The 115,343-nt window shown below is 47.6% G+C and carries 100 protein-coding genes and 4 pseudogenes (1 of these 104 running past the window's edge); 34 read left to right on the top strand and 70 right to left on the bottom strand.

Annotated elements, in window-relative coordinates; all coding sequences use genetic code 11:
• Positions 1 to 817, top strand: partial view of a CHAT domain-containing protein gene (locus JOY44_RS25505; protein ID WP_171576374.1) — the final stretch only. Its footprint begins 1,640 nt before the window's first position; the window shows 817 of its 2,457 coding nt (coding positions 1,641–2,457); the start codon falls outside the window, past its left edge; its stop codon occupies positions 815 to 817.
• 75 nt (positions 818 to 892) lie between these two features.
• Positions 893 to 1,312, top strand: a complete 420-nt coding sequence (locus JOY44_RS25500; RefSeq protein ID WP_171576373.1) for a hypothetical protein — start codon at positions 893 to 895, stop codon at positions 1,310 to 1,312.
• 34 nt (positions 1,313 to 1,346) lie between these two features.
• Here JOY44_RS25500 and JOY44_RS25495 read toward each other — a convergent pair whose 3' ends face one another.
• Genes JOY44_RS25495 through JOY44_RS25480 form a run of 4 tightly spaced genes read right to left on the bottom strand, consistent with a single transcriptional unit; the run spans position 1,347 to position 5,435 of the window.
• The gene (locus tag JOY44_RS25495; RefSeq protein WP_171576372.1) at positions 1,347 to 1,655 is read right to left on the bottom strand and encodes a hypothetical protein; all 309 of its coding nucleotides are present in this window, start codon (positions 1,653 to 1,655) and stop codon (positions 1,347 to 1,349) included.
• Positions 1,656 to 1,670: 15 nt separating this feature from the next.
• A complete protein-coding gene (locus JOY44_RS25490; protein ID WP_171576371.1) occupies positions 1,671 to 2,321 on the bottom strand; it encodes a hypothetical protein in 651 nt (216 codons plus the stop codon).
• 46 nt (positions 2,322 to 2,367) lie between these two features.
• A complete protein-coding gene (locus JOY44_RS25485; protein WP_242541901.1) occupies positions 2,368 to 4,113 on the bottom strand; it encodes a tetratricopeptide repeat protein in 1,746 nt (581 codons plus the stop codon).
• Between the two features lie 2 nt (positions 4,114 to 4,115).
• Positions 4,116 to 5,435 (bottom strand): ATP-binding protein, encoded by a 1,320-nt coding sequence (locus JOY44_RS25480; RefSeq protein WP_171576369.1) that lies wholly within the window; start codon positions 5,433 to 5,435, stop codon positions 4,116 to 4,118.
• 549 nt (positions 5,436 to 5,984) lie between these two features.
• Here JOY44_RS25480 and JOY44_RS25475 point away from each other — a divergent pair.
• Together JOY44_RS25475 and JOY44_RS25470 are read left to right on the top strand one after the other, a co-directional pair.
• The gene (locus JOY44_RS25475) at positions 5,985 to 6,362 is read left to right on the top strand and encodes a hypothetical protein (protein WP_171576368.1); all 378 of its coding nucleotides are present in this window, start codon (positions 5,985 to 5,987) and stop codon (positions 6,360 to 6,362) included.
• Positions 6,359 to 9,430: a plasmid replication protein, CyRepA1 family gene (locus tag JOY44_RS25470; protein ID WP_171576367.1), complete on the top strand. Its 3,072-nt coding sequence runs from the start codon at positions 6,359 to 6,361 to the stop codon at positions 9,428 to 9,430. The genes JOY44_RS25475 and JOY44_RS25470 overlap by 4 nt, the downstream gene beginning before the upstream one ends.
• Here JOY44_RS25470 and JOY44_RS25465 read toward each other — a convergent pair.
• Positions 9,416 to 11,338, bottom strand: a complete 1,923-nt coding sequence (locus JOY44_RS25465; protein ID WP_171576366.1) for a hypothetical protein — start codon at positions 11,336 to 11,338, stop codon at positions 9,416 to 9,418. The two genes, JOY44_RS25470 and JOY44_RS25465, sit on opposite strands and share 15 nt — an antisense overlap.
• A gap of 802 nt (positions 11,339 to 12,140) precedes the next feature.
• On the opposite strand from JOY44_RS25465, the gene JOY44_RS25460 reads away from it, so the two are divergent.
• Positions 12,141 to 13,721, top strand: a complete 1,581-nt coding sequence (locus JOY44_RS25460) for a helix-turn-helix domain-containing protein (RefSeq protein ID WP_171576365.1) — start codon at positions 12,141 to 12,143, stop codon at positions 13,719 to 13,721.
• On the opposite strand, the gene JOY44_RS25455 is transcribed toward JOY44_RS25460, so the two are convergent.
• From JOY44_RS25455 to JOY44_RS32530, 3 genes and pseudogenes are all read right to left on the bottom strand, one after another.
• Complete coding sequence (locus JOY44_RS25455; RefSeq protein ID WP_171576364.1) at positions 13,711 to 14,046, bottom strand: hypothetical protein; 336 nt, start codon at positions 14,044 to 14,046, stop codon at positions 13,711 to 13,713. The two genes, JOY44_RS25460 and JOY44_RS25455, sit on opposite strands and share 11 nt — an antisense overlap.
• A 182-nt stretch (positions 14,047 to 14,228) precedes the next feature.
• Positions 14,229 to 15,058, bottom strand: a pseudogene (locus JOY44_RS25450) (IS1 family transposase).
• Between the two features lie 164 nt (positions 15,059 to 15,222).
• Entirely contained in the window at positions 15,223 to 15,357 is a 135-nt protein-coding gene (locus JOY44_RS32530) for a hypothetical protein (protein WP_281063342.1), read from the bottom strand.
• A 244-nt stretch (positions 15,358 to 15,601) separates the two neighbouring features.
• Here JOY44_RS32530 and JOY44_RS25445 point away from each other — a divergent pair, with 244 nt between their 5' ends.
• The 5 genes from JOY44_RS25445 to JOY44_RS33080 all read left to right on the top strand — a co-directional run bounded on the left by JOY44_RS25445 (position 15,602) and on the right by JOY44_RS33080 (position 18,329).
• On the top strand, positions 15,602 to 16,399 hold the full coding sequence (locus tag JOY44_RS25445; protein WP_171576363.1) for a DUF4058 family protein: 798 nt from the start codon (positions 15,602 to 15,604) through the stop codon (positions 16,397 to 16,399).
• Positions 16,399 to 16,704: a hypothetical protein gene (locus JOY44_RS31775; protein WP_242541875.1), complete on the top strand. Its 306-nt coding sequence runs from the start codon at positions 16,399 to 16,401 to the stop codon at positions 16,702 to 16,704. The genes JOY44_RS25445 and JOY44_RS31775 overlap by 1 nt, the downstream gene beginning before the upstream one ends.
• 15 nt (positions 16,705 to 16,719) lie before the next feature.
• A complete protein-coding gene (locus JOY44_RS31770) occupies positions 16,720 to 16,893 on the top strand; it encodes a hypothetical protein (protein WP_242541874.1) in 174 nt (57 codons plus the stop codon).
• Positions 16,894 to 16,902: 9 nt separating this feature from the next.
• The gene (locus JOY44_RS25435) at positions 16,903 to 17,598 is read left to right on the top strand and encodes a hypothetical protein (RefSeq protein ID WP_171576362.1); all 696 of its coding nucleotides are present in this window, start codon (positions 16,903 to 16,905) and stop codon (positions 17,596 to 17,598) included.
• A 395-nt stretch (positions 17,599 to 17,993) separates the two neighbouring features.
• A complete protein-coding gene (locus JOY44_RS33080; RefSeq protein WP_171576361.1) occupies positions 17,994 to 18,329 on the top strand; it encodes a hypothetical protein in 336 nt (111 codons plus the stop codon).
• Here JOY44_RS33080 and JOY44_RS25425 read toward each other — a convergent pair.
• A complete protein-coding gene (locus JOY44_RS25425) occupies positions 18,310 to 19,926 on the bottom strand; it encodes a GAF domain-containing sensor histidine kinase (RefSeq protein ID WP_171576360.1) in 1,617 nt (538 codons plus the stop codon). The genes JOY44_RS33080 and JOY44_RS25425 overlap by 20 nt on opposite strands.
• Before the next feature lie 544 nt (positions 19,927 to 20,470).
• Here JOY44_RS25425 and JOY44_RS25420 point away from each other — a divergent pair.
• Entirely contained in the window at positions 20,471 to 21,148 is a 678-nt protein-coding gene (locus JOY44_RS25420; protein WP_171576359.1) for a response regulator transcription factor, read from the top strand.
• A gap of 134 nt (positions 21,149 to 21,282) precedes the next feature.
• Positions 21,283 to 21,792 carry a DUF2721 domain-containing protein gene (locus tag JOY44_RS25415; RefSeq protein WP_171576358.1) on the top strand — a complete coding sequence of 170 codons (510 nt, stop codon included), beginning with the start codon at positions 21,283 to 21,285 and terminating at the stop codon, positions 21,790 to 21,792.
• A 41-nt stretch (positions 21,793 to 21,833) separates the two neighbouring features.
• On the opposite strand, the gene JOY44_RS25410 is transcribed toward JOY44_RS25415, so the two are convergent.
• The gene (locus tag JOY44_RS25410; RefSeq protein WP_171576591.1) at positions 21,834 to 24,074 is read right to left on the bottom strand and encodes a glycosyltransferase; all 2,241 of its coding nucleotides are present in this window, start codon (positions 24,072 to 24,074) and stop codon (positions 21,834 to 21,836) included.
• Between the two features lie 581 nt (positions 24,075 to 24,655).
• Here JOY44_RS25410 and JOY44_RS25405 point away from each other — a divergent pair.
• The gene (locus JOY44_RS25405) at positions 24,656 to 25,111 is read left to right on the top strand and encodes a hypothetical protein (RefSeq protein WP_171576357.1); all 456 of its coding nucleotides are present in this window, start codon (positions 24,656 to 24,658) and stop codon (positions 25,109 to 25,111) included.
• 414 nt (positions 25,112 to 25,525) lie between these two features.
• Here JOY44_RS25405 and JOY44_RS25400 read toward each other — a convergent pair whose 3' ends face one another.
• The gene (locus JOY44_RS25400) at positions 25,526 to 26,263 is read right to left on the bottom strand and encodes a DUF4079 domain-containing protein (protein ID WP_171576356.1); all 738 of its coding nucleotides are present in this window, start codon (positions 26,261 to 26,263) and stop codon (positions 25,526 to 25,528) included.
• 111 nt (positions 26,264 to 26,374) lie between these two features.
• Positions 26,375 to 26,740 (bottom strand): hypothetical protein, encoded by a 366-nt coding sequence (locus tag JOY44_RS25395; protein ID WP_171576355.1) that lies wholly within the window; start codon positions 26,738 to 26,740, stop codon positions 26,375 to 26,377.
• Between the two features lie 538 nt (positions 26,741 to 27,278).
• Here JOY44_RS25395 and JOY44_RS31760 point away from each other — a divergent pair.
• Positions 27,279 to 27,608, top strand: coding sequence for a GrpB family protein (locus JOY44_RS31760; protein WP_242541873.1), 330 nt, complete (start codon positions 27,279 to 27,281; stop codon positions 27,606 to 27,608).
• Entirely contained in the window at positions 27,601 to 27,807 is a 207-nt protein-coding gene (locus tag JOY44_RS31755) for a GrpB family protein (RefSeq protein ID WP_242541872.1), read from the top strand. Before JOY44_RS31760 ends, JOY44_RS31755 begins: the two co-directional genes overlap by 8 nt.
• A 75-nt stretch (positions 27,808 to 27,882) precedes the next feature.
• On the opposite strand, the gene JOY44_RS25385 is transcribed toward JOY44_RS31755, so the two are convergent.
• Positions 27,883 to 29,343, bottom strand: coding sequence for an ATP-binding protein (locus JOY44_RS25385; RefSeq protein ID WP_171576590.1), 1,461 nt, complete (start codon positions 29,341 to 29,343; stop codon positions 27,883 to 27,885).
• A 308-nt stretch (positions 29,344 to 29,651) separates the two neighbouring features.
• On the opposite strand from JOY44_RS25385, the gene JOY44_RS25380 reads away from it, so the two are divergent.
• A complete protein-coding gene (locus JOY44_RS25380; RefSeq protein WP_171576354.1) occupies positions 29,652 to 30,020 on the top strand; it encodes an IS1 family transposase in 369 nt (122 codons plus the stop codon).
• 347 nt (positions 30,021 to 30,367) lie between these two features.
• Here the strand turns inward: JOY44_RS25380 and JOY44_RS25375 are convergent, their stop codons facing one another.
• The 4 genes and pseudogenes from JOY44_RS25375 to JOY44_RS25360 form a co-directional block, all read right to left on the bottom strand.
• Positions 30,368 to 30,817 carry a GNAT family N-acetyltransferase gene (locus tag JOY44_RS25375; protein WP_171576353.1) on the bottom strand — a complete coding sequence of 150 codons (450 nt, stop codon included), beginning with the start codon at positions 30,815 to 30,817 and terminating at the stop codon, positions 30,368 to 30,370.
• Positions 30,818 to 30,820: 3 nt separating this feature from the next.
• Positions 30,821 to 31,264, bottom strand: a complete 444-nt coding sequence (locus JOY44_RS25370; RefSeq protein WP_171576589.1) for a VOC family protein — start codon at positions 31,262 to 31,264, stop codon at positions 30,821 to 30,823.
• A gap of 116 nt (positions 31,265 to 31,380) precedes the next feature.
• A pseudogene (locus tag JOY44_RS25365) lies at positions 31,381 to 31,617 on the bottom strand (SDR family oxidoreductase); the annotation flags it as partial.
• 57 nt (positions 31,618 to 31,674) lie between these two features.
• A complete protein-coding gene (locus tag JOY44_RS25360) occupies positions 31,675 to 32,412 on the bottom strand; it encodes an SDR family oxidoreductase (RefSeq protein WP_171576352.1) in 738 nt (245 codons plus the stop codon).
• A gap of 156 nt (positions 32,413 to 32,568) precedes the next feature.
• Here JOY44_RS25360 and JOY44_RS25355 point away from each other — a divergent pair, with 156 nt between their 5' ends.
• The 4 genes from JOY44_RS25355 (at position 32,569) to JOY44_RS25340 (ending at position 36,371) form a co-directional block, all read left to right on the top strand.
• Positions 32,569 to 33,486 (top strand): LysR family transcriptional regulator, encoded by a 918-nt coding sequence (locus tag JOY44_RS25355; protein WP_171576351.1) that lies wholly within the window; start codon positions 32,569 to 32,571, stop codon positions 33,484 to 33,486.
• 551 nt (positions 33,487 to 34,037) lie between these two features.
• Entirely contained in the window at positions 34,038 to 34,316 is a 279-nt protein-coding gene (locus JOY44_RS25350) for a hypothetical protein (RefSeq protein WP_203032174.1), read from the top strand.
• Positions 34,317 to 34,334: 18 nt separating this feature from the next.
• On the top strand, positions 34,335 to 34,556 hold the full coding sequence (locus JOY44_RS31750) for a hypothetical protein (RefSeq protein WP_242541871.1): 222 nt from the start codon (positions 34,335 to 34,337) through the stop codon (positions 34,554 to 34,556).
• A gap of 237 nt (positions 34,557 to 34,793) precedes the next feature.
• Positions 34,794 to 36,371 (top strand): group II intron reverse transcriptase/maturase, encoded by a 1,578-nt coding sequence (locus JOY44_RS25340; protein ID WP_171576350.1) that lies wholly within the window; start codon positions 34,794 to 34,796, stop codon positions 36,369 to 36,371.
• Between the two features lie 78 nt (positions 36,372 to 36,449).
• On the opposite strand, the gene JOY44_RS25335 is transcribed toward JOY44_RS25340, so the two are convergent.
• The 3 genes from JOY44_RS25335 to JOY44_RS25325 all read right to left on the bottom strand — a co-directional run bounded on the left by JOY44_RS25335 (position 36,450) and on the right by JOY44_RS25325 (position 38,848).
• Positions 36,450 to 36,977, bottom strand: a complete 528-nt coding sequence (locus tag JOY44_RS25335; RefSeq protein ID WP_171576349.1) for a hypothetical protein — start codon at positions 36,975 to 36,977, stop codon at positions 36,450 to 36,452.
• A gap of 132 nt (positions 36,978 to 37,109) precedes the next feature.
• On the bottom strand, positions 37,110 to 37,577 hold the full coding sequence (locus JOY44_RS25330; RefSeq protein WP_171576348.1) for a MarR family winged helix-turn-helix transcriptional regulator: 468 nt from the start codon (positions 37,575 to 37,577) through the stop codon (positions 37,110 to 37,112).
• Positions 37,578 to 37,864: 287 nt separating this feature from the next.
• A complete protein-coding gene (locus JOY44_RS25325; RefSeq protein WP_171576346.1) occupies positions 37,865 to 38,848 on the bottom strand; it encodes an alpha/beta fold hydrolase in 984 nt (327 codons plus the stop codon).
• 290 nt (positions 38,849 to 39,138) lie between these two features.
• On the opposite strand from JOY44_RS25325, the gene JOY44_RS33075 reads away from it, so the two are divergent.
• Together JOY44_RS33075 and JOY44_RS25315 are read left to right on the top strand one after the other, a co-directional pair.
• Positions 39,139 to 39,889 (top strand): IS1 family transposase gene (locus JOY44_RS33075; RefSeq protein WP_415881135.1). Its coding sequence is split into 2 segments (ribosomal slippage): positions 39,139 to 39,396 and positions 39,398 to 39,889, totalling 750 coding nucleotides; the frame shifts between segments, so codons are not numbered across the junction.
• A gap of 23 nt (positions 39,890 to 39,912) precedes the next feature.
• Positions 39,913 to 40,206 (top strand): transposase, encoded by a 294-nt coding sequence (locus JOY44_RS25315; protein WP_242541868.1) that lies wholly within the window; start codon positions 39,913 to 39,915, stop codon positions 40,204 to 40,206.
• Positions 40,207 to 40,352: 146 nt separating this feature from the next.
• On the opposite strand, the gene JOY44_RS25310 is transcribed toward JOY44_RS25315, so the two are convergent.
• The 3 genes from JOY44_RS25310 to JOY44_RS25300 all read right to left on the bottom strand — a co-directional run bounded on the left by JOY44_RS25310 (position 40,353) and on the right by JOY44_RS25300 (position 44,546).
• The gene (locus JOY44_RS25310) at positions 40,353 to 41,183 is read right to left on the bottom strand and encodes a cold shock domain-containing protein (RefSeq protein WP_171576345.1); all 831 of its coding nucleotides are present in this window, start codon (positions 41,181 to 41,183) and stop codon (positions 40,353 to 40,355) included.
• A 62-nt stretch (positions 41,184 to 41,245) separates the two neighbouring features.
• A complete protein-coding gene (locus JOY44_RS25305) occupies positions 41,246 to 43,960 on the bottom strand; it encodes an MGH1-like glycoside hydrolase domain-containing protein (protein ID WP_171576344.1) in 2,715 nt (904 codons plus the stop codon).
• A 433-nt stretch (positions 43,961 to 44,393) separates the two neighbouring features.
• Positions 44,394 to 44,546 (bottom strand): phage integrase N-terminal SAM-like domain-containing protein, encoded by a 153-nt coding sequence (locus JOY44_RS25300; RefSeq protein ID WP_203032195.1) that lies wholly within the window; start codon positions 44,544 to 44,546, stop codon positions 44,394 to 44,396.
• Between the two features lie 320 nt (positions 44,547 to 44,866).
• Here JOY44_RS25300 and JOY44_RS25295 point away from each other — a divergent pair, with 320 nt between their 5' ends.
• Entirely contained in the window at positions 44,867 to 45,538 is a 672-nt protein-coding gene (locus JOY44_RS25295; protein ID WP_171576343.1) for a GIY-YIG nuclease family protein, read from the top strand.
• Positions 45,539 to 45,674: 136 nt separating this feature from the next.
• On the opposite strand, the gene JOY44_RS25290 is transcribed toward JOY44_RS25295, so the two are convergent.
• From JOY44_RS25290 to JOY44_RS25255, 8 genes and pseudogenes are all read right to left on the bottom strand, one after another.
• Positions 45,675 to 46,226, bottom strand: a complete 552-nt coding sequence (locus JOY44_RS25290; protein ID WP_171576342.1) for a Uma2 family endonuclease — start codon at positions 46,224 to 46,226, stop codon at positions 45,675 to 45,677.
• A 23-nt stretch (positions 46,227 to 46,249) separates the two neighbouring features.
• Complete coding sequence (locus JOY44_RS25285; RefSeq protein WP_171576341.1) at positions 46,250 to 47,359, bottom strand: VOC family protein; 1,110 nt, start codon at positions 47,357 to 47,359, stop codon at positions 46,250 to 46,252.
• Between the two features lie 2 nt (positions 47,360 to 47,361).
• Entirely contained in the window at positions 47,362 to 48,237 is an 876-nt protein-coding gene (locus JOY44_RS25280; RefSeq protein WP_171576340.1) for a hypothetical protein, read from the bottom strand.
• 29 nt (positions 48,238 to 48,266) lie between these two features.
• Positions 48,267 to 48,482, bottom strand: a pseudogene (locus JOY44_RS25275) (GMC family oxidoreductase); the annotation flags it as partial.
• Between the two features lie 98 nt (positions 48,483 to 48,580).
• A complete protein-coding gene (locus JOY44_RS25270; protein WP_171576339.1) occupies positions 48,581 to 49,900 on the bottom strand; it encodes a 2Fe-2S iron-sulfur cluster-binding protein in 1,320 nt (439 codons plus the stop codon).
• Between the two features lie 82 nt (positions 49,901 to 49,982).
• Positions 49,983 to 50,807: an MIP/aquaporin family protein gene (locus JOY44_RS25265; RefSeq protein WP_171576338.1), complete on the bottom strand. Its 825-nt coding sequence runs from the start codon at positions 50,805 to 50,807 to the stop codon at positions 49,983 to 49,985.
• Positions 50,807 to 51,604, bottom strand: a complete 798-nt coding sequence (locus tag JOY44_RS25260) for a glucose 1-dehydrogenase (protein WP_171576337.1) — start codon at positions 51,602 to 51,604, stop codon at positions 50,807 to 50,809. The genes JOY44_RS25265 and JOY44_RS25260 overlap by 1 nt, the downstream gene beginning before the upstream one ends.
• Before the next feature lie 211 nt (positions 51,605 to 51,815).
• Positions 51,816 to 52,349 (bottom strand): DM13 domain-containing protein, encoded by a 534-nt coding sequence (locus JOY44_RS25255; RefSeq protein WP_171576336.1) that lies wholly within the window; start codon positions 52,347 to 52,349, stop codon positions 51,816 to 51,818.
• A gap of 319 nt (positions 52,350 to 52,668) precedes the next feature.
• Here JOY44_RS25255 and JOY44_RS25250 point away from each other — a divergent pair, with 319 nt between their 5' ends.
• Positions 52,669 to 54,225 (top strand): GMC oxidoreductase, encoded by a 1,557-nt coding sequence (locus tag JOY44_RS25250; protein WP_171576335.1) that lies wholly within the window; start codon positions 52,669 to 52,671, stop codon positions 54,223 to 54,225.
• A 137-nt stretch (positions 54,226 to 54,362) separates the two neighbouring features.
• On the opposite strand, the gene JOY44_RS32670 is transcribed toward JOY44_RS25250, so the two are convergent.
• Together JOY44_RS32670 and JOY44_RS32665 are read right to left on the bottom strand one after the other, a co-directional pair.
• The gene (locus JOY44_RS32670) at positions 54,363 to 55,172 is read right to left on the bottom strand and encodes a group II intron reverse transcriptase (RefSeq protein WP_307822096.1); all 810 of its coding nucleotides are present in this window, start codon (positions 55,170 to 55,172) and stop codon (positions 54,363 to 54,365) included.
• A 99-nt stretch (positions 55,173 to 55,271) separates the two neighbouring features.
• Positions 55,272 to 56,195: a reverse transcriptase domain-containing protein gene (locus JOY44_RS32665; protein ID WP_307822094.1), complete on the bottom strand. Its 924-nt coding sequence runs from the start codon at positions 56,193 to 56,195 to the stop codon at positions 55,272 to 55,274.
• A 3-nt stretch (positions 56,196 to 56,198) separates the two neighbouring features.
• Here JOY44_RS32665 and JOY44_RS25240 point away from each other — a divergent pair, with 3 nt between their 5' ends.
• Entirely contained in the window at positions 56,199 to 56,504 is a 306-nt protein-coding gene (locus tag JOY44_RS25240) for a hypothetical protein (protein ID WP_171576334.1), read from the top strand.
• A 696-nt stretch (positions 56,505 to 57,200) separates the two neighbouring features.
• On the opposite strand, the gene JOY44_RS25235 is transcribed toward JOY44_RS25240, so the two are convergent.
• A complete protein-coding gene (locus tag JOY44_RS25235; protein ID WP_203032173.1) occupies positions 57,201 to 57,425 on the bottom strand; it encodes a hypothetical protein in 225 nt (74 codons plus the stop codon).
• 241 nt (positions 57,426 to 57,666) lie between these two features.
• The gene (locus JOY44_RS25225; RefSeq protein ID WP_171576332.1) at positions 57,667 to 58,161 is read right to left on the bottom strand and encodes a GNAT family N-acetyltransferase; all 495 of its coding nucleotides are present in this window, start codon (positions 58,159 to 58,161) and stop codon (positions 57,667 to 57,669) included.
• A 103-nt stretch (positions 58,162 to 58,264) separates the two neighbouring features.
• Between JOY44_RS25225 and JOY44_RS25220 the strand changes: the two genes are divergently transcribed.
• A complete protein-coding gene (locus JOY44_RS25220; RefSeq protein ID WP_171576331.1) occupies positions 58,265 to 58,849 on the top strand; it encodes a TetR/AcrR family transcriptional regulator in 585 nt (194 codons plus the stop codon).
• A gap of 145 nt (positions 58,850 to 58,994) precedes the next feature.
• Here the strand turns inward: JOY44_RS25220 and JOY44_RS25215 are convergent, their stop codons facing one another.
• From JOY44_RS25215 to JOY44_RS25105, 23 genes are all read right to left on the bottom strand, one after another.
• A complete protein-coding gene (locus JOY44_RS25215) occupies positions 58,995 to 60,827 on the bottom strand; it encodes a DUF262 domain-containing protein (RefSeq protein ID WP_171576330.1) in 1,833 nt (610 codons plus the stop codon).
• A 445-nt stretch (positions 60,828 to 61,272) separates the two neighbouring features.
• The gene (locus JOY44_RS25210) at positions 61,273 to 62,898 is read right to left on the bottom strand and encodes a sensor histidine kinase (RefSeq protein ID WP_171576329.1); all 1,626 of its coding nucleotides are present in this window, start codon (positions 62,896 to 62,898) and stop codon (positions 61,273 to 61,275) included.
• Between the two features lie 213 nt (positions 62,899 to 63,111).
• On the bottom strand, positions 63,112 to 63,945 hold the full coding sequence (locus JOY44_RS25205) for an anti-sigma factor domain-containing protein (RefSeq protein WP_171576328.1): 834 nt from the start codon (positions 63,943 to 63,945) through the stop codon (positions 63,112 to 63,114).
• A gap of 2 nt (positions 63,946 to 63,947) precedes the next feature.
• A complete protein-coding gene (locus JOY44_RS25200; RefSeq protein ID WP_171576327.1) occupies positions 63,948 to 64,505 on the bottom strand; it encodes a sigma-70 family RNA polymerase sigma factor in 558 nt (185 codons plus the stop codon).
• A 1-nt stretch (position 64,506) separates the two neighbouring features.
• Positions 64,507 to 65,358, bottom strand: a complete 852-nt coding sequence (locus JOY44_RS25195) for a cytochrome c biogenesis protein CcdA (RefSeq protein ID WP_171576326.1) — start codon at positions 65,356 to 65,358, stop codon at positions 64,507 to 64,509.
• A gap of 95 nt (positions 65,359 to 65,453) precedes the next feature.
• On the bottom strand, positions 65,454 to 65,948 hold the full coding sequence (locus tag JOY44_RS25190; protein WP_171576325.1) for a thioredoxin domain-containing protein: 495 nt from the start codon (positions 65,946 to 65,948) through the stop codon (positions 65,454 to 65,456).
• A gap of 130 nt (positions 65,949 to 66,078) precedes the next feature.
• On the bottom strand, positions 66,079 to 67,209 hold the full coding sequence (locus JOY44_RS25185) for a spondin domain-containing protein (RefSeq protein ID WP_171576324.1): 1,131 nt from the start codon (positions 67,207 to 67,209) through the stop codon (positions 66,079 to 66,081).
• Positions 67,210 to 67,398: 189 nt separating this feature from the next.
• Entirely contained in the window at positions 67,399 to 68,058 is a 660-nt protein-coding gene (locus JOY44_RS25180) for a cytochrome b (protein ID WP_171576323.1), read from the bottom strand.
• 590 nt (positions 68,059 to 68,648) lie between these two features.
• Positions 68,649 to 69,218: a hypothetical protein gene (locus JOY44_RS25175; protein WP_242541867.1), complete on the bottom strand. Its 570-nt coding sequence runs from the start codon at positions 69,216 to 69,218 to the stop codon at positions 68,649 to 68,651.
• Between the two features lie 121 nt (positions 69,219 to 69,339).
• Positions 69,340 to 69,804 (bottom strand): MarR family winged helix-turn-helix transcriptional regulator, encoded by a 465-nt coding sequence (locus JOY44_RS25170; RefSeq protein ID WP_171576321.1) that lies wholly within the window; start codon positions 69,802 to 69,804, stop codon positions 69,340 to 69,342.
• A gap of 65 nt (positions 69,805 to 69,869) precedes the next feature.
• Positions 69,870 to 70,721 carry a universal stress protein gene (locus JOY44_RS25165; RefSeq protein WP_171576320.1) on the bottom strand — a complete coding sequence of 284 codons (852 nt, stop codon included), beginning with the start codon at positions 70,719 to 70,721 and terminating at the stop codon, positions 69,870 to 69,872.
• 165 nt (positions 70,722 to 70,886) lie between these two features.
• The gene (locus JOY44_RS25160; protein ID WP_171576319.1) at positions 70,887 to 72,281 is read right to left on the bottom strand and encodes a cation:proton antiporter; all 1,395 of its coding nucleotides are present in this window, start codon (positions 72,279 to 72,281) and stop codon (positions 70,887 to 70,889) included.
• Between the two features lie 161 nt (positions 72,282 to 72,442).
• Positions 72,443 to 73,777 (bottom strand): DUF2254 domain-containing protein, encoded by a 1,335-nt coding sequence (locus tag JOY44_RS25155; RefSeq protein ID WP_171576318.1) that lies wholly within the window; start codon positions 73,775 to 73,777, stop codon positions 72,443 to 72,445.
• Positions 73,774 to 74,793, bottom strand: a complete 1,020-nt coding sequence (locus tag JOY44_RS25150) for a mechanosensitive ion channel family protein (RefSeq protein ID WP_171576317.1) — start codon at positions 74,791 to 74,793, stop codon at positions 73,774 to 73,776. The genes JOY44_RS25155 and JOY44_RS25150 overlap by 4 nt, the downstream gene beginning before the upstream one ends.
• Before the next feature lie 69 nt (positions 74,794 to 74,862).
• A complete protein-coding gene (locus tag JOY44_RS25145; RefSeq protein ID WP_171576316.1) occupies positions 74,863 to 75,798 on the bottom strand; it encodes a TIGR03885 family FMN-dependent LLM class oxidoreductase in 936 nt (311 codons plus the stop codon).
• A 34-nt stretch (positions 75,799 to 75,832) separates the two neighbouring features.
• A complete protein-coding gene (locus JOY44_RS25140) occupies positions 75,833 to 76,687 on the bottom strand; it encodes a DUF1206 domain-containing protein (RefSeq protein ID WP_171576315.1) in 855 nt (284 codons plus the stop codon).
• Positions 76,688 to 76,695: 8 nt separating this feature from the next.
• On the bottom strand, positions 76,696 to 78,324 hold the full coding sequence (locus tag JOY44_RS25135) for an alpha-amylase family protein (RefSeq protein WP_171576314.1): 1,629 nt from the start codon (positions 78,322 to 78,324) through the stop codon (positions 76,696 to 76,698).
• Positions 78,325 to 78,480: 156 nt separating this feature from the next.
• On the bottom strand, positions 78,481 to 78,729 hold the full coding sequence (locus tag JOY44_RS25130; protein WP_171576313.1) for a hypothetical protein: 249 nt from the start codon (positions 78,727 to 78,729) through the stop codon (positions 78,481 to 78,483).
• Positions 78,730 to 78,891: 162 nt separating this feature from the next.
• Positions 78,892 to 79,272 (bottom strand): sensory rhodopsin transducer, encoded by a 381-nt coding sequence (locus JOY44_RS25125; RefSeq protein ID WP_171576312.1) that lies wholly within the window; start codon positions 79,270 to 79,272, stop codon positions 78,892 to 78,894.
• A gap of 33 nt (positions 79,273 to 79,305) precedes the next feature.
• Positions 79,306 to 80,205, bottom strand: coding sequence for an HAD family hydrolase (locus tag JOY44_RS25120; RefSeq protein WP_171576311.1), 900 nt, complete (start codon positions 80,203 to 80,205; stop codon positions 79,306 to 79,308).
• Positions 80,206 to 80,293: 88 nt separating this feature from the next.
• On the bottom strand, positions 80,294 to 81,694 hold the full coding sequence (locus tag JOY44_RS25115) for an Nramp family divalent metal transporter (protein WP_171576310.1): 1,401 nt from the start codon (positions 81,692 to 81,694) through the stop codon (positions 80,294 to 80,296).
• A gap of 193 nt (positions 81,695 to 81,887) precedes the next feature.
• Positions 81,888 to 82,751 carry a hypothetical protein gene (locus JOY44_RS25110; protein ID WP_171576309.1) on the bottom strand — a complete coding sequence of 288 codons (864 nt, stop codon included), beginning with the start codon at positions 82,749 to 82,751 and terminating at the stop codon, positions 81,888 to 81,890.
• A 96-nt stretch (positions 82,752 to 82,847) separates the two neighbouring features.
• A complete protein-coding gene (locus JOY44_RS25105) occupies positions 82,848 to 83,057 on the bottom strand; it encodes a hypothetical protein (protein WP_203032194.1) in 210 nt (69 codons plus the stop codon).
• A gap of 384 nt (positions 83,058 to 83,441) precedes the next feature.
• Here JOY44_RS25105 and rppA point away from each other — a divergent pair, with 384 nt between their 5' ends.
• The 3 genes from rppA to JOY44_RS31735 all read left to right on the top strand — a co-directional run bounded on the left by rppA (position 83,442) and on the right by JOY44_RS31735 (position 85,923).
• Positions 83,442 to 84,131 carry a two-component system response regulator RppA gene (rppA, locus tag JOY44_RS25100; protein ID WP_171576307.1) on the top strand — a complete coding sequence of 230 codons (690 nt, stop codon included), beginning with the start codon at positions 83,442 to 83,444 and terminating at the stop codon, positions 84,129 to 84,131.
• Between the two features lie 2 nt (positions 84,132 to 84,133).
• The gene (gene rppB / locus JOY44_RS25095) at positions 84,134 to 85,507 is read left to right on the top strand and encodes a two-component system sensor histidine kinase RppB (RefSeq protein WP_171576306.1); all 1,374 of its coding nucleotides are present in this window, start codon (positions 84,134 to 84,136) and stop codon (positions 85,505 to 85,507) included.
• Between the two features lie 101 nt (positions 85,508 to 85,608).
• Positions 85,609 to 85,923 (top strand): plasmid pRiA4b ORF-3 family protein, encoded by a 315-nt coding sequence (locus JOY44_RS31735; RefSeq protein ID WP_242541866.1) that lies wholly within the window; start codon positions 85,609 to 85,611, stop codon positions 85,921 to 85,923.
• Between the two features lie 27 nt (positions 85,924 to 85,950).
• Here the strand turns inward: JOY44_RS31735 and JOY44_RS25085 are convergent, their stop codons facing one another.
• The 7 genes from JOY44_RS25085 to JOY44_RS25055 form a co-directional block, all read right to left on the bottom strand.
• On the bottom strand, positions 85,951 to 86,145 hold the full coding sequence (locus tag JOY44_RS25085) for a hypothetical protein (RefSeq protein ID WP_171576305.1): 195 nt from the start codon (positions 86,143 to 86,145) through the stop codon (positions 85,951 to 85,953).
• A 24-nt stretch (positions 86,146 to 86,169) separates the two neighbouring features.
• Entirely contained in the window at positions 86,170 to 86,739 is a 570-nt protein-coding gene (locus tag JOY44_RS25080) for a hypothetical protein (protein WP_171576304.1), read from the bottom strand.
• A 46-nt stretch (positions 86,740 to 86,785) separates the two neighbouring features.
• Entirely contained in the window at positions 86,786 to 86,971 is a 186-nt protein-coding gene (locus JOY44_RS25075) for a hypothetical protein (RefSeq protein WP_171576303.1), read from the bottom strand.
• A gap of 434 nt (positions 86,972 to 87,405) precedes the next feature.
• A complete protein-coding gene (locus JOY44_RS25070; protein WP_171576302.1) occupies positions 87,406 to 88,227 on the bottom strand; it encodes a DUF2382 domain-containing protein in 822 nt (273 codons plus the stop codon).
• Between the two features lie 295 nt (positions 88,228 to 88,522).
• A complete protein-coding gene (locus JOY44_RS25065) occupies positions 88,523 to 88,975 on the bottom strand; it encodes a transposase (protein WP_415881138.1) in 453 nt (150 codons plus the stop codon).
• Entirely contained in the window at positions 88,966 to 89,334 is a 369-nt protein-coding gene (locus JOY44_RS25060; protein ID WP_171576300.1) for an IS5 family transposase, read from the bottom strand. Before JOY44_RS25060 ends, JOY44_RS25065 begins: the two co-directional genes overlap by 10 nt.
• A gap of 439 nt (positions 89,335 to 89,773) precedes the next feature.
• Positions 89,774 to 90,808, bottom strand: a complete 1,035-nt coding sequence (locus JOY44_RS25055; protein WP_171576299.1) for an IS630 family transposase — start codon at positions 90,806 to 90,808, stop codon at positions 89,774 to 89,776.
• Between the two features lie 239 nt (positions 90,809 to 91,047).
• Here JOY44_RS25055 and JOY44_RS25050 point away from each other — a divergent pair, with 239 nt between their 5' ends.
• Complete coding sequence (locus tag JOY44_RS25050; protein WP_171576298.1) at positions 91,048 to 92,112, top strand: AI-2E family transporter; 1,065 nt, start codon at positions 91,048 to 91,050, stop codon at positions 92,110 to 92,112.
• Between the two features lie 132 nt (positions 92,113 to 92,244).
• Positions 92,245 to 93,732 (top strand): annotated as a pseudogene (locus JOY44_RS31730) (sodium:proton antiporter); the annotation flags it as partial.
• Between the two features lie 304 nt (positions 93,733 to 94,036).
• Here the strand turns inward: JOY44_RS31730 and JOY44_RS25045 are convergent.
• A complete protein-coding gene (locus tag JOY44_RS25045) occupies positions 94,037 to 96,451 on the bottom strand; it encodes an HDIG domain-containing metalloprotein (protein ID WP_171576297.1) in 2,415 nt (804 codons plus the stop codon).
• A gap of 234 nt (positions 96,452 to 96,685) precedes the next feature.
• On the opposite strand from JOY44_RS25045, the gene JOY44_RS25040 reads away from it, so the two are divergent.
• Positions 96,686 to 98,293 (top strand): mechanosensitive ion channel family protein, encoded by a 1,608-nt coding sequence (locus JOY44_RS25040; RefSeq protein WP_171576296.1) that lies wholly within the window; start codon positions 96,686 to 96,688, stop codon positions 98,291 to 98,293.
• Positions 98,294 to 99,644: 1,351 nt separating this feature from the next.
• On the opposite strand, the gene JOY44_RS25035 is transcribed toward JOY44_RS25040, so the two are convergent.
• Positions 99,645 to 103,091: a GAF domain-containing protein gene (locus tag JOY44_RS25035; protein ID WP_171576294.1), complete on the bottom strand. Its 3,447-nt coding sequence runs from the start codon at positions 103,089 to 103,091 to the stop codon at positions 99,645 to 99,647.
• 791 nt (positions 103,092 to 103,882) lie between these two features.
• Here JOY44_RS25035 and JOY44_RS25030 point away from each other — a divergent pair.
• Both JOY44_RS25030 and JOY44_RS25025 read left to right on the top strand, forming a co-directional pair.
• Positions 103,883 to 105,496: a histidine kinase N-terminal 7TM domain-containing protein gene (locus JOY44_RS25030; protein WP_171576292.1), complete on the top strand. Its 1,614-nt coding sequence runs from the start codon at positions 103,883 to 103,885 to the stop codon at positions 105,494 to 105,496.
• Positions 105,497 to 105,691: 195 nt separating this feature from the next.
• The gene (locus JOY44_RS25025) at positions 105,692 to 108,541 is read left to right on the top strand and encodes a GAF domain-containing protein (RefSeq protein WP_171576291.1); all 2,850 of its coding nucleotides are present in this window, start codon (positions 105,692 to 105,694) and stop codon (positions 108,539 to 108,541) included.
• Between the two features lie 114 nt (positions 108,542 to 108,655).
• On the opposite strand, the gene JOY44_RS25020 is transcribed toward JOY44_RS25025, so the two are convergent.
• The 3 genes from JOY44_RS25020 to JOY44_RS25010 form a co-directional block, all read right to left on the bottom strand.
• Positions 108,656 to 110,878 (bottom strand): ATP-binding protein, encoded by a 2,223-nt coding sequence (locus tag JOY44_RS25020; RefSeq protein WP_171576290.1) that lies wholly within the window; start codon positions 110,876 to 110,878, stop codon positions 108,656 to 108,658.
• Between the two features lie 203 nt (positions 110,879 to 111,081).
• Positions 111,082 to 114,597, bottom strand: coding sequence for a PAS domain-containing protein (locus JOY44_RS25015; protein WP_171576289.1), 3,516 nt, complete (start codon positions 114,595 to 114,597; stop codon positions 111,082 to 111,084).
• A 69-nt stretch (positions 114,598 to 114,666) separates the two neighbouring features.
• Entirely contained in the window at positions 114,667 to 114,957 is a 291-nt protein-coding gene (locus JOY44_RS25010; protein ID WP_171576288.1) for a hypothetical protein, read from the bottom strand.
• Positions 114,958 to 115,343 lie beyond the last annotated feature (386 nt).

Below are 115,343 nucleotides of genomic sequence, written 5' to 3'. Positions count from 1 at the left end.
GCAGCTAATTGAACCAGCCCAGCAGCAAGGCTATTTGCCATCAGAAGGGACATTGGTTTTTGCGACCGATTCGCTACTGCAAACCATTCCAATGGCTCTGCTGCATGATGAGCAGAATTATTTGGTTCAGAAATATAGTATTGCTACAACATTAGGGGGGCAACTTCGGCAACCGCGATCGCTGCCGCTCGGATCACCTAGCACTTTGATTGCTGGCTTGAGCGAAGAGGCTCCAAGTTTTGCACTTCCGCAAGTGCCTAAAAATTTCAAGCCGCTTCGAGAGGTTGAAAAAGAAGTTCAAGACCTGAAAAAAGCAACCAATTCAACCATTCTGCTGAATGCAGACTTTACTGCTGCTAATTTTCAGGCTGAGTTGGCAAAGAATAATTTTCCTGTAGTACATTTGACCACCCACGGGCAATTCAGTTCTTCGCGCGAAGACACCTTTTTGCTCGCCTGGGACCAAGTGATTGATGTCCGACAAATTTACCAATTGGTTAAGCGACGCACGGAACAGGATGCCTCCATTGAATTGCTCGTATTGAGTGCCTGTGAAACCGCAAAGGGCGATCGAAAATCTGCACTCGGAATTGCAGGACTTGCGACACAGGCAGGAGCACGGAGTACAGTGGCTTCTCTATGGCGTGTTGACGCTTCATCAACCGCTGTGTTCATGTCCCAATTTTATAAAAACCTGGCAGATGGGCAGCCCAAGGCAGAGGCTCTTAGAACAGCCCAGTTGATGCTTCTAAAAGGAGAAGATACGCGCCATCCTTACTACTGGGCACCCTTCATCTTAGTCGGAAGCTGGCTTTAATTTTAGTTAGAGCAAATTATGATTGGGCAAATTCAGCCTCCCTATAGCGATCTCTAAAACTGGAGGACTGATTAAATGCAGACTACTGACTCAATCAACCAGGTTACGCTTCTGGGCTACCTACCGGAGCGCATCCAGTCGGCACTTCAAGCCTATGGAGTTGAGATGAATCTCGCACCAGAGTCCGTGGTAAAGTTAGCCATCCGCTATTTCTTGGAGTCGGCATCGATTAGCGTGGGTCTAGACGATAAAGACCCGGTCGATATGTCTCCAAATCAAAACATTCCCGCTCGTTTGCCGCACTCAATCCAGCAGGGAATTGAGCAGTACGCGATCGAGTATGAGTTTCCACCAGAGTTTGTGGTGGAGCTAGCGATTACGTTTCTGCTTGACCCTGATGCCAGCAGTTTTGAGGACTGCCAGGTGGGTGTTCAGCGGGAACAGGTTTATTTACTCCGACAATATCAAAATGACCATCAAGCTGAAGCAGCCTAGCAGTTGACTTCTGGCACTGAAGAGACTACAAAGATTAATTGCTCAATTGTTTTAACCCAGCTTGAGCACTACCCAACACGTCTTGATCCGATACCGCCTTTGCTAGCGCGATCGCCTTCTCATACTGAGGCTTGGTAAAGTCTGACCGACCCACAGTCAAATAACAATCTGCTAAAACTCGGTAGAAAAGAGGAGTGCGACTACCCGCACCAGCTCGCGCTTGAAGCGCCACATTGGCATCGTGTAACAACCCATGAGCCAAATAGATACTGGTCAGGTCTAGCACAGTTGTCTCATCCTCACCCAGATTTAGCCCTCTGACCTGCTCAACCCTGTCATTCATGATTTGAACGGTAGATTAAGACAGCACATTTAATACACTTTGTTTTACACCAAGTAGAGTATTTTGTTGACTGTAGGCAGCGATCGTAATTTTGTAGGCTTGCCCCTGCTGGAGTGGCGGACGGTTTTTGGGATAGGTCAGCGAAGGAGAGGCAACGTTCTGTTGCCAGTTGACCCCTTTCCCTTCAACCTGAACCATGTAATGGTGAGCTTGTGGCTCTGGGTGCCACCTTAAAGCGGGAGTCCTGGTGGAAACCACTCGCTCATAGGGATAGGTGAGTCGCAGAGCCAACGTTTGGTCATCGGGTCCTTTGGGTCGAACACAAAGGTAGATCTCTTGCGCTCCGCAGCGGCGTAGTGGCTGCGTCTGCCGGGGAGGAGCATTACAGCCTTCAGTCTGACTGACAACCTGCCCGGTCGTAAATTGCTTGACTCGTCCACTCACAAAACAAAAAACCCTAACGGAAGGCAATTGGGCTAGCTGAACTTTTTCTCCCATACAAATCAAGCGTCCCACAGGCAATTTAGAATCACCCTTTGATAGGACTCGACCAACCGCAGGACAGAAAGGAGAAGTTGCTTTAGAGGCTGACAGCAACCCATCGCCTAAAATGCTTGCAAAAAAGAGGGGGATTGCAATGAATAAAGAAGTCCTTTTTAATCTCATAACGAACAAATCTTGAACAGCACACGCCTGATAAGGCTTTTTGGTCTCACAAAACACGATTGAGAATTCGTTCGCGCCACGCTTTCACTTCTGGCAATCCAGCCGTTGAGTCATAGCGGAGGCAATTTTTCCAACTTTGCTTTGCTTCTACCTCAAACCCTTGAGATTCTTGCGCTTGAGCTAGAAGACAGTAGATATCTGCCCGTTGCGGATCTAGTTTTTTCGCTCGTTGCAGGTATCTCAAAGCATCTCCATAATCAGATTGCTTTAAGGTAGCCCAACCCAAGTTTTTCAACAACGCCGCTTGCGAAACTGAATCATTAGTCTGCTTGAGCGCTTGAGCGGCAAGCAGCGCTGCTTCACGATAATCACCCTTGATAATGTTTATCCGAGACAGGTTATTAGCAGCATCTATCGCAAGACGGTTATCTGCCTGCATTGCTAACGTGTAATGCCGTTCCGCATAGCTGTAATCACCCTGCTCATCGTATAGATTCCCTAGATTGTAGTGAACTTGCCAATTGTCGGGTGTGAGTTTCAATGCCTGTTGATAATGCTCGATCGCGCAGGGCACATTCCCCTCACCCTGGCAGAGGAGTGCTAAGTTTTGATGCACCTCTGGCAGGTTTGGATCAAGTCCCAATGCCCGTTGGTAGTTCTGGCGGGCTAATTCTAGCTTCCCTCCAAGCTGGTTTTGCGCTCCGCGTTCAGCCAGTTGCCGCGCCTGGGATAATTGTTGATAGGCTGCCCAAATGTTCACGCCCCACATGAATGATGCCGCAGTTAGAATTCCAGTAATTACCGCACTCGTCCTAAATTGGGTAGACATTAGTAGCTGGTAACGTCGGATGCGTTGAGGCAGACGATTTAGCCGTTGCAAAATCATCTCGGTATCTGAAGGGCGTTTCCTCCAGGAAGGGGATTGCAGTTCATCCAGAAAATCGGCAAGGGGTCTGGCAACCTGGGGGGGGTGTTTTCTCCACAATAGGTGCCCAGATTCGTCTAACGGTAATTGGGCGGGATGTCTTCCGGTTAGCAAATGAACCAGGGTGCGGGCGACCGCAAAGAAATCAGACTGGGGAACGCCTCGTCCGTGCAGTTGTTCAGGGGGACTGTACCCGGCAGAGCCGACAGCGGTAATGCTATAGGAACTATTGGGGCTAACGTAGTGGGGAGTCTCTCCCATACGTAATTTAACCAGATAGGTTTCTGAAATCCGACGACAGGCTCCGAAATCAACCAGAGCAAGTTGCCCATTCGGTTGGAGGATCAGGTTATCTGGTTTAATATCACGATGGAAATAAAAGCGATCGTGAACAATGGCGATGATTTCAATAAGTTGACGCAGCCAGATCAGGGCGTTCTCTTGGGACAGCCGATTGCCTGCTTCTAGCCATTGATTGAGAGGTTGTCCGGCAATCTTTTCCATCACCAGGCAATGGACAGGAAGCGAAGGCGTTGGCACTGAGAAGAAACCATCCAGGTCTGCGCTGGGAATCTTGCCAGGGGCATCCAGCAGTGTTAAGACATTGTATTCCTGCTCCAACCGAGCAATTTTTGCCCGTGAGGGTTCACACAACACTTTTAATACTTTGGGTTGGTTCCCCGCCGATTGATCGATCGCCTCAAACAGCGCCGTTGAAGCTAAGGGATGGCGTTCGTTTTGTAGGGGATGAATGGCTCGATAACGACCCGCCAATAGGAGAGCCGTGCCGCACCACTGGCAACCGTCAGCCGCTCCGGGTTCGTTTGGATGAGCACAGTCAGGATTGATGCACCAGCCGCTATTCACAGTCAAACCACGGGGGGTAAATTTGCAGCCTCAGACTCCAATCGATTCAGCGTATGCTTCCTGACGATCGAATTCAGTTGGTACACCGTGAGCTGGTCGTCACTTCTAACGATTTGAATGAGCGATCGTTTGTCCAGGTAGTCTAACGTTTGCACTAAATCCGAGGATGATATTCCCTCCTTAGTCAGATCTTTCAGGAGTTCTGCAAAGGTGAGCGGCTTTTTGGCTTGCGCTAAACACGCCATCACTTGCTTTTCTAGATCCTGGAATTTATTAAACTGTCGATTCAGTAATTCCTCAATCAAATCGGTATAGAAGGTAGTGACGTAGGCTAGCACCTCTTTTACATGCCCACCAAACAGATCTTTAACCCCATTCGCCACAAGCTCCAGGATCAGCGGATTGCCGCCATATTTTTCAATTAGTTGCTGCCAGCTCTGCTCATCGGTCAAGCCTTTGTCTCGCAGAATACGTTTGGCAGATTCATGATCTAGATCCTTGAGGATCAACGTTTGAGCTGCCAGTCCGCCCAATCGCCAACGCTCCAAGGACTCAAACGGTTCCTCTGAGGTCAATAAGAAGCAACTGCGGTGGGATGCTCCAACCACCTGTCTCAAGAAGGGTTGGTATTCCTGATGCCCCCGCATCGACTCGGCAGAATCCAGGATGACCAGACAACGGCGAGCTTGCAAGCGATCGATCAGCCGAGTGATTGAATTTTTAGAGACTACGTTGGTCGTTGGCTCACTGCTCCTCGATTCTTTATTTTCTGACTTCCCGCTATCTAGATCCGGGTTTGCTGACTCACTCAGAAAGCCCAGAAGTTCTTCTAATAGTGAATCAAGCGGAGGAACAGGGTAAGCAGACTTCCAGATTACACAGTTCCATTCATGGGCAGACAGGGAGTTGAGCAGCTTTGCCGTCAAAGCCGTCTTTCCAATTCCTGGAGGACCCACCAGCACGACGCACTGGTTGCGATCGACTGCCGCTTCGAGATCGGCTAATTCCTTGCCCCGACCATAAAATCTAGGAACGTTGGGTACGCAGTCCCCGAAAACAGGAACCGGGGACAATTTCTTTTCCAAAACATGATGGAAATTCCATTTTGTAACCGATTGTCCCATCGTCTCGGACAACACATCCCATAACTTTTTCCCGACTTGTCGAATATGCGCGAGGCTATAGGGGGTCTGTTTGACAATCTGTTCGTACTTCTCTCCATCCCACGCCCCAGCCAGAATCGCCTTCTCAACATCGCTCAGACTCCTGCCCGACTGGGATAGGAGTTGATCGACCAACCGAATGGCATCCTCTTTGTTCACAGGATATAAATTCTTTTCACTACTATATTTCCTCCAATTCTAACCCCTCAAGTCAAGCGACATCTCAGCATTGGATCGCGGGAATGACAGAAAAAGACAAAAGCAATACTTTCCCATCATAAAAAGCGCAGAAGTGTTAAAAGTATATAAAAGTGAGACAACTTTGCTCGGTGAGGATTAGAGATGCTAAAACTTGCCGTCTTAGAACAGCATACTCTCACTTGCAATCCTCCTTAAGCAGGAGATCTGTCGTTTCAAGACAGGAGGTAATCTTCATGTGACCAACCCTAAAACTGAATAACCCCAACTAAGAATCAGCGGGGGTTAAAGAACAGTTGAGTGATTTAAAAATCGAGCAGGATTGGAGACTCTAATCTGATTGCTTTCCGAGGGCACTAATTAGGTCATCCAAATTGCCATGCCCATATTCTAGGAGCAATTTGTCTTAGATGGCAACTTTTTTGCTCTTTGATTTGGCATGACTTGATTCTGCTCTCTTCGCATTGAGACAGGTGTTTACTGCTGTCTCACTCAATAGGAGAGACATCAATGTCAGATATGATCAAAGGTTCTCAGGAAGAATCTCGGCATCCGTATGGCTATTGCAAGATCTGCCAATTACCTGTGGAAATTCCAGGACTCACAACCTCCAAATGTCCAAAACATGGATGGATTTCTACAGCGTTTAGCGTGACCGATCAGATCCAAAAGCAACCAGCTGAGATATGCAAACAGAAACAAACAGCCGTTTTGCCAGAAGAGAAATCTTCCACTTCAAACTCACCAAATTCAACTTCAACCAAGCCACCCCATTCAAAAGGACAGGCAAAGACTCAAACTTCTTCAACACCAGAATCCACGCAACCAGTCAATCAAGTCGCTGAGGCGAGACGAACTCAGCTTGACCTGTGGGGAGGTGCAGCATGATGGCCCTTGCCCCTTTACTATCCGCATTCCCACAAGCTGATTTCGCTCGCAAAATAGAATGGGAGTTTATCACAGGTAGCACAATCCATCCTACGCTCTATCAAGTTGCAACCCAGATTGTCAGCGACACCGAAATACTGCCTGGAGGAGAACCTTGCTTCCCAATCCATGAAGCTCTAAATTGGCACATCACACGCTTTGGTCATCGAGCACGAGAGACAATGAGTGCCGTCTTGCTGCTCAACGAGGATGGCTCCTGCTGGCAGGCAAAACTGAGTCAGCCAGTAATTGACTCTAAAAAGCAGAAACCTCGCAAATACGAAACACCAGTTGGCAATGGCTCAAGAGTTTACATGCCTGCTGTTCCGGCTGAAATTCGCCAACGAATTAGCCAGCGCTATGGCATTCAAGTTCCTCTGGAAGGTTCATTCTGGGATTGGGTTGAAGCCCATCCAGAAATTCCAATGGTGCCAACTGAAGGCGGCAAGAAGGGGTTGTCTCTATTGAGTGCAGGATATGTGCCTTTGGCGCTGTATGGAGTGAATGGAGGGTATTCCAGACAACCAGGAGACACAAGGGTATTAGTTCCAGATGTTGCCAGTTTTGCTACACCCGGAAGACAATTCATTTTTGCATTTGACCAGGATTCAAAGGACTCCGCTAAACGCCGAGTCGCCGTAGCCCTTTACCGATTCGGTGGATTATTGCTGCAATCAGGCTGTCTGGTTAAGGTCACCTCATGGGATCACCAGCAAGGGAAAGGCGTGGACGATTTGACTGCCAATTGTGGAGTCGCAGAGTGGAATGCTGCCTACTCAGAAGCGATCGCACTGGAACACTGGCAAATTTGGCAACGATTAGAGCGCCGACTGACTTATCCAGCTTCGATTCGGCTCACTACGGCAGACCTATCAGCTCTACAGCTCAATAATCTTCCCGAATGTGGCATCATCGCGATCGCCAGTCCAAAAGGAACTGGCAAAACCAAATACATTCATTCGTTGGTAGAGGCAGACGAAAAAGTTCTAGCCGGTGGACACAGAATCGCCCTGATGCGAAACCTGTGTTCCCGCTTGGGGCTGGACTACAAAGGGGATTTGGATAAGGTCAATGGAGCATTCATCACTGGGGCAGGTTACACACTCCGCATTGGGTTATGTGTGGATTCACTGCTGTCAATCGATCCCAACAAGTTTGCTGGGTGTGATTTAATTCTGGACGAAGTGGTTCAAGTTCTCCGGCATCTGCTGACATCCAGCACTTGTGCCAGAGATGGCAAACGCCCAGCACTATTGGCACGATTTCGGGAATTAGTTCAAGCCGCTCGTCGAGTCATTGTCGCAGATGCGGACCTGGATAACGCCACCCTGAGTTATCTCAACTCCTTACGAAACATTGACGAGTCCGTATTCCTGATTCAAAATGCCTATCAAGCCGAAGGTTATTCCGTGCGTTTTCTCCAGGCTTCGGACCGCACGACGATCGTGGGTGAAATCATGGCTGCCGTGAAAGCTCTTGCTCCCGGCAACGCAGTGTTTGTTGCAACGGATAGTAAGGGAACCAGTAAGGCGATCGCTCGACTGCTTGATCAACATCACCCCGAAAAGCGGTTGTTGTTAGTCAATTCCGAAACCAGTGGGGGAGAGTGTGAACGGGAGTTCATTCAAACACCAGATACTGTTTTAGAGCGCCATGAGTACGATGTCATTATTTGTTCTCCGTCAGTCGCAACCGGAGTCAGCATCGAAACAAAAGACGTGATTGCAGCCGTGTACGGCATCTTCACGGGAGTCTCAAGCACCGATGCGGACATGGCTCAGGCATTAGGAAGAGTGCGGGAGCCAGTGGAACGAGTGGTTTGGTGTGCTCAAAAAGGAACAAACTTTTCAAAGGTGAGTCGATCCACTAGCCAACTAGAAATCAAACGTCATTTACAACAAAAAACAACGGCGACGGTTCGGCTGATTCGCTCTGGTCTGCGGGAAGATTTAGCAGGAGATTTAACGCAGTACGATTGGCAGAACGATCCCCATCTAAACCTCTACTGTCGAATTTCAGCCGACCAAAATTTTGCGATGTACAATCTCCGAACTGCATTGCTGGTTCGACTTCAGTTTGAGGGAAATCAAGTCAGTGTTGAGGATCGAACTTCTGATCCTGCTGTAAAACTCTTGCTGGCAACAGCCAAACAGGAAATTCGGGAAATTGATGCTGAAGCGTTGGTTACGATCGAGGATCTCACCTATACAGAGGTGTCAGCATTGGAGCAGAAAGAAGGACTCAGCCCAGAAGAGTCGTTAGCCATTTCCAAGTATTACCTCAAAGAGTTTTACGCACTTGATTTGATTACCGTTGAGGATGTACTTTGGGATAACGAGGGTAGACGCAGAGCGGAATTACTTAGCCTGGAAGCACAGTTGTTTCCAGGGCTTGCCATTGACCAAGTTGCCCGTTCCCTTGAGAAACAGGCAACCTGGAACCAGAGCTACTGCCCCTGGGATATTTCCAACGCGGAGTTACGGCGAGCCATCCGATCTGCGATCAGGATAGATGAGTTGCTGGCAAAGCTACGGGCTGGGTGGACATGGACTCAATACGACTTGACCTCTTACGCAGCAAAAGCAAGAGCCTTCGCCAAACAGATCAAAGTCGCTCTGCACCTGACGATTTCTGACAAGATGAGCGACACTCAAGTCGTTCATCAACTTCTGGCTCAATTAGGCGTAAAAGTTGAACAGGCTTGCTGGTCTCGCTCTGTTGCAGGATATGAAGGTGAAAAATTGCGAGTCTACCAACTTCACCAGGATCATTGGAGCCGCGTGTGGGCAGTGCTTCAGCGACGGCAGGCGAAACGCCAACAAATTCAACAATCTTCTTCCACAAATACAAAAGAAACATTGGCTGGATCACCCGCTGGTTTTGAGTTTAAAGACAGCACGGGTGATCCAGCATCCAAGGGTAACTTAAGTTTCCAGGAACCCCCGATGGAGGAAGAATTCAACACAGCCTTACAGGGTTATGGGAAGGGTGGTGATTACGTTGACTCACCCGTTTTAGTCAGCCAGTAAGCCAACTCCCGAACCAGGAGACACAACGGCATCTCTATCCGTGGATGAGCCAGTGGTTTGAATTTGACAAGGCGGAAAGCTTTCAGGTCGTTCACTTGAATCACTCAAACTCATTGTGGTAGTGGAGTGAATGCCTGGAAACATCAAATCTCCAGAGGGAGACGATCGCACGGTAAGGCTCGTATCCAACACACCAGGATTGACCTGTGCCCAAGCGATCGCTTCCGCCATCAAAATTGGATCACCAGAATCCAGAAATTGCTGCATTCGAGCAACATGCCTTGATTCAGAAGCCTGTCGCTTAATTTGCTGTTGCTGTTCGTAAGCCATTTGAACGGCGGCTAGCCGTGCCTCCTGTGAGGCTTTGATCTCAAATAGCACTTGCTGAACATAACTAGTGTCCTGGGATAAAGCTGAAGCATCATTGGAAGGAGCTTGAGCGAGGAAGGAATTACGACCTGGCTCATTATTTTGAAGTTCTAGATCGCTAGAACCCTTGTCAGTAAGATGATTACTGCCTGTACTAGGGAATAAGCTTGTAGAACTATGAGCAGGGGATGCTTCCTCAAAGCAATCCCCTGCTCTGTTCGTATTTGAAGTCGGGGGGTACGGGGGGTTTTCCACAGGTTCTAGAGAAATGACCAGGTGATTAGGATGCCACAAATCACGATGATTGTATAAAGTCCCACCCCCGATACCATAGTTGACCAGCGCATGAAATCGTGAAGTGGCATTGGCAGGTAATGCGTCTTGGTCTAACAACTCAGCGATCGCTCGCCTAATTCGATCTCTGGCTGATTCTGATTGCTGCTGATTCCAGGTTGGAGCCTTAGCGATCGCCAAATCAAGATCTGGATTATTCAACTTGATGTCATCTGATTTAGCTTTGAACTTACCTACTGCATCCCCATAGTGAAAGTAACGACTGTTCTCAATACATCGTGCCCACTCCTGCGCTCGGTGTTCAATTTCATGGCAGTGACGGCAATATTCAGAATAATCGGGGAGCGATCGAGCGATATCGACAATCGCATTAACTAATGCATCACCAACCAGAGGTTTACCACCCGTTAGGACATGACGGAAGATATACTCTCGCATTGCAATCCGACCTAGCAGATAATTCGTTTGTCCAAAATCAGTCCAACCCAGTTCAATTTCAGCATTCAGATCATTAATAAATTTCTCTGCCTTAGTTGAAACAGCATATTGATGGCGTTTTGCTTGTTTTAAGATACGACGAATAACCAAAGCCTCAACATCATTGCGTGCCTGAACAATTTGCCACTGCTGCACAAAACTTTGTTGAGTACCCCAAAAAGGTTGGAAATCTTGATCCACTAAATAAGAACTAATCTGTAGGGGAAAACGATGAGCATTAAAGAGACTGGGTTTACCATTAACGTTGTAGGGTTTTGGATCTGGAAAAACTTCCAGTTGTCCTGGCTTAATTTTGAAGCCAGCATTTTCAAGCAAAGTGGAAACCGTGATTGCTAACTTCCAGGAGTTTTGAGCCTGCTGAAAAGGGAAATACAAATGCAGTCCGCCGCTATAGCTGGAAGTACAAGCTACATGACTTACCAAGCCCAGCGGTTCCAATGCTGCAAGAATGCGCGAGATTGCAAAAGGATCTTGCTTTGGGTGATACAGACTACCAATATCGATGTCGAGCAGACAGTAGTTTGTCTCTGCCCCAAACCGAACGCCGTAAAGGTAAGAGCCTTGTTGAATCAGGCGATCGCTCAAAAGATGGCGACTCTCCGTTCTCCACTCCACCTTCTCACCAGGATTCGAGTATTCTGCCCAGATGTAGTCAAATCGGTGTGGAAAGAGAGCGAGAAAGTGGTCTGAGTTAAGGAGGTACTGAAAACCTACTTGAGGAGAAGCAGCCAGAGAAGAGGCTTTCAAGATCAATACAAATATAGTTTGCAATCAGAGCGTATCAATTGATCCAAAGGACACTTGTGACTATCTAGGATCAAACTGATCAAATTGATCAGAAAAACAGCAAGTTCTGAAAGCTATACGTTGTAGGGATCTCAGCAATCAAAAAGTGACTTTTGTACCAATTGAGTAGAACCTTTGTTCCTTGTGAGGGGAGACTTCTCCCCATGAGGGGGGAAACATGACCCCCATCTTGAATGAGCATAGACATATCAAAGCCTTGTCTACAAGCCAATAAACGGCTTTGTGACCACTATCTCTAAAGGGGGGAGATGTGACTATGGTGTGACCAATAACCCAGGATAGAGAAACTGTAACTGTACTGTGACCACTACCTCTAAAGGGGGGAGATGTGACTATGGTGTGACCAATAACCCAGGATAGAGAAACTGTAACTGTACTGTGACCACTACCTCTAAAGGGGGGAGATGTGACTATGGTGTGACCAATAACCCAGGATAGAGAAACTGTAACTGTACTGTGACCACTACCTCTAAAGGGGGGAGATGTGACTATAGTGTGACCAATAACCCAGGACAGAGAGAGAAAATAGGCTAAGAATGTGACTACAAACCCTAGAGGTGGGGATTGTGACCAAAAGGTGTAAACTTGCTGAAGCCTTTATTTCAAAGGGATCATCTCCTGATCTGAATTAAGTTGGTCATCATAACTAGATTTAGAAATAAAGCCAAAATAATTTATCCAGGGTAAGATCTCCGCATCTTCGCAGTCAACAACTGCAAGCCTGCTGCACTAGCCTTCGCATATGTCTACAAATTCTCCCAGCGTCACCGTTAATGTTGAAATAGTTGATGATAAGGAAATCGACTCCCAGAAAGGCGTTCGTTCTCGTAAGGTAAGAACAGAACAGTTAGGGAATAACTCTTTGGAACAACGTCCTGTGTCGAGTCCCAGTTTGTTTGCAACACAAGCGGAATACGCTGCTTCAAGTCGAGTAATTTGGGAAGGGGCAAACATTCTAACTCAGGGAAATGATTTGCCCTGGATGACCGCTGATGATGGCGAAGCTTATTACAAATCCCCTGTTGCAAAAGGCAAAGGCTTTATTTCGTTTTGGCTGACAGATGACTTATTTTCCAGCGACCCATCAGTGCTGGAACGTGATCTAGCGATCGCTTTAATTGAGCAATTTGATCTCCGTGCTGCCTGCCTGCATCTCATTTATGCTGCCCACGCAACTCAATTAGATCGTCCGTGGGAAGAAGTTTTTACGATCAATGATACTCAGCTTGAGCAATATCTAGGACTACACAAGAACAAGAAGTTGACTAAACAGCAGAAGCTAGATTTGATGCTGAAGCTAGCTAAACAGCCTTGTCATTTGTTAGTTTACGTTTCTTACCCCGAACTTGGACGCATTCCAACAATTAATGTTAGCCGCACTTTTTTATGGGAAATTGCAGAACCTATCTTACATTTTCAGAATAACTTGACGAATGAACAAGGAGAGTTAATCGGTTTCACACTCAATATTCGTTGTGGGATGTGGGCTAAATACTTCCTAAATGAAGAAAATCGACGGCAGAAGAAGGGGTATTACGAGTATTGTGTGCTCTCCAAAGAACTAATCCTCGATATTATGGCAACCTACCATCATTACGAGGGTGCAGCCCGATTAATGACCTGGTTGCTGTTTAAAACTAAGATTAATCGCAGCAGTCCCCTCACGGTTGAGTTGTTATTGAAAATTGCCTTTGGGGAAAAGGCTTTACAAGATGCGATCGCTAAATCAAAACCTCGTGCCAAATTGGTTGACTCCTGGATAAAAACCCTCAAGGCTCTGATTGAGAAAGGCTGGTCAATTACTCCTGACCCCCAAACTTATCCCATGTCTTATTGGGTGGACACAGGAAAATCAAGTTTGTTTAATGAAATTCCGGACGATCCTGATACTGCACTTGAGTTTTGGGCAAAAGATGCCTTAGCTCCAACCGGAACTCGTTTGACGGACCGTACACGCAGAGAAAGGGGTAGCTTTGCACTATTTCTCAATGGTCGTTTGTATGTGCAACCCCCCAAAGCAATTTCAGATAGATTGGATGCTCTTGAAGAAGCTCGGCGTCGAACAGAAACAAGGCTGCCTACTATAAGCACTGCTAAAACATCTCAGGGTGGTATGGCAATAACACCCCCGAAACTACCCAAAGAAATTCAATCAGGAGAACAACTGAAGCAGTTGCGGATAACAAAGGGATGGAGTCAGGCATACTTGGCTGACCAAATTGGGCGCAGTTTAAGTTGGGTCAAAATGGTTGAAACAGGAAAACGTAACATTCAGCCCCAGGATCAATCTGCCATCCTATCTGTATTAGCAACTAGTGGTTGAAAAGACTACTGTTTTTTATCTGCCGTTCCATCAATGCTTGAAGCATTGATAATTGCTGCTCAAGTTCAGCGATCGCTTCCCTACGAGCAATTGCGTCTTTCCAGTGTCGATGCTTCTGACTGCCAGGTCTGCCAAGCGATTGACTCTTTGGCTTGCGATCGGACTTTTGGGTGACCAACACGGCATAGGTATATGTCTTAGCTCCTTTGGTTGAACTGGTTTCTGTTAGCCAGCAGTAAGCAGGAGCAACGGCTCCACCCCCTCGAATCTGAACAATGAGAGTAAGCAGTCGTCCTCGCTCTGCTTCTAGGAATGAGCTAATCATGAAATTCTGCATGGTTTACATTCTTATCATACAGAATTATGCGTGGTAAATAAACTGATCATGCAGAAAGTTTCTCTTACGCTGATAAATTGTGAGGTTGAAACGGTTCGTGACAAAAGTTGTGATACTTCAGGTCTGTAAAGTTGTCGGTAGTGCATTAAATTAATGGATTGGATTGTGCGTCAAATAAGTGTGGGGTAAATTGCAATATCGTGCCAACTCCAACAGCGATCAGCTAAATTTGCTCGTTGAGCAGCGGTGGTCTTGAAACGACTGTGCTGCCAAATCCAATTGAAATAGCTCACAACCAATCGCGTCGTGACCTTCGATTGCTCCCACACCTTGCCAAACTTATTCTGCCTTCGATGCCACTTGCCCGTCTGTTGCCTGACAATGCCGTTGGTGCGCTCCAATCGCTGTGTGCTGTCCTTGCCGATGTAGTGCCGGATCTCAGGGGGTAGCACCCGCTCATACCCACCCCAATCGTCACTGTTCCAGCGTTTACAATCGGTTTTCCCTTGAGTGGTCACAATCAACGCCTCAATCAGTTCATCAGTATGTTTTCCTACTCATGCCGCTAGAATCAATCCACTGCAATTGGCTAAACTCAACGCAATCCAGCAATCACCCACTTCTAATTCACCGGGGGAGCATTGCTTCTGTTTTTTTGCACAAATGACCCCATCTCATCAGCCGATACCTCTTGGGTTTGAACCGTTTGCACCTAGGCATTATGTACCTGTTGTGCTCTTTGACTAGCAGCCCGAACGAGACTGACGACGGTATTGTATGCCAGTCCGCTAGTGCGACTAATGCCTCGCAGACTGCTGTCTTCCCTGTGAGCCTGTAGAACTTGGCGGATTTGCTCTGGGCTGATGTGACGATGGTAGTAGAGGGTATCAAAGCGTTCGTTGAAGGTTTGGCGGCAACCGGGGCAAAAGTACCGTTGGACTCCACTGGTCATCTTACCGTGTTTATGAACCTTCAAATGTCCACACAACGGGCATTCCATAGGTTGAGCAATAAAGTAACTATTTTCTACTTTATCCGAACCCACAGAAATTTAACGCACGATCGAACCCTCTCTACTCGACCCTACTTTTCCTATAACTGCATCAAAACTCGTCTCATCGGTTCAATTTTGATAGATAGATTGACAAGCTGTTTTAGAGAGTTTTAGGGCTGAAACTCCAAGTGGCGATCGCCTTTCTGAATGTCTCTTTTGGGGTCATTTGATTGACACACTAAATCTGACGGACGAAGTGTGAAAACGCCCGTTATAGGAGTCGATTCAATCATACGTTTAGCCATCACCCTGTTTCAAACAAAAATAGTGCCTATAGGGGTCGAGTCAACATACGGGTAAAAAAGTGAGACATTAAGCTGTAACTCTCTCCCCGTAGGGGTTTCAGGGAATATATGATTTAAGCAGTACTGCTCAAACCCTTGAGTAGTAACCATTATCTGGAATATGATAAGGCTTAGACAAGGTTAGGATTTTGAGCTGAGATTAGAAACTATAATGCTCTCATACTGCCTATTCGGGAGTCTTGAGATGCCGTCACCGTTTCCTGGGGTGGATCCCTATTTAGAAGGATATCTGTGGGTCGATGTCCACAATGCATTAGCCAGCAAAATTCGACAGCAGCTTGCTCCTAAAATCCAACCGGGCTACACCGTGCGGCTGGAGGTCTATTTAGTGCAAGACACGGCTCCCGAAAGTGAAATTGGCATTCTCTATCCTGATGTGGACGTGCTGCGCCAGAAATCAGTCTCATCCCCAATGCGTTCACCCTTATCGATAGAGAGTGGCAACCTCTTGGTTACTCCAGCGCCGCTGACCTTGCCGCTGATGCCACCCGTTGAAGTTCGGATCACCAGCGTTGAGATTCGGGATACTGCCAGTAATACGCTGGTGACGAGCATTGAAATCCTTTCCCCTGTGAGTAAGCGAGAGCCAGGAATTACCCCCTATCGCCAAAAGCGACAGCGGCTCTACAACGCCAATGTGCATTTGATTGAGATTGACTTGCTGCGGCACGGCACTCGTCCATTTGCTCACCCGCGATTGCCGCCAGTGGCTTATCTAGTGACGCTCACCCGTGCTGGGGCGCAGGAAGTTGAGGTGTGGCCGATCTCGCTGCAAGAGCCTTTACCGATTATGCCCGTGCCGCTACGTCTCCCGGATGCTGATGCGCCACTGGATTTAGCGGCTGCCCTGCGTGACATCTACGACGAGGCGTTTTATTACTTGTCGATCGACTATCGTGAACTTCCTCCCAAACCCGTGCTAACAGCAGACGATTTAGCGTGGGTCGATGCCTTACTCGCTCCGTTAAGAACCGAGGTGTAATGTCTAAAAGAGCCTTACCAGACAAATGCCGTAAGTGTGCGACGTTGTCAGCGGAGCAGGCACAGGCGTTGCATGGGGCAGAAGGCGATCACTACTGGAATCCGGCGGTTTGCTATAGTCGCAGGTCGTATGCCAGAAATCGCGATCGCATTAATCAGACTCGCAGCCGCAAGCGCAAAGAAGGGGAATTAGAGCAGATTTCAGTGGAGTTTGAGCCCCTGAGTCAATTGGTGTTTGGCGTGCTGGTGGTGTATCGCAAAGCCGGAGCGGACACGCCTGTTCATGCGATCTCAGCAGAGATTTAGCAGGGACAGGAGAAGGTGGCGATCGTTCCTGCGGTGCATTGTGCGGGTATGGTGCCGAGTCAAGTTCACCAGTACGTGGGCAAGATGCTGAGTGTATTAGAGGAGCGGTACGGCATTAAGAAGTTTGCCAGTCAAATGCGGCTTGACCCGGAGTTGTGTGAGTCCCGTCCTTGTCCACTGCATGGGTGAGGAAGGGATATGAGGCAGATTGAGCAATTAGAGTTGGGGTTGTGGGAGGTGCTAAAGGAAGCCGCGATCTCACCCGATGAAGCAGATTTGGGACAACTGCTTGATGGGTTGGATGCGGCGTTGTTGTCGTTGGATACAGGGGGGCAATTACAAGTGGCAGCGGAGGCGATCTCCCAAATTGCTCAGGTTTTTTGCGATCGCTCTACGCTGGCGTTTGAAGAGTTGGAGGCAACCAACAGCGATGAGGGTCCGGTGATGTCAACCGATGCATTCGATCTATATGTGCGCCAAACAATGGAAGTAGATTTCGAGCAGTTCATCGAACCTTTGGCGACTCTACCTAGAAAAATCACAGAGCGGCAAGCGATTGCGGAGGGTGATTCAGTAGTTGGGGAATTAAATCGAACCACAGTGCTGCAAGTGCTAGATCAACAGATGAGCCAGGAGCCAGATCTTACGGAAGCAGAAATCTTCAACCGTACGTTGGCTTTAGCCCACGACGAAGATGTGGCAGCGTGGGCAAGGGCGATCTCCCGGTGGATGGGAGATCACCAGATGGCAACAATTCCTTTAGTGCAGCTTCAGCGAGCAATGGGGATACCCTTAATCCAACTTTGGTTGGCTTTGCTTTTGGGAGGATACTCCATGGAACAACGCGGGGAGTTTTATGAAACTGGACAGCTTTGGATTCTGGGACGGGATTGAACCGCATCTCAACCTTTATGAGCCATAAGACCCAACAACCTTGGAAATCGATTATCATCTGCTGCAAAACTTGTCTGAGGCTTTGGAGTGGTTTTTGGCAACTCATACCAATTTAGATAGAGTAATACCAATTTAAAGAGTATTCAAGGCAGATAGGGCATTAAGGATGAAGGGATAACCTGTGACGGAAGCAAATTTTGCCCTCTACTCAATTTAAATTGGTATAAGCGGCAAAGGACTAGACTGAGCGGAGTTGTTTGGATGGTCTAGTAATGGCTGGTGTAACGTCAATAGACGTGAAAGAAAGTTTGGATGACTTGGCCCAACAGTTCCGCTAAGCGGATACGCCAACCGTTAAAGACCAATTGCAAGTGCTCTACTGATATTTTGGCTATATGGTGCTGTGGAACCTGCCACTGGAGAGTGCTTTTTCTGGCAATTTTCCCATGTCGATAGCCGAGTGCTATCAGTGGTTCTTGGATGAGTTCTCTAAGGCTTACTCAGAGAGTCTCAACCTGTTGCAAGTGGATAACGACCAGTTTCACAAAGGCAAAAATTTGATTATGCATCGAGTTCGACACAAGCGTTTCGGGTTGCGATTTAACCTGATTGCAGCGATCGCGAACTGTGAACTTACCCTCTCTTCTTTATTCACCAAAAATTCTAATGTATGTGTTTACGTTTCACTAAATATTGAAGCTCAGGCAACGCCTACGCGATCGCAAATTTAATGCTTACTTGGGTTCCTTCCGCCGCATTAGAGGTGATCATCAGTTCTCCAGAATGGGCATCTATGATGCGTTTTACGATTGCCAATCCCAATCCTGTTCCGCAAGATTTTGTAGTGAAAAAGGGTTTCATTATCTTTGGCAGCGTTTCGGGAGGAATGGGATTGCCGCCATTGTGTATCCGAATGTAGACCGAATTAGTCGTTAAATCTGATTCTACAGTCCATGTGATTCTTGCATCTGCATTGGCACTTTCTATTGGAAGTGCTTGGCAGGCATTGTCTACCAAATTGATAAATACCTGCTTCAGTTTATCTTTATCGGCTAAAACTTTGATGGGATAGGGTGCTGGCACAAAGTCAATTTTTCGGCTGATTGCAGGCATCATGCGAATGCTCTCCAACGTATCGCTAATAAATGCATTGATCTCTAACTTGGATGGCTGAAGTACTTGTGGTTTTGCGTAGAGCAAAATTTCCTTCAACAGGTTACGAATGCGGTCTGCTTCTTCTAGCGATAAGTTGAGCCGCTCTTGAACTGATTCTGGCAATTCCATCGATTTGATTGCATCCAATCCCATTAGTACCGTAGTCAGGGGATTGCGAACTTCATGCACGATCATGGCGGCTAATTCGCCCACTTCTGCCAACGCGGCGATCGCTTTCCCCATTTCCTGCTCGGCTTGTCTGCGTTCCGTAATATCCTCAGCAATTCCGGCAATGCGGTAAACATGTCCTGAATCATCGCGCACCGGAAACGACTGGTCTCGAATCAGCCGAGTAGAACCATCAGCGCGAATAATGCGATATTCTTCATCCACTTTTTCTTGCCCAAGCTTTTGTGCTTCTAGTACTCGGGTGCGATCGTCGGGGTGAATGGAGGCTGCCCATAGGCTGCGATCGTGAAGCCACTGCTGACAGGATTGTCCCCACACTTGTTCAAAAGCGGGGCTGAGATAAAGGATCTGACCATCGGGTCTGCGTATCCAAAAAACTTGCTCAATATTCTCGGCAAGCTGACGAAACTTTTCTTCACTTTCTTGCAGGGCAATTTGGGCTTGGCGACGGTCTTTAATTTCTGCCTCAAGCTGTTTGTTAACTTGCTGCTGCTGCTGATAAAGGTGGTAGTTATCAATCGCCGTTGCGGCCCGTTCGGCAAACAATTTTGCCAGTTGCACTTCTGACTCAGTGAAGTAGCGCGGTTGATGCTGAAATGAACAAATAGTGCCAATCACTTCACCCGCCGGAGTCCGCAGAGGAACTCCTAAATAAGCTCGATAACCTTCTGGCGCATTGCCATAATTTGTGCAGGCTGTGGCATCTTCTACTACCAAAGGCTCCCCTGTCTTAACTACAGTTCCCGTTAAACTACCGTGTAAAGAATATATCTCATCGGCTGATTCTCCCAAATTAATGGTGCTTGCCAAAATGCGTTCGGAATCATCTTTGCAGAATGTGACCACCGACCAATCTAGTTCCATCAGTTCGCTCAATCCTTGAGCAACTTCTTGCAGATAGCTGCTAAGCTCTCCTGTGCGGTAGCTCAAGGAGGAGAGAACTTCTAATACAGTCTGCTGCGGGTGCTTTGAAGTTGCTGTCACTACTTTCTGTTTGCTTAATTAAAGACTTAACAATTTGTGGTTAAAACCTTTGTTATCGGAGACTTATATCTCTAGAAAGTATACTTCTTAGAACCAAAATCTTATAAAGGCAGGTAATTTCTTATAAAGGCAGGTAATTTTCAAAAAATTGCTGACTTACCTTGTGCAATGCTCTAGATTTAGTTTCTTCAGCAGTTTTTAATCTTCCTCTCAGTGTCGAATGAAGTCTCAGTTACACACTATAAATAGATAAACCGTTTTCAAAGAATTACGAAAGAGCGTTTGAAATGACTGACTAACCTGGCAATAATTGATCCTATATTTTTTACGCTGAAACCCTTGAGGGCTCTGGATTTCTTTTTGCGACTTTCGTTGCCGAGCGACTATATCAATTTGAAATAACCTATATCAACAGTGCTATGACTACGGCAAATTTTCTAAAAAACTAAATTATTAAGCCCATACATACATACATACATTCATTTCTTTCAATCATTCAAACTACCGCGAAACATAAGATCATGCTCATCTTAGGAGCTAAACGATGACCGCACATATTCTATTGGTAGAAGATGAAGTCAAGCTAGCTCGGTTTATTGAACTAGAGTTGAATAGCGAAGGCTATCGCGTTAGCGTGGCGCATGATGGCATGTCGGGATTATCTTTGGCGCGAGAATCTGAGCCAGATTTAGCGATCTTAGATTGGATGCTACCCGGTTTAACTGGCGTGGAACTCTGTCGTCGGCTGAGGGCAACGGGTAGCAAAGTTCCCGTTATTTTGTTGACCGCACGAGATGATGTCGGCGATCGCGTCGCGGGGCTAGATGCCGGAGCCGATGATTACGTCGTTAAACCCTTCAGTATTGAGGAACTCTTGGCAAGAATTCGTGCCCATCTACGCCGCACTCAGGAAACGGACGAAGATCTATTGCAGTTTGAAGACTTGATCTTAAATCGCCGCACCCGCGAGGTACATCGAGGTCAGAGGGCAACAGATTTAACCGCAAAAGAATTTGACTTGCTGGAATATTTGCTCAGCCATCCTCGTCAGGTATTTACCCGCGACCAAATTTTAGAAAAGGTCTGGGGATATGACTTTATGGGCGATTCTAATATTATTGAGGTTTACATTCGCTATTTACGCCTAAAGCTAGAAGAGAAGGGTGAAAAGCGGTTAATTCATACCGTGCGTGGCGTTGGGTACGCGTTGCGGGAGCAGTAGTGATCATAATAAAACTGGGATGACAGCCCGTAATATTCAAGCAGAATAACGCTTGCCCAGTGTGATCATTTGATGACAGACTTACTGCGATCCAGTAGAAGAAAGAGTTGTTCCGTACACTGAAAAAGCGCTCCATGACTAGTGAAACAATTGTTAAGGCGATTAGCCTAATCCTTGCACCTGTTGTGATGATTACCGCTTGTGCCATTCTGCAAAATGGTCTGATTGCTCACTACAGCGGAATTAGCAATCATTTGCGCTCAGTTAATCAGGAGATTTTAAGTCTTTCTGAAATTGATCTAAGCAGTAGCCCCTCTAGAGCCGCACATCTTCACGATTTAGAGCATCTGTTGCTGCCAGATTTGTTTCACCGTAATCATATTGTGCATACCGTCTTGGGATGGGTTTATACTGCTGTTCTCGTGTTGATAGTCGATATGTTTGCAATTGCAATTGCGATCGCGACAGGGATTAGTTGGTTAGCCCAAGTGGTGTTGATCATTTTTCTAGTTGGAGTTGGAATGTTGTTTTGGAGCATTATGCTTGTTTCCCATGAACTTCACACCTCTCATCGATCGCTTCAGATTGAAGTGCATCATGCTTGTGAATTGTGTCAACCAAAACGACGAAATCAAAGGCATTAACTTTCGTGGTTATTGCGACGACAGCCTAGAAATTGCCCATCTCAGACTTTTGATACAGCCACTACGCTGACATCAGGATTGCGATCGAAGACAAACCGGGGTCTAAGAATGATCCTAAACAGCAGCCAGAGCGATCGCAATTCTCCTGGAGAACAGCGGCTTTTCCACTGACCCGGACGACAAAACAGCATTTCAATCAATTGCCGCTGCTGATTGAGGCTAACGTGCTCAAACATGACTCGCACCGTTGGCTGTTCATCTTTAATACTGGTGTAAGTTGCCCTACCTTGAAGGACTAACTTATTTTCCAAAATCTCTAGCTCGACTGGAATTGATGGTGTCGTAGCTTGACCCTTGATTCCTTGTGACACCATCGGAAAGCCTGCTTGCGTCAGAATCACCTGGGCACCCACCTCTGAGATGGCGCTCGTGCTACCCCAAAATGTTTCTTCCCCTATGCGCAACCGCACTGTTCGATGGAGATCAAACCATTCGTGCAGATTAGGACGTGGAACATCGATCAATACGAGTAGAGAAGTTCCCAAGATTAACAGGTTGTAAATGCTCCAGAGTAGCCCCAAATCGAAACCCTTCATTTTCTCAGCCATTACGGGCGACATACCGGGTTGCCACATGCCAATCGCTAAGTTAATGCCCAAGTTAATCCACAAGCTGAACGCACTGGCGATAAACACGATGATTAAGGGCAACGCCAACTGCCAGTTAAAGAAAAAGCGATCGCTGGAAGTGCCCTTGGGCGTCACCTTAAAGCCTTTGCCAAATGGATTCAGCATCGTTTTAATCACCGTCAACGCTAGCGGAAAGCACAACACGACTGAATAGACATCTGCGAGCAAGGCGGATCGCGATTGATAATTAAGCCATGAAAACACGCTCAGATTGACCAGGTAATAGGGCACAAAGAAATACAAAATATCGGCACCTGTTGCCCGCAAGGGAATCACACCCAAAAAGGAATATGCCAGCGGTATCAGCAGAAAGCCCACGCGAGAAATGCTGGTAAACCAATGCAGCAGACCTTCTAAATAGGCAAGCCGCTGGACTGGTCGTAAACCCGGAATCGTTAAGGGATTGGACTTCACAAAAAACGCCTGCAAGGTTCCCTGTGCCCAGCGAACTCGCTGCAACGCTTGATCTGCCATACTTTCAGCTGCTAAACCCGCACTCAGCTTTTCATTTAGATAAACTAGGCGATGCCCCTGTGCTGCCAACCGAATGCCCGTGAAAAAATCTTCACTCAGGGATTCTGTGACGAAAGAGCCTGTTTCTACTAAGGTAGAGCGCCGCATCACAAAGGATGTGCCAGAGCAAACGACTCCCCCAGCACTATCTCGGATGGGTTGAATTTGGCGATAAAACACTTCTTCTTCGGGTGTGAGGATGTGTTCTAAGCCCAAATTGCGGGCGATCGGGTCAGGGTTGTAAAACGTTTGAGGCGTTTGCACTAACGCGACTCGCTGATCTTGAAAGAAGCCAACTGTGCGAGTCAGAAAGTTTTTTGTAGGTACAAAATCTGCGTCGAAGACTGCGATGAGTTCTCCACTGGTATGAGCGATCGCATGATTCAGGTTTCCGGCCTTAGCATGAAGGTTATCCGGTCGGCTGATGTATTCACACCCCAGTTCCGCTGCTAGCGCCTGCACTTCTGGGCGATGGGTATCATCTAGCAGATGAATTGTTTTAGGGCTGTACTCTAATGCCTGACAGCCAATGATGGTGCGTTGGAGGATGAAAGGAGGTTCATTGTAGGTGGGAACCAGGATATCGACAGTAGGCGTAAAAGCACCGTTGATTACATCCATTGATAATAAATCGGCTTCAGGTCGGCGAGTTCCTTCAGGATCATTTTGCGAACTGCGGACTTTTACTAGTAAGGTCAGTTGAATGATGGTGCCTGTCAGAGTCAACAACTCTAGAAAAAACAATCCGAGGCTGAATACGCCGTTAAGCGGGGTACTGAGGTTGAGGGTGGAGAGCGATCGCCAGAGCAAGTAGCGAAGGGTCAAAATTGCCAAAATACTAATCACCAGGTTTCTTGACCAGGTTCGCGGTTGAGGAGTCAGCCGCATCACTACCAACACGACTAAGAACAACGCCACTGTCCAAAACAGCAGATATTGCCCAACCATCATTGGCGCTTCAATCCACATGGGTGGATTTTCTTGAAGCTGGTTCAAAGTCTGAAAAATTTGGTTAATTGTTCCTTGTTTAGCAAACCAGGCGGCAATGATTGCACCCGATACAACTACGCTTCCTACCATGATCACTGTGGCAAGCTGAACGCGAGAAAACTGCTTCCAAATACGCTGCCGAAGTTTTGTATCAGGCTGAATATTCACTGGGTTGCCCTGAAATAAAGCTAAACGAGCAATTCCATTATGATGGCTCAAGATGAGAAGAGCCTGAAGAAGATCTGAGTTCGTCCTGAAGACTTCTGTTTATGCGATTCGATTCAGTGCAATGTAGTAATTCTTGTTCAAAAAAGGTATAGAAACTTCTAAAGTAAATACTTTGCCGATGAGTAGATTTATTTAGAAGACTGCTACCTTATCTGCTTAAGGCTTCTCTGTCGGTACCAGAAATTAATTTATTTGAATTGCCACTCTTATAATTTTTTTATAAAAGTTTACCCAACAGATAGATTCAAATTAGTTTGTTCTTTAATTTAATACCAAGATATTGTATTTTCTCATTAACTAATCATATTGCTTTACTCTGTTTTTAAACTTCCTCTCATTCGGATTTCTTAGATTTACTTTAATTTGTAACTTACTAGATGTGCTTAGTGTCTCAAATTGACTAAAGGCATCTAATCTAACGAATAGTTTAAGGAGTTTTTCCAGTGAAAAGACTTGTTTATGGCATTGTGTCTAGCTTGATAATTGTGTCTGTGGCTGTACCTGCTACAGCCAAAACGCCGACTTTTGTTATCGCCCAGCAAGACGCGACGATACAGCGGATGTTTCGGGAACTGCGAGTAGTTACCGAAGATATGCAAGAGATGATGACACAAATGAAAATGATGATGGCAGAAATGAAAGCGCTAACTTCTGTGCCATCCGGAAAGCCTACAACAACGAACGATTTATATAGGCAGCAACAGGTTCTGATACAGCAAATGGAGATACTGATTGGTAGGACGAGGTTAGGTACCATTCAGCCCAGAACAATAAGTACATCGACCGTGCAAGAAGTTCAGCAGCAACAACAAGTAATGATGACTGAAATGAAGGAAATGATGGCAGAAATGAAGAGGATGATGGCAGCCTATCGGGGGCGAGCCACCGACCGTAGGTAATATTATGAACTTGCAGCAGAGAACCTTAAAGGTAAAGTCGTTGCGAAGCGAAAACAGCCTACTCTGCTGCAAGGGTTAGACGACATTTTTAGCGAGATCGCTTTCAAGTTCAGCAGCAAAAAAGAGTGTTGGCGTAGCCTGTGCAGAGTCCATATCGCCGACTCACAATAAAACTGGGTTGTCATCCGTTGATAGCGGGTTTCGACTTCACTTATCCACCGCGAGTTGAGCGAAGTCGAAACTCGATCACAACTCAACTCAATGATGCCAATTTGATAAATATCTGTCGCTGCATATTAACCCGGCAACGAAAGTTGCAAGAAGAAAGCTAAAATCCTTAGGGGTTTTAGCCTAAAAAATGTAGGAGCAATTATTGCCACGTTAATATCTTCCTCGTCCGTCTTCAAGCAAGTATTATTTAGCTATTTGAGGGGCAGGCGCTGCTTGAACCGTACAAGGTTTCTTATCGCATTGCTGCCCATAAAGTTGATTAACATAGGGTTCTTGCCATGCGAGGGGAACTTCCAGTAGTGATTGGGTTCCAGTAATGCCCTGACCCATGAAAATGAGCACCGCAATGGAATTGAGAACAATGTGAATGGTACGCCAGCGGTTGGTTCTATCTTGGTAAATCTCGCGCAAAATTGCCAGAGAAAAAATCATTAATAGTGCCGCAGTGATGCCGTAATAGTAGTGAGAAAAGTACCACTGATCTGTTTTGCGATAGATACCATCTTGACAACCAAGCACAACCAAACTCATGCCTGTGAGAGTTGCAAATACTCCTCGCCACAGTCGTGTTTTTGCACGGTAAAGCAACGCTAGAGACGCGATCGCAACGCCAAAAATTATGATAATTATTCCTACCTTAAGTGGGCTTTGATCCCAAACTTTTTGATCAAAAATATTGCTAAAGATGTCATAGGCTAATGCTAATAGAACAATTCCTACTACTGCGCCAGTCAGCCAACGACCAAGCTGTACATGCTCCTGTCCTGCACTTGGAGGAATTTTGCTCTTCTCTCCGCTAGCAGTCTGCAATCGACGTTGCCGTGTTTGAAGGGCGCGATTCAGAACAATGCCAATGAGTGGGAACACAATCACTACAGCGGCGATCGGATGTAGCAGCAAGATCACATCCCTGAATTCCATATACAACCTCTCTTGAATTGGGGTGATTCTGATAAAAAGCAGCTAGGAAAAAGAAATTGTATTTTCTTCTGACTCCTAGCTTCTAAATTTTGATTTTTTTGACTGTGTGCCCTACTTCACTTCACTGGCAAGAAACTGAGCCACTTTTCCCTTCTTCACTGCAACCACCACGTCAAAATGCGCACAGTATGAGAAGGTCACATCGTTGGCTTTGTTATATAGGTTGACCACATGACCTCCACCACCTGGCTGAATGCCGATTGGATCTAACTCTCCGAAGAAAAATCGACGGAGTTGATCGCCACCGCCGATTTGCCCTTTATTTTTAGTGATTAGGGCGATTTTTTGTTGAGCAGTTGGCATTTCAGCCGCAGTGGCTACTTGAGTCAATGAAGGATGCACTGCCGTTAATGAAACATCTCCAACGGTAAATAATCCAACCACTGCAAGACCTGTAAGCAAAGAAGCTAATTTCATGGGTTACTCCTGACTAACTGTTGAATCGTGAGATGATTTTCTTGAGTAAACCTTACTGGCTCACTGGTTAAAAGCATCTCAGTCAGCACTGAAGCCTATCTGAAGTAAGAGCAGGAATCTCCTGAATGTAGTCGTAAAAAACTCTCAGCTTGAATTCAGCTTCTTCTCAGATTGCGATCGCACCACATCTACAGACAAGGAGATTTGCTGACTCATCGCTATAAGTAGCGCGATCGCGTTAGTCCCAAAAGTCTTTCGCCTCATGCAAACCAATTTCTGAAAATATACGGAAAAAATCCTGATAATCCACTTGGCAGGGTCATTATGCAGAAACAGTCCAATGAATTAGTAGTTAGCAATCCACGTGCTGACGCACCTTCAGGGTGAAAGAAACTGAGTTCGTAAGTTGAGTATATATACTCGTTCAGAATCTAGTTTCTTAGGAGCTGGCTTCGGTTCTAGGTTGGAGCGGTATTAGATTGTCTGTAGAAGGGTTAGCATTGGGTCGGCCCAGTTCATATCGACAAGTTGCAGACCGATGGATGAAATTATCATCACTGATTACAACCCAAACTGGGTGCTACTTTTTGAACAAGAAGCTGTAAGCATTCGGGCGGTTTTAGACGGAGATCTCATCACTCGTATTGAGCATTTTGGCAGCACAGCAGTTCCAGGGTTAGCGGCGAAGCCCATTATTGATTTGTTGGTAGAGGTACGCTCACTTGCAGAAGCAAAACAAGTTGCAGTTTCTCAGCTAGAGTACCTGGGTTATGCTTACTGGTTTGATGATCCTGACCCCCAGCGGATGTTTTTTGTGAAAGGTTTACCCCCCAAACGGTCCACGCACTCATCACATTCACATGGTTGAACCAGATAGCGCATTGTGGGAGCGTTTGTTGTTTCGAGACCACCTTCGCAAGCATTCAGACGAAGCCGAACGTTATGCACGATTGAAGTACAATCTTGCTCAACGCTTTTTCAGCGATCGGGAAGCGTACACAACAGGCAAAGCCGAGTACATCGAGTCTGTGATGCAAAAAGCTCGACAACACCTAGCTAACCCATAAGTGCAGCGGATTGATGGGTATCCTAGGGCTGAGTTCGAGGAAATCTGCAACCGCTGACTTTTGCCGTGAGGGTTTCTAAAGTTGCGTGGGTAAAACGATCTCAAAAAAACTCCCCTCACCCAGTTTTGATCGCACAGTAATGCTGCCGCCCATTCCTTCTAGCAAAGTTTTTACAATTGATAGCCCCAACCCATGTCCTCCAGTCATTTGGGTGATGCCGTCGTTAGCTAAACGAGTCCGAGCTTTATCTACCCGATAGAACCGTTCAAAAATGTGGCTTTGATCTTGAAGGGGAATGCCGACACCGCGATCGCACACTTGAATAATTGCCTGTTGATTTACCCGTTCTATAATCAGTTCAATTGACTGATCAGAGTACTTCATAGCATTATCAATCAAGTTAATCAACACCTGTTTCAAACGATCACGGTCTGCGATCGCCTCAACCTCTTTCTTAGCTTCAACCTTGACAGAGCGATTGCTAAACTTTTCTGCCATTCCTGCCACTTCGATAACAAGGTCGTTAAGAATGACTGGCTCTAGCTGATAGTGCATATAACCACTGTCTGCCCGCGCAAGATCTAATAGATCTTGCAGCAGACAAACCGTGCGCTCAGCTTCCGAAGCCGCAGTCTCTAAAGCTTCTTTTTGATAATCGTTGAGGTTTGTGCTACGGCGCAGCAAGCTCTGCACGTACCCCAGCACAACTGTCAAAGGGGTTCGCAGCTCATGGGAAACATTGCTGACAAATTGACGTTGTTGTTCCCAAGCCTCTGAAAGCCGAAACAGCATCATATTCAGGGTTTGAACCAGTTCCTTTACTTCACTGGGAGCATTGCTCAGTTGCAATTTAACTTTGCTCAAATCCTCGGCTGAAATTGCGCCTGCAATCTGGTTGATATCCTGTAATGGTTGCAGCGATCGCCGAATCCGCAGAGCGATCGCTGCCATGGTCAACAACGTTGCTAGGATGCAAACCACTGCTAAACCCTGAAGCATTGCAATTAAATGACGTTGCTCCTCCGTCACATCCTGCGCCATGTAAACTTTACCCAGCAATTTCCCCTGCAATACCACTGGGCTTACATACAAAATGAGATAGCGATGATCGACTAGGTAGACTTGCGGCTTTAAAGGCATCTCTGCAAGAGAAATTAATTCAGTCGTGGCAGAAAAAGATGAATTCATGCCCATAGACTGCGCCAATAGCTGACCATCAACGCTCTTGACCCAAACCACTAAGCCCGGCACAGCCACATTATTAATTGTTTTTTGCAGTCCAGTTTTGACGGGTAACATCTCGCTGTAGAGTTCTATATCACGAGGAAAGCGGCTTGCAATATATTCAACAGTCTGGGTATGAGTTGCAATCAAAACTTGTTGCATCTTCCAACCTGTCCAAATGGCGACACTACCCAAAGACAAGACTGACAACGTAGCAATTTCAGCAGTAAGACGAAATTGCAACGAGGATGAAGCGAAGTGTTTCTGTTTAAGTTGATGAATCGTCTCCCACAATTGGCGCATCAGTAGCATCCGAATATAGTTACTTGCGTACACCAAACCCAACTGATTGACGAATTCTAACAATTAGAGGATTACGTAGGGACTTTCTGTTTCTCAAAACGCTGCATTGATTCACTACCCTGAGAATTTGAAATAAGCGATCGCCCACTCCGTTCACAGATTCAAGACTTTAAGTAAAATTGGCTGCAACAATATGATGTGACCCTAACAAAACTATTAGATTTTGCTGAGAAAATGCTGTTATTAAATGAATGGTAGTGCGTCAAACGGATGTGGCATTAGTAGAGTAGGGCAGAATCTCTCAATATAAACCGTGTATGCAATGCTCCTTGTGTAGTCATCCCAAAGCTCATAAACATGGCAAGATGCCCAACGGACATCAGCACTATCTCTGTCCCATCTGCCATCAAACCTTTTCCGAATCCTTTGACAGTCTCTACTACCGTCATCATCTCAGGGCTAAACAAATTCGCCAAGTCTTGCAAGCGCACAGTGAAGGCAGCAGTCTGTGGGGCATTAGTCAGACAACTCGATTAGCTTACAATACCGTCGTCAGCATTGTTCGTGCAGCAATCCAAAAAGCACAATTGGTTCATAATGCTGAGGTGCAAGCGGTTCAAACCGAGGAGATAAGCGTCAGCCATTGTACTTCGGGACAACTGAAATTTGAAATGATGATGCTTTAGATGAATGATCCTCCCGGCACAAAACTCGTCTCGTTTGTTCCTGCTCCAGAGTCTTCACCAAACAAAAGATCGATCAATTAAAAATAATTGGATCACCCTTCCAGAAACCTCAAATGACTGTTTCATCGATAACTGAAAACAAATTGACTCTGAACACTAATAAATAATCTCTGCGTACTGCCCTCATCAATATCTCAGGCGGCACAACGACCCCGTTCACTCGTTGTTAGGCACACTAATACTCATACTCTATACGGTTCAGATTCTAACGGCTTTCACATCATTAGATTGGCAATTTAACTTTATAGAGATACTGAGTAGAGGCTGGAATTAATTGATACGTTTCATTATAAATTGACTGACATGAGTACATATTTGTCACGGACCTCGAAGTTAGAGCGAGAGTAAAGCTTATGAGCATTAGTGTTCGTTCTTGCAACTTCAAGATGAATTGCGCGAATATCAAGATCTTTCGCCGCCATTTTAATAAATTCTAAGGTTTGCTTCCCTAGTCCCTTTCCTTGAAATTCAGGTCTAATGTAGAATTCATCAATAAAAGCATCTTTTCCAGCGAACTCAATACTATAACCAAGGCACAGTGCTATATACCCAACAGGTTGGTGATTATAATAAACTAGCCAAACTCCACCAAGTAATGCATTGGCCAACAATGCAGTAAGTGAGCTTTTCCTTTGTTCTTCTGTAATGTGGAGATCCTCGAATTCGTGGAACGCCCGAACGAGTGGCAAAAGAATTTCCAGCTCTTCTATCGAAGCTATCTTAATTTCTGGTGTCATAATTTACCATCTCTTAGACTCATCACTGCCTTGCCGTTCCGTGAATCCACGACACACAACCGCCAGTTTGTTTCCATCTAGATCGCGGACGTAGGCAGCATAGAAGTCAGGGTTATATTGCAGGCGGAGTCCAGGTGCCCCTTCGGATGTACCACCATTGGACAGGGCGGCCGAGTAGAACGCTTCAACCGCTTTCCAGGATTTTGCGTGCAGTGCGATCATCACACCATTGCCAGCGATAGCAGCCTTTCCGTCGAAGGGTTTGCCAAGCCAAAGCGCAACCTCTTTGATGCCTTGGTCTTCGTAAGTACCCCAGCCGACCCAGCCTTCCCAGTCCGGTTCGCCTGAGACATCGCAACGCCACAACCCAAGTGTGCCGAGCACAGCGTCATAGAAAACACTTGCGCGAACAATGTCATTTGTGCCAAGGCAAACATAAGTGAACATGAGTGTCTTCAATCGTGAATAGGGGATGTCTTGAAATCCTAACGGTTCGCTTGAGCGGCTGCAAACAAACCTCGCTAATGCACTGACATCTTTTATCAGTCCGCTCCGAGCGAATGTTAGGTTGCACCAAGACTGCTACCGCCATCGACAAATAAGGTTTGTCCGGTGATATGCGAAGCATCTTCTGAGGCAAAGAAGGTGATCGCGGCGGCAATTTCATTGGGTTTGGCAAAGCGTTGCATCGGCAATTTTTGAAGAAAGCGTTGTTCTGATTCATTGCCGATTGGGCTATTGGCTCGAAACAGTTCTGTTTCAGTGGGTCTAGGCGCGATCGCATTCACGGTAATTCCAGTGGAGGTTGAATTTGGCGAGCGGCGGTTTGCTCGCCAAATTCAACTTCTGAAAGCAAATTACTGAGGCAACATACCCGCAAACTGCCTCTCAATGTCTTTGAGCGGTGCTTGCAAATTGGCGAATACGCTTTGAGAAACCGGATCGGGATAGACCTCTTCCAGACCCTGTTCGATCGCGTGCAGTGTCGCTTTTGCCACTTCAATGGGGGCAACTTTATCAAGGGGCACCCCTTCAGACATGGCAGTATCAACGGGTCCTGGAAACACACCAATTACCTGAGTGCCCTGCGCTGCGAGTTCGGCACGAGCACCTTGAGTCAAGGAATAGAGCGCGGCTTTGGAGGCACTGTAGGAACTAAAGACGGGTACGTTCACCACAGAGGCGATTGTCAGCAGATTCACGATCGTGCCACCACCATTACGCTTGAGAATGGGTGCAAAAGCACGCACCATAGAGAGTGTGCCGAAGTAATTGGTGTTCATTTCCCACTGAGCCGTCTCTACACTCTTAGGGGTAAATAAACCACCAGAACCCAATACACCAGCGTTGTTAATTAACAAGGTGACATCCTGGGCCATTTGGGCTGCCGCATTCACTTGATCGGGATCGGTCACATCTAACGCGATGGCAATAATGCGATCGGGGGAGATCGCAACCACATCGCCCAGCGTGTCTGCATTGCGAGCAGCAACATAAATGCGACGAATACCCGCTTGTATCAACGCTTCAACATAGGCTTTGCCAATGCCCCGATTTGCACCTGTGACAAACGCAACGGACTCTTGAATGTTCATACCAATCTCCTAGCTAATCATGAAACCTTTTGTAGGAGAGCCTTTGCGTTGTGTTAAGTTGCTCTGCTCTCCATACGTTTATCTTGATTGATGCGAATATGTTTGAGAAGCCAGCAGAATGGAATATGATTTATTCGGATTTAGAATAAATGAAGTATGGATCGCCTCGACTGTATTCAAAGTTTTGTGCGAGTGGTTGAAGCCGGAAGTTTTTCTGCGGTTGCCCGTGAACTTAACACCAGCCAGCCCACGATAAGTAAGCAAATTGCTGCCCTCGAAGACTACCTGGATGTGCAACTCTTAGCCCGCTCTACTCGAAAGCTGCAATTGACGCAAGAGGGAGAACGCTTTTTTGAGCATTGCCAAGAGGTGTTGGATGCGGCTGCTGCGGCTGAAGCCAGTGTTGGGCAACGGCAAAACCCCGTTGGAACACTACGGGTAAGCTGTCCTGTTGCATTTGGACAGCATGTACTCATGCCTTGCATTAAGGATTTTTTGGATCGATATCCGGATATCAAACTAGATTTGACTTTGAGCGATCGCTTTATTGACTTGGTTGAAGAGGGTACAGATCTCGCCCTTCGCATTGGGCAGGTGAACGATCCAACGCTCATCACCCATCACCTTGGCTTGACTCGCCGAGTCACGGTTGGTGCAACAACCTACTTCTGCAAACACCCAGAGCCTCAAACTCCTGAGGCCTTAGTCAACCATAACTGTATCGTTTACACTCGCCTTGCCACAGGAAACGAGTGGCACTTTCAACAGCCAACGGGGGAGACAGTTCAGGTCATGGCGAAAGGTAATCTGCAAACCGATAATTCTACAATCATTCGAGAAGCGGTTTTATCCGGTTTAGGAGTTGCCGTTTGCCCCGTTTGGTTGTTTGGCGATTTGCTTAACTCTGATAGCCTTCGTATCGTTTTAAGAGAGTATCAACCCGTCCCTTTGCCCATTCATGCTGTTTATCGACGAGGGCGATTTATCCCTGCAAAGGTGCGTTGCTTTATCAAATATCTCACGAATGAATTCAAGCTCAACCTATGGGTATCAGACTGTGGAGTAAACCAGTAAGCCTAACGTTCCGCTTCACCCGCCGTTAGTGAGCTTTCTGACTCAACGCTACCAACTCCATACGGTCGGTGTGCAGGCGGATTGTGTACGCCCAGCATGGGCGTGAACTTATGGGGTGAAAGTCCCCTGTCGGAGAACCAACGTCCAAATGATCGAAAAGATCCGAGTGACGACAACGACTAGCTTAAGGCAAGGGCGTTTCCGTGAGGAAGGGTCTGAAGGAAGCTGGAGGCAAACCTGCGAGCTGACGGACAGAAACGTCATAGAAGGCTGAGATTCCTGTGGCGAGTGAGCACAACATCACAAAGCCTTTTGGTTCAGGGAACACAGTAAATGATGCGGTTGTGCAGGGACAGTTCACGGTCTTATCTGGGGAGATCTGCTCAAGAGGCAGTCTGAGTGTCTACGGGAGTCTGATTGAGGTCTAGCTGGAAACGGCTAGGGAGCCACAGAACCCTACGGAAACTCAGGCAGCGCGTCTGGTGGTAACACCAGGAGTGATTGAGCAGAAGTCAGCAGAAGCCATAGTAGCCAAACGCTCATCGTAATGGATGAGACAGGGTGAAGGGCTGAACTTCAAAGAGCAGGGAGGAGGCGTAAAGCTCGACGTGGCGATGAACCCGGACGGGGGAGCTAATTTGTCGGCGCTTAATTGCGTAACCAGTCCTGGACATCAATTCTTGGAGTTGAAGTGTCTAAACCTCTTTGAGGAAGCGCCCCGTGCGGAGCCGCATGCGGGGTGCTGGTGCGATTCGTTGTCAGTGAATCACGGTAATCAGCCCGTACATAACCTGACCACTCCGGCTTCCCATGAAGCCCTCAAGGAGTGAACTGTCCGATTGATGTAGGTGAAAGCCCTACTCGCCAAACTCAGGCGTAACTCCCAATCTGCCCACGATGACCCGACTCGGAATTCGGGAGGTCGAAGCTGGGAACAGGGCACAATCAGAGCTGAATTGCACAGCACACTGGTGCTAACGGGGAGTTCCCAGGGTGAAACAGAGCCTAGAAAAGCGACCCACCGCAAAGCGGGAGCAATCCAGAAGGGCAACCTTCCCCGACTTGGCTAAGGAAAATCCCACCGCATTTCAGCACGATAGCGGTCTGAGTCAGGGGTCTTAGCGGTTGAAATGGCTACACCTAAAGGAACAAATCAATCATCGAACGGAACGAATAAAAACGAACTCAGGGTCTGTGGGCAGTCGAACCCACGGTAAGCCGGACGAGCGGACGAATCCCTTGACTTCGGGTAGGACGAGGCGTAATTGCCTTGAGGTATTCAGAAAAACACTAAACGGAGTATGAGCATGGTTAGCCACGCTAGCAATAGCAGTGAACTCTGGAAAGCCCTACCGTGGAAGCAATTTCGTCGTAACTTATTCCGCCTACAATGTCGCGTGTTCAAAGCAGTTCAAAGGGGAGACAAGCGTAAAGCACGATCACTGCAAAAACTGATTCTGAAATCCCAAGCTGCTCAATTACTAGCGATTCGTCAAGTAACGCAGCTTAATGCAGGCAAACAAACTGCGGGGATTGACGGCAAAGCGTCTCTCTCGTTTGAGGAACGCTTTGCGCTCAGTAAACAACTGAGCGCAAACGTTAACCGTTGGAAACACCAAGGGCTACGAGAAATCCCAATTCCAAAAAAAGATGGAACAAATCGTCTGCTCAAGGTGCCAACCATTGCGGATCGAGCTTGGCAATGCCTTGCTAAATTCGCAATAGAACCCGCGCACGAAGCCACTTTCCACGAGAGAAGCTATGGGTTTAGGACAGGAAGATCAGCCCATGATGCGCAGAAAAACCTGTTCAACAACCTCCGCTCTCAATCGAATGGAATCGATAAACGAGCCATCGAACTCGATATCGAAAAATGCTTCGACAGGATTTCACACTCAGCCATTATGAATCACCTGATTGCCCCAAGGGGGCTGAAGCTCGGAATTTTCCGATGCCTCAAGGCAGGTACAAACATCGGCTTTCCAGACCAAGGAACACCCCAGGGTGGAGTGGCAAGTCCTGTACTTGCCAATATCGCACTCAACGGCATTGAGGAAATTCATACCAGTGTCCGATACGCGGACGATATGGTAATTATCCTAAAACCGAACGATAATGCACAAGCCATCCTAGACGAAATTAGCCAGTTTCTAGCAGAAAGGGGGATGAGCGTGAGTCTGAGCAAAACCCGTGTCACCGCTTCGACAGATGGATTTGACTTTCTCGGCTGGCACTTCAAAGTGCAACGCAATGGAAAGTTTAGATGCACTCCCTCACAGGAGAACTTCAACGCTTTCCGCAAGAAGGTAAAATCCATTGTCAATCACTCGAACTATGGTGCGAAGGTCAAGGCTGAAAAGCTGGCACCCATCGTTAGAGGCTGGAAGAGCTACCACAGGTTCTGCAAAATGACGGGAGTCGGTAGCTTGCTATCCCATCTCAGACTCAGAGCCTACCGAGTGTTCAATCGGGAGTCCAAACAGAATCGCTTCTCTAGCGCAACATTGCTAGAAAAGGCATTCCCACCAGTCTCCTATTCCGAAAACAAATACATCAAAGTCAGGGGGGCTAAGTCCCCCTACGATGGTGACTTACCCTACTGGAGTGAACGTAATAGTAAACTCTATGACGGCAAAACCTCTAAAGCTCTCAAACAGCAAAACCATTCATGTGCGAGATGCGGTCTTAAGTTTATGTCCGATGAGGCAGTTAATCTGCACCATATTGACGGAAATCACCAGAATTGGAAAACCTCTAATCTAGAGGCAATCCATGAATCGTGCCATGACTACATCCACATGAGCAAATGCGAAAGCTCAGAATATCGGGAGCCGGATGCCGTCAAAGCGGCACGTCCGGATCTAACAGAGAGGGGCGAGGTTTAATACCCTCCCTCGACTCTACCTGGGGACGGGGAGGGAAAACCTCCCTGTTACCCGATTTGCTTCCCTAACTTCTCTCTACTAGTCTGCACTGACTTGGCTCTTCGCTGTATCTGGTCGTCTTCCCCAAGGCTTGAGAACTGAGATCGCAATAATAATAACCAAGGAAAAAACTTGAACTAGCGTTCCGAGCAATACACCTTTTGCATCAAAACTATAAACCAAATTATTCAAGGCTTTTAAACCCTGTTGCTCTGATAATTTTTGAGCAGTATTTCCCCACGGAAATAGCCAGAATGTCCCAAATACAATTAAACCAGTCGTTAGTACCCACTTAGTAATCACCCAGTAAAATTTGGTAAATCCATAATTTGTCATCCAGCATAGGAATGTTGCGGTTATGACGGAGCCAATAGCTGAAGGAATTACAATCCAGTCATCCAGAAGGTTAATTGCTGAATTGAGAGCATTCAGCATCTCGGCATTGACTGACTTAGTGTTTCTAAGCGAAAGCAAAAACATACTCAAGACGGTTCCTGTCCATAGTGCGGCAAAGCCAATATGTGCTGACAGCAACCAGTTTCTTTGATGAATATTTAATTTCGGCATGTTTTCTCCAAGATATTTTGATCGAAAGCTTATGCTCCTGCAATTCCAATTCGCACAAGCAAAAAGATTCATATATTGATAGTTAGCGTATTAAGTAACTGATTGGAAGTCAACATCCTACTGCTAGCATTCTCAGGAAAAGTTTTGGATAATTTGGTTGAGGAGCTTTAGCATAACCTTCTGCTCTGCTTCGGAAATGTTCCCAGTCGCTTTTTTAACAGTCTCTGCACCGAGAGGAGGTAGGATATGCATCAATCTTTTACCTTCTGCCGTTAGCCAAATTTGGACGATGCGACGATCGTCGGAGTTGCGCTCCCGATAAACGAGGTTTCGCTCTTCCATGCGATCAACCACTCCGGTTAGTGTTGCACCTAGCTGTTTCAGTCTGTCAGCAATACCTGTCGTAGTCAGACCATCTTCTTCCCAGAGACAGCATAGAACTAAATAATGAAAGGGTGTCAGACCATAAGGTTCAAGCCGTTCCATAAAATCTTTATACATCAGTTGGGATGCAAGTTTCAGTTGATGCCCCAAGTTGTGAGGTGCAAGGGCATATCGCCACTGCCGGAGAAAGTCAGTATCAGAGGATGAACCAGGCATTCGATCTGGAGGTTGGTGATTAAACGGATTAGTTAATGCATCAACTATCCTATAGCGATCGCCGAAACTTGCCTCGGAAAAACTGTTTAACTGACCTTCAATGTACTAGAACTCATAACTTATCAGTGAGCTTCAAATCACTGTACTTCCCTAAAATAAAGGCAGCATAACGGTTCAAATCAGCGGCAACAGATATCCTTGACCTTAGCATCCAGATTTCTCGACCGTCCGCTGCAACACACTCTGCCAAGGTTGTTATGCCGTGACTTACCGAAGGGCTCATAGCTTTAAGCCCTTTCAACCAATTGGCGAACTGCGCTAACAACCAGATCAGGTTGATCTAACGGTATAAGATGGCCACTGTTTTCTGCAATGATACGTTGGCTATTTGACGATAGTTTGGCTAAATCTAACTGAAGCAATGCCCATTTCTGGAAGTCTTCGTCACTCCTCTCTGGATCTTTAGACCCCTGGCTCAACACAATCAAAGGTAGGCTGCCCAGTGACGGAACTCCTCTAAGTTCTTCAAAGCTCTTTTTTATGTTGGCATATTCACTTGATACGGTTGCCCAGTAGTGGGGGCGATAACAGTAAGATTTGTAGGTGTCAAATAAGGCTTGCACTGTTAACGGATATTTTTGAATTGATTGCTTGATGTCCTCAAGCATAGGCAACAGATTCATCTCCCCAATTAATCGCAACACCCCCACTCGGTTGGCAATCTCCAGAGCCTGATAAAGCCATAACGCCCTTCTCATGCGCTTCCATGTTTCAGATGTCATCTGATTTTCGTGGACAGAATCGACCAACACTAATCCGACCACGTTTTCTGGATGCTGACTAGCATACAGCCGCATATTAGCTCCACCTAACGAGTGTCCAACCAAAATGTAAGGAGGATTGATCTCAGCTTTAATTAGAAGTGCATATAATTCATCAACGCTCTGCTGGCTGGTGCGAGGTGTTCTGAGATTGGGATCACTCCAACCCAAACCTGCTCGATCATAGGTACAGACACGGGTGAATTTAGCAATTTCAGATGGAACTAAGCCCCATGTAATTGAGGGAGCACCGCCACCAGCATCCATAACAACTGTTGGTGTACCCTGCCCAATACAGTTGAGATGTAAGCGTCCCCACCCAATATCAACAAGTTCACCCTGTGGAGGATACCTGCGTCGATCCAAAGCTTCACTCACTGCTTGATAGAGAATCCCCATCAGTAATGAGATTGCAGTAATGCCTAGCGCAAGCACAGCTAAATTTTCCATAATTTGTTATAGCAAAATTTATCAATTCATCCAGCTTCACTCAAGGTTATCTTTGCCATGAAATAGATTGCGACATAACGATTGCATTCAGCGGTTGCTAGCAATTTCGGCAATGCACTAGAATCCCTAAATAGTCCGCTGCAAGGCACTTGTTATACGGCGATCGCTAAATGACTTTTTCTCAGTGATCATCGCCAGCATATATCCACATTGGCTCTGTTTTTCGGTTGTGGACTAGACCTGTGGAAGTAAAGGATAATCAAAGGGTTGCTTTTCCTGGAGCTTTAGGTATGGTGCTTGAACCCGTTCTTTGTCCGACTTGTGAAAGCAGCGATGTGGTAAAGCATGGTCAATCTGGCGAAGATAAACAACGCTACAAATGTCGCAACCCTGAGTGTGGTCGCAGCACTTTTATTCGAGAGTATGCTTACCGGGGCTATTTGCCTGAAGTGAAGCAACAGATTGCAGCTATGGCAGTCAACGGCAGCGGGATTCGCGATACCGCTCGGGTACTCAAGATTAGCCGCACCACGGTGATTGAAACGTTAAAAAAAAGATCGTCACTTGAAAGCCGTCAACGAAGCACGTTTAGCACAACTTGAACCGACTCAAACAATCGTGAAACTGTGCCAGTGGAAAGATTTGGAGGCTGAAGCCGACGAAATGTGGAGTTTTGTGGGTTCAAAGCAACAGCAACGGTGGCTGTGGCACGCCATTGACCATCACACAGGCGAAGTGTTGGCGTATGTATTGTCGAATCATCAGGACAGTGCCTTTGTTGAACTCAAAACCTTATTGGAGCCGTTTGGAATTATGCAGTTCTATACGGATGGCTGGGGCGCTTATGAACGGCATCTTGAGCCAGCTTTTCACACGGTTGGCAAGGCAAATACTCAAACGATTGAGCGCAAGCATTTAACTTTACGCACCCGGATTAAACGGTTGGCTCGCAAAACCATTTGCTTTTCTAAGTCAATTTGGTTACATGATGTCGTCATTGGTTTATTCATCAACCGCTATGAATTTGGCTTGAATATTTAGCCTCAATCCACAGGTCTAGTCCATTGCCCAGAAAGTTACGGTTTCGCTTGAAAGGCTTTTTCTGCAATGCGTTTACCAAGCTCGGTCGTATCCTCAAGACCCTCTACATCTTGCGCTATCTCACCGATCCTAGTTTGCGGCAGACGGTGCAGCTACAGCTGAATAAGGGCGAATATCGGCACAAGTTTCCACGACAGGTATTCTTTGCAGATCAAGAGGAGTTCACGACGGGGGATTATGAGGAGATTATGAACAAGGCTAGTTGCCTGAGCTTAGTCTCCAATGGGATCCTTTACTGGAACACTATTAGCCATTGAGTTTAACTCAATGCCATAAACGCTTGACAGAAATTCTAGCAATTGAAGATAGGAACTAAAATTACCATCTGGATATTTTTAGGAGACACGTAACTAAAGTCTTGAGTAGAAACATTAGCTTTTGTAGACCATGAAGACTAACGTTTTCATTGCTTTTGAATATTGCGAGCAGTCAACCCCGCTTTATTTTCAACTAACTCAAATTTGACGAATGTGCCTACTTGCAGTGTGCGATAACCTTCACCGGGAATGGCTGTGAAATTGAAGAAGATCTCGTCATTCGTATCATCTCTGACAATCATGCCGTTACCTGACTGAAGATCAAACCAGCGAATGATGCCTTGCCCAACCGTTAAACCGTTCGTGCCCAAGGGTGGTGCCCCATCAAGCCAATCTTGTTGGGGAATGCGGATTTGCTTCACATCGGGAGTGTTGTATGACTCGTAGCGGTAGTCCGATCGCGTTTCCATTAGTGTCCGCAGATCGTGTCGCAGTTCTTCGATCGTCGGTCGCCCAACAAAAAACCAGCCATTGTAGATTTTGTGGATTGTTAGATTCGGACGCAGGACAAATGTGTAAGGCTGAGCACGGTAGGCATACTCTCCTTCCGTTTCATCCAAGATGTTGATCTGTTTGATGATGGTTCGCTGTTCATCCGCTAGAAATTGCCACTGTGCCTCCAAACCCGCCCGAAAGGCAGCTTGCACGAGCGGTGGATCGGCACTTACCACAGCAAGTTTGCCATAGTTGACTGCTAATTCCTCTTGAAATTGCACAAGCTGGCGAAACTGTTGACGATCTCGTGGGCAAAAAAAGCCTCGATAAAACACCAGAATGAGTGGATAACCATCCAGGAAACCTAGCGTTTGATCCATCAGACCCGGTTGTGTGAAACGAGAAAGCTGTGTTTGATCATTCTGGTGATTGGGCAAAACAAAATCGGGGAAGCGATCGCCCACTTGAAGATTCGTTGTCATCACTGGTTCTCCCACAAGGCATACCCAACATAATAATCATCCGTTAGCTTGCATTCAGCTTTCTAAGGATGGGCTAGCGCTTTAACACTCTCCACTTCAGCGTTCGGTGATGGAGATTGCCCCTCGTATTCGCCAAATTCCTGAATGAGTTGAGCCACCAAGCCAGTCCAGCCCGTTTGATGACTGGCACCAATACCCGCTCCATTGTCGCCGTGGAAATATTCATAGAACAGGATCAAATCGCGCCAATGCGGATCGGTCTGAAACTGCTCAGTACCGCCATAAACGGGACGATCGCCCGCTGGGTTTCTCAGAAAGATGCGAGTGAGCCGTTCGGATAAGGCAGATGCCACTTCCTGGAGCGTCAGCATGTGTCCAGAACCTGTCGGACACTCTACTTTAAAGTCATCGCCCAAATAATGATGGAATTTTTGCAGCGATTCAATCAGCAAATAATTCACTGGGAACCAGACGGGACCGCGCCAATTGGAGTTGCCACCAAACAAGCCACTGGTGGATTCGGCGGGTTCATAATCGACGCGGCACTCCATCCCGTTGGCATAAAAGATATAGGGATGATCAGCGTGATAGCGGGAGACGGCTCGAATCCCGTATTCGCCAAAGAATTCGGACTCATCCAGCATTTTTTGTAGAATGCGTTTGAGCTTGTCCTGGGAGGCGATCGCCAGCAAGCGAGTTGCACCCATCCCTTGTGTTTCCATACACGCCACATTGCGCCGGAGGTCAGGACGATTTTGGATGAACCATTCCAGGCGTTTCTTGAAGTTAGGTAACTGTTGCAGAGTTTCTGGTGCGATTGTTTCAACGGCAAACAGGGGAATTAACCCAACCATCGATCGCACCTTCATTTCAATCTGGAGATCGTCCGGCAAATGGAGTACATCATAGTAGAAACCATCGGCTTCATCCCAAAGCGAGTCTTCCATCTCGCCAATGTGGTTCATGGCATCGGCAATGTAGAGATAGTGTTCAAAGAACTTGGTGGCGATGTCCTCGTAGACAGGATTGGTTTTTGCCAATTCTAGGGCAATCGTCAGCATATTAAGGCAATACATCCCCATCCAACTGGTGCCATCGGATTGGTCAATATGTCCCCCTGTTGGGAGTGCAGCGCTGCGATCGAACACGCCAATGTTATCCAGTCCCAGAAAGCCACCCTGAAAAACGTTGTTGCCTTTGGTATCCTTGCGATTCACCCACCAGGTGAAATTGAGCATGAGCTTTTGAAAGACACGCTCTAGAAACTGGCGATCGCTCTTGCCATAGATCTTTTGCTCCATCTGATAAACCCGCCAGGTTGCCCAGGCATGAACGGGTGGATTGACATCGCCAAACGCCCATTCATAGGCGGGAATTTGCCCATTGGGATGCATATACCATTCCCGCGTCAGCACATCCAACTGATATTTAGCAAAATCAGGATCAATCATGGACAGGGTAATGCAGTGGAAAGCCAGATCCCAGGCAGCAAACCAGGGATATTCCCACTTGTCACACATGGAGAGAATATCATCAGCGTAGAAATGGAACCACTCGCGATTTCTGCCCCGCTTGCGTTCTATTGGCAGTTTTGGTGCAGTGATATCGCCTTTCAACCAGTCTTCGATAATGTAGTGGTAATACTGCTTACACCACAACATACCTGCAAAGGCTTGCCGCTGGACATTTCGCCTATCTTCACTGAGAGGGAAGGGCGTGATGCGCTGATAAAACGCATCGGCTTCCTGCTTCCGTGCCGCAAAGACGGCGTTAAATTCATGCCCTAACGGTTGTGCTAAATTGGGCACATCACTAAGGCGTAGCTGAATGGTTTTGGTTTCTCCTGGCGAGAGTGTCAAGAGGTAATGAACAGCCACTTTTGTACCTGTTTGAGCGGGATTCACCGCTTCTTTGCGGCCCTGCACAAGATACTCATGAATGCCATCTTTCACGTAAGCGGAGGCATTGGGCAGTCCGAAAAGGCGCTCACTATTGGTCTCATTTTCTGTGAAGAGAACCTCTGCCTTTCCCTCTGCATAGAACCATCGTTTCTCTAAGGTCGGATGAAAGGCTTCAATCAGAGTGCTGTCATCGTCAGAATGAAGGGCTTGTAAGGTTGGTTTGTCTGATTTACCATCCCATGACCAGGTATTGCGGAACCAGAGCGTGGGCAGCAAATGCAGCGTTTTTGCTTCTGCCCCTCGATTGATGATGGTAATTTGGATCAGCACATCTTCAGCCGATCTCTTGGCATATTCCACAAACACATCGAAGTAGCGATTTTCGTCAAATATACCTGTATCTAGCAGCTCAAACTCTGGCTGATGTCGATCTCGGCGACGGTTTTCTGCTACCAGTTGGTCATAGGGAAAGGCTGTATGCGGATATTTATAAAGCGCCTTCATATATGAATGCGTCGGGGTATTGTCCAGGTAAAAATAGTATTCTTTGACATCTTCCCCATGATTACCTTCGTTACCTGTGAGACCAAACAGACGCTCTTTCAAGATGGAATCTTCACCATTCCACAGGGCGATCGCAAAACACAGTCGTTGATGGTTATCGGAAATGCCCAATAACCCATCTTCACCCCAGCGGTACGCGCGCGAACGTGCCTGATCATGGGAGAAATAGTCCCAGGCAGTGCCATGCTGACTATAATCTTCGCGCACCGTGCCCCACTGGCGATCGCTCAAGTAGGGTCCCCATCTGCGCCAGTGTGCTGTATGGGCGATCGCTTCTGCCAAGCGAATTTCTTCTTGAGTTTGCGCTGCCATAATGGGTACGTCCTCATACCAAAATAGGGTTTACCGCTTCATTGGTTTGCAAACTGAGGTTGGGAGCGATCGCACTATGCCATACAAAACGGTGTCAAACAAAACACTACAATCGCTCTCAGGATTGCAACCTGGAGGCTCACTCTAATTAAAAGCGATCTACCTGAGGCACACCTGAAGAAACAACACGATCAAATAAGACGTTGCTGAGGAGAGGCTGAAAGGGCGGAGTGCTCACTGCCAAAGATCGTTCTGTACTGAGTTTAACCCGTTTGAATGTTCAACTATTCACGACTCCTTGCCAGCGATCGCTGTGATGAATGTGCGATCGACTGAAATGAGTAAGCAAAGAGCCTTTTTGTTTGCGGAAAACACTAAATAAGTGCGAGATCGATTGAAATGCAAAAGCAAATAGGCAGAATGAGTAAGCCAATTAACGTCGAATCCACTGCACGTAAGTTTCTTCAGTACGGTAGGCATAGTGCTTGAGCCGAATGGCATTTCGTATCTGATTCAGCAGTTTCTTTGGGCGCTCTTGCCTAGCGAGTGTAGAGGCGGACTGCACGGTGCGTTTGATAGTACGCATGTTTGAATCCATAGTCAACCTGAAAATAGGCGGAAAGATTCTGCCGATCCACCTTCAGCAGGGTATTGTGCGGAAAGATTCTACCCAAGTGCTAGATTTGGGGTGTTATGCCGAATTATTCTGCCTATCTACCCACTACAGGATCTTAGGCAGAAACTTTCAGTCTATGAATATTTAGGTGGCTTTATCTCCATGTTGGGGCATTACCGTAAGATCACTGTTGGGTAGTTAGCTTTAGGTAGCTAGCAATGTTCTTCTTATAGAATAGGAATAACCATATTTTGTAGTTTCTTGTTTCGACTCTTGTTCTAAGCGCAGCTATGGCTCAAGGTTTTGTTTATGTTTTGCTCAATCCGTCATTTCCCGACCAAGTAAAAATTGGAAGAACAGAAAAAACTGTTGAGCTTAGGGCAAAACAATTACGAACTACTGGAGTTCCGACACCTTTTCTTGTGGTTTATGACGAGTTAGTGTCTAATTACGAGGTTGTGGAAGATATCTTACATAATAGATTTGCTGCTTATCGCACTAGCGGAGATCGAGAGTTCTTCCGCGTACCAGTTCGTGAAGCTGTGCGTGCCCTTCAAGAAACTGCGGCAGCTTATAAAATTTGTAACGAAGCTCCATTACATAAAGTAGAGATTTTATCGAGTATTGAACAAAAGTATGGGAGTTACTTAAAGCAAAATATTATTTCCATAGCAATTGTTCAACTGACAGATATATGTTTCTTAGAAATTACTCGTTTAACTTATCCAAAGGCGAGGGATCAAATTGTTGAACGAATGGATCTCTCAATTTTTGGGGCTGATGGTGGAGAGATGTTTCCAACGACAGTTCCTATTCAGGTAAATGCTACTCGTTTTCTTAATGAGTTAGATGATTACGACCTAATAATGACTGGTGCGCCTCTCTTCACTAGCGAAGCTTGTAATCAGATAGCATATGAATGGGAAGAGGGAGGGAAACTTGAGCAGCGTCGCTCTCGATAATTTAATATGTTGTAAAAGCAACCACCTAACAATTCGGGTGCAGCGGATTGACCAAAGCCGCTTGGGTTAAATGCAAAGACTCTGGCAACAGCTGACCCAAACCGTTAGAGGGTTAAAGTACCTGCAACTGCTATCGCTAGGGATTTAAGATAGCTTCAATGACAATCGCCAAATCAGGGAAAGCCAGTGGGTTAATTGTTCCACTGATGAGGTTTTGTTGGGAGGCATATGCACCATTCTGTGGATCGCGAAACACAACGAGTTGCATTGCTTTCAAGTTCACAACCCAATATTCTGGAATACCAGCCTCGGCATAGACCTTACTTTTGACCTCTAAGTCTTTTTCCAACGAAGACTCGGCATATTCGATTAGCCAAAAGATATTTTCAGGATAGGGATGGTGCGATCTATATTCGCGTCCCAGCCGCTGCACGATCGCAATATCTGGTTCTGGTTCCGAGTCATTGGGTAGCGTAATCGGGCTGTCCTGACGAATCTTGGCGCGGCTTCCTAGCACCTCTGTGAGGTATTCATCTGCCTCATTGCGAGCGTAGGCATGGGGTTCGCCTTCAACTGCCATTTCAACAATTTCTCCTTTCAGCAGTTCTACCCGCCGATCGGCTAAGATACCCGCTGCAATCATGCGGTGATAGTCATCCAGACTCCACTTAACGGTTGTGACTGTCATGGCTGGTTTCTCTGGCGATGGCTTCACTTTAGCATAGTGGTCTTCTCAATTAAACGCAGTGGATGACCATCTGGATCGCGTACCAGAAGCCCTTTTTTGAAACCTAATGGTTGCTGAGGAAGAGTGACAACATGGGGAGAAATAAAGGTAGTTTGATGGAGCTGTAGCCGATCAGCGATCGCTGCTACATCCTTTACCACCAGCGTCGTTTGCCAGTGCAGTAAATCATTCGGTTTGGCATCCGCAGGGAGCGATCGCCCATCTTTCGGTTCCAGGTATTCCAAAAACTCAATGCCAGGTCCATTGGGAGAACGCAACCCAGTAATATGCAATCGTGCTCCTTGCACATTGTTAAGATGTTCCTGCTCAGTGCCGTAATTTATGCTTTCCCCTGCCACTTTCAGACCAAGCAAATCGCGATAGAACTTGAGGCTGGCGGCTGTGTTGGAAACCACGATTGCCGTGTGGTCAATGCCTAAGAAAAGCTGGTTTGTTGGTTGCTGCCATTTTGGATCGCCCTTTCCCGGTGGAAAATAAATAATTTCTAAATTGTGCCCATCTGGATCTTTGAAGTAGAAGGCGCGAATGCCTGCGGCAGCTTGATTGGAGTCAGGAATACGCTGGGGAGCGGTGGAAGCATGTTGTACTTTGTACTTGCGCAAGTGTTGATAGGCTGTGTCCATATCCCTCACCGCGATCGCAATATGTTGAAACCAGCGATCGTGACTGCGCGAATCAATAGGAATCGGTCGTCCTTTTGGTGTCAGGTATTCCGTCAACTCAATCAATTCATTGCCGAGTTGCAGCTTAACGACCCGTAACCGCACTCCAAATAGTCCTTGCAGTTGCTCATACTCTGCACCCAAGACTTCTACATCTGAAACTTTCTTAAAAGATAAGACATTGGAGTAGAAATCGACTGCCTGATCCATATCTGAAACCGTCATGCCCACCGATTCTACGGCAATGACAGCGTTCTGCACTGTCTGTCGTTGAGCTAATTGAGTCAGGACGGCAGCGCTCTGCCGAGGTGTTTGGGAGCCTGCCTGAAGTTGCGATGTCGCAACAATCACTGCAAAGGCAACCGCACCGAGGAGCGATCGTTTGAATGTTTCAGTGAATTGTGTCGGCATCTTCAAACCTCAGCAGGCGATTCGGGCTTGAGGAGAGCAATTGATGTGCTCAATGCAGTATGTAAGAACGCCTCAACCTGCTGCTGTTGGGCTTCAGCACTGACGGACTCAGCGAGTCGGGAAGCAGGCAGTACAGCCCCAACCCAATGCTGAGTGTGCCAAAAACCATGACCGTCAAGGGCAGGAAGGCTGACTGCGTCTGGATAGGGGTAAGGAGACACGTACCAATACGGTTCGTGATAACTGGTGTCTCCGGGCGATAATCCCACTCCGACGGTGAGCGGGCTACCGTTTTTAGTGCCGGGAAGCATGATCAGCGTTGCCATATCAAAGTGATGCGGCCAGATCCGGGCAGCAGTTGCATCCTCTGTCGTTGCAATGATTGCCTGAAAGAGCAGATCAGTATTGGCATAGTAGTTTGTCAACTCGCTTAAGACCAATGGTTGACTGGCATCAAAATCCGCACCGTGGGCAAGGGGATGATCGGGAAAGTCATCATGGGGATAATCCAGAAACACAATCTTGCTGGCATCTACACCCAGTTGAGAAAGCTCTTGTTGAAGCCAGATCAGTCCTGCTGCCATTGTTTTTTCAGGCAATGGGAAAGAGGCGATCGTTTCACTCTGCTGATCCAACACAATTAATGTGAGGCTGACTGGATCAAGTGCCACCTGAAACGGCTTTGCTGCTTGAATGGCAGAGCCAACAAACACTTCTAAAACCGGATGCCATGCCAAACTAGTATGGCTGTAATCCGGGAGCGGTTCTGCCAATGCCGCGCCTGTAGCTGCAATAAACTGGATGGCATAATGCAGTTGCAGCCTACTTTCTACTAATTCAGCGGGGGGAATTTTAGCGATCGCCTGCCATTCGTTCATTGTTCTTACTCCGTTGATTAATCGTTGTCCTATTTCATGCGATCAATGAGATGCTCTCCGATTCGTAGGTCATTGGCAATAATGGTCAAAGTTGGATTCACTGCGCCACTGGAGCAGAAGAAGCTCCCATCGGTAATGTAGAGGTTGTCAATATCATGGGTACGGCAATTCAGATCTAGCACTGAGGTAGTGGGATCGTCGCCAAACCGACAGGTGCCAACCTGATGCCCAACGCCATCTAGCGGCAACCTGCCTGTATAGGTTTGACCCGCATCCACGAAGTAAGAGTAGGAGGTTTGGCAAGCATCTAGCCAGATCGCAACTCGTTTGTCTAAACCTGCTCCTACAAATCAAGGACAACTTTTGAGGTTTTGGGTTTAGAGATGCAAATCAGTACCGAACCATCCTCAACAGTTGCTGTGGGAGTTGTTTGGTACTCCACTTCACCTTCTAAAATTTTGCACTCGCAAGTGCCACAGATCCCTTGACGACAACTGTAGGGAGGATTCAAATCATTTGCTTCGGCAAATTCCAGAATGCTATCAGCATCAGCTTGCCAGGTAATTGTTTGATTCGATTGGGCAAAGACAATTTCCGCTGCTTCAACATTGTCATCATTCACTTCAGCAATTGGGCGATCGCTGGCTGTCTTACTTGCTTTTGTAAACATCTCAAAAAAGACTCGGCTTTCAGGTACACCGACATCTTTCAAGCCTGCGCGAATCGATTCTAGAAATGGAGGCGAACCGCATAGAAAGTACTCTGCTTCTTGTATAACCAAGGATTGAATTAAGTCAACATCCACATAGCCAGTACTGTGGTAATAACCAGTATCTTCCCCTTTCGGACGACTGTAGGCATAATGAACCGTTAGATTGGGATTTTGTGCTGCGATCTCATCCACCTCTTCTCGAAAGGCATGGAAGCTGCCATCACGCGCACCATGTAGAAACCAGAGGGGACGGTTTGGATTGAGACAAGCCAATGCTTTTGCCATACTTATCATGGGTGTAATACCAACACCATTACTGATTAGCACCGCAGGTATAGCCTTTTGCACATCGAGAATAAACTTACCGCCGGGTGGTTTTGCTGGAATCACTGAACCTTCATGAACCTGATCATGCATAAAATTGGATGCAATTCCCGGCATCACATCTAATCCTGGGGGCATCGGTTCCCGTTTAATCGATAAACGGTAATAATTGCAAGGTTCGGGATAGTCCGATAGCGAATAGGTACGAATCACCGGTCTTGCCTGTCCGGGAATATCCAGCTTAATGGTCAAAAATTGCCCTGGTTGGAAGTTGGGAATGTTGCCCTCATCTTCTGGCTGCAAATAGAAGGACGTAATTTCCTCACTTTCTTTGACTTTGCGAACAACCACAAAGTTGCGCCAGTCTTTCCAGATGGTGCTGTCGGTGGTTTGAGTGGGTTGGGCAGTTCGCTGATTCCCCTTACTTTTAGAAGCAAAGCCAAACAATGCACCACACCCTGCTCCAATGAAAGACGCGTATACGGCTGTCTTGTAGGCAGATTCGTCTTTCGACTTTGTTACTCCAATCGCGATCGCAGACGTGAGGGTAATCACCGAGAGAGTTGTAAATGCTGCGGTTAAACTTCTGACGAATGGATTTTGAATTCTTTCCAGACTTTCAAACATACTTCACTCCTGATGAATACTGAGTTGGCGGCTATCCAGCGGCGATTGGAAAATAGAAGACCAGGCAACAAATGACTAACCTCTACACCAATTTGTCGCTCAACATCTGCGATCCATTACCCATAGCTTGCTCTCGATAGCCACAGCGGAAGATACAGCGTTTATTGTTGTGATGGTGGAGTTTGGCACAGCGTACTGCTTTCCTTCCCCTCAACCGAACATAGACCTCAGAGGCTGACCACATCCCCAACAACGGTGCAGTGAAATAAACCCAGATGGCTGTCCAGTTGTGAGCAGGAATTGCCGAGGCTAATGTGCGGGCAGGGTTCATGCTCATGCCCGATAGGGGAGCTTCTAAGGTGATATAGATGGCAATTAACATCCCTGCAAATATCCCAGTAAAGCGCGCCAGTTTGGGTGTATTTGAAACCACCAGAATCATCATCATGACACCAAAGGAAATGATGAGTTCTGCTAGAAATGCAATCCCTGCTCCCCCGGCTCCAGGAATGGTGACGACATAATCGACGGTGGGATGAGCGATCGCATCTCCCAGAATCTTCGCTGCCAAGAACACTCCCAACAAGGCACCGACAAATTGCGCCACGATGTAGAAGAGGGCATCCATTCGTTTAATCTTGCCAAGTCGGAAGAAGGTGAGGGTGACAACAGGATTGATGTGTGCTCCGGATTGTTTACCCCAGGGGGAATAGATGATGGCGATCGCCGTTAATCCCATCGCTACCCCAATGATAAAACGGCGTAGGAGTGGGTCAGTAATTGCCTGATGAATCAGCGAGGCTGGATGCTCCAGGACTGCTGTGACGATACTGGCAGAAATCATAAAAAGTCCCAGACCCGCAGCTTCCATCAAATATTCCGGATAATGGCGGCGTAGAACGTTCATTACTGCTCCTGATAATTCCAAAGCAACCCACCATCTACAAAGAACGTGCTGCCTGTGATGTAGTCCGCATTAGATGAAGCCAAGAAGGCAACGAGAGAAGCCACGTCTTGTGGTTGTCCTAAACGACCCAGTGGAATGTTTTTGAGCAATGCACCTAACTTTTCTGGGTCATTTAGCAGCTTGGTATTAATTGGAGTTTCAATTGCCCCTGGAGCTACGTTGTTAATCGTGATGCCCAGCGCGCCCAATTCCACTGCCAGATTTCGGGTAAACATCTTCATGCCACCTTTGCTGACGCAGTATGCCGTGAAATTGGGGAAAGGCAAATCCTCATGGACAGAACTGATGTTGATGATTTTGCCGGGTCGTTTAGTTTCCAGCAGATGTTTCACAAACGCCTGTGTGGCAAAAAACACACCCTTCAAATTGACATTCAGTACCGCATCGTAATCTGCTTCAGTGACTTCCCAAAAGGGAGCATGTTTTTCGATGCCAGCATTGTTGACTAAAATATCGAGCTTGCCAAAATGTCCAATGCTTTCTGTGATCAGTTCCCGCGCCATATCCACACTACCCAAGTCGGCTTGAATTGTGTGACCACGGGAGTGAGGGCACTCTGCCATATAGCACTTGCCACCGATCTCCTTCACCTTCTCCAGAGTTTCCTCAGCGCCTTCCGGGTGAGAGCGATAGTTGATCACAACATCAGCTCCCGCCTGTGCAAGCCGGAGGACAATTCCCTGTCCAATCCCTTGACTACCGCCTGTAACTAGAGCAACTTTACCTTCGAGTGTCATGAGTGATCTCCTTATATAGCGATCCTATTTGATTGTGAAACCTTACTCATTGGGCGGTAACTAATGACCAATGACCAATGACTACTAACAATCATTCCTCAATGTTCACCAATCATTTAGCACTGTTATAGATGTTATTTGTCACTTATCGTTAGTTATTTGTCGTTTGCGTTTTATAAGATATCAATGACTGCTAACTACTGACCAATAACTATTGACTAGCCAATTTGGCAGCCCCAAAAGTTGCGTTGAACTTGCGGCACCAGATAACAGCAGATTCGTATTCTGTTAAGTTGACATTCGTAGGAATAGCGTACCGTTGAGCACCACTAAATTTTTGCAAGGGTGCCAGAAGCGCATAATCGCCTTCCTTTAATGGATATGCAGGTGGTTTAGTGGAACCGAGTACATCACTGGAACGGTGCAAAATCACAACCAGATCTGGTCCCATATCGGAGGTCTTAAATGCCTCATCAAGTTCTAAAAATGCTTTGCCAGCTTGAGTGATAATGCGAGCCACTCCTTGAGTGGGATGTTCTCCGGGGGCAAAGCTTCCAGATCTAACAGTTGTTGGCTTTGCAGTATTCGTTGATTGGGCAATTGACTCTGATTGAGCCGATTGTGCAGGAGGAGTGGTGGCTACAGGAGTGGAATTTTCAGTGGTCTGTTGTTTAGCAGCTTCTCCGGCACAACCGACTAGCATTAGAGAAACCAGACCGAACGTTACCCAACGCTTTAATTTCATCAGAAACTTCCTCAGTATGACATTGGGATGTTTGTGTTTTCAGATGCATTTATTGTGACTGGAAGTGGCGATCGTCAAATGATAAGTGCCTAAGGAAATCAGTCTAAAAAACTGATATTTCAACGCAAAAACTTTTAGACGCTTTTCAGGAAACTCTCATTTAGATCAGTTTGAGTGGAGACACTCAGTGATTTTTCACAGTCAGGCGGACAGGCAGGATTAGTTTTTGAATTTCAACAGCCGCCGGGTGCGTGCAATCAAAGCATCTACCCTATTCACTGCCAACAGTGACAGATAAACGATCACCCCCATCACCCCTATGACTACATCCCATTACGACCTGATTATCGTCGGTACTGGCGCAGGCGGTGGCACTCTTGCCTATCGTCTCGCGCCCACGGGCAAAAAGATTTTGATCCTGGAGCGAGGACCATTCTTGCCCAGAGAGAAAGAGAACTGGGACACCGTGCAAGTTGTACAGAAAGACCGTTACCATACCTCAGAAATCTGGTATGACAACAAAGGACAGGCAATTCATCCCGGAGTGGGTTACTTTGTGGGTGGCAACACCAAAGTCTACGGCGGTGCCCTATTCCGTTGGCGAGAACAGGATTTTGATCAGGTGATCCACAAGGGTGGCATCTCTCCCGAATGGCAACTTAAGTACAAAGACTTTGAGCCTTATTACACCCAGGCAGAACAGCTTTACGAAGTGCATGGTCAGCGCGGGATAGACCCAACAGAGCCTTCTGCAAGCGAGGCTTATCCCCATCCCGCTATCAGGCATGAACCACGCATTCAGGAGATTCACGAGTCATTGCAGCATCAGGGCTACCATCCCTTTTATCTGCCGTTAGCAATTAAGTTAAATGAAGTGAATCGCCGTTTGAGTGCCTGCATTCGCTGCAATACCTGTGATGGTTTTCCCTGTTTGGTAGATGCAAAAGCGGATGCGGATGTCAACTGTATCCGTCCAGCCGAGCAATATCACAATGTCACGCTGCTGACGGAAGCAACGGTCACGCGATTACACACCAGCCCTTCAGGGCGAGAAGTCACAACCGTAGAAGTCGAAATGAATGGCGAAAGTCATTTGTTTTCAAGTGATATTGTCGTGGTTGCCTGTGGTGCCATTAATTCTGCTGCTCTGCTATTGAAATCAGCTAATGACCAACATTCCAATGGGCTGGCAAATAGTTCCGATCAGGTTGGTAGGAACTTAATGAAGCACCAGAACGGAGCCATTATTGGAGTCACCAGAAAATCGAATTTGACGACTTTTCAGAAAACATTAGCAGTCAATGATTTTTACTGGGGGGATGAGGATTTTGATTATCCGATGGGTCATGTGCAATTGCTAGGCAAAATCAATGCCGACATGATTGCCCAGGAATCTCCTTCAGTGCTGGGTCTGTCGTTTCGAGAACAGCATGCTTTTGAGGCGATCGCATCTCACTCAGTCGATTGGTGGCTGACGGCGGAAGACCTACCGGAGCCAAATAATCGCGTCACGTTGCACGGTGATTCAATTCAATTGAGTTACACTGAAAACAATACTGAAGCTTACAATCGCCTTTTAAATCGATGGATCGGAGTCCTCAAAAGCATTAACTGCGGTGAGCAAATTATTCCTGCGTCCTTCTATTTCCGCAAAAAGCTATCGTTGCAAGGAGTTGCCCACCAGTGCGGAACCTGCCGTTTTGGCGAAGATCCCACCACCTCAGTGCTAAATCTCAACTGCCGCACCCATGACGTGGATAATCTCTATGTGGTGGATGGGAGTTTCTTCCGCTCAAGTGCCGCTGTGAATCCTACGCTGACAATTATTGCGAATGCACTGCGAGTGGGTGATCATTTGATTGAATTGATAGGATGAGAGCATGATATTCAGGCATCTTTGGTTTTTATCCCATCAAATGTACAAGGATCAGATTGTCATTGAATCCTTGGCTAGAAACATACCAAATGACACCACTAAAAACTACATTCATTCAACTTAGGCGTATGGTTAGACTAAGCCGGACGGTCACCCGTCCGACTCGTCTGCAAAACCGGACGTGAACCTTTCGCTTCATCCGGCTCCTCAACCATTGGGTGCTTGTCATGCATACCGGAATGAACCTGGTCGTGGCAATGCTGATGTAATAGTGTCAGATTGTCCCATTGATGATTTTGATGCTTGCCGTCCACATGGTGGACTTCCAGCAGGTCATCTGACTTAAAGCACAATCCGCAATGTGAGCATTTTCCCTGTTGCCGCTTCAGCAGTTTGGCAATCCGCGTGGAGAGTTCTGGGTGTTTGCCCCTGCGGGTTCCCCAGTAACTCCAGTCCCCATCGAAAGGACTGCGACTGCCCTGAACTTTGACATGCCGAACAATGGGAGTTTGAACGTGAGTACGAAGCCGCACCGGGTTCTCTCCCTGCTGGGCCGCAAAGACCCATCCTCCTCCTTGATTGACTAGCCAGTAACGACTGGCTCGCCATTGTCCACTCTTGTTGGGATGGCGATGCTGTGCCCAGGCTCGCAGCTTTTGGTAGAGCAAGTAATCCAGCTTGGAGTAAGCCGCCTTGCTACACTGCGCAGAGAAGTAAGCCGACCATCCCCGAATCATCGGGTTAAGGTGTTGAATCAAAGCAACTTGTGGGGCTGCTTTGTGGCTTCTAATCACCTTCTGCAATCGCTGAAGGTGTCTCTGCATGGCTGCTTTGCTGGGCTGTATCAGTGTCTTATAGCCTTTCATTGACCGCCCGGATTTATATTTGCTCATTCGATATTGCCGAATAGAGAAACCCAGGAAGTCAAACCCGACCTGCCCATCCACAGATTCGAGGGTGTGGCAAATGCGGGTCTTATACCAATTTAAATTGAGTAGAGGGCAAAAGTTGCTTCCGTCACAGGTTATCCCTTCATCCTTGATGCCCTATCTGCCTTGAATACTCTTTAAATTGGTATTACTTGGCTTGAATGCCAATCCCATCTTTTCCAACCACCTGGAGAGGAGTTGTTGAGCGTGTTCAATGACCTGTCGTTCCGGATGGATGACCACCAGGTCGTCGGCATAGCGGATCACCCTTGCCCCCTTGCAATAGCGGGCAATATAGGTTTCCATGCCATGCAAGGCCACATTCGCTAGTAAGGGAGAGAGACTACCGCCTTGTGGAACGCCTTGAGGCGTTTCACTGAATTGGAAGTTGTCCATTACCCCTGCCCGCAGCCAAGCTCGGATTTGTCGAGTGACAAACGGGCTAGCGTTCAGCTTCTTCAACAAAGGTTGTTGCGCAATCGTGTCGAAACACTTTGCCAGATCGGCATCTAAAACCCATTTCGGTTGATGACAAACCTGGAGGTAGATCGCCATGATTGCATCGTGACAGGAGCGCCCTGGGCGAAAGCCGAACGAGTATGGCTCGAACTTAGCTTCCCATTGGGGTTCCAACGCTAGCTTAAATAGAGTTTGTCTTGCCCTATCCTCTAGAGTTGGAATATGCAGCGGTCTGAGTTCTTCCCGGTTGCCCGGTTTAGAAATCCAGACCCGACGCATGGGAGAGGCTTTGCTCCAACCAGACTGAAGACGTTGGGCAAGTTTCAGCCGTTGATTCGGTGGAAGCGACTTTAAGCCGTCGATGCCTGCTGTCTTCTTGCCCGCATTGTCTTGCGTCACTCGTCGAATTGCCAGAACTCTCGCTGCCCAAGAGTGAATCAGGAGTCGCTGAAGCCTGCGCACTTTTGCTCGTTGACCACGACCAGCGGCTCGGTAGATTTGCTTTTGCAACTTAAAGACCTTCCGCTCCAGCTTGCGCCAGGGGATGGACTTCCATTCATACGTAGTCGTTAACTCGCTCATGACGTGTCTATTGCGACTGACAACTCTACCTTCCCAATGGCTGTGTCTCCGTCTGCATATCCCCTGGCTTTCCCAGAGGCATTGGCTTCTGAGACAATCCTTCCTCCCCACCCCATGCGGCTGACTACCTGCTCTGACATCGACCATTCAGAGAGCGGTCGGGGAGGTTACTTTGTTCCCATCTTCCGTTTTGCGCTGACTGTAGGCTCCCACTCTCCACCGGGTTTCTTGCTGAGTGCTTGCAGGTCAGCGTTGCAACTGCCTGCCAGTTATCCTTTCCCTTTTGGGCAAGCCCATAAACCCGCGTAGGCTTGTTCACGATAACGATGGTTCAAATGTGGGTTCACTTTCGTTAGCCTTGGTTAGCTCTGCTCGACGGGATTCCCGGTCGGGTTCCGAGTGACCGCCTTTTAGCCCTGCTTCAAGCGATTGAGGGTCAGTCGCACACTTGAGGGCTACGCTGTTACCCCAGCACTAGGGGAGTTGGAATTGTCCAACCTGGACGCACCACACGAAAGATGAGTTATCAAGGTTCAGAACCCTGACTCCGCTTTATTTCTAGTCCTTTAGGACTCGATTTGAGCGGAAACAAGTCGCACGCAACGATTCGTGTAAAAAAGGGCCATATGCGCTAGAGAAGTATCAATACTTACCAAAATTGCTAATCGGTCAGGCAACTCATCATTTTACTAATAGGCTTGTAGAGCTTGAATAGTTGCGAAACGAGCAATGAGTCAACGATGAGACCGGGCTTTGGAGTCCTTAAAGTCTGCAAGATTACGCTTGTAGTATAAGATTCTGGAATTGAATCACGCCTTTGTATAGCAGCCGAGAAAAAATGGTCGCTAAGGACAAACTGTCCCACTTACGGTGTTTGGTCTAGTTGCAGTAAGAAAGCTAGAACAACGTAAGATCAAGCTTTTACAGCATAAACTGTCCCAGAAACAATCGGAAATGGGACAGTCAACACAATCAAGTGCCCAATCAAAGCAATTGCTAGAAGCCTTAAGCAGTAGGCTTTCTAGGCTTAGCGACCAAAATTTCTCTATTGCTATACAAGGGCGCAATCGAGCGAAAGCAAAATGCAAACGGCACAACTGAAAGCAAAGAGACAGTTCGTAAGATTTGCCCTGACACTCCCCGATGGGCGATCAAGCGTGTTCTCGGTAAGCCGATGGATTTCTGGAGGCGGCTAAGACGTTCGCGGCTGCTGGCATCATTCCCCATCATTTAGTGCAGGTCACCGCTGATGAAATTCGTGCAGCTAGAGAGCGGATTGGCGACAGCTTCAAAGGAGTACTGCCAAAAGGCGATGTGCGTAGGGTCAAGCCTGGACTATCTGAAGAGACAGCGGCAGGAATTAGAGCGCACATTTTAGGAATCGAGTCTGCTGACTCTTCGACAATGAATTAAAAAGCAGCCTGGTAAGTGGCTGCTAGGCTTGATGGAGCGCGATCGCTGAAGTCGTTTGCTAGTTTACAGTCAATACTTTACGGAACACAACCTTGTCATCACCTGCTGCATAAAAGTCACGAATCCGTGCCTCTTCTTCGTAGCCATACTTTACATAAAACTTTTGTACTAAATCGAAGCTCGCTAAGGTTTCCACCAGCAGCATTCGTCCACCACGCGCTTTCAACGTTTCTTCGACATGGCGCAATAGCTTGCCACCGTGTCCCTGTCCCTGGTGAGCGGGGTGAACCGCGATCAGCTGCAGATTCCAAGTTTGATCCGTCATCCGTTCCGGTTCACAGTAAGCCACTCCGATGCTCCCATCGTTGTCTTGGTCATGGGTGAGCCAGAACCGTTGGGTGTTACCGTTTTGTAGAGGATCACGACCGTCACCATCAATAAAATAATCGGTCAGCAGTTGATTCACCACCTCCAGTTCACCTGGCTGAAAACCGATCGCCTCGGCGATGGACAGTATCGCAGCCATGTCATTGGGCTTGCTCAGTCTAATCATAAGGGCAAAAATGATAACAGTTGTTATGTCATACAGAAACATAACAACTGTTATGATGTAAGTCAAGATAGCTGCGATGTATGGCTGAGAACTGAGGAATGCTATGGGGTATGACGATCGCCGTATTGAAGTGGCTCAAGCGGCATGGCGAGTGATTGTTCGAGAAGGGTTGGATCGCGCCAGTATGCGGGCGATCGCGCAAGAACTGGGTTCTTCCACTGGAGTTGTCACTCACTACTTCCGAGATAAGGAAGAACTCATCTTATTTGCTCTAGAACAAGTGGTTGAAAACACTTTAGAGTACATGAGAGCTTGTGCTGGGAAGCGACAGGGAAGCGACCGATTAGAGCAAATGATTTTTGCTGCTCTACCTTTGGAAGACAGTGGTAGGGATGATTGGAAAGTTTGGATCGCATTTTTGGGCTACTCAATCGGGCACGATCACCTGATTCAGCAGCATCAAAAACGCTATGATCACATTCGGCAAATTCTTTATCAAGAGTTGGCTGAGTTACAGGCGGCTAAGCTGATCCGAGCCGATTTAGATTTGATCCTTGAAGCAAATGCACTCATCGCTCTAGTGGATGGCATTGGCACTGGAGTTGTGATCTGCCCTGAGCAGTTTTCAGCAGAGCAACAACGATATCTTGTGCATCAACATATCCACGCTTTACGAGCATTATCCTAAACACCCCTCATCTGACAAGATGTGTCAGTCAGCCAGACTTCAATAGTTTAAGCCTTTAAAGATATTGCTTTTTTCAAACTCAGCCTAGACGAGGCTTCTAGGTCATCTGGCACCTTTTTGCCCTTATGTCATCTCGACCCCAAACTTACCTTTCCAATATCTTAGTAAGTCTATCTGGATTCCAAATCTCCTCTGCCAACTTTTGGTAAAGCATCTGTCGAGCGTCTAGGCCAGCCTTGGTAAATTGGGTATGAGGAGTAAACGGCAAAGCCGTCTTTTGGATGTATCGCAGAAAACCTGGATTGTGGCTGTAACAATCAGGATTCAAAGACTGCACCAGGATATTCTGCTTAAGGTACTCCGGTAGTTTCTTGTCATAGGGCAATGCCCCATAGCTGGCGTTAAATGATTTGGGCAGCAACAGTAAACCACCTATGCGGTTGCGGTATTCGTAAAAGTCGGTCTCTTGAGGAAACTCCTCAGTGTAACGATCAGGCATATTTGCCCAGATATGCTCAACCTCGTAGCGGTTAGGTCCAGCCCCAGAAACATACTCTCGATACCGGGATGGCAAACCAGACTGCTGCTCGATATGGTTAGTAATCCGGGCCAAAAACTGGTGAACGGCATTACGGTTTTGTTGGTGCAACCGCAAGCGATCGTTGGAAATAAAGGTCTCCTGATTCTCATCTAACTTGAGCCGTAAAATATCGGCTAGACCGGTCACCGTCTGACCACGAATATCCCGCATCACCAGGAACATAGCGTATTGCATAGTCGAATAAGCAATCACGCGAAAGTTCCACAAACGACGGGCAATTAGAATATCCAGGAAAGTCCCCACCAAGCACAGCTTTTTATCAACTGTTGTGGCATCATCATCCGGTGTCAGGGGAGCCAGCAAGAGCGGGTATTGCAACGTGAACTCATGCTGAGCGTTATAGAAAACTTCTTCTAAACCGGGTGTCAGGCTTCTGGCCGCTCGACGCAAGCGCATGTACTGTCTCGTGTAGAATGCCATGTCTCGTTCCACAAAACGGAAGAAATCTGCACTCTTGTTCAGTCCAATCTCTTTTTGATGTTCCCGAACCCAACGGTGAAACTCCGTTCCGAGTCGATCAAACTCGCCAGGCGTAGCGCCTTTCTTCCGCTCCCTGATAGTTCGGGCATATTGACTGCGTAACCAAGTCTTGAAGGCATCGGCGTCTTCATCTTTGCCAAGATCCACTAGCTCTGCTACCCGGTTCTTCCAAATCTGGTTGGCCTTATGCTTTTTATCATCTTCACTAACATTAGCCAGGATAAAACCCTTGAGCATATCCGTAGGGGTTAGCGACAACCCACGATCGTTCATAGTCTCAAAGATGGTGTAAGCATCCTCATCTGAGTAAGCTGTAATCTCCACCATGTGGACGTTCTCGATCAACCAATCCACAAAATAGGATAATGCCTCGCCGGACAAGTCCTCTGGAAAATGCTTTTCTATGTCGAGGTAACGAGCCAAAATGTTTTTGACAGATTCAGGCTGTTCCGTATCATCAAACGGTTGCTGGTTAAACAGCGCCTCCATTGCCGGGGTGCGTTCTTCAACATTTAGATTGAAAGACTTCTGGTCGTATTTCTCCGAAAAGATTAATTCGGACAGCTTTCCAGCAATGTCTTTTTCCCGTTGAAGGTTGTGCAGAAAAATCAGTAGCAACGTGAGCGTCGTAAGACGTTGCTGACCATCAATGATGAACTTTTGTGTTTGCTTCTGGCTAATAATAATCGAACCAAGGAAATAATGACCGTACTTCTCCACTTCACTGCGGTCATGGGCAATGTCAAAATCATCAAGGAATTTGGCTGCCAGATCTTCCAGTAGCTCAATCACCTGCTTGGTGTGCCACTTGTACTCACGCTGGTAGTAGTCAATTGAGTACTTATTCCCACTCAGCAGTTGACGAATGGTTCTGGCTTCTCCGCGAATTTCCTTCATGCACTTCCTCAGCCGAAAATGGGGTTCTTTGCATGACCCCTCGAAAAGGTATATTCCACGACGAGATACGTGAGTCTTACTTTAAGAAGCTACTTAGTCTTTGTCTCCGACTCCAGCAAACGCTGCATAGTCGAGAAACGTCAAGAAACTTCATGCCAGGTATTCCAGCGTTTCATAAGGTCTAAGACGACACTGTTGGCGAATTATTTCTTCATAGCTGAACTACCTATTCCGTCGTTACTCGACTTACAAAATCAATGACTTTCAGCTAAGGAACGACAGCAGTTCAGGTCTCTCAGTGCGTTAAGCAATGTTTCGCCAACAGTGTCTACGCTACCTTTGCCCCTATTATGACTGAGCGATCTAATCGGAAGCTGATAGCTGGCTGAGAATTTTGCTGGAGAATTTGAGAACTTGCTTAAAAAATACTGAATGATTCTCATTCCTAAGCTTTGGGGAGCGTAATCGTAAAAGTAGCCCCTTGCTTGCCGGGGGAATGGTACGCGAGAACGCCTCGATGGAGTTCGGCAATGATTTGATAACTGTTTGTCAGCCCCAGTCCCATGCCTTTGCCGACATCTTTGGTGGTGAAAAAAGGATCAAAGATTTTGGACTGAATCTCTGGTGCAATGCCAATGCCATTGTCAAGAATTGAAATCGTAATATTAAGATTGTCCTCTTCAGTGATGATTTGGATAATTGGCGATTCAATATTGGTCAAATTTGTGATTTGAACGGCTTGATCAATTGCCTCGATCGCATTAGTCAGCAGATAGAAAAAGGCTTGATTAAGTTGACTGGGATAACAAGGTATTGTCGGCAAAATACCATATTCCCGCTGAATTTGAATTGCCGGACGCAGATCGGTAGGAGCGAAACGTTCTTGTAGCAGAATCAGAGTGCTTTCTAGTCCTTCGTGAATATCTACTGCTTTATGATCCGCTTCATCGAGTCGGGTAAAATTCCGAAATGAGATGACGAGATTACGAATGCGTTCTGCACCTGATGCCATCGACTGGATCAGCCTTGGCATATCCGCCTGAATAAAGTTGAGATCAATCGCTTGAATTTTTTCTTGTAAGGCGGCGGATGGCTGAGCGGGTTCTTGTTGATACTGGGAAATTACGGCGAGTAAATCTTGAGTGTAATTCGCAAGGTGCGTTAAGTTCGCGCGAATAAAATTAATCGGATTGTTGATTTCGTGGGCAAACCCAGCGCTGAGTTGACCCAGCGAGGACATTTTCTCGGTGTGAATCAATTGGGCTTGAGTTTGCTGAAGATTGTTGAGGGCAATCTCTAACTGACCTGCGATTTGGCGCAGATTGGCTTCGGATTGTTTCCGTAGGACGATCTCATCCACCGTTTTCTGATGGGTTTGATGGCAGGCTTGAATCACTTCTTGCAATTCATTTTGAATTTGATACTGTAATGACACGAAATCCTGAAATGGTTGGGCTTGGTCAATGGAGTCCCCCGCTCGCCGCACATCCGCCTGCAATACCAAAATGGGATGAATCAGACGATGGTTTACAATCCACATCATCAACGCCGTAACACTCGCTGAAATCAGTAGAACCAACCCCAAAATTCGCCCTGAAAATGCTACTAAATCTTCAGCTACCCGCGTTGCATCATAGGACAGCAGGAGATAGTAGGTATCATCCTGAAGCGTGACCGAATAGGCAATTTCATAACGCCAAGGAGAGTCATAGTGGAGTGTGTTTTGGCCTGCTTTCGCTTGCTCAAAGCTGAACGTTGCACTTTCTCCGTACTGCCTGATGAGACGACCATCGGCACGATAGATTGCGCCTCCTTGCATCCCGACATCTTGTTGCAGATGCGGCAGGTGCTTGGCAAATCCAGAAATTTCTGCATCCGCTATCGCCAGTGCATTGATCGTTGCCTTCGCCGTCATGGCGATCGTGGTTAGCTGTTCACCCTTGCGACGGTAAGCAGATGGCACAAAAACCAGGACTTCAATCCCTAAAATGCCTATAAAAACCCACAAGCCCATCTGCCGTGATAAGCGCGATGTAAACGTTGACAGGAGACGATGGGCAAGCAATTTCATAGCATCGATCAAGGTGAGTTAGATAGCGCAAGCACGGTTTTGAAGCCGAGCGGAGGGGGCGATTCCTTCGGTTAGGTTAACTTAGCCTGGGATCTAGAGCGATCGCTCCTTTCTGCTTTGCTTCCCACTGTCTAACTTTAAGCCTAACTTTAAGCGACGATCGTCACAAACCAGTGCTGATCCAAAACCCTAATGACCCCAGCCGTCAACCGCTTAGCTGCCAGTGATGACCATTTCGCCTACAGGCATTGACAGCGCCCGGTCTGGTTCAATCGTGACCACAACTTCTGTAGTCCCGCCCCATTGATCCAGCGGTAGTTCCAAAAATACCTCACCGCGATCGTTCGGCTCAAAATCGCCACAAGTCACTTTCCGCCCATCCACCAACGCCCACAGGCGATAAACTTTACCCTTCGGTAATGGGGCAACATCCCGCAAGACCAACAGGGCAGAACTCTTTGTGGGAACCATAATCAGGCTTCCAGAAGAATGCAACTTTGGATTTGTGCCGATCAAGGTCAAAAAGCGATTCTTTGGTTGACGCAGCAGGTTTACTGCTTGCTGATAGCGGGATAGCTCTTTGCGGGTCGTTGCCAACTCGGTTTGACGAATGCGATCGAGGGTTGCCTGGGCAGTTGCCAACTGTTGATGTAGATGATGATTTTCGAGTTCGGTTGCTGCTAATTTCTGATGCAGCCGATAGGTTTCAATGCCTAAACCTGCAATCATCACAGCGGCGATCGCGCCTCCCCATTTCCATGACAATCTCATCCAACTCCTTGTTTTTGCGGGAGAACGGGTCGCAGGAGAGGCTTCTGCCTCAGCCGCTTGCAGAATCCGCGTTTCTAGCTGCTGAGATGGTGAGGAGACAGGCAACGACAATGGTATTACTGCTAGGGTCGATTCTAGCCGACGCAGCTCTATTAACAGATCTGGGTTGTGATCCAGCAACTGTTTCACCTGAACGGCTTCTTCAGGAGTCAGATCGCCTAGAACGTACCCTGCAAGCAGGTTTTCCAATTGTTCAGAAGGCTCAAGGGGTGCCATCGTTACTCCATCCAATCCTTTAAAAGTTGTTTTAGTTTTAAGAGTCCCTGACGCGATCGCGTCTTTACCGTTCCGAGCGGAATCTTCAACTGCTCAGTAATCTCCGACTGACTCAGCCCATCATAGTAAGCCATCTCTAATACTTGCCGCTGGCTGTCAGGTAAGGCTTGCAATGCCTCTGAGACGTGATGTGAGAGTTCCGTTAGAGAGGCATTTTCTAGAGGGGCATTCGGCGCATTCGGCGATTGGTTATGCTGCCAGCGTTGCAGAAGTTTTTGCTTCGATTTCACCTGATTTAAGCGGTTGATTGACCGCGATCGCGTCATCGTCAGCAGAAACGCCACCACAGAACCGCGAGCCGGATCGTAGGTTTTGGTGCGCCAGAAGGTAAGAAACACTTCCTGAGTCAAGTCTTCGGCTTCGTGAGCGTTGCCTAAAATCCGCAATGCCAGACGGTAAACCACTTCGCCATAGCGGCGGTAGAGCACTTTTAGGGCAGCCAGATCACCTGATCGCATCGCCCGAATCACCGTTGTATCCTCATGGTCTGCTAGTGCCATGTTAGAAGAACCAGCGAATTCCACTGACCACATAGTATGCCCCTGCCAAAATCAATATGACACTTCCCACACCCACCACCCAATCAGAATGCCGGAGCAACACCCGGCTTTGCTTCGCCAGTCCGGCAAACAAGCTGGCGAAAAAGATAATCGCTGTGTATCCCAGGGCATAACTCACCATTGTCAGCACACTGAGAATCTGTGAACCACTTGCAGCAGAAGCAGCCAGTACCGCAAACAATACTGGACTGGCACACGGTGAACTAACCAGAGCAAAAGTTACACCCACCCCATAAGAACCTGGAATAGGCAGAGAGACCTGGGTTTGGGGTAACGGCAGATGAATGATTCCGGCAAAGCTCAACCCCATCAGCAGGATGACGATACCGATAATCAGATGCACCACTCCTTTAAAGTCCACAATCACGGCGGTCGCAAAGGAAGAGAGCAATCCAAATAAGCTTAAGACCGTCACCGTTCCCAAAACAAACCAACCCGCTTTCACGAATGCATCCCAACGAGACGTGACTTTGAGCGTACCGATGTAGCTCAGGTTCACGGGCAGCAGTGCCAGGATGCAGGGGGAAAAGCTGGCAAGCAATCCGCCTAGAAACGCCAGAGTTAATAGAATGAAGGGATTGCTAGTGTCCTGTCGCTCAAACCACTGCTGATAGGTGTTCTCAACCACGGAAATGAAGTAGTCGATGCCAGTGGAGATTGCTGTGAACCGATCGCCCATTAGCACAAGCAATCCGGCTCCAACAAACAGAACCACGGGCAGTAGCCACTTTCGAGATCGATGGAGCGATCGATGGTGAGTAGACACTGGCAACTCAGAATCTTTTTGAGTCATGGGTTAGTTGTTGCAGAAATATCAATGAGGTGTCTTTCGGAAGCTTGCTTGGATTTTGGATTGAATCTAAAATTCAAAATCTAAGATTCTTAAATCTACTTCTTCATTTGGGCGATCGCAGGATCGAGAACTGCCACATAATCTCCTTGATTGGGATTGTTGCGGAACTGCTTCAACACTTTGCCCGTAGCAGGATCAATGATGGCAACCATCGACGTTTGGGTTTTATTTGCCATCAAGAACTCACTCAGCCCCAATTGTTTCGCTTTCGCCTCAGCCATTTGTGTAGTGCCGCGATCGGTGACATCCAACACAACAAAGTGTGCCTTACCCTGATATTTCTGCTTCAAGCTGGATAAGGTAGGCGCAATATTTTTACATCCTGGGCACCAACTCGCGTAAATATCTACAACCACAGGTTTTCCTTGCAATTGTTGAGCCAGCGGTTTTGCCATTGCGCCTGCAATTTGAACCGGTTGAGAAATGCTCAATTCTGGTTTGGCATTCACCAAGGTTGTTAAACCAAAAGCAGCAATCACGCTGCTAACACCCAGACTCAGGAATAGGAATGACTTAAGAGAACGGTTCATCGTTTAACCTCATCAATTAGGGTTCATTTGATATACAAAGCCAGAACCAAAATGGATTTAAGGCATCTTGCCTGAGAGTAACGCAAGATGCCTTTCTTACAAACCTCTATAAGTGATCCATTCAGTTTGCTTAGACAAAGACAGAATCCGTGATTCGAGCGATATTTACATTTCGCAATGTGACCAGTTCGTCACTTCCGAAACTAACCAGGGTGTTGCGACCCAGTGAGGTAAGGGTTACATCCTGAAATCGCAAACCACTGGGCAAGCTGATGCGATCCTGTTCACCAAAGTCGGTGATCGTATCGAAGCCTGTGCCTGTGGACAGGGCAAAGGTGTCGCTGCCAGCACCGCCTGTCAGTGTGTTGAATCCGATACCACCGGAGAGGTAATCGTCTCCAATGCCGCCCCGCAAGCGATCGTTGCCCTCGTTGCCATACAAATAATCATTGCCCGCCCCGCCTTCCAGAAGGTCATTTCCCAAGCCACCAAACAACTTATCGTTGCCCAGTCCACCATACAGGCGATCGTTGCCCCCATTGCCGTTGATCAAATCGTCGCGATCGGTTCCGGTCAGGTTATCTCTACCATCGTCTCCATTGATCGTGTTGAAAATGCGGAAGCGGGCGATTTGATAGTTAGGCGCGGTAAAATCAGCGTTGGCAAATTGAGGAGTGCTGAGAATTGGCCCACCTGGAATAAACCCGGTTGCCAACTGAACTACCCCATTTTCGGTCACACCCGTATTGGGAGCTTGCTGTCCAAAGAAGGCGGTATTTGCTGGAATCTCATCATTGACTTCGCTGCCAGCATCTAACACCTGGCTACCGAGAACTGTGAAGTCGGCTCCTAAAAAATTGCCCTGGTCATCAAAGATCTGGTGTGCCCGTTCGTTGCCGTTAGATATAAAGAAATCATTGCTGGGAATGATCATAGAAGCGTAGCTAAAGTAGCGGCTGGTCGGATCGCTCCAGTCTACGGTGACGGTAAAGCTTCCCGTTTCGCCTGCATCAATGGGTCCTGGAGCGCCTGCCAATCCAAGCACTGCGCCTTGCACCGTGCCAAACCCCGCTAGATTAAACTCGCGGCTGATGATATCCACCGCGCCATCTTCTGCAATGCTCTCTAATCCAGGAGAAACCGGGCGACCGCGATCGTAGGTATCAAACGTGCCATTGTGAATCCCAAACCAAACTGGAGTCAGTAGGGTACCGTTTGTCGGGGCTAGATTCTCGATTTCGATCGTCAGTTGAGTTTGCATGATTTTGTGCCTTGAGAATAATTAGTTGAGATTGATGAAGAACGAATCCTGGTGGCAGATAGGTCTTGCGGTTTCAGAGGCGGAGGGCGACCAACGGTAAAACTCGCTACCTGTTCGAGGATTCACTTGATATACAAGGCTGAAACCAAATTGGATTGCTTGAATTTGGTTTTGTCCCAAACCCGCTCTTTACTCTCTAGAATTGTTCTGTGCCAGAGGTTCAGCTACAGGTTTTGTGGTTATGGCAGCAATTTCGGCTGGCAAATAAGCCTTCTTGGAGACTGGAAAAAATCTTCTCAAGCGCGATCGCACAAACTTCCAGTGCATCAGCAAATGCAGACCAATGAACACCAGAAACATGTAAGAAACCCCAAAGTGGGCACTTCTCATTGATCCAGCCCAGTTATCGTTCGCCGCAAGGACAGACGGGACTGAAATGCCAAAGAAAGTTGTATGTAGTCCTTGGCAATTCCGCAAAAAGAAACCAGTGAGAGGCACAATCAGCATGAGAAGATAGAGGACGGTGTGCAAAGCAGTCGTTTTTAGCCAGGTCGGAGTGACGTTTGGCAACCGTCTGGAGTATTTTGATCCGATCACTCGCAGAAGTAAGAAAATCCGCGCTACCAGCATTAACAAAAACAGAGTTCCAATGGATTGATGCAGAAAAGGACTGAGCCACTTGGTGAAGTTTGCTTGAGGGGGATGGGCAACATAGACACCTGTGAGGTACAACAGAATCAGAAGACTTGCCATCATCCAATGCAGCAGCATGAGATGTTTGAATTTACTGTTCTGGCGCTGGGGCTTCTCGATAGAATTCGGCTCTTTGGCGATCGTTGCTAAACCCATATGATTTGGCTCCAGAAAAAGTTAAGGTTGAGAGACTAACCAGACAACATCAAGGGCAAACGGAAGTATCTGTCCTAAGCGGTGAGGCTTAGGCAGTGGCGCTTCCAAGGTTATGCAGCGACGGAATGAGAGGTATGGCTAAAATCGTTAGCGAAGCCACGCGACATCGAATGCAACCAACATTGGAGAAGGTTCATCAGTCGTATTGACTCGCTTAAAGTCGTAACAATCCTGATTGATGGGCACCTCTTCCACAATCAGAATTTTGAGTTAAATCAATTAGTGCCGAGGATTTTCTAGAGCGATTGTGTACATTAGCCTATAGGTACCTCCTACTCAATTGCAACGAGGTGTTTGTTACAGAAGCAGCCACCCACTTGAGGGTTCATCTCATATACAAAACCGAAGCCATCTTGGATTTATCGAAACCACATCAAGCAGCAATGAGCGATCGCGGCTGAGTGGATCAACGCCTCATTATTCAGGCTATCTATTGTTATAAGTAGCGGCTACAGATAACCTTTGCGTCATCGATCGTTTTTATGTCAGCCGCTACACGCTACTCCATACCGCATTTCGCTTACCCTCAATCACTTGAGTGCTTTGGTGGTTCGTCGAATCAGAATATCCAGTGCCATGATGTGTGATGCCCCCGAAATACCAACTCCAAATAGAGGAATCAGGACAATCGGATAAGTGGTGATTGTCTGCATCATCGGCACTTGAAGCAATGAAAAAGTTAATCCTGTGGCAACTGCAATCACAAAATCTGTCATACCGAAGAGGTGAAAGCCCCAGTATTTCCAGTGATTCTTTGGCAATGCAAGCACTAGAAATACTAGCAGACCCGCCATTAAATCTCCCCAAGCGGCGTTCCGCACAAAGTTTACTGGTAAGAGATGCTGACTACCGTAATAGAAGAAGATTAGGGCTGCCGGAATTCGCCAGAGGTGGAATAGGGTCAAGTAGTCCAGATGAAGTCCTTGAATGTAGGCTCGAAAGGTCGAGTTGCCGTAATAAATTGCTACGGGAGTGACGATGCCGATCGCCACGAACAAAGCAAACAATGGGAGCGGGAATAAGCTAAAAAGTCCAAAATAGCCGCTCAGCCCAACCCCAAAGCCCCAGCAAATAATGGTGTAAAGCAATCGCTGAGTCATGTGGCTGCGTTGTTTCGAGGATAGAGAAACCATAGAAGATCATGATTTGGCAGGTTTTTCTCAGAGGAGCGAACCCAAAGCAATCAACAATTAGTGTATATACACCTTTTTGGGAAAATTTTTAGATTTCACGAACCAACGCGGTTGCTTCCGTCAAAGATGAGAGCAGGATATTTAGACGCTGCTGTCCAAAAACTTCCACCACACTGTCTTGAGCCTGTTTCCACAGAGGTAACGCTTTAATTAAAGCCGCTTTGCCGTTAGGTGTAAGGCTAACCAGACGGGTTCGCTGATCTTGTCCTGGCTCGATTTTCAACCAGCCCTCTCGGTCGAGAGGTTTAAGATTACGAGTTAGGGTCGTGCGATCCATCACTAGAATCTCCGCTAATTCATTGATGGTTCCTGTTTCAGCCATTGCCACCGCCACCAGAATGGTGAATTGGGTAATCAGCAGTCCACTGGGTTTCAAGCTTTCATCAAAGTGATGCGTTACCGCACGAGAAGCTTTGCGGAGATTGAAACAGGCACAGGTTGAAACCACTTGACCTAATTCAGCTTTATTGATTGGGTCGGTGCGTTTCTCCATAGGATTAAGTGTATATGCACTTATTTTAGATGTCAAGGTATTGAAAGAGCCAAGACCTTAGCACCTCAATGAATGTTTGGGAAGAAGAGTACCGGACACCAGCTTTGACGCAACAACTCTGCCGCAAAACTAGAAACAAACCACTCTTGAAATTTACCGAGCGTGCCTGAAGCGATCGCGATCGCGCTAATCTCATCCATTTGAGCCATCTCTAAAAGCTTAGTCAGTGCCGTTCCTTGGCGAAAGTCTGCTTCGACCTGTAAATTTGCGGTTTCTAAGTCGGCTTTAACTTGGGATAGAGTTTCACGCTCTGACGGGGTGGGCAGGCTGTTCATCATCCAGCAAACCCTACAGCGTTCCAGAAAACGACCAGGCTGTTTTTGAGCCAACCGCTTTACCTGTTGCACCAAAAAATTAGCCGCTTCATGGCCATCGTAGGGGATCAGCAAATAGCGCAACAGATGCTGACAGCGGAGGGTTAACTCCTCAGAAGTCAGGGCACCGATTAACTGCGGACGCAGTATGAGTAATGGGATGGTTGTTTGACGAGATAGCTCAGCCGTTACACTGCCGATCAGCTTTTCAGTGAATAAGCTATGTCCCTGAGAACCCAGCACGATCAGCTCAGATTTATAACTTTGAGCAACTCTAAGCATGGTTTCAACAGGTCGTCCCGATTCCACCTCGACTTTCACGTCTACTCCAGCAGGGCTATGGTCAAAGGCTGCTGACAGTCGGGCTTGAGCTTGCTCTATTTGCTCACGATCGATCTTGGGAATCGTCCTTGTTTCTGACAACGGTACAACATGGAGAAAAACAATTTGCTTTATGCCTCCAGCCGCTAGACTGGTGACAAAATGGGTGAGGCGATGCAACCCATCCGCAAAATCTGTGCAGATTAAAATCTTTTCAAACATAGTAAGTTAGGTTCTCTTTGCAGTTAGAAAGACTGACTCTTCGGCTAAGAGCATTGAAACTCATAAAAATATAGCTCCCTCCCTAAGTTCTATACTATGCCAGCGTCATCAAGCCCATCTGCTAACTGAAACCAATGTCGATCATGGCGACTTGGACTCACCTGATTAATCGATTGATTCTACGGACTGTTGCGGTGCTGACTCGCCAAATGTAAGACGTAGAAACGGCGGTGCCAGAAACGTCGTTAAAATGACCATGATAATAATGGCGGCTTCTAAAGGCTTGCTGAGTGCGCCACTGGCAGAACCAATGCCCGCAAATACCAACCCTACTTCGCCCCGTGGAATCATCCCAATGCCGATCGCCAGTCGGTTGATACCTGGTTGCCCCACCACAAACCAACCCGTGATGACCTTACCCACGATCGCTACAACCATCAAAAAAGCGGCAATGACTAACCCAGCACGGTTCTCAGGCACGGCTGGATTGAGCACACTTAAATCGGCTTTGGCACCGACCGTCACGAAGAAAATGGGCACAAGGAGATCAGCGATCGGCTTCACCTGGGCATCTAACTCATTACGCTGGTCGGTTTCATCGAGCACTAATCCCGCAGCAAAGGCACCTAAAATGGCTTCTAGATGAATCGCATTGCCCAGGAATGCCATGAAGAAGGCAAAGGTCAATGCTGGAATCACGATATTTCCCCGTGTTTGTAGGGTTTGGACAATGGCGACAAAGCTTTTGTTGAAGAAGCTACCCAAAAGAATCGAACCAATTAAGAAGACTGTGGCACTGATAATCAGATAAATCACATTGGCAATATCGATCGCCCCAGTTTTGGCTAAACTCGCCACAACCGCCAGCACCAGGATGCCCAGCACATCATCAATGACAGCGGCACCCACAATAATCTGACCTTCTTTGGATTTGAGCTGCCCCAGTTCTGACAGCACCTTGGAGGTAATGCCAATACTGGTGGCAGTCAGGGCAGCACCCGCAAAAATCGCCGGAATCGCTGGGACATGAAACAGCCACATCAGTCCACCTGTGCCCGCTGCAAAGGGCGCAGCAACGCCCACAAGAGCAACGACTGTTGCCTGATAACCTACTTCTTTGAGTTGGCGCAAGTCTGATTCCAGACCAATTTCAAATAAGAGGATGATGACTCCCAGTTCAGCCAGAATGGAGATTGCCTCGCTCTGAGACTGAAAGATGCTCGACAAGGCATCGGGATTCAGGTGGTCAATGCGTTGCAGGATGGTCATAATCACAGAATCAGATGCCTGAGCACCGCCTGCGGGAAACATCAGCAGATGCAGCGCCGACACCCCTACTACGACACCTGCAATCAGTTCCCCTAAGACTGGCGGTAAGTCTAGCCGTTTAGACAATTCACCGCCTAGCTTACTGGCAATATAAATCACAACTAAAGTCAGTAAAACGCCAGTGAGAACAATGGGCGCATTGGCTGCCTCAGTCGTTGCTAAAAGCGGCAAGGAAGAGAAACGAGACGATAGCTCGTTGAGTAAAGGTGCGATCGCAATGGCAAAAAGCATGGGTTAAATTCTGGTGTGACGACAATTCAACATCAAGTGAGACAGGCAAGAAACAACACCTTACCGTATGACAGGATGCCATAAAGTTCCTACATCAGCAGGCGATCGCGCCGACTGTCCACTTATCAAGGTTGATTGTAGAAATTTGCTGTCTGCTGATCTCAATGCAGTTCGATCGCTTTTACAGCAGCTAAATAGCGCTCTTTAATATCGTTGCGATCTAACGCTTCGGCGATGCCCTCCTGGCTACCGCGATCAATCATGTCCGCATGGCGCAGCAGTGCGGCTCGGTCTGCTTTAGTATGCGTAAAGGGGGCAATAACGGCGATCGCCTCTAGCAGTCGCATTGTAACTGCCACACTCGTTTGCCCATACTGCCGAATTTGATTGAAGGCAGCATCAGTCATGTCCACAAAGGTCACGGGTTCTGCAATGACGCGCAACTTATCTTCGTCATCGTAACGATAGGCAGACGGAATTTCTTTTTGTGCCAGATGGCAAAGTGCTGCACTGAGTTGATCAATGCAACGAACAGCCGTAAATGGATCATTAATACCGGGTGAAAGCGCACGGACTGCAATTTCAACCAGTTGGTTAACTGAGAACTCTACATCTTGCTGGTCAGTGCGTTGTGAACCCAGCACAAAGGCATCGTTGATTTGTTCAGTCAGCTTTTTGCAAACCGCGTCTGCTGGATAGACGAGCGCCAGGGGACTTCCTTTCACCACAAAGTCTCCGGGATACTGCTGAAGCCGTAGCAGGAGATTGCCTTCTTTTGCCTTTTGCAGAAGCTGGCTCGTATCAACAGCCTGGATGTAACTGCTGCTAGCTGCTTGAATCGGGCAGGCATCGTGCTCAAAATTGGCTGGAATATCTGATGTCATGGGTTCCCGCCGACCCTTGGACGCACCGCGTCCCATCTTGTTGGGAAAGAGGCGATCGATCGCCTCATCTAGCTCACGTCCGACATTGGAAATGACATGATCCACTTGAATCGATGTGGCGGCATGGTGAATAAAGTAGATTAAAACGCCGATGCTGGCAATGGCAAGTCCGATACCACCGGTGACAGCAAGATGAGGCACAAATTCATTTTCGGCAACACCGTTGATGGTTCGCAGCACCATCAGGCTATAAACGAAGGTGGAGATGAAGGTTCCCAACACGATTTGGTTGCCAATATCTTGCATGAAGTTACGCAGCAGACGCGGACCAAACTGGGAAGACGCAAGCTGAAGGGCGACGATCGTGATGGAAAAGGCCGTGGTAGCCACACTCACCATTGAACCCGCGATCGCTGAAAGGATCGCGCGTGAACCATTAGGACCGAGAGCATATGCCCAACCTAGATTGCCAATGATGTCGGTTTCTAGCGTTTGGTCGATGCCGATAGTGACAAACGACAGCCCGATCGACAGCACCACCATAAGGGTTGGCACAAACCAGAAACTGGAATGTAAGGACTCCCACAGTTTGCTGAACTTCGTGTATTTCATTGATCGTTCTGAGCTGAACTGTAACGGTCATGATGACCTTCATCACCGTTACGTTGAGACTTAGTTTCGGCAAGCTGCCTCAGTGCGTGACTAATGTTGCGCGGCTTGGGAGCGTCGCCTTTACCGACGGGCCAGCCTTCGCGTTGACGGGCGCGATCTCCATCCGTTGCTTCGGTCTGGTCGTGAAAGAGAATTTGCTGCGTTGGGAAGGGCAAATCAATACCATTTGCCGTTAGCTTGCTCTTGATATTGGTCAAGACGCGATCTTGCAAGTCTAGAACATCAGCACGACGAGGCGGTTGCACCCACCAGCGAGCGCGAATATTGACGGTGCTGCCTGCTAGATCGACCACGATCGCATCAGGAGCAGGAGTTTCTAACACCCCATCTGTTTCATGTATTGCCTCTAGAATGAACCGTCGTGCTTCGTCGATATCGTCACCGTAACCAATGCCAATGTCATATTGCAAACGGCGATTTTCAAACGCAGTATTGACCGTAACAGAATTTGTAAATAGCTCAGAATTTGGAATGACAATCCGCCGCCCATCATAGGTTTTAATCGTTGTTGCGCGGGTTTGAATATTTTCTACCGTGCCTTCAAAATCTTTAAAAACAATTTGATCATCGATTTGGAAGGGTTCAGTTAACAGAATTAAAATACCGGCTAGGAAATTTTGTAAAATATCTCGAAACGCAAAGCCGATCGCTACACCACTGATTCCGAGTAGCTGCACCAGATCACTGGCTTTAAGCGATGGAATCACAATCGACAGCGCAATAAACAAGCCCACTAAAATAGTTGTTCCTTGTGCCAATCGCCCTAGCACCATGCCCAGGTTGCGAGCTTGACGGCGATCGCGCGTCAGGTTTCTGACTACTTTCTTGATCGCTCTACCAGCAAAGAAAAAGATCGCAAAGACAATCAATGCCAACACCATATTGGGCAACAAAAAGATGAAGCCCTTCAGCATTGCCTGCATTTTGTCTAAGAGCGTTGATATTTCTGCATTCATTGCCTAATCATCATAGTAAGCACTTGTATGCTAGTAGAAATTAGGACAACTAACGTCTCTCTAAGGTTGTTAATGCTCCTGTCTTGAGCGCTGAATCTCGGTTCGCAGGGCTGTAATTTCGTCTCGCAGGGCATCGATCGATTTTGCGCCAACATTGATCCGCAACGAGCGGCCTGAGGCAGCTGAGATCCGGACGTGTTCATTCAGCTCTTCTGGTGTGACAAATTCTCCTGCTGCATCAAACTGTTGGGGTGTGCGTAGCTGCGTCATCAAAACATTCTTAAAAATATTGTTTCGCCATTGTTTGTGGGCTTTTTGACGAGCCCTATCGTCGGTGCGATCGTAGGAAAGCTGAACTTTCAAAAGCATGGGCTTACCTTCACCACCCCCGCGCCGGAAGGCATCAACGACTCGTTTTATTTTTTCGGGTGGGCGTGAAATGGTAATCAGCCCATCTGCCCAGCCCACCAACCATTCGGCAGTCGCTTCTGTCACTGCCGCCCCAATGATCAGTAGTGGAGTGTTAGGGCGAGCATAAAGTTTGGCTTCTTCAACACAAACTAACCCATGATGGGTGGCGGTTTCGCCTGCCCATAAAGCCCGGATGATATCAACGCACTCTTTCAGTCGAGTATTGCGATCGCCCTTGATTAACCACTTATTGCCAGTGATATGTTCGTTGAGTGCCTGACCGCTTCCCACCGTCAGCCAAAAGCGATTGGGAAACATTTCCGCGAGGGTAGCGGCAGCTTGGGCGATGATCGCCCGATGGTAGCGATCGCCGGGAGCATTGACCACTCGATAGGAGAGGCTGGGAGTTGCCTGCATGGCTGCGCCTAACCACGACCAGGCGAAGCCGCTTTGCCCCTGTTGCTCACTCCAAGGATGGAAGTGATCGGATGAGAGCACGCGGGTAAAGCCTGCCTGTTCTGCCATTTGGGCATACTTCAGCAGTTGACTAGGCGAAAATTGTTCGTGAGAGGCGTGATAACCAATTTGCACCATGACCGATCTTCCTGGGTAGTTTGACTACAATCTACTAATCAACAATGTGGCGGTAACGAGCCTCCACCAAAGCATAGATGCTATAAGCAATCAGTCCGAGGGCCACGATACCCAACAACCAAGAACCAAAAGGTTGGTGTTCTAGGGTTGCTAAGACTCCACCAAAGCCTCTGGCTTGACTGGCCTTGGATTGCCATGCCGCTAGGATTAAGAAAATACCAATCAGGCCAAACATAAATCCACGAGCCGCCATCCCAAATTGCCCTGCTCTCTTGGTCCATTTATGCTCGGTTGGGCTCATCTGGTGCTGCTTAAATTTCTGCATAAACTTTGCTTGGTAGGCATTGTAGAAGTGGTACAGGCCCACAATGACTGTAAGTCCTCCTGCTAGTCCAACTAGCCACTGCCCAAAGGGTTGTGACAGAAACCGAGCTGTCCAATCCTCGGTGGTAAGGCTGTTTCCTTCACCTTCACCGAGACTGAAAAGCAGCCCGATTGCAGTCAGCACCAAACTGCCATAGGAGATGGCGCTGACTGCATAGCCTAAGCGTTGAGCAACCCGTTTAAGACTCAACTTCTCGCCCTGATGTTCTGGATCAAGGACGGTTTGCACCAACCGCCAAAACACATAACCCATGATGCCAATCGCAATCAGACCGAGGAGAACCTTGCCAAAAGGCTGAGCCACGATCTCTTCCAAGGCTCCACTGGTGCTAGTGGTCTCGCCCCCACTACCGATCGCGGTTTGAGCTGCCAGTAAGCCAACCACAAAATAAACTGTTCCCTTGGCTGCATAGCCGAAGCGGGCTAGTTTCTCAACCCAAGGATGGGCAGCCACTCGTTGCGCCTGTTGGTGTAGATTTTGAGGTTGAGAGTTGTGGTGTGTCATAACAGCGTTTAATGAGTTCGATTGACTCGAAACCAGCGATAGCCGTAGGAAGACAATGGAATGGTTTTGTGATCTCCATTCAGTGATTCATACGGGCGATCGCCAAATAGCTCCGATAGATGCCCATAATCAGTGGATTTAAGTGTGACTGTACAGTCGTGGTTCGCTAAATTATGCAACGCAATGACAGCGCGATCGCCCCAGGTGCAGCCATGAGCCAGGACACAGGGGGCATCCGTCTCTAAAAGCTGTAGTGTGCCATAGCCAAATTCCAGACATTGTTTGCGAATCCGAATCAGACGTTCGATCCAGTTAATCAGGGCTGATGGATCGCGCTGGTCCTGAGCAACGTTAACCTCCTTGTAACCGTAGTCGCCCTCACTAATGATGGGTTTAGTGAGTTGATCAGGTGGCGCATCAGAAAAGCCACCATTTGGTTCGCCAGACCATTGCATTGGCGTTCGCACACTGGTTCGTCCCGGCAAAGAGAGGTCGTCGCCCATACCGATCTCATCGCCATAGCGCAATAAGGGCGTGCCCGGCAAGCTAAACATTAAGCTATAGGTGAGTTCGATATGGCGGCGATCGCCCTTGAGCATAGGCGGTAAACGCCGCCGAATGCCCCGACCAAAGATCTGCATCTTTTCTTCAGGGGCAAAAGCGGCGAAAATCTCTTGCATTTCTGCGTCACTCAGGCGATCGAGCGTCAATTCGTCATGGTGACGTACAAAATTTAACCACTGGCATTGGGCAGGAATTTCTGGTAAGTTTTTTAGCCCATCGTGCAACGGTGCGGCTGCTTGACGAGCGAGCGCCAAGAACATAGATTGGTTGAGCAAAAAATTGAACAGTAGATGGATGCGGTTTCCCTGCCCAAAAAAAGTAGAAATTTCTGCTGCTGGCACGTTTGCTTCTGCTAGCAAGACTGCATCGCCTTGATGTGAAGTCAGAAATGCTCGCATCTCATCAAAAAAGCTCTGTAGGCTTTCCTGGTTAGCCTCTGCGATGCCGATGCCTTCAATGACAAAAGAAGCTGCATCAACCCGAAAACCGGATATACCTAATTCCAACCAGAAGCCCATGATTTTGCAAATCTCTTCTCGCACTAAGGGATTAGCAATGTTCAGGTCGGGTTGGTGCTTGTAGAAGTGGTGCAAATAATAGGCATCTGCCTGCTCGTCATACTCCCACAAGCTATCTTCCACCGTTGGAAAGGCGATGAGGCTCGGATCACTTTTAGGTGGATTCTTTGACCAAACATAGTAATCCCGATAGTGAGATTGAGGGTTGGAGCGCGCTTGCTGAAACCAGGGATGCTGATCAGACGTGTGATTAATCACTAGATCGATCAACACTCGTATGCCTCGTTCTCGCGCTCGGTGCATAAACTCGACGAAATCACCCAATGTTCCTAAGCGTGGATCAACATTGTAGTAATCCATGACATCGTAACCGTTATCTCGATTGGGGGAGGGGTAAAACGGCAGTAACCATAAGCAGGTAATTCCCGACCCAGCCAAGTAGTTCAGACGTTGGGTGAGTCCAACAAAATCGCCGACGCCATCACCGTTGCCATCCATAAATGTTTCTACATCTAGCGAGTAGATAATGGCATCTTTATACCAAATGCTTTTCATTCGTACGATCGCTTTAGCTCATTTCAAAGATTTTTAATTGAACCAATAGTTAACTCAAAGTCCTCTAGGAACTTGAATGGAATGTCTCTACGCCAACCAGATTTTTGGAAGCCAATACGCTGATCAGGTTAGTTAGTAAACTCTGATCGAGCGCGTTTAATCTCTCTCCACTTTAGACTCACGCTCCTCTCCTTCTTCTCTTTCGACAGCGCCTTCCCGCTCCCCGCCTTCTCTTTCCACAATACCTTCCTGCTCCCCGCCTTCTCTTTCGATAGCGCCTTCTCTTTCTACAGCACCTTCTCGCTCTCCTTGCTCAGAACTGCAAGCAACAGCACTCACTAAAACCACACTAGCTAAAGCAATTTGGGTTAGGGTTTTTACAGACTTACTTATTATGACTTTCACTTTTTCATTCGCTCAATTATTGTCTATTGCTTGAATCAAGGTTTACCTTCTTACTATGGAAAGGTCATAACGTAACCTTCTCCTTTAAGTTCAATATGATTTCTGAGGAAACCAAGTCTTTTTGGAGATAGCTGTGATTAGTTTTGATAGGCGAATTAGCTCCTAATCACTACTCGCATAAGCGATCGTACTTAATAAGGCATTCTCTGCTTGGCGAGAATCCAGACGCGTGTGTTGAACCACGATCGGCACATCAGCTTCAATCACACTGGCGTAATCTGTATCACGGGGGATGGGTTCAGGATCAGACAAGTCATTAAACCGTAAATGCCTGGTGCGACGCGCTGGAACGGTGACGCGATAGGGTCCTACAGGTTCGCGATCGTTGAAATAAATCATGATCTCAACATGGGCATCCTGGTCTGAGCTATTCAGAAAACAGGCAGTTTCATGGCTGGTAAATTGCGGTTCGGGTCCAGTACCATACGCAGGAATATACCCTTCTGCGATCGCCCAATGGGTGTGTCCAATCGGTTGACTCATTGTTTTGCTACCTCTTAAGGTTGTGTGTTTCGCTTATTCCCCAACGCTTAACTGGCGAAGAGAAATCTGTTTACATAAACTTTCCACCGCGAGCGTGAGCGATCGCATTAACTCTGAATCCTCCTGATAATCCGCAGGGGCAAGATTCGCTACTCGCTGACCTTCGCTTATCTCAATTTGCTGGCTCCATACATCGGCAGCACCCCCCTTATAAACTCCGATCGCAACTCCTCCTTCGTTATTTAGAACTGAAAAGCAAGGAACATCGGATGCCCCGTCTCCAACATAGATCATTTGTGACAAGGGAATGTGCAACTGATCTTCTGCAACATCGCGGTAGGCAAACGATCGCCCATCTCCATCCACCTGATCCTGACCACTGGCAATCTGCATTAAATAGCGGGTCTTTTCTGTATGGCTGATGCTGCGCTTGAGGAACTCAATTTCGCCAGTCTCACTATAGTGAAATTCACATCCCCAAATTTGAGTAAAGTAAGGGGCAATACAGGTGTTGCGAACCACTTCACCAAATCCACCTGTAATCATGTAAAACTCAAGTTCAATTTCTGGATTGAGATTCTGCACGTGCCGAAGTAGACGATCGAACATCTCGGTAACGCCGTCAAAAGGTTGTAATTGTTGCCCAAACTGTGTGAGATAGTCTTTGGTGATTTTGTGCTGAATCTCTGGGTGGTCTTTAGATGCTTGAATTAAACAATAGAATCTAGCGGCAACATGATCCCAGCCTGCATTTTTCAAGGGTTCATATTGCTGTTGACGAAATTCCTCTACATCTAACCCGACAGCCTTTACCAGTGCATCAAAAGTATCCGGAGCCAGCGTATCGTCAAAATCAAACACGATTCCAATACGGTTACAGACAGGCTTAGTCGCTTGAGGTTTTGTGCGGTGAGTCTGTTGTCTTTGTGCCATCGCTATCCTCTCAGTTCCACTTTCTAGGTTTGCTCTAGCTGCTGTGAACAGCGCTGCCATAGCAGCCTTATGTACTTCGTTCCTGGCTCTACGCTCCACTTGAGCCGATGAGACCAGTGAGCTGTAATAAATAGGTCACTGCAAAGCCAGCAAAAAATAGTCCTGCTACAGCCGTTGCCCAGAAGCTGAGAAGATCAGGCTGTAGTTTCTTCGGGAGCATCTGGTGGTTGAGATATAAAGTGAGTCCGGTGACGACTGGGATATGAGAGGCTTCAATGGCTCCAGCCGTTTGGAGTAATCCTACAGGTTTGCCAAAGAACAGATATACGCCGATGGGAAGACCTGCCAGCAAGGTTGCGATATAGAATTTACGGAGGAATTTTTCATTTGTCCAACGACCACCCCGGACACCAAACCCTTGCAGCAAAATTTGCGTGCCATCGGCAAACATCCGCCCAAACCCATCCTGCACAGACATTGTGGTACTGCAAAAGGTGATGAAGACGATCGCAACCATAAACCAGAAACCAAAAGGTCCCCAAAGATCGCCCAAGAGGCTCCCCAACGTTTCGGCAATCTGGTTTTCTTGAGGTACTAACCCTTGTGGACGCAACAGTTCTGCACCCAAAATCAGAAATGAGAGGGCTGCTAATAAGGCTCCGACGACAGCCAGGGTATTGGAGAAGGTCATCAGGCTGAGCCAACCCTGCAACCGCTCTCGTTGATCGCGATCGAGCTGCTGAAAATCGATTGGTTCTTCGCGCTTGTTAGTGGCAGCACCATAGCCTCTAGCACCGATCCAATAGGAATACCACATGATGCCAGCAGCCCCTGCTAGCATAAAACCCAACCAGGGCAAGATTTCCTCATACTGGATATCTGGAGGGATTTGAGGGACTAAGCCACCAGACAGTTTGCCTAAGTTAGGAAAAACAAAAACTGCCGCCGCCACCACGGCAATCGTGCGACCAATACCAATGTAGGAGGAAGCTTTTTCGACACCATCGTATTGTCCTAGAAAGACGATCGCGGCTGTCACCACAATAATGATGACCGTCCACAGTTGAACCGTCCCCCCGGTCATCAAAATTAGCGCGGTGGCAGCGGCTCCTGCCATCCCTGCCACAGTCGTGATTGCCACTACAAACTGAGGCACCAAAATCAGCCAGATTGCCCAGTTTTTGGGACCAGGGAGCCGCTTAAACCCTTCTAGAATTGTTAACCCAGTGCAAACGGTAAACCTGCCAACTTCGCGGTTGATAAACCATTTGAGGACGACCGCTGCCAGGAGCGCCCATAAGAGGGTATAGCCATAGAGCGCCGCAATGCGGGGGGTAAACAGTAGCTCACCAGAGCCAGCGGCAGACAGCATCCAGAGAAAACTAGGACCCAGCCACTTTAGCCAATCTCGCCCCTGCGGTGGTGGTGGCACTGGCACTTGTGGCTGATCAATTAGTGTCGTCGTTCGTATTTTTTGATCACTATTCATGCTGCTGTCTACTTTGCTTAGGGTTCTTTCAGCACAGGCTCAGGTTGTTAGGCGGTTACTGGGTCACGCATAAGCCACCAAGCCTCAGTTAATGGGGTTCATAGGGCTTTACATGCAGGTGTTATTGTCAGATCAATAAAAGATGGATGGGTTGAGTGGTCATAGCACCCAACCCATGCTTCAAGGCTGTAACTTACTTTCTCACGTCTGGAATGGCTGAAGGATAAACAGCATCAGCAATCAGTACAGGTTTTTGGCTGTACTCTGCCTCTAACTTCTTCTGCAAATCTAAGTCCCAGGTCAAATCATAGTCGCGCTCAATGTCAGCCACGATAAAGGGACGCAGTACACCTGTTACTGCCACTGTTTCGCCATCTTTGACTGCTGCTGGAGTTGGGGCACCCGCCTTGGGATTGGCTTGTAAGACCAGCAAATCAGTAGCACCAAACAACTGATCCTCATCGAGCGTGAAGGAGTTCGGACTTCTGATGTCTTCAATTTCACCGGTGACTGCTAGCGGTTTGCCATAATACCGCTGAGGATCTTCGGTGATTTTGCCTGGTTCCGGTGCGAGTGCGATCGCTTGGGCAACAATAGCAGGTTTATTCTCATACTCAACATACAGTTTGCGATCTAAGCCCAAGTTAAATTCCCGTTCCACCTCTGCTAACACAAAGTTACGCACCTGACCTGTAACCTGTACTTCAACGTCAGCATCAGTGGGTAAAACGAAAGGCTGACCGGACGCATTGACAACCAGAATCGATTCAGTGCCAAAGAATTGCTCATCGCTTACCGTGAAAGTGTTCGGAGCAATCTTCTTGATTGGCTCGCTTCTAATGGTCACGGTCTGTCCAATGAGGCGGTTAGTCTCATTGGCAACTTCTTTAGTCGTAACATTTCCCACAGGTGAGGGGGCAACTGCCTCTTGTCGTGCATTCGTGCAAGCAGGAAGCACTATCATGAGGGCGAGAGCAATTCCGGTGGGAAGGGCACCATTCAGTTTGCCCAACTTTTGAGTAAAGCTATTGTGGTTAGAACTTGTGTGGCGAGTCATGGGGGTTTCCTCCGTTTATTTATGATCAAAAAGCTTTTCGAGTTCACTGTTATTAGGTCACAGCAGTTAGGTCAGAACAGTCAATAAAACATCTGTTCACACCTCAATTGCTTGGTTGTCATTGGTCTGGTTTAAGAAGACTTGACCATCTGCTTGAATTCTCAAGACGCCTTGGTCATCGCTCAAGGTAGTCGTTTCATCAAGCGATACCGCCAACATTCCTCTTCCAGAAGCGGGGATTGACAACAGTAGGACCGGCTGGGCTAGCCAAGGAAGCTGTAGGTAAACCCAACAGTAAGCTTCCACAGATCGTTCCTACTAGACCGAATTTTTTCCGAATCAAATGAGTTTGCTGATCCATAACCTTCTTTAAACCATGTTGCTTATTAAGCTTAAAAAGATTGAATTCAGAAAACGTTTTTTGAATTTCTTGTAAACAATCAAACTTCAGCCAATTCCTCATTACTATATAGATTGAAGATAGTTATTTCTTCCGGCTAAGGGGATAGAGAACGTTTCTATCAGTAGGTTGAGTAAAAATTCATGCTGTTTTCACTATTAACTCAAACCCCTTTGTAGGCAGGCTAGTAGTATTTATATCCAATGGAGGAGATAAATTTCATACCCATTTCACTATTCTGTAAGTACCTTGTGATTAAGGGGTTTCAGTAAAAAACAAAGTTATTGGTAATGCGACTTCTATTAGTTGAAGACGAAGTCGATTTAGGGGCAGCAATTAAACAAGTTCTTAATCACCAAACTTACGTGGTGGACTGGGTGCTGGATGGCAACCAAGCATGGAAATATCTAGAAGAACACGGGACTGAATACACTTTGGCAATTTTCGATTGGATGTTGCCAGGGCTGTCGGGGGTGGAGTTGTGTAGACGGCTACGAGCCCAAAATAGCCCCCTACCTATTTTGATGTTGACTGCCAAAGACCGCATGGAGGAAAAGATTCAAGGGCTGGATAGCGGCGCGGATGATTATTTGGTTAAACCATTTCAGATGGCAGAACTGCTGGCAAGACTTCGAGCATTGCGGCGACGATCTCCTCAGATCCAGCCACCGCAACTCCAAGCTGGCAATTTAACGCTCAACTATGGCACTCATGCAGTCGTTCGACAAGATGCCAACGGCGATCGTCAGGTAATTCCTCTGACCATCAAAGAATTTCAGCTCTTGGAATACTTCATGAAGAATTCTAATAAAATTGTTAATCGTGAGCAAATTACGAACCAGCTTTGGGAAACGGGTACTGAACCTATTAGCAATGTCGTTGCTGCCCAGGTTCGTCTACTCCGACGCAAATTGGAAGATGAGGGGTCTGTGATTGAAACCATCTATGGTGTGGGCTATCGCTTCAACCTGGATGGATGAACATGAAAGCCAATCAACTCTTTGGTTCCACTCGTCTGCGTTTGGCGCTCTGGTATGCCGGAGTCATGGCTTGCATTATGGGGATAAGCGGTTTGGGCGTTTACCAGGTGGTTGCTCATGCCTATCATCGAACCATTGATCAAGGCTTGCAGGCAGTTACAGGAGTAGTGGCTAAACAAATTGAGCCTGTCATTCAGCGACCCGAACAGTTACGTCAGGTGGCTAAAAATTTCTCCTTGCGTCTATGTCTGACGAAAACAGATTGTATCCCTACGGCTGAGGCGACTAAAGCCGCTCAGTTGCCTGAAATCATGCGCCTCCCCTTGATCAGAGTGCCTGATCCCATCAATTACTACATCCGCCTATTGGATACGAGTGGCAGACCGATCGTGGTGATGGGCTTACAAATCGATCAACTCCCCAGCACGTCGGGAAAAGCCCAGTGGCAAACGGTGAACGATCGTCAGGGGATTCGCTATCGCCAGGTCTCCTTACCCCTACAGAGACAAGACCAGCCAGGGGGCTATGTGCAGGTGGGACGATCGCTCCAGGACTTAGACCAAAATCTGGCTGCCTTACGCTGGACGTTGCTGCTAGGGTGCGCGATCGCGCTGCTCTTAGTGGTTGTATCAAGCTGGTGGCTAGCGGGCTTAGCGATGCAGCCAATCTACCACTCTTATCGAAAAATGCAGCAGTTTACTGCCGATGCTGCTCACGAATTTCGCACGCCCCTCGCTGCCATGCAAGCCACGATCGAAGCGACGCTGCGCTTTCCAAGGAAGTCTGAAAGCTCCACCGTAGAAATGACAGAGGGAGTTTTAGCCGTCCTGCAACGCCAAACCCTGCGGCTCTCCGAATTGGTCAAGGATCTGCTGCTGCTAACCCGCATTGACCAGCGTCAATTGACCGGAAAGTATCTCCATTGCTGTCTCAATGATTTAATCAGCGATTTAGTGGAAGAACTCGCTTTTTTAGCAGTGAAAGAGAAGGTAGAACTCTCAATGCAGTTACAAGTGCCTGACTCAGTTGATGTTTTAGGCGACGAAGAACAGCTTTATCGTTTGGTCTGCAACTTAATTAACAATGCGATTCAAGCAACGCCAGCGGGAGGACAGGTGAGAGTTTTGCTCAACAAGGATGAACAATACGCCATGATCCAAGTGCAGGATACAGGGCTAGGCATTGCCCTAACCGATCAGGGTCGAATTTTTGATCGCTTTTATCGCGTCGAACAAGATCGATCGCGGCATACAGGTGGTTCTGGTTTAGGTTTACCCATTGCGTTGGCCATTGCTCAGGCGCATTATGGCACCATTCAAGTACGCAGTGAATTAGGCAAAGGCAGCACCTTTACTCTGCACTTACCTCTGGGATGAACTGGTCAATCGTGTTGTTCTTTTGTGCCATGAGTTCATCAACTTCCTGCCAAACCTGCTCCACCCACCAACTTTTCATAGAGTAGGAACAGGAGGAACTGATGAACTGCTGCTGTATGATTCACATCTCTCACCGCAAGGTTGAAGCTCTTATGCAAGCTCCCGAAAGATTGCAGATAGTAAAGCAAGGCAGTTCCCCTCACAAAATGACTCAAGCATTGCACTTGAGTCAAACAACTACCAATGACAGCGTCAAGCGGCATCGTCAAACGCATTCTGAGCTTCCAGTTATAAAACCGACTATGGCACCTCAGAAGAAATTACCATCGCAAGCAATTTATCAACTGAAAATTACGCCAAAAGATATTCGACCACCGATTTGGAGGCGAGTCCAAATTCATAGCGATGCCAAATAATACAGGTGAGAAAAAGTCCTAAAACTGCTAAGTAAGTGCAATAGCCAGCGCAATCGCCGCTCTCCGGTTTGCCCCTAACTTTTGCAATCGCCGCACGAGCCGATTGAGCGCGATCGCAAAAAGAACAGCAGCAAAAAACAAAAACACAACGCTCCTTACTTGCCACAGCACATAAAGCGAGGCGAGCAGAGGCAACAGTCCAAGCCATTGTCCTAACCTCACAACCCTACCTCGCCTTTCGGTGGGTTAGAAGGGTTGGTAGACCGCACAGCGCTCATTTTGGCAGGCAACCTGCTGTTGAATGGCTTTGTTCAACGCACTCAACGGCATGACGCTAAAGCGTCGGGTACGCTGCTGCTGAAGTGTTGTATAGACAAATTTCTTACCCTGATAAAAATCAGTTTCTCCAATTTGAGCCACGTATTTAGAAGTCCGAAAATCGTCTGCAATTTCAGGTGTGTAAATACGCTCAATCAGCTTTAAGCCTTCAGCATCGTTTCTAGCAAAGCTCAACTTCGGTGCATTTAATTGAGTAACAATCTGTTCCCGAACGGAAACTTGATCTTGCGGACGAACTTTCACATAAAGCGCTAGAAGCCCACCTTCGATCGTTCTAATGCCTGTGTAAGCATCGTATTGAGGGTTATAAACCAAGGCTGGTGGTAAGACAAAGCTCTCTTTTGACCACTGTCGAATAGTTTTGAGGTTTTGTCCTGGTAACGCATGAGCAGGAGCAATACCTGTGAACAAGGCAACGCTACCGAGTATGAAAGCGTGACTATGTTTAAGAAGGTTATGCTTGATTAATAGTTTCATCGTTAGTTCCCTGAACTTTTGTACCTTAATATGTATTGATCTGTGCTTAAAAAATAGCCTTTTGAGGAGGCAATTGCACTGGGCGAACCGTAATCGTCTGCCTGCGACCATTGCGGTTAACACCCATTTGGGATACCTTCCCTAAAGCAATAGCTTCCACCTGGTTTTGTACCTGTTCAACTTTTTCGATCGGCTGGTTATTCAGCCGCTCAATCAAATCCCCAGGTTGCAAGCCTGGGTCATGTTCTAGACTTGTGGATCAAGATTAGATGTCTAAGCCAAATTCATAGCGATTGATGAATAGATCTATAACAACATCATGTAATAACGTTAGATAAATCAAAGGCTGTTTGATAAATTGTTTCATACTATTCCCAAACCAACCTCAATGCGCTTCTACATTCAAGTTACTTAATCCATCAATAAAATCGTCTTCCTATGGGTTGATAGTGATTAAAAATAAATTTATAAGCACAACCAAAAACTCCTGAATGATCTGAACCATTGCTTAGGAGTACCATTGAGCGATCGCCAGCGAAATCTTAGTGTAGTTCCATCTTAATAATTTTAGCTTTAGCCTTTTATCTATGGAAAAGTAGGGCTAAAAGCACACTCCTTCAAGCAGCTTTAGCCCTACAAGGATGAGCCTAGAGCTATCCAGTGACATTAACGGCGGTTATCGACGACTGGGCGACCTTGTGTCTCTAGATCCAGTTCTTCCCGACGAAGTTGCTCTTCAGCGTTCACAGTATCCTTATCTACAACCTTGCTGACGTTAACTTGCTCACGCACAAACGCTTCTTTATGGATGTCAGCGGTTTCTTCGTAGACTTCCATTCGTACTACTTCCTGGTTGCCGAAGTTGACATTGTTCGGATCAACAACATTGCCGGCGGATGCAGTCGATCGATCGATTACGACACGCTCCTTCTCAACAGGAACCGCTACTTGTGCTGTCTCTGTCTCGACTCGTTTGCCAATCGAAACTTCTCCAACTTTCTGTTTATGCTTATCGGCAACGAGGCGTTCCTGGTAAAGCTTCAAGCTTTGATGATCGCGATCGTTTAAGTCGTACAATGAGGGATCTTGCTGATAGTTATAGCTATCACGATCGTAGGTGGCGGCACTCGCAGCAGGGCGATACGTCCCGCGCACCTGTTCTTCGTAGTCGTAGTCTACTTTCTCAAGGTCATCAAAGTTAGGCAAGTCTTCGACCTGTTGTTTTGTTAAGCCATTTACTTCGATTCGGCGATCGCTGTACTTAATAGCAGCACGTCCCACTGGCAACAGCACTTTTTTGCCAAAAATCCAGAAGCCTGTGTCAACGACAAAATAGCGGAATTGACCACTTTTGTCATCGACTAGGATATGTTCAATTGAACCAATCTTTTCATCGCTTTGAGCGTAAACATCAAAGTCTTTGATGTCTTCTGCGTTAGACGGTTCCTCATGGTTGGGGTAAAAGTCTTTGAGTTTGACTAAAGGCATGGTGTGTTTTCTCCAAACTTATTTACTTGTGTTTATATTAGAAATGATATGAATTTAATAAATCTTGCTATCGAGGGAGATAGCGTAGATTTTATTTATGTCGATAGTATGCAAGATAAAAATCCTTATGTAGTAACCATTGTGCGCTTGTATTTGTGTCTGTCATTCCAGCGAAAAGGATCAGGATTTGATTGCTTACAATGAAAAACTAAAATTTCTTAAAGGTGGCATTGCAAGAGAGCGATAGCATTTTGCTACGAACTAATTAAAATTAGAGGACGTTTGTAAATCAGTGTTAAGCAGTTTCTTGTTTCCACCGTCTGCGATTATTGTCTAGTCGTCGCAGCATTAACCGAATCATGGCAATGTACACCATCCCTTGATGATTCTCGCTCAACCGTTCATAGTCTCGCGTGAGTCCAGGGCAATTTTCGAGCCATGCCCAAGTCCGTTCTACAACCCATCGCTTTGGCTGGACTGAAAAGCCCTTTTCCGGATGTTCAACCACTTCCAACTCAACGTCATACAGCATTGACAAATCAATTTCTAGATCTCCTCGATAGCCTTGGTCTACTAGGATCTTTACGATTCGTTCGTAGGTTTCTATCACCCCAAACAATACCCAAGGCGCTGCTTTGACATCCGCTTGGTTGGCAGCCCCCACATGACACTTGAGCACCATTCCTAAGACATCGACAACAATCGTTCGTTTGCGCCCTTTGATCTTTTTGAAGCCATCTACGCCAATGTGCTCCCCCCTTTTTCTCCCAATCTGACTGACTGGCTATCAATGATGCCCAAACTGGGTTCTCCTACTCGTCCTGCTGAGCGTCGGACCTGGTGGATTAAGGCCTGATTCATCGATTCCCATATCCCCAAACGCACCCACAATCGAAAGTAGCCATACACCGTTTGCCATGCTGGAAAATCCGCCGGTAGGTTGCGCCACTTCACTCCATTTTCAACCCGGTAGAAAATGGCATCTAACACCTGCCGTAAATCTACTTCCCGCAATCGTCCTACAGGTTTTTCTGTGGGTAACAAAGGCTCAATTCTGTGCCACTCGGCATCGGTTAAATCACTGCTGTAGGTTTTAAGTGCTCCCATGCCTTAACCTCACTCAACTCTGACTTTTTAGTACGCTTTTTAACCGGATTTCGTAAATACTTTCGCAATGCTTATTTACAAACACTCTCTTAGTGTCTCCTTGAAAATATAGTATTTTGATGCCTGAGAATAGCTGAACCTATAGAAGCTCGACTGTATTGCCAGAAGTAGGGCTGAGCCGGCAACAGTGCTCATCGAACTGGTTACCGCTGAAAGTAATGCCCGCGCTCCATCGGATCCACCTGTGTAAATCCAGTTTAGTTGCCCAATTGTGCCCTGGAGATGCTCGATCAATAGTTAACATTGTGCAATGCCAGCACGATCACGATCACGCCTATCACAGTTGGCAAAAACCAGTAACTGGAGTGGAGCGAATTCCACCGTTTGCTCCACTTGGCATTTTTCATATTAACCCGGCAATAATTGACACTACATCTGTTTAGGCTGCATACGCAATAAATGGATGCTGAAAATACTTGATAATTCGAGCCGGCAATTTTTGCAGTTTGAATAGATGCGACCGCAGCCTCTCTTTCAACTGAGCCAAGTTGCGAGTGGGAGGCTTCGAGTGCACCCCTTGTTTGACATCGCAATTGAGATACTCTGCCGGATTCAACTGGGGAGCGTAGGGTGGCAGCAAGTGCATCTCAATCTTGTCTTGATGCGCCTGTATCCACTGACGGACAGCATCAGAACGATGCACGGGATGACGGTCTACAATCCACATCAGCTTCCGTTCCCGTTTGGCAATCAAGCGTTCGAGAAAGATGATGAACACTTGCGCTGTGAGTTTTTGGGTGTAGAGCATGAAGCGAACTTTGCCTTGATTGCTGATGCTAGCAAGGTAGTTGACACTCGCTCGTTGGGTGTTCGGTTGAATTTCTGGGGTGTGCCCAATCGGTGCATAACCGCGACCGACTTGAGCATCGGAGCGCAAGCCTGATTCATCCCCCCAAGCGATTTCGGCAGCTTCGGTCTTTGCCCGCTGCTCAATCGCCGGATACTCTGTTTCCAACCACGCTTTGACGGCTTCAGGGTCTTGCTCATAGGCACGTTTGAGTGGTTTCTGCGGCGTATACCTCCAGCGCTTGAGATACTCCCCGACGGTGCGAATGGGCATCTTGACTCCACACTCACAGGCAATCAACGTCTGTACCGCACTGCGCGTCCACAGGGCACTGTCAATGTTCAATTCATCCGGGAAATGCTCTTGCATCACCTGTTGAATCCAAACCTCTTCGGTTCGACTTAAGGTTCGACCTTCGCCCAATTTGTTGCCTCGCGGTTGCTGATGCAGCGCAGTTTCTCCGACTTGTTGATACGCTCGCCACCACTTTGAAACCGTTGCGCGATGCACCCCTAGATAGGTTGCAATCTCGCTCACGCGCTTGCCTTGTTCTCGTAGGCGTATCGCTTGTTGGCGGAGGTAGTCTTGAGTGCTGGGATTAAGTGAGCGTGCATCCGGTTGGTCCATATCCTGATTCTATCGATTTTGCCTCTTATCCTGTAGCCTCTCCGATTGCCGGGTTAATAAGTCATTAAACAGTTGATATATTTACTTTTTATATTGATATCCCTCATGAGATAGAGCGCGATGTATTGCTTGCGGTAGAAATTCTTTAAACTAAGCTGAATCAAAATTGGCAGGAATCAGAAGGTTGATAAGGTGTTGATTGAGCAGCTTTTCTTTTCCACTCAGCCAAAGGCATAATTTTGACGTTAGGACGCTGGATTGGATTGCTTTCGCTAGTGATTTCGCTCTATGTGCTGTGGCAAATTCGAGCGATCGCGCTGCTGTTCTTCATGGCGATTATCTTTGCTGTTGGGCTGAACCGAGTTGTACGTCGATTTCAAAAATCTAAGCTTAAACGAAGCGTTGCGATCGGGCTAACAATCGCGATCTTCATCGTAGTTTTAGGACTGCTTTTGGCTTTAGTGGCTACCCGGATCACTGAGCAATTTGACCAACTGGTCGAACTGATTCCAGGTGCGATCGCACAAGTTGCAAATCTCAACTACTGGTTGCAGGAGCAGATTCCAGGTCGGATGATTAAAAATCTTCCTAACTTGAACGATTTGAGTCTTCAGCTTCAGCAAGTAGCAAACTGGACGATTATTCATTTCTATCAAGCTTTCTCTAATTCTCTATCTCTCTTGCTCAATGGTTTATTGCTAACTGTATTGACGCTGATGTTACTGGTAAATCCAAAGCAGTATCGCAATTTGTTGATTCAAGGATTTCCCGCGTTCTATCGCAACCGCGCGGATAGCATTCTCTCGAAGTGCGAGGTTGGTTTAATTGATTATCTGGGTGGAATTGCCCTGAGCATGGCTTTCATTGGCATTACCTCAACCGTAGGTTTGCTAGTGCTACAGGTTCCCTTACCGTTTGTGAATGGGTTCATTGCAGGCATATCGGCATTCGTTCCCTACCTTGGGGCGCTCGCCAGTGTTGTTCCACCCGCTCTACTGGCTTTGTTGGATTCTCCTTGGAAAGCGATCGAAGTCTTGCTGCTGTATTTTTTGATTCAGCAGGTTGAAGGCAATCTGATTACGCCCATCATTATGAAGCAGCGGCTGTCTCTTCTACCCGCAACAACACTGGCTTTGCTGACTGCCTTTGGCACGTTCTTTGGTGTTTTAGGATTGTTTTTAGGATTACCAATTTTAGTAGTTGCACAAATCTGGCTTAGAGAAGTGTGGGTGAAAGATGTTTTAGACCAATGGACAGTTCCTCAAGCAATAACGTCAAGCGAATCTACACTACGTGAGCGTTAGCTTTTCAGCCGTTATTAAGGCACTGCCTCAGATGCATCCTTTGGTGCCTTAACACTTCAAAACGAAATCGGCATCATCTCGCTACGATCGCCTTAGCAGCATTAAATCGCTTACTTCAACAGATTAATTTGAATGGAAGATTCCTTACCCATTACAGTTCTCATAAGCACAGCCGTAGGGGTTGGTATCGGTGCTCAGGTCTTAGCCCGATGGCTTCAAATCCCCGGCATTGTGTTGCTGCTGCTCTTTGGTATCATTTTAGGCTATAGTGGCTTAGGGTTGCTGGAGCCGTCGCTTTTGGGTAGTGGCTTAGAAGTCATTGTTTCTCTAGCGATCGCCTTGATTCTCTTTGAGGGCGGGCTAAGCTTACAGATTCGCGATCTGAGCAGCGTTTCGGTTAGCCTTCGCAATCTGGTGACGGTTGGGGTGCTGGTTACATTTTCAGGTGGGGCGATCGCTGCCCATGCGTTAAACCAGTTTCCTTGGGCGATCGCCCTTCTCTACGCCTCGTTAGTGGTAGTAACGGGTCCAACCGTTGTAACTCCCTTGCTGAAACTCATTGGGGTTGAACAGCGAGTCGCCACCCTCCTAGAGGGTGAGGGCATTCTGATTGATCCCCTGGGGGCAATCGTAGCGGTGTTTACCCTCACGATCGTATTAAGTCAGCATGAGGTGCCCTTGGTTTTGGTTGGAACGGCAATACCCTTGCTGTTGCTGAAAGGATTAGGGCTGAGGCTAGGGATTGGCACCGCGATTGGACTAATTGGGGGTGTCTTGCTAAGTCTGTTGCTGAGACAATCTAAATCTTTGCCGCAAGAATTGAAAAATTTAGTCGTACTTGCGGCAGTATGGGGAGCGTTCAGTCTGGCACAAGCGCTGCGAAGCGAGTCAGGTTTATTGGTCGCTGTGCTGATGGGTGTGATCCTGCGCGCATCTGCCATTCCCGAAGAACGCTTGATCCGGCAGTTTAATGAACAGTTGGGGATTCTGGCAAATTCGGTGCTGTTTATTTTATTAGCGGCTGATTTGTCGATCTCTCGCATCCTCGATTTAGGTTGGGGAGGTGTCCTGACGGTGTTGACACTGATGCTCATCGTGCGCCCCATCAACATTCTGCTATCAACCTGGAATCAGAGCTTTAGCTGGAAACAGCAGTTCTTTTTGTCCTGGATTGCTCCTCGTGGCATTGTCGCTGCATCCATGGCATCCTTATTTGCACTTTCCCTCACAAACGCAGGCATCGCAGGGGGTGAGGCAATGAAAGCGCTCGTTTTTCTCACCATCCTAATGACAGTATTAATTCAAGGACTCACAGCAGGCTGGATTGCCCGCTGTCTGGGGTTGCAGACGACGCAGGTCAGAACCGTTATTGTAGGCAACACTCAGTTGGGTCAACTGCTAGTCCGACTACTTCAACAGAAAGGAGAAACAGTGGCGTTGATTGACCTCAACGCTAGCGATGCTAAGCCAGTTCAGCTCGATGACATTCCTGTAATCAGCCAATACTTAGATCTAGAGGAACTAGAGGCAGAAGGGAGCGCATCATTGAGCACATTTTTGGCGCTGACTAACAATCCAGAACTAAACGGTATCTTGGCGCAACGGGCTTTAGAATTATTCCGCCCCGATAAAGTAGCCACCTTATCTCAGCCCCCATTGAATCGTGGAGATCACCCCAGTTTTGCTACAACGGGCATTAAGATTGCTTTTGCAGCTCAAGTTTCTCTTGATCGGTGGAATCAGTCTCTCACCAAGAAGGACGTGGAGCTGTTCGAGGTGGTATTGCAGTCAGAGGGCTTTGCCGCACAGCAAGCTGAATTACAAGCCTGCATCGCCGCAGGTGATTTGCTACCGCTTTTGCGAAATCGAGCCGATCAGTTACAAATTATGCTTGCTAATGAACCCTGGCACATGGGCGATCGCATCACTTTTTTGCTGGATAAAGCCTCATCTGCCAAAATACCGACGTTGAGCCAGAGCCACTCGACTCTCTTGCCTCTACCAGATCAAGCGCTATCAGAGACAGTTTTGCTGCAACCAACGTGATTATTTTAGGATAGGCAATCCGCTGATGGTGAAACTGCTGCCAAACCTGCACAAAAATGTGGGAGATTTGCGAAAGTTCCTGCCGCGTCAGCCCGGAATCAACTAACTGATGATCTTGCCAGCGGGCTTTCAAAATTTTATTCACCATTACCAGTGCCTCTGCTGGAGTTGCCTCTCCTAAGGAACGCAGCGCCGCCTCACAGGCATCTGCTAGCATAACAATTCCCGTTTCCCGCGATTGTGGAATGGGTCCGTCGTAGCGAAAATCTGCTTCCTGAATGACTTTCCCAAAGGGTATGTGCTGTTGGGCTTGATGGTAAAAGTAGGCAATCAAAATGGTGCCTTGGTGTTCTGGAATAAACGCTTGAATGGCGCTAGGAAGCCGATACTGACGTGCCATCACTAGCCCTTCTCTCACATGGTTTTTAATGATCTCGGCACTTTTCCACGGGTCATCGATCGCATTATGCTTATTCACACTACCCATCTGGTTTTCAATAAAGGCGAGCGGGTCATGCAGTTTACCAATATCATGGTGCAGCGTCCCCGCTCGGACTAGCTCAACATTGCCTCCCAGCGATCGGGCAGCGGCTTCTGCCAGCGTTGAGACAAATTGAGTGTGCTGAAAGGTTCCGGGGGCTTCCTGTGCCAGACGTTTCAGCAGAGGGCGGTTGGGGTTTGCCAACTCTGCTAACCGAATCGGTGTGACTAAATCAAACAGACGTTCCAGATACGGACTAATCCCAATTGCCACGATACTCCAAATGATGCCGGAGAGAGCCGATAACGCTGCTCCACTCAGAGCTGTATACCAAAGTGAGACGATCGCGGTATTGATCATTAAGTAAGTCACTCCCTGAACCAATCCCATCAGCACGCCCAAACTCGCCAAATCTTCTCGCGTGCGGGGTGACTCTCGCTTGAAAACGCGCCATTGCCCCGCCATGAGGCTACCGAGCAACCCTCCTGCGGCACTCGGCAGCAAATAGCGCCAGCTTACTTCGGTGCCAATGGGCAGCAAAAACGTCAACAAACCCATGACCGTGCCCCCGATTGCAGAGCCATAAAAGCTGCCGAGCAGCAGACCGATCGCGGGTAGCCCTGTAAATGTTTTGCTCACTGCAACTACGACAGAGGCACTGAGAGACAGCAACAGGATGAGGACATAATCCCGCTGCCGTAACTTTGGCTTTGTCCGTCGATCGATGAGCTTAAAAACCCTGATCGCCACGGCAACGAGTCCACTGAAGCTCAGTAGCCCCAACCAGTCAATGCTGCGTTGACTCAAGTTGAAGTGATCGAGCAAGACAAAATCTGCCTGAGTGATGAGTTCCCCTGCGCGAATAATGATTTTCCCTTTTTGAATGCTAATGAGAGTTGGCTCGATCGCCTGAGCCGCTTGTTCCGCCATTAACTTGGTTTGCTCTGAGTCTTTAATCAGATTGGGTGAAAGGATGGTGGAAAGTAATTGCACTGCCAATGGTTGAGCCGCTACTGGCATGGACGCGCTGACTTGAAGGGAGATCGCCTGATTGAGTTGGGTTTCCGACAAACCAGGATAAATGCCTTGAGTTAAAAGTCGGTCTAAGGTTGACTTCAGTTCGCTCTGTGTGGCTTGCCAGTCAGCATCAGCAAGGTTCAAAAAGGACGTACTGTAGAGCAGAGCGCCACCTGAGGGCTGTGCAGCCAGTGTGGCTAAAGCAACCGGATAGCGGCGACGCGCAACAGCGATGGTCTCTAGAAGCTGAGAAAGGGCTGGCGGTGATGTTGCCTTACGGTAAGCTTGCAGTTGATCATCTGCCTGTTGCTGATCTGGGCTGAACCGAGACCGTGTTGCAGGGCTGGCGGTGGACGATCTCACGCCCTGTTGCAGCATCCGCCACTCTGCCTCAGGTGCTTGTCGCAAATAAATTTGCGTCGGTGTAGAAAGCACTGACGTTTTGACAAACGGAAAAGCGCCCAAAGCCTCACGGATTGAGTTGCCCCACTCTAAATGTTGTTGAAGCAATTGCTGTATTTGTTGGTTGGCTGCTGGGTCAACACGAACCGCCGGAAACACCCCACTTCGAGCCTCCAGACGTTTTTTTTCGGTTGTTTCAACATCTTCAACACTGGCAGAAGCAGGCGCAACGATCGTTTGAGGGGCAACTGTGTCTACATCAAGCTTAGGCTGATGATAAAAGCGATAGCCCAAGCCGCTTGTAAGTAACAGCACCACAACCACTAGCATTCCACTCTGGCGGAGCCGTTTCTTCAGATGCGATCGCCCCTGTTTTGACGCAATTTGCTTCATCAATCTCGCCTTAATTCAGAAACCTGCCTGCACAGTGCTGCTCTATCGGTGTCTTTACGACTTTCACTATTTCCCATGATACTCATTGAGCTTTCTGAGATCGCATGCTTAGTATGAGTAGATATCTGAGGTTGCAGACTCACATGTTTTATCCTCAGAATGATTACAGTGATAGGCTGAGCGAAAAGTTGATAGCTTGGAGGTGTTCACTCCTCAGCAATCGCAGTGCAAATAATGTCTCTACAGCAATGTACACAAGCAGCAGGCAGGATTGGAGTTTTACTCTTACTGATTTTGAACTTGTGGTTATCTCCGGCGATCGCTCAATCTCCCGCTCAATCTACCGTTGCCATCGATGGTCGATCGTTATTTCAAGTCAGCGATACCGGGCAGTACACTGCTGAAGAACGCGCCAGTCTGGTCACCTTGCAACTAAAAGAAGAGGTGCAATCTGGAAATCGGGTCAGCGTTAGGATTGAACAACGGAATCAGTCGCCCACGCTGTTACTGAACAATCGCTATTTACTTACGGTCACCCAAGCAGATGCGATACCGGGCAGTACACCAGATGAACAAGCTGACATCTGGGCACAGCAGATTCAGGCTGCCGTTCAGCAGGCACAGCTAGAGCGTAGCGCAGCTTATTTTCAGGAAATGGCACTTCTGGTAGGGGGAATTGTGCTAACGGTCGCTCTCCTGCACTGGCTGTTGGGCAAATTTAAACAGCGAGTCTTGCGATTTCTTCGCAAGCGGTTGCCCTCTGCAACAGAAAACCCAGATTCTTCTCGTCCACTCGAAGGGCTGTTACAACTGTTGCTCGCGATCACCCGCCTTGGAATTTGGATCATTGCGGCTCTTTATGTCACTAATCTGTTTCCAGTGACCCGCTCTTGGAGTTATCAGATCACACAGGTTTTAGTGTCTAGTTTTACCTCTCCCGTTATTACATTAGGGAGAAATGCTTATTCAGTCACAAACCTGTTGCTGCTTGCCGGAGTGTTAGCTGGATTAGTCGCGCTTGCAGGAACGATTACAAATGTGATGCGATCGCGTATCCTCCATCTAGCAGGGCTAAGCCGAGGTGGACAAGAGATCATAGCGATTCTGACCAAGTACAGCTTGATCAGCATTGGCACACTGATTGTCCTACAGATTTGGGGATTAGATATCAGTTCACTCACCATTTTGGTCAGCGCCTTGGGTGTGGGCATTGGTTTTGGGTTACAAGACATTGCTAAAAACTTTGGCAGTGGTCTAGTCTTGATTCTGGAGCGTCCTATCCAGGTTGGAGATTTTGTTGAAATTGGCAGCTTTAAAGGTACAGTCGAACGGATTGGCGGACGTAGCACCGAAATCCGCACACTCGATCATGTGTCGATCATCGTTCCCAACTCTCGCTTCTTATCAGAGGAAGTAATCAACTGGAACCATCACAATCCAGTGTCTCGGCTGCATTTACCCGTTGGTGTTGCTTATCATAGCGATCCTCAAATGGTACGCACCGTCCTTTTGGAAGCTGCCCAAAGCCATACTGATGTGCTTCAAAGTCCTCCACCCCAAGTGTTTTTTACGGGCTTTGGCGACAGTGCGCTCAACTTTGATTTGTTGGTCTGGACAACTCAGCCCAGCCGCCAGTTTATCTTAAAGAGCGATTTATATTTTCGCATTTTTGAACTCTTGCAAGAGCGCCAAATCGAGATTCCCTTCCCCCAACGAGATTTACATTTGCGCTCAGGCATACTCAGCCTTTCACCTCAAACAGAAGCATTGCTCACACAGCAATCAAAGTACACTTCCAACGGAGATAGTCCTAGCCTTCGATCGAACGATCCGTTCATTTGACTCCAGTTCTAGATGGGATCGAGCCGACGTACGACCAAAAAAGTGTAACATGAGGCTGTAACTCTTTCCCTGTAGGAGTTTCAGGAAATAGATGATTTAATCTGTACAGCTTAAACCCTTGAGTAGTGAAGGTTTGAATACTTTTGGACATTGTACTAATCAAAAATCAGTCGTACATAGCCTCTTTTGATGTGGTTTCAACAGCTGAAAGCCCCATTCTCTCATACCACTTCTGCACCTTCCATAGAAGTGCTGCTGCTGAGCCTCGCCTTCAATAGATTCTCTGAAACTCAATTCAAATAAGGCTTTCCAGCTCATCTTGCACTTTTTTGGTCGTATATCGGCGTGCGATTCGTTTCTGCCCAAGTCAAGCCCCTCCACCAGGCTTGAAATAAAGCAGAGTCAGGGTGTTGAACCTTGATAACTCAACTTCTGTGTGGTGCGTCCAACCTGGACAATTCCAACTCCCCTAGTGCTGGGGTAACAGCCTAGCCCTCAGGTGTGCGACTGACTCTCAATCGTCTGAAGCAGGGCTAAAAGGCGGTCACTCGGAACCCGACCGGGAATCCCGCCGAGCAAAGCTGCATAGGGCTAACGCCAGTGAATCCACACCTGAACCATCGTCAACGACAACAAGCCTACGCGGGTTGACGGGCTTGCCCAAAAGGGAACGGATTCGAGACAGGCAGTTGCCGATCTGACCTGTTAGCACTCTCATACAATCCCGGTGGAAAGTGGGAGCCTACGTGCAGCGCAAAACGGAAGTTGGGAACGAGGTAACCCTCACCATTGCTCTCCTGATCACTGGATCAAGAGCAGGTAGTCAGCCGCAAGCCTGGTGAGGGAGGGATTGTCTCAGAAGCTAATGCCTTTGGGAAAGCCAGAGGATATGCCGACGGAGACACAACCATCAGGAAAGTTGCGTTGTGAGTCGCAATGCACACGTCATGAGCGAGTTAACGACTACGTATGGATGAAGCACCAACCTCTAGCGTCAGCAGAAGCAGTTGGTGTTGCAGTTGCTAAAACAAAGCCACTGAGCCATGAGTTAAGGCAGTTTGCCAGCGGCTAATGGTATGCAAGACAAGCACCCGATGGTTGAGGAGCCGTGTGCCAGAAAACTGGCAAGCACGGTTTTGTAGCAGAGGGTAGGGCAGTGATGTCCTACTCGACTGCATCTCGACCCCGATTAGGTCTACCTGGACCAGCAAAATAGCTATCCTTCATTTAGATGTGCTCATTTTTTCTATAAAGACTACTAATTCTGCACCCCTGTGGCATTTTGTCTGGAGCTGGAAACTTTGCAACCTATATTTTAGGGATCGAACGTCTGGCCAATAGCTCCTTTAAATCAGCTCACTAAAGTGAAAATCTTGCTGCTTTTAGATGTGCCCGAACTGATAGGCAACTCTATAGTAAAACGAATCTGTCCGGCCTCACATTCAGCTCGAATCGTTGCCCCTAAACGCTGCACCCGTTTTTTGACCAACGCTAAGCCCAGTCCTGTCCCCCCATGCTTCCAGGGGTCATTGTTGGGAATGCGGTAGAACTTATCAAAAATCTGTTCGCATTCACTGGCAAGAATTTTCACACCAGAGTTACTGACGCTAAACTGCCAGTTGTCTTCGGTGACAGTTGTTTCAACCATAATCTCCTCTCCAAGCGGGGTGTACTTGCAGGCGTTGTGCAGCAGTTCCGTCAAAACTTGTCTTAGGTAAGAGACATCAGTGGTTAGGAGTGGTAAGTCTGAAGCAAAGTGCACTCCTAGCCGCTGATTCTGGTTTAAGGTACGTTCAATAAACGGTTCAATCATGGTGGAAAACCAGAGTTGAAAATCGATTGTTGTGGGCAGTAACGGTTCTGTTTCCGCATCTAAGCGAGCTAAGTCGAGTAAGTCATTAATCAGTCCGATTTCTCGCTGGCATTCATCTTGAAGAATCTTGAAATAGCGGGCGGCTGTACTCGGTTCTACATCCAGCAACCCGGCTTGTTTCAACACAATTTCCAGCATATGAGTTGCCATTTTGATGCTGGACATCGGCGTGCGTAACTCATGAGACACTGTACTCAAGAAATCATCCTTCAACCGATTGAGTTTTTCTAGTTCTTCGACCTGTGCCTGAGTCGCTTGGTAAAGCCGAGCTTGCCTGAGCGCGATCGCACACTGATTGGCGACCTGCTGCACCAATCGGATTTCTAACTCATTGAAGCTATGGTTCTCCTCGTGAGACAGCCACAAGTCACCAATCACTCCTTGATCATCAAAAATGGGACAAGTTAAAATGGCAGCGCGATTCTGCGGGATTGAGGAAATTGCATCAGATGTGCTCTGGCAGAATTGCAAGTAGTGACCTTGTAGCAACTGCGGGTAAATGTCAGGAAAATCGACCATTTGCACCACTCGATTCTGACCTGCTATCGGCAAGTGTCCCTGTTCGTACCAAATCGTAGAGGTGCCTTGCTCCAAGTCATAGAGGGCTGTATCGCAGTAATCCACCTGTAGTAGCCGGATTAACTCATGAACAGCGGTCTGTAAAATCTGGCTTTCGTCTAAACTGTCCCGCACCTTATCCGTGATGCGCTTGAGGGCTGCCTCTAAAGCTAGTGCCTGTTGTAGTTGCGCTGTCCGCTCTTGAACTTGTTGCTCTAGCACCCTGTTGTTTATTTGAACTTGTCCAAATAAACAAGACTGCTGTATGGCAATCTCCACTTGAGTGGCCAAATGTTTCAGCAGATCAACTTCAAAGTCCTCCCATGATCTCGGTGTGCTGCATTGATGAGCAATCAGCAACCCCCAAAGCCCTTCCCTCTGCACGATTGGCACCACCAATTTTGATTTCACCCCCATCTGTCGCAGGGTGGCTGCCAAACAAGGTGACATCTCATCGGTTTCAACATCTACAACCCGCCGGATGCGACCCTGTTGGTACAGTTGATGGCTGGCTTGAGGAAAGATGGCTTCTGGTAAAGGCTGACCTAAAAGCGCTGTACAGTTTGCTGTAACCGCCTCCGTAATGACGCTACCCGTGCCATCGGCATGAATCTGATAGAGCAGTACCCGATCAGCTTGGAGAAGGTGTCGGACTTCCTGAACCGTTGTGTTGAGAATTTCTTCCAAGTTCAAAGACTGGCGAATCCGCTGCGTGATTTTCTCAATCAACCGCGCTTGCTCGACTTGATGCTTGAGGCTCGCTTCTGCTTGCTGCCGCTGTACGATTTCTAGTTGGGCTTGCTGATACAGTTCAGATTTTTGAATGGCGATTGCGGCTTGAGTTGCCACTTGTTTAAGTAACTCAATCTCAATCGGCTGCCATTCCCGTGGCGTGTCGCACTGCTGAGCAACCAGCAACCCCCACAGCGCCTCCTCCTGGACAATCGGCACTGCTAAATTTGCTCTAACCTGAAATGCTGCTAATAACTCAATGTGGCAGGGAGCTAACCCACCAGCATAAATGTCTGCGACTGCCTGAACGCGCCCTTGCTGATACAGCTGAAGATAGCTCTGGGCAAAGTAAGTATTATGAATTGTGACACCGGTAAGACACTTCCACTTTGTGCCAGTCGATGCTGCTACCACCTCACCACTCCCATCAGCATGGAGCTGGTAGATCAAGACCCGGTTGGTTTGCAGTATCTGTCGAATAGCAGCAACCGTAGTGCTGAGCACCGCCTGCAAATCCAAAGAATGATGAATATGTTGAGTAATTGCTGCGATCAGTTGTTCATGCTCCGCCTGCTGCCGCAGAGCAGTTTCAGCAGCGATTCGTTCTTGAATTTCGCTTGCTAAGGCTGAGTTAGTCGTGGCTAATTCCACTGTGCGTGCCTGCACTCGGTCTTCTAATTCGTCATAAGCCCGGGCTAAAGCTGTTTCTGCTCGTTGGCGGAGAAGTTCAACCGCTGCTCTGGCGGCAAACACTTTGATAATAGCTTTCGCATTTTCCTCATTGCCCAACGGGCGATCGCCCAAGATACACAGCACTCCCATGACCTGCTGATCTTTATCCAGCAAAGGTGCCCCGGCATAGCACTCAGCATTCAACGCTTTTAATGAATCTGCTGTTGAAAACAATGCCTGAACTTGTTCGGGGTAGTAGCATAACGTCGCTTGATCGACCACAACCCCGCACGGAGTCCCTGGTATTTCATAAACGAAATTTGCCCCTATCTGCTCTTTCGCCCAAAACGCTAGCGTTTTCAACACTGGAGGCTGCTGACCAATAATTTCCGAAACTAGAACGTAAGGTACATCTAAAGAGGTCGCTAGATTTTGCACCAGAGCTGAAAAAAACGCTTCTCCAGCCACAGAGGCGGTGCCAGTAACGATCGCTTGTAGCGTTTGTTCGGATCGTTGCAGTTCCCGATAAGCTAGTTCGCTAACGGCGATTTGCGCTTGCAAGGCTTGGTTAACGGTTTCTAATTCCCTTGGAGTTCGTAAAGCCAAAAATTCTGGCAGCAACTCGATCAATTTCAAGGCAGTGTAGCAGGAGACTAATGCCGTCATGGCTTTCTCAATCCCAGAAAGCCAATAAGTCGGCTGCCAGAGAGTCCAGATTTCGAGTAAATGCCCTGTGCCGCACAGCAGAATGAAGGCTCCAAACAGCACAAAGACTCTGGGAAAAGGAGTGTCCCGGCGCTGGCAAACAAAGTAAAGCAGCATGGCTGGGATCGAAAAGTAGGCAATTGCAATCAGTAAATCGCTGACGATGTACAAAACCACGAGCGGAGATTGCCACAGGTAGCAATGGCCGTGGGGAATGTACGGGTTAGGCGAAAAGAGATTGTAAATGATTTCCCACATGGCTTCTTCTTTTAACCTATAAAGCAGAGTCAACCATTAGCTATGAAGGTCAAAGAATGTTCTCTGATGCCCGTAGAGGATTTACCTACACCAACCTCGGTTACAGCTATGTTATTTCCATAGGTATCCTCTAAAGTTTTTATACCTTAGAGGATACGTACGCTTTAAGAGTGCCTAGATTACCAAGCTAAGTGTTATTTGCTACACAAAATGTAAGGAAACGTTAGGTTGTTGCGGCGTGAGCGGAAAAGTGGCAGGAGTTTACATGGGGTTTCGGGCCGCCAAGGGCTACACCCGCTAAACCCGCTGAAGAAGGAGTGACAGTACAACTTTCTCTCGCCAAATTTGTGCAAAGCTAAGCAAACAGGGCAAACGATTTACCAACTCAAACACGGATTACTAGACAATTACCTGTGCCAGCAACTCAAACACCCATCGCTCAAAATGGCCTTTGCGTAAGTCCCACTAAGAAATGGACGGTGCCGATTAAAGACTGGCGACCAGCCTTTAATCGGTTTGAGATCGCTTATGATGATCGTTTTCTACAATAATTCCCTACCTTCGACACAAATTATTTGACATACCCTGGACTCACTAGATTAAGGCTCTTAGAGCGCCTATTCCGTCTTGGTAGTTTCTATGTAGCTGATTAATAAAACGCATTCAAGCAGACTTTTGGCATAGTCTCTAAGACTTCTAAGGCTTTTTGTTTACTATCCAAATAGCTCTAAGCAGCCAAAAATCGCTAGTGGCTCTCGCGGTGAGAGCTAGCCCCAGAACCCAGTGTCACTATGCTTTTTGAACATAATCCCTCTTTTGCCATCCTCAGCTTCACAGCGCTGCTCGCGGTTGTGGTTGCGGTTGCTGCTTGGCGCAGGCGTGCTGCCTCCTCTGCCAGCAGACCGTTTATTTTATCGTTGCTTTCTATTGCCGTCTATGCCACTGTTGCCGCTCTCGAAGCGGCAGCGATCGCTCTACCCGACAAAATCTTTTGGTCTAAGTTGGAATATGTTGGCTCTGGCTGCGTGGTTACGTTCTTTCTCATCTTTGCTATCCACTTTACGCATAAAAGGCAGTGGCTCACACTCAGAAACACCGTATTGCTCTGGCTACTCCCTAGTCTCAATGTGGTTTTAGTGGCAACCAACGAACAGCATCGGTTGGTTTGGAGTGGCTTTTTGCCCTGTTCTCAAGGCACAAACCAAATTGTTTACCAGCATGGTCCAGGTTTTTATTGGGTCATGACCTGCGTTTATCTTTATACACTCGCTGGTTCACTGCTACTGGTTAAAGCGACGCAGCAATCCGCGCGACTCCAGCAGCAACAATCCTGGCTGGCGTTAGCAGGAGCGCTCGTCCCGTTGCTCGGTGGTAGCGCATATATGCTCAATCTCACGCCTGCCGGTTTAAACCTTACTCCCATGAGCTTTTTGCTGACAGGTATCATCTATTTCGTCACGCTCTTTCGCTTTCGTCTGTTTGATCTTGTACCAGTGGCACGAGACACGTTGATCGAGAGTATGTCGGATGGTGTCCTAGTGCTAGATTTACACAATCGGTTGATTGATATAAATCCAGCTGCCCAGCAGCTCACTGGGATCAGCGTCACTTGCTTGGGGCAACCGCTCAGGCAATTATTCTCAAGCTGGCAAGTGATCGCTCAGCTTTGCGAAGCGTCTGAAACAGTACAGAGTGAATTGCTCCTTAAGGTGAGCGCAGACTGCTATGTGGAGTTACACGTCATACCTTTACGCGATCGCTGTAAAGGTCTCACTGGGCGCTTGCTTGTCTTGCGCAATGTCACTCAACGGCAACAAGCTGACCTTGAACTGCGCCAGGTAAACGAACGCCTACAAGCACAGTTGCATGAGATCAAGGCACTCCAAACGCAGCTACGTGAACAGGCGATCCACGATGCTCTGACGGGCTTATTCAATCGACGTTATTTTGAGGAGACGCTCCCTCGAGAGTTGGCACGCGCGGATCGGGAAGCATACCCGGTCGCTGTGATCCTGATGGACATCGATTTTTTCAAGCAAGTTAATGATACCTACGGGCATCAAGGTGGGGATTGCGTATTACAGGCTTTTGGTAGTTTGCTGCGCGATCACAGCCGACAAGACGACATCGCGTGCCGTTATGGGGGTGAAGAATTTGTACTGACGCTGCCTGCTATAACGCTGAAGGATGTTTATCAGCGAGCAGAACAGATTCGACGCTCCTTTCAAGCAATGCGCGTGCAGTTTGGTTCTGCAACGATCTGCACGACACTTTCACTGGGGGTCGGGTTATTCCCTGAACATGGTGACACCAGTCAGTCTCTCATGCAAGTCGTTGATCAAGCCCTCTATATTGCTAAAGCGGCGGGACGAAATTGTGTTAAATGTGTCGAGACAGTGGTCTAAACGGGGTTGAGTTTAACTCAACCCCAACTCCACCGCCGCACAACGGGTAGGATTCGCCTCTCGTCCTTGGACTTGGCACAAGCTAGCAACTTATCTCACATGGCCCTGACGCACTAACGAAATTAGGAGCATTTTGCATCATTCAAGGGAACTTTAAGCTTGGCAACTTCAAATTCTCCTTAAGCGAACCTCCCTATGCTGTCATCGCACGACGCTATTTCGCCCTTAACTCAGGAAGGGTTACTTCACCGCATTGCGAACCGGGTGCGCCAATCCTTGGAACTTGAGAGCATCTTAAGTACTACAGCAGCAGAGGTTCGAGCCTACCTGGGAACAGATCGAGTCAAGATCTACCAATTCTACCCCGATGGTCATGGGGTCGTTGTGGCAGAGTCACTTCAAGCAGATCGCTTACCGTCTCTTTTGGGACTTCACTTTCCCGCAGACGACATTCCTCGCTATGCGCGTGAACTGTTTGTGCGTGCCCGTCAGCGATCGATCGTCGATCTGGGCAATCATACGATTGGGATTAGCCCACTCAACTGCCCAGAAACCGGAGAAGCCCTCAACACAGGTGATATTCGGTATCGTCCAGTTGACCCTTGCCACCAGGAATACCTGACAGCAATGGGAGTCAAATCCTCAATCGTTGTACCAATCGTGCTCGAAGGGGAAGCCTCTGGGTCTTACGATCCACCCTCCCTCCAGTCGTCCAACCATCTTTGGGGGCTTCTAGTTTCCCATCACGCTGAACCTCGTAGCGTGACGGAAGCAGAGTTGCAGTTCATCCAGGCTGTGGTGGACCAAGTAGCGGTTGCCATTGCTCAATCGGTTTTGCTAGAGCAGGTGCGATCGCAGGCACGCCGCGAAGCCAACATGAACCAGGTTACGGCACGACTGCAAATGTCGCCGACTGTCAATTGGCAAGATGCGCTGGAATTAGCAGCGCACACCCTGAGTGCAGACGGCAGATTGTATCTAGCGTCAGAGACTGATTCACCTAAAGAAATTTATACCTGTGGGGATCAACCCGCACTCATTGATCCCACCCAAGAGCGCTCGATTGAAGAAAATTTAGTCTGGCAAAAATATTTGCACTCTGTCCTGAATCCGTCTGTGGATGAAACTGGGCGTACTCCCTGGTCAACTGAATGGATGCGAGCGGTGTACGAACTAGTAGAACCGTCTCAGAGCTTCAAACCTGGCGCTTCATCCTGGGCAGTCGATGATCTTTACCAAGAACCGCTCTTCCGTACCCTTGCGCCCTTCTTTGATGACACAAAAATTCGCAGTGCTCTGATTATTCCCCTCAAGCATGGGACTCAAATCATGGGGTGCTTAACCTTCTTCCGTCATGAAATTGATACCGAGATTGAGTGGGGTGGCTATCACAACCCGGATACGCGCCAGTTGATGCCCCGTCAATCCTTTGAAGTGTGGCGGCAGGTCAAGAAAGGACAGGCGCAGCGTTGGACAGAAGAAGAGATTAAATATGCTCAAGCTCTAGGGGAACGCTTTGCGGCGACCGTGAAACAATATCGGCTGTACCAGCAGGTACAATCGCTCAATTCCAGCCTGGAACGGCAGGTAGAAGAGCGCACGGAAGCACTGAAACAGCAATCTGAGCAACTTCAGCAGTCCAACACCGAGTTAGAACGGGTCGTGGAACGGCAGATGACGCTATCTTGGATCGTTGCCAAAATGCGTGAATCCTTAGATATAGACACCATCTTTCAAAGTGCCACTCAGGAACTGAGCCACGTTGTCACAGCAGAACGGGTTGCCATCTACTGCTTTAACGAGGACTGGGGAGGAGTCTTTGTCAGCAACTATGAAGCCGTCACGCCTGAGTGGCAGAACAATGGTCAGCTTGGAGTGAATACCGTTTGGAACGATACTCACTTACAGGAGACTCAAGGTGGGCGGTATCGTACGGGTGACAGCTCAATCGTGCATGACATTTACCAGCAGGGCTATGCTCAGTGTCATGTGGAGATCCTGGAGCAATTCCAGGTGAAGGCATTCATGCTCATTCCCATTTTTGTCGGTCAAGGGCTTTGGGGGTTGCTGGGTGTGTACCAACATTCTGCGCCACGCCACTGGAAACCGTCTGAAATTGAGTTTGTCAGTCAGATTGCAGCGCAACTGGGTGTCGCTCTACAACATGCAGAGCTACTGGTTCAAACCCGACAGAAAACTGAACAGTTGGCCCAAACGTTGACTGACTTGAAACAAACGCAAGTTCAGTTATTCCACAGTGAGAAGATGTCAAGCCTAGGGCAGTTAGTTGCTGGGATTGCCCATGAGGTGAACAATCCCATTAACTTTATTAGTGGCAATCTGACGCATATCCAGGAGTATATTCAAACTCTATTTGAGTTGGTTCGGGCGTATCAACAACACACTACAGCTCCGTCGCCGGATTTACTACAGCTTCTGGAGGACCATGATTTTGCTTACATTGAAGCAGATTTCCCTAAACTCTGCGCGTCGATGAGGATGGGGACTGAGCGAATTGGAGAAATTGTTCAATCGTTGCGCAACTTCTCACGAGTGGATGAAGCGGCGGTCAAAGCGGTAGACCTGCATGAAGGATTAGAAAGTACGCTCTTGATCTTGCAGCATCGCGTGAAATTAGTTTCTGGAACGCCGATTGAGATTGAACAGCAGTATGAAGAATTGCCTCTAGTTCACTGCCATGCAGGACAACTCAATCAGGTGTTTATGAATTTGATTGGCAATGCGATCGATGAATTAGAAACCACTGCAACAGACCATACATCATCCAAAACCGTCACTATCTCGACTCGCTGTGTCAATGCTGACTGGGTAGAAGTCTCGATCAAAGATAATGGTCGAGGCATTACACCAGAGATTCAAGCCAAGCTGTTTGACCCATTCTTCACCACTAAACCCATGGGGAAAGGAACCGGATTGGGCTTATTTATCAGCTATCAGATTGTTGAGAAACACGGAGGTCAATTAGTCTGCCACTCTCAACCGGGTCAGGGCACAGAGTTTGTGATTACATTACCTGTTCAGTGAGAAGCAACGGCGTACTTAGTAGGACGAGGTGACGGACAAAACTACCCTGTTTCCGAAATCTTCATGATTTTGACTGAGAATAGGCGTTTCGATTGTGTCGCTATAAGCTTCAACTCATGAGTTTTCAGCCGTGCCGACCAAAATCTTTTCGTTACTGCAACTCAGTCTTACAGGAATCTGAATCACAAATTCAGTCCCCTTGCCAACCGTAGAGCAACAGCTTAAGTTGCCGCCATGTTTCTCGGTGATGATTTGATAGCTAATGGACATGCCCATACCCGTGCCTTTCCCTACGGGCTTGGTGGTAAAGAATGGATCAAAAATGTGTTGACGGGTCTCCTCCAGCATTCCAGGACCATTGTCAGCGATCGCAACTTCTACCCACTCAGCATCAATCACTGCGGTACGAATTGTAATTTGATTAGGATTAGCTTCTATCGCTTGATAGGTGCGGTTAGTATTACTTTCTTCTAGAGCATCGAGTGCATTGACTAAGATATTCATGAACACCTGGTTCATCTGCCCAGGATGGCACTCCACCAGCGGCAGGTCGCCATAAGCCCGAATCAGCGTGGTCGGTGGACAATTCACTTTGGCTTTCAAGCGATGCTGCAAAATCAGGAGTGTGCTTTCAATGCCTTCGTGAACATCCACCTCTTTCACCTGCGCTTCATCCAGCCGTGAGAAGTTCCGCAACGACGTGACAATCCCTCGAATGCGCTCCGTTCCAACTTGCATTGATGTGAGTAGCTTCAGGACATCTTCATTCAGAAACTCCAAATCAATCTCGTCCATCTTGTCTCGAATGGCTGGAGTAGAGTCTGGAAATTCAGTTTGATAGAGTTGCAGCAGTTCCAGGAGATTTTGAGTGTATTCATTGATGTGAGTCACGTTGCCATGAATGAAGTTCACAGGGTTATTAATTTCATGCGCGACTCCAGCCACCAACTGTCCTAGACTCGACATTTTTTCGGCTTGAATCATTTGAGCTTGAGTGCGTTGCAGTTCTTGCAGCGTATCCTTCAGATCCGCTGTTCGTTCCTCCACCCGATGCTCTAGCTGCTCGTTGGTTTGTTCTAATTGGGTAAATGAGCCGCGTAGCTGCTGCGTCATCCGATTAAACGAACGAGCCAGCACATTTAGCTCTCGCACGTTTGAGAGTTCAACGTTTTGATCCAGTGCCCCATCCGCCATCGCCTCAGAGGATTGGCTTAAACGTCTAAGGGGCTGAGCGATCCATTGCGCCGTGTAGATTCCCAAAACGGTTGCAACCACCAGTGCCGCTAGACAAAGCAACATAGTCGTGCGCGTGTTGGCATCAATTTCTGCTGTGAAGTCGGACTCCGGCACCACGACAATGCTAAACCAGTCAATGCCCTGCTCGTCTCGAATGGGTGAAATCTGCACAAACTGGAGATCGCCATCTACCACAACATCAAGCTGTTGGCTCTGATCGATGCTGAAGCTACCGAAGCGCTCAAGCACAGCTTTGGCTGTGGCACGAATGACAGGATTTTCAATGTCTGTCGCTGGAATCTGCTCTAAGTCCTCGTCCTGAATCTTGTAAGGTTGCTCAATCAGCGAACTGGCAATGATGTTCCCCGAACGATCAACAATAAACGTTTGTCCAGTCAGCCCGACCTTCACGCTTTTCAAAAACTCGTGAATGCGTGAAGGGCGAAAATTACTATGTTGCACACCCAAAAGGTTGCCGGTTTCGCCGTAAATCGGTTGAGACAGAGAAAGTGTCGCTTTTCCTGAAGCCCCAAGAAAGATGTTGCTCCAGCTTGGCTCACCCGCTTCCACTGCCGCTTTGTACCAGGGTCGAGTCCGTGGGTCAAACAGTTTAGTTTCCAGCAATTCAGCTCGGTTCCCCCGCTCATCCAGACGGTAGCTCTGGCGATTAGGTCGGTCGGCATCTCCAGTCCGAGCCACGATAAATCCCTCCTCCAACCGTTCAACTAGAACGCTAGTTCCCTGAGGCGTGCCAGTTTGAAGGAAGCTCACAGTGTTTTGGTTGACCAACCGCCAGGAGAGATGCTCTAAAGCTTTAACATCTTTGATGTCAATCTGTCCTTCTGAAATTCCAGCCGCAATTGTTTGATTAATTAGGTAGGGCTTTTCTAAATAAAAGAGAATCTGCTGATTAATCCGATCGCTGGTTTCACTGCGGAGTTGGGAAACCACAGTATTGATCGATTTTTGACTATTACGAATACCCAGATACCCCGTCAAGCCAACCGCTACAAAAATTTGCATTACGAACGGCACAACCAGAATCAGACGCAGTGGCATCTGCCCAGTCACTGACCATCGACTGACAGTTTTTAACAACATGGTTGAAAGGGTTACTCACAGGTTGCTTAGCAGGTTAACTTGAAGTTCCCTACATATTAATAAGTCTCAACATTTTCTCCTGACTATGCTAGATCAGTTTGTCTGAATATAGATGAGACTGCAAACCCTTGCAATATAGAAAGTTTGAGCAGACTTCCTTAAGAAAAGATCCCCAATTCATCCTGTCGAACTAGCTGGAGTGCTTATGGCTGGAGTTTATCGGTGGCGGCGCTGCCATGCGTAAACTCTAGCCTAAAGGTTGTTTGTCCATCGCCACTGCAAACGTGAATTTGACCACCCAAACGTTCGGTGAGTTTTTTCACCAGGGCTAACCCCAGCCCGGTGCCGCCATGCTTCCAGGGATCACTGTTAGGAAGACGGTAGAACTTGTCGAAGATGCGATCGCATTCTGAAGCTGGAATTTCGACCCCCGTATTGCTGACGCAAATCTCCAGGATTTCTGAAGTCGATTGAGCCGACACGGTAATTCTTTCTCCCGCAGGGGTGTATTTGCAGGCATTGTGCAGGAGTTCAGTTAAAAGGCGCTCCAGATAAGGCAAATCGGTGCTGAAGTCTGGCAGATGATCAGGAATGTGAATAGCTAAGTGCTGCTGTTGTTGGCGAGTGCGTTCGCTAAAAGCTTCTGCCAGGTGAGGAATGTAGTACTGAAGCGCAATGGTGGTGAGAGTGAGCGACTCCGTCCCAGCGTCAAGCCGCGCCATATCAAGCAAATCATTGATTAAAGTAATCTCGCGGTTTGCTTCTTCTCGCAGGATGTTGAAATAGCAATGGATCGCGTTGGCTTTATCTTCCAATACACCCAGCGGCTCCAAACTAATTTCTAGCATTTGGATTGCCATTTTAATGCTGGACATGGGAGAACGCAATTCATGGGAGGCGGTGCTGAGGAAGTCATCTTTCAGTTGGTTAAACCGTTCCAGCTCTTTTACCTGTGTCTGAGCCGCTTGATACAAACGTGACTGCCGTAAGGCGATCGCGCATTGGTTGGCCACTTGCTTCACTAGGCGCACCTCCTGGTCATGAAACACACTACCGGGTGGTTTAAACAACCACAAATCCCCTAAGCTGCCCTGATCATCTACAATAGGCACTGCCAGCGTAGTCTGCCGCTGTTGATCAAGACGGAGTGGATCAGGAGTGATGTCGGTGAAATGACAGGTTTGCCCTCTAAACAATTGGGGATAGATCTCGGCATGGGCAGCGGTCGCGATCTCAAAGGTGTAACCTTGAGCGGGAGTGAGGGTGTTGGTGCATTCATAGGCGATCGTAGATGTAGTTTGTTCTGCGTTATAGATACCTGTATCGCAAGCCGTGAGTGGCAATCCGTGGGCCAGTGCCTCCACGGCAGCTTGCAAGATTTGCCCTTCATCCAGGCTGTCGCGCACCTGATCGGTAATGCACTTGAGCAACGCTTCAAAGTCTAAAGCTTGTTGGAGTTGTGCTGTGCGCTCCTGCACCTGCAATTCCAGGCTAGTGTTCCAGGTTTGTACTTGCTGATACAGTTCTGCTTGCTGAATGGCGATCGCAAGCTGCATTGCCAGTTGTCGTTGCAGTTCAATTTCCGATGCCTCCCAGTGCCGGGGTGATTGACAGTGCTGAGCAATTAAAAATCCCCATAGGTGATCGGCTTGCAGGATGGGCACCACCAGTTTCGCCCGTGTCTGTATGCGCTCTAACAGTGCCAAATGGCAAGGCTCTAGATTATCAGCGTAAATATCATCGCTTACCCTAATTCGACCTCTCTTATAGGCTTCTCCCTGAGTATTCACAAAATAGGTGTCAGTGATTTCCATGCCCAGGATCGATTGCCATCCCGCTGCTACCGATTCTGCGATAACGCTACCGCTCCAGTCAGAATTAAACTGATAGATCAACACCCGATCAGTTTGCAGGAACTGCCGCACCTCAGTCACGGTGGTTTCGAGGATGTGGCTTAAATCAAGCGTTTGTCGAATATTTTGGGTGACCACCATCAGCAATCGTTGACGCATTGCCTGCTGATGCAGAACTGCCTGGGTTTGCTTCTGAACCGTGATATCGGTTGCCACGCCCAAGAGTTGTTTGGGTAACCCGTCCGCAGTTCGACTAAAAATGCGATCACGGCTGAGAAACCAGCGATAATTCCCATCTTTGTGGCGTATCCGGTATTCCGTTTCGACAAATTCGTCATCCTGAACCATCAAAAGGCGTTGATGATTTGCCATCATCTGGGGCAGGTCGTCTGGATGGGTCAGCCCCGGCAGGAGATCGCTATCCATCAGCCGGATCTCGTCTACGGAATAGCCTAAAACCACTGCAATCTGTTGATTGCAGTAGATATTGCGTTGCTCAATCAGGTCATATACATACAGAATTGCCAGGGTAGAGTCGGCTATCTGCTCGGTAAACTGCTGCTGCTCCCGCAATGCCGCTTCAGCAGCTTTGCGCTCCGTCACATCCCTGGAGATACAAAGCAGTGACTCGATAGCGTGTTGATCGGATAACTCTGGAACGACCGCCATTTCATAGGAACGGAAACCGTCAAGCGTAGGCGTTTCAAACTCAATGAGTTGCTTTCGACCCGTTGTGAGCAAAGAGCAAGCGGCGGCTTCCCAGGTATTGACCATACCCTCATCCATACCCAATTCGCGGCAGGTTTTGCCCAAAAAGACATCTGTTGCCATGCCAGTAATTTTGGTCAGGGCTGGGCTGATATAGAGATGTCGCAGTTGCGGATCAAACCGTTCAATAATATCAGGAGAATTTTCTACCAGGGTTTGGTATTGTCTTTGCGATCGCTCCAGTGCCGCTTCAGCAGCTTTGCGAGCGTCAATAATCATCCAACACCCTACGATTTCAAGCGGCTCTCCCTCAAGGTTCTGGATCAGCCTCAGATCGTCTTGCACCCAACAATAGTGTCCATCCCGATGCTGAAAGCGGTATTCGTGGCTATGGTGTCCTTGCTTAAACAAGCGAGGCAGTCCAGCGAAGAGCTTCGGCGCATCGTCGGGATGCAGACGCTTAGCCCAGAAGTCTGACCCTCCCAAGAAATCAGCCGGGGTGTAGCCAAACATCCTGGTCACGTTCTCGCTGATGTAGGTACAGGCAAAACTTCCCCCTGCTTCGCAAGAGTAAACCACACCAGGGCTGGCAGCAAAGAGGAATTGCATCCGTTCCTGCAATGCTTGATTTTCGAGTTCTGCCAATTTAAGGTCCGTCAGATCCTGGACATTAATCACCACTCCGGAAATCGTGCCATCCAGTTCTACATAAGGCGCATAGGTGGCTTTAGCATAGCGCCGCTGACCATCACCATAGTCTTTCCATGACTCCACGGTCTGCTCAGTTGCGCCTGCAAGGCACTTGTCTAGCAAGGGTTTACAGACCGTCTCAAAAAAATCTTGACCGAGTAAATCGCTGAATGAATGCCCCACGATTTCATCGTAGGCTTTCTGGTGCCAGGTTAAATAGGTCTGGTTAACGACTTGGTAGATATAGTTGCGATCGATTAAGGACACGCAATCTGAGGTGGCGGAAATAATTCGCTCGTAGCTATACAACATCGCTGAGAGTTGCTGCCGCTCTGGCTCAGAAGCGGCACATACTGCAAACCTTTCACCCTTATATTTAGCTGTGTCAGGGCAGTTAGCTGGGCTGAGTTTGCTTTGACCTCTCTTCTTTAAAGCCAACGAATCTTGAATCACTCTGGAGAGAGACATAATGCACTGTAAGCCCTGATGTTAGTGATTAAGATTGCTGGATAACTAAGGAGTTTGAATTTGCAAGTGCTAGGGAATCGCTAAAGGGCTCCGTAAGCTAGTCCACACGATATACCGCTGTTTCGAGGCACTGATGAGGGTTGGAATACCTTGTTCAAGCAGCTCACATCCGTACCGATAAGCCTCTAATCGATCACTTACAGCAAACTGTCTTGCTAGCCGATACAGCTCTTTGCCATAGGTCACTCCATATTGCATAGACTGATCCATGTAGAACTTGAACGGAGTGATTTGTTGTTCTTGGATCATGCGGGGAGCCGATTCTAGAGCGGTAGTAGATGAAATTGTAAGGACTGACATCTGCGTTTTCCCAACTATTGCTGGAACAAATTGGAACAAACGCGTAGGAACTTTGCAGCATAAATAACTCCTAGCGAACTGATGCGGTTACTGCTCTCAATCGTTTTGTCCTTATTACACTTACTCATAAAATGGGAAATAATTCTAGAGATCAATTCAGTGTTTTGCTGAAAGTCAATCTATCTTTAGATAGAGTATGGCAACATTTCTACACGAATTCAAGTAATCTTTGATACATTTCTTCAAAGATCACATTAATTTTATATTTACCGCCTGATCAGCTTTTTGTGACCGTACCGAAAAAACTGAATTTTGACTTGTCGCGTAAACGAGGGCTTTAAGGGAAATATTTTTTACACTTAGCTTGTTATTCAAGCTTGACAAAA

The sequence above is a fragment of the Leptolyngbya sp. Cla-17 genome (genome assembly GCF_016807185.1).
Lineage (GTDB): Bacteria > Cyanobacteriota > Cyanobacteriia > Leptolyngbyales > Leptolyngbyaceae > ULC077BIN1.
This window is presented reverse-complemented; position numbering and strand designations above follow the sequence as displayed.

Coding starts and splice junctions, on each gene's coding strand:
- JOY44_RS25490 (WP_171576371.1), bottom strand. CDS start 2,321: ATGAGATTAAAAAGGACTTCTTTATTCATTGCAATCCCCCTCTTTTTT.
- JOY44_RS25375 (WP_171576353.1), bottom strand. CDS start 30,817: ATGACACCAGAAATTAAGATAGCTTCGATAGAAGAGCTGGAAATTCTT.
- JOY44_RS25210 (WP_171576329.1), bottom strand. CDS start 62,898: ATGAAATTGCTTGCCCATCGTCTCCTGTCAACGTTTACATCGCGCTTA.
- JOY44_RS25500 (WP_171576373.1), top strand. CDS start 893: ATGCAGACTACTGACTCAATCAACCAGGTTACGCTTCTGGGCTACCTA.
- rppA (WP_171576307.1), top strand. CDS start 83,442: ATGCGACTTCTATTAGTTGAAGACGAAGTCGATTTAGGGGCAGCAATT.
- JOY44_RS25015 (WP_171576289.1), bottom strand. CDS start 114,597: ATGTCTCTCTCCAGAGTGATTCAAGATTCGTTGGCTTTAAAGAAGAGA.
- rppB (WP_171576306.1), top strand. CDS start 84,134: ATGAAAGCCAATCAACTCTTTGGTTCCACTCGTCTGCGTTTGGCGCTC.
- JOY44_RS25310 (WP_171576345.1), bottom strand. CDS start 41,183: ATGACAACGAATCTTCAAGTGGGCGATCGCTTCCCCGATTTTGTTTTG.
- JOY44_RS25020 (WP_171576290.1), bottom strand. CDS start 110,878: ATGTTGTTAAAAACTGTCAGTCGATGGTCAGTGACTGGGCAGATGCCA.
- JOY44_RS25200 (WP_171576327.1), bottom strand. CDS start 64,505: ATGGCACTAGCAGACCATGAGGATACAACGGTGATTCGGGCGATGCGA.
- JOY44_RS25400 (WP_171576356.1), bottom strand. CDS start 26,263: ATGGAATTCAGGGATGTGATCTTGCTGCTACATCCGATCGCCGCTGTA.
- JOY44_RS25445 (WP_171576363.1), top strand. CDS start 15,602: ATGCCGTCACCGTTTCCTGGGGTGGATCCCTATTTAGAAGGATATCTG.
- JOY44_RS25470 (WP_171576367.1), top strand. CDS start 6,359: ATGATGGCCCTTGCCCCTTTACTATCCGCATTCCCACAAGCTGATTTC.
- JOY44_RS25300 (WP_203032195.1), bottom strand. CDS start 44,546: ATGCGTACTATCAAACGCACCGTGCAGTCCGCCTCTACACTCGCTAGG.
- JOY44_RS25420 (WP_171576359.1), top strand. CDS start 20,471: ATGACCGCACATATTCTATTGGTAGAAGATGAAGTCAAGCTAGCTCGG.
- JOY44_RS25180 (WP_171576323.1), bottom strand. CDS start 68,058: ATGGGTTTAGCAACGATCGCCAAAGAGCCGAATTCTATCGAGAAGCCC.
- JOY44_RS25135 (WP_171576314.1), bottom strand. CDS start 78,324: ATGAAAAGCATTTGGTATAAAGATGCCATTATCTACTCGCTAGATGTA.
- JOY44_RS25435 (WP_171576362.1), top strand. CDS start 16,903: ATGAGGCAGATTGAGCAATTAGAGTTGGGGTTGTGGGAGGTGCTAAAG.
- JOY44_RS25160 (WP_171576319.1), bottom strand. CDS start 72,281: ATGCTTTTTGCCATTGCGATCGCACCTTTACTCAACGAGCTATCGTCT.
- JOY44_RS25175 (WP_242541867.1), bottom strand. CDS start 69,218: ATGACTCAGCGATTGCTTTACACCATTATTTGCTGGGGCTTTGGGGTT.
- JOY44_RS25165 (WP_171576320.1), bottom strand. CDS start 70,721: ATGTTTGAAAAGATTTTAATCTGCACAGATTTTGCGGATGGGTTGCAT.
- JOY44_RS25030 (WP_171576292.1), top strand. CDS start 103,883: ATGCTTTTTGAACATAATCCCTCTTTTGCCATCCTCAGCTTCACAGCG.
- JOY44_RS25340 (WP_171576350.1), top strand. CDS start 34,794: ATGGTTAGCCACGCTAGCAATAGCAGTGAACTCTGGAAAGCCCTACCG.
- JOY44_RS25270 (WP_171576339.1), bottom strand. CDS start 49,900: ATGTTTGAAAGTCTGGAAAGAATTCAAAATCCATTCGTCAGAAGTTTA.
- JOY44_RS25150 (WP_171576317.1), bottom strand. CDS start 74,793: ATGAATGCAGAAATATCAACGCTCTTAGACAAAATGCAGGCAATGCTG.
- JOY44_RS25115 (WP_171576310.1), bottom strand. CDS start 81,694: ATGAATAGTGATCAAAAAATACGAACGACGACACTAATTGATCAGCCA.
- JOY44_RS25205 (WP_171576328.1), bottom strand. CDS start 63,945: ATGGCACCCCTTGAGCCTTCTGAACAATTGGAAAACCTGCTTGCAGGG.
- JOY44_RS25495 (WP_171576372.1), bottom strand. CDS start 1,655: ATGAATGACAGGGTTGAGCAGGTCAGAGGGCTAAATCTGGGTGAGGAT.
- JOY44_RS25370 (WP_171576589.1), bottom strand. CDS start 31,264: ATGTTCACTTATGTTTGCCTTGGCACAAATGACATTGTTCGCGCAAGT.
- JOY44_RS25010 (WP_171576288.1), bottom strand. CDS start 114,957: ATGTCAGTCCTTACAATTTCATCTACTACCGCTCTAGAATCGGCTCCC.
- JOY44_RS31760 (WP_242541873.1), top strand. CDS start 27,279: ATGGATGAAATTATCATCACTGATTACAACCCAAACTGGGTGCTACTT.
- JOY44_RS25350 (WP_203032174.1), top strand. CDS start 34,038: ATGAGACAGGGTGAAGGGCTGAACTTCAAAGAGCAGGGAGGAGGCGTA.
- JOY44_RS25410 (WP_171576591.1), bottom strand. CDS start 24,074: ATGGTAGGAAGCGTAGTTGTATCGGGTGCAATCATTGCCGCCTGGTTT.
- JOY44_RS25475 (WP_171576368.1), top strand. CDS start 5,985: ATGTCAGATATGATCAAAGGTTCTCAGGAAGAATCTCGGCATCCGTAT.
- JOY44_RS25035 (WP_171576294.1), bottom strand. CDS start 103,091: ATGTGGGAAATCATTTACAATCTCTTTTCGCCTAACCCGTACATTCCC.
- JOY44_RS25395 (WP_171576355.1), bottom strand. CDS start 26,740: ATGAAATTAGCTTCTTTGCTTACAGGTCTTGCAGTGGTTGGATTATTT.
- JOY44_RS25455 (WP_171576364.1), bottom strand. CDS start 14,046: ATGATTAGCTCATTCCTAGAAGCAGAGCGAGGACGACTGCTTACTCTC.
- JOY44_RS25360 (WP_171576352.1), bottom strand. CDS start 32,412: ATGAACATTCAAGAGTCCGTTGCGTTTGTCACAGGTGCAAATCGGGGC.
- JOY44_RS25225 (WP_171576332.1), bottom strand. CDS start 58,161: ATGATTAGACTGAGCAAGCCCAATGACATGGCTGCGATACTGTCCATC.
- JOY44_RS25235 (WP_203032173.1), bottom strand. CDS start 57,425: ATGATGGGGAATGATGCCAGCAGCCGCGAACGTCTTAGCCGCCTCCAG.
- JOY44_RS25215 (WP_171576330.1), bottom strand. CDS start 60,827: ATGAAGGAAATTCGCGGAGAAGCCAGAACCATTCGTCAACTGCTGAGT.
- JOY44_RS25380 (WP_171576354.1), top strand. CDS start 29,652: ATGCAATGCTCCTTGTGTAGTCATCCCAAAGCTCATAAACATGGCAAG.
- JOY44_RS25460 (WP_171576365.1), top strand. CDS start 12,141: ATGTCTACAAATTCTCCCAGCGTCACCGTTAATGTTGAAATAGTTGAT.
- JOY44_RS25070 (WP_171576302.1), bottom strand. CDS start 88,227: ATGCCTTTAGTCAAACTCAAAGACTTTTACCCCAACCATGAGGAACCG.
- JOY44_RS31755 (WP_242541872.1), top strand. CDS start 27,601: ATGGTTGAACCAGATAGCGCATTGTGGGAGCGTTTGTTGTTTCGAGAC.
- JOY44_RS25195 (WP_171576326.1), bottom strand. CDS start 65,358: ATGACTCAAAAAGATTCTGAGTTGCCAGTGTCTACTCACCATCGATCG.
- JOY44_RS25280 (WP_171576340.1), bottom strand. CDS start 48,237: ATGAACGAATGGCAGGCGATCGCTAAAATTCCCCCCGCTGAATTAGTA.
- JOY44_RS25110 (WP_171576309.1), bottom strand. CDS start 82,751: ATGACTCGCCACACAAGTTCTAACCACAATAGCTTTACTCAAAAGTTG.
- JOY44_RS25255 (WP_171576336.1), bottom strand. CDS start 52,349: ATGAAATTAAAGCGTTGGGTAACGTTCGGTCTGGTTTCTCTAATGCTA.
- JOY44_RS32665 (WP_307822094.1), bottom strand. CDS start 56,195: ATGAGCGAGTTAACGACTACGTATGAATGGAAGTCCATCCCCTGGCGC.
- JOY44_RS25260 (WP_171576337.1), bottom strand. CDS start 51,604: ATGACACTCGAAGGTAAAGTTGCTCTAGTTACAGGCGGTAGTCAAGGG.
- JOY44_RS32530 (WP_281063342.1), bottom strand. CDS start 15,357: ATGGCTAAACGTATGATTGAATCGACTCCTATAACGGGCGTTTTCACA.
- JOY44_RS25385 (WP_171576590.1), bottom strand. CDS start 29,343: ATGCTACTGATGCGCCAATTGTGGGAGACGATTCATCAACTTAAACAG.
- JOY44_RS31735 (WP_242541866.1), top strand. CDS start 85,609: ATGAACTGCTGCTGTATGATTCACATCTCTCACCGCAAGGTTGAAGCT.
- JOY44_RS33080 (WP_171576361.1), top strand. CDS start 17,994: ATGGTGCTGTGGAACCTGCCACTGGAGAGTGCTTTTTCTGGCAATTTT.
- JOY44_RS25040 (WP_171576296.1), top strand. CDS start 96,686: ATGTCTCTACAGCAATGTACACAAGCAGCAGGCAGGATTGGAGTTTTA.
- JOY44_RS25290 (WP_171576342.1), bottom strand. CDS start 46,226: ATGACAGTCACAACCGTTAAGTGGAGTCTGGATGACTATCACCGCATG.
- JOY44_RS31775 (WP_242541875.1), top strand. CDS start 16,399: ATGTCTAAAAGAGCCTTACCAGACAAATGCCGTAAGTGTGCGACGTTG.
- JOY44_RS25355 (WP_171576351.1), top strand. CDS start 32,569: ATGGATCGCCTCGACTGTATTCAAAGTTTTGTGCGAGTGGTTGAAGCC.
- JOY44_RS25185 (WP_171576324.1), bottom strand. CDS start 67,209: ATGCAAACTCAACTGACGATCGAAATCGAGAATCTAGCCCCGACAAAC.
- JOY44_RS25285 (WP_171576341.1), bottom strand. CDS start 47,359: ATGCCGACACAATTCACTGAAACATTCAAACGATCGCTCCTCGGTGCG.
- JOY44_RS25220 (WP_171576331.1), top strand. CDS start 58,265: ATGGGGTATGACGATCGCCGTATTGAAGTGGCTCAAGCGGCATGGCGA.
- JOY44_RS25190 (WP_171576325.1), bottom strand. CDS start 65,948: ATGAACCGTTCTCTTAAGTCATTCCTATTCCTGAGTCTGGGTGTTAGC.
- JOY44_RS25025 (WP_171576291.1), top strand. CDS start 105,692: ATGCTGTCATCGCACGACGCTATTTCGCCCTTAACTCAGGAAGGGTTA.
- JOY44_RS25330 (WP_171576348.1), bottom strand. CDS start 37,577: ATGCCTGGTTCATCCTCTGATACTGACTTTCTCCGGCAGTGGCGATAT.
- JOY44_RS25125 (WP_171576312.1), bottom strand. CDS start 79,272: ATGAGTCAACCGATTGGACACACCCATTGGGCGATCGCAGAAGGGTAT.
- JOY44_RS25045 (WP_171576297.1), bottom strand. CDS start 96,451: ATGAAGCAAATTGCGTCAAAACAGGGGCGATCGCATCTGAAGAAACGG.
- JOY44_RS25145 (WP_171576316.1), bottom strand. CDS start 75,798: ATGGTGCAAATTGGTTATCACGCCTCTCACGAACAATTTTCGCCTAGT.
- JOY44_RS25265 (WP_171576338.1), bottom strand. CDS start 50,807: ATGAACGTTCTACGCCGCCATTATCCGGAATATTTGATGGAAGCTGCG.
- JOY44_RS25155 (WP_171576318.1), bottom strand. CDS start 73,777: ATGAAATACACGAAGTTCAGCAAACTGTGGGAGTCCTTACATTCCAGT.
- JOY44_RS25060 (WP_171576300.1), bottom strand. CDS start 89,334: ATGGGAGCACTTAAAACCTACAGCAGTGATTTAACCGATGCCGAGTGG.
- JOY44_RS25335 (WP_171576349.1), bottom strand. CDS start 36,977: ATGCCGAAATTAAATATTCATCAAAGAAACTGGTTGCTGTCAGCACAT.
- JOY44_RS25120 (WP_171576311.1), bottom strand. CDS start 80,205: ATGGCACAAAGACAACAGACTCACCGCACAAAACCTCAAGCGACTAAG.
- JOY44_RS25250 (WP_171576335.1), top strand. CDS start 52,669: ATGACTACATCCCATTACGACCTGATTATCGTCGGTACTGGCGCAGGC.
- JOY44_RS25305 (WP_171576344.1), bottom strand. CDS start 43,960: ATGGCAGCGCAAACTCAAGAAGAAATTCGCTTGGCAGAAGCGATCGCC.
- JOY44_RS25415 (WP_171576358.1), top strand. CDS start 21,283: ATGACTAGTGAAACAATTGTTAAGGCGATTAGCCTAATCCTTGCACCT.
- JOY44_RS25325 (WP_171576346.1), bottom strand. CDS start 38,848: ATGGAAAATTTAGCTGTGCTTGCGCTAGGCATTACTGCAATCTCATTA.
- JOY44_RS25295 (WP_171576343.1), top strand. CDS start 44,867: ATGGCTCAAGGTTTTGTTTATGTTTTGCTCAATCCGTCATTTCCCGAC.
- JOY44_RS25140 (WP_171576315.1), bottom strand. CDS start 76,687: ATGACACACCACAACTCTCAACCTCAAAATCTACACCAACAGGCGCAA.
- JOY44_RS25170 (WP_171576321.1), bottom strand. CDS start 69,804: ATGGAGAAACGCACCGACCCAATCAATAAAGCTGAATTAGGTCAAGTG.
- JOY44_RS25080 (WP_171576304.1), bottom strand. CDS start 86,739: ATGAAACTATTAATCAAGCATAACCTTCTTAAACATAGTCACGCTTTC.
- JOY44_RS25055 (WP_171576299.1), bottom strand. CDS start 90,808: ATGGACCAACCGGATGCACGCTCACTTAATCCCAGCACTCAAGACTAC.